We start from the raw sequence: 115,343 nt of genomic DNA, 5'->3' as shown, positions 1-115,343 counted from the left end.
TAGCTCCTGAAGTGCCAAGCATTTCGTTGATTATCTAGGGGTTGTGATTATTAGTTAAATAAGCGTTAATAAACGAAAGCTAAGTTTTTAACCTAGAGTACAAGGGTTTGCTGCTTATCAGCCTTAACTAATCAGGGATTATCCGGTGAAGTTCATAAAGCGATTATTCATATTTACATTGGTTTGCATGATTCTTGGAGTCAGTACAATTTTCGGGTTTTATTATTACGTAAAACCAGAGTTGCCTGATGTTGCCACTTTGCGTGACGTAGAACTCCAAACGCCAATGCAAGTCTTCAGTCAAGACGGTAAATTGATCTCTCAATTTGGTGAAAAACGTCGTAACCCAGTCACTTATGACGAGATCCCTCGCCACTTAATTGAGGCTCTGATTGCCACCGAAGATAGCCGTTTCTATGAACACCCAGGTATTGACCCAATCGGTATCACACGTGCAGCACTCGTGGTTGCAATGTCGGGTTCAGCCAAACAAGGTGCTAGTACCATTACTCAGCAGCTTGCGCGTAACTTCTTCTTATCTAATGAGAAAAAGATTATGCGTAAGATCAAAGAGATCTTCATTGCGATCCACATTGAGCAACTTCTTAGTAAAGAAGAGATCATGGAGCTTTACGTCAACAAGATCTTCCTTGGTCACCGTTCGTATGGTTTTGGCGCGGCAGCACGTGTTTACTTCGGTAAAGATCTTCCTGATCTCACGCTGAGTGAAATTGCGACCCTTGCGGGTATGCCAAAAGCACCTTCGACAATGAACCCTATTTACTCTGTTGAGCGCGCGACTAACCGTCGTAACGTTGTATTGCGTCGTATGTTAGACGAGAAATACATCACTCAAGCAGAGTTCGATGACGCTCGTAGCGAAGAGCTTATCTCGAAATACCACGGTGCAGAGATCGAACTGAGCGCGCCATATGTTGCTGAAGTTGCACGTGCTTGGATGGTGGAACGCTATGGTGAAGAAGCTTATACATCAGGCATGAAGGTCTACACGACCGTTGATTCGAAACTGCAAAAAGCAGCGAACCAAGCCGCAATTAAGAACCTACTTGGCTACGATGAGCGTCACGGCTACCGTGGTGCTGAAAAAGTATTGTGGCAGACTGCGCAATCAGCGTGGGATCAAGAACAAATCGTTAAACACCTTAAGTCTCAACCAACCTATGGTGACCTAGTCCCTGCTGTTGTTACCGCGGTTGATTCGAAAAGTGCTCAAATTTGGGTTAAGAACCAAGGTGAAGGCACTATCGAATGGCAAGGCATGAACTGGGCGCGTAAATTCCTAACGGATAACCGCCAAGGACCAGCGCCTTCTCAAGCGAAAGAAATTCTGGCGGTTGGTGAACAAATCTGGGTTCGCCATGAAGCCGTTACCGGCGATGAAGTCTCTGAAGAGCCGACAGAAGAGTCAGCGACTGCAGAATCAGAAACACCGATTGTATGGCGACTAAGCCAAGTACCGAATGCGAACACAGCATTTGTTGCAATGAACCCGAACAACGGCGCGGTATTGTCGATGGTCGGTGGCTTTAACTTTGTCCACAACAAGTTCAACCGTGCAACGCAATCTATTCGTCAGGTGGGTTCTGGTATCAAACCCTTTATCTACTCAGCAGCGATTGAGAAAGGCTTAACGCTAGCCTCACTGATCAACGATGCACCGATTAACCAATGGGATAAGAGCCAAGGTACCGCATGGCGACCAAAGAACTCGCCACCGACTTACGTGGGTCCAACTCGTTTACGTATTGGCTTAGCTCAGTCTAAAAACGTAATGGCGGTACGTGTACTGCGCGAAGTAGGTCTAGATGATACTCGTAACTACCTAACTCGATTTGGCTTTGATATTGATGAAGTTCCGCGCTCTGAAACCATTGCTCTGGGTGCGGGTAGCTTAACGCCAATGAAAGTAGCTCAAGGTTACTCAGTATTCGCTAATGGCGGCTACTACGTTGAACCTTTCTACATCAGCCGCATTGAGACACCATTTGGTGAGACTGAATTTGAAGCGACACCAAAAGTGGTTTGTAAAGACGATTGCCAACAGCAAATGACCTCAGACCCAATGGCTGATGAGTTTGCAGAGCAAGATGTGGATGCCAAAGTACAATACGCACCTCAAGTTATCTCTGAACAGAACGCATTCCTTGTTCGTGAAATGATGTACAGCAACATCTGGGGTGGCGGTGATTGGAGCGCTGGCACTGGTTGGAACGGTACTGGTTGGCGTGCACAACCGTTGAAGCGTCGTGACATTGGCGGAAAAACGGGTACCACCAACGATTCTAAAGATACTTGGTACAGCGGCTACGGCCCTGGCATGGTGGCTACGGTATGGGTTGGTTTTGATAACCACAACCGCAACCTAGGCCGTACTAAAGCGAACTCGAACCTTGGTAAAAATCAGATTACTGGTGCAGAAGCTGGCGCGAAAACAGCAGAACCTGCATGGGTTGATTTTATGGGTACGGCGTTAGCGGGTGTTCCTGCTGAGCGTAAAGAAATTCCGGAGAACATCGTCCGTGTTCGAATCGACCGTGAAACTGGCTTACTGACCAACAAGTTCGATAGCTCATCAATGTTCGAGTACTTCGAGAAAGGCACAGAGCCAACCGAGTACATCACTGAACGTTTCAATGATGACATCTACTCAACCTCATCAGGTGAAGCAGTAGAAGAACTGTTCTAACTAAGGTTTGTAGAACCTAGTAACATGAACCAACAAAAAGGGTTGATATGCATTCATATCAACCCTTTTTTTATATCTATATCTGACCAGACTAGGCTCTAAATTCAAGCGCTAAGCCGTCTTCTCCAGTTGAGTTCGAATCGTCTCAGCCAATTGCTCGAAACGTCCCTTCAATGGAGAGCCCGGACGGTAGGCAACAACAATGCGACGTGAAGGTGTTGGATTCACAGCAGGTACGTAACACACACCGTCTTTCTGCTTCTCTTTCGGCACCGATAGCTGAGGAAGCAAGGTAATCCCCGCCCCCGCCGCGACCATGTTACGCAGCGTTTCTAAGCTGGTTGCCTTAAAGCGCTCATCATCTTTGGCGCCCGCAGCAAAACAGAAGCCCAAGGCTTGGTCTCTCAAACAGTGACCGTCACCTAGCGCAAGTACGGTTTGTCCATTTAGCTGCAGCATATCGACAGTGTCTTGCTGAGCCCACTCGTGGTCACATGGAACGGCAACACTTAACGGCTCGTCATACACATCGATCTCTTTGAACACCGCCGTTTCATCAACCGCAGCCAGTACTAAGCAATCAAGCTTGCCATCTTCAAGTTGGCTCACTAACTGATGGGTCTGAGCTTCATGCAGGTAAAGCTCAAGATCTGGGAAGCTCTCTTTAAGATGAGGAACAATCTTAGGCAAGATGTAAGGACCCACGGTTGGAATAAAACCAATGTGCATTGGCCCCGTCATCGCTTCACCGTGTCCACTCGCCATATCTTTAAAAGTTTTTACTTCATTGAGAATACGCTTGGCTTGTTCAACAAGTTGTAACCCTGATTCTGTAAATATCACCTTCCTTGGACTACGCTCGGTTAACTGAAGTCCAATTTCATCTTCGAGTTTGCGTATTTGACCGCTTAGTGTCGGCTGACTGACAAAGCACGCTTCTGCCGCTTTTCGGAAGTGTTTATGCTCTGCGAGCGCCACCAAGTATTCAAAGTCACGAATGTTCATGATCAGTCTCTTACCTCAGGTTTTAATAAGAACAAGGGTTCTAATAGAAACATTTAAAAGAAAAATGCTCTTGATAGAATTTACCTATCAAAACCATAACATCAAACGATTAGAGCTATCAAAGGATTTATCTAATAATGGGCTCAACGAAACGAAACAGAGCGAAGAAAAACGTTAAGCTCTGATAGAACAAAATTAAAAATACTATTTAAGGAAATCAATATGTTTGCATCTAAAGAAGGTCAATCAATCCCTCAAGTAACATTCCCAACTCGCCAAGGTGATGCATGGGTTAACGTAACTACTGAAGAGCTATTCAAAGACAAGACAGTTATCGTATTCAGCCTACCAGGTGCGTTTACGCCAACATGTTCGTCAAGCCACCTACCTCGTTACAACGAGCTACACTCTGTATTCAAAGAAAACGGTGTTGATGACATTCTGTGTGTTTCAGTAAACGACACATTCGTAATGAACGCTTGGAAAGCAGACCAAGAAGCGGAAAACATCACCTTCATCCCAGATGGTAACGGTGATTTCACAGACGGCATGGGTATGCTAGTTGAGAAAAACGACATCGGCTTCGGCAAACGTTCATGGCGTTACAGCATGCTGGTTAAAAACGGCGTGGTAGAAAAAATGTTCATCGAAGAAGACGTACCAGGCGACCCGTTCAAGGTTTCTGATGCAGATACTATGCTTAACTACCTTGCTCCTGAGCACAAAGAGCAAGAGTCAATCACAGTATTCACTAAGCCAGGCTGTCCTTTCTGTATGAAAGCAAAACAGAACCTAATCGACAAAGGTCTGAACTACGAAGAAGTGGTTCTAGGTAAAGATGCAACAACAGTAAGCCTACGTGCAATCTCTGGTCGCACTACCGTTCCTCAAGTATTCATCGGTGGCAAACACATCGGTGGTAGTGAAGAACTAGAAACTTTCCTAGGCTAATCGCTTCATCGCCGATATAGGCTTAGAAGTATCAGCTAACCCACCCTCTTGTGGGTTAGCTATTCCAAACACTCTTATCTGAGTTTTGGGAAAAAGAATATAGCTGGTGACTCGCCTGTCTTTTACTAACCTATAGTTAGCAATAAAAGCAGAGTCACAAGCTAAACCTAATAAAACAGAATCACAAAACTGACCCGCAATCCTGACTCTCAAAAAATCATCAGAGTTGGAGGGGTTCGTTCAAACCAAATTTAGCCATTGCGAGAAAATTATTATGAAACAAGTCAATGTAGATGTAGCAGTTATCGGGGGCGGTACGGCAGGTTTAGGTTCTTACCGCGCTGCAAAAGCACACACTGACAGTGTCGTGATGATTGAAGGTGGTCCTTACGGTACAACCTGTGCTCGTGTTGGTTGTATGCCATCTAAACTGCTTATTGCAGCTGCGGAAAGCGTACACCAAATCGAGAAAGCTCCGGCTTTTGGCGTTCACCCACAAGGTGATATCGTGATTAACGGCCGTGAAGTGATGAACCGAGTGAAGTTTGAGCGTGACCGTTTTGTTGGTTTTGTTTTAGAAGGTGTTGATGAAATCCCAGAGCAAGACAAGATCGCTGGCTACGCAAAGTTCTTAGATGACAACACACTACAAATTGATGACCACACGGTTGTCACCGCTAAGCGTATTGTTATCGCGACCGGTTCTCGCCCTGCATACCCTGCCGTTTGGAATGAGCTTGGCGATCGCCTGATCATTAACGACGACGTGTTCAGCTGGGATGATTTACCAGAATCGGTTGCGGTATTTGGCCCTGGTGTTATTGGTCTTGAGCTTGGTCAGTCACTGCACCGCTTAGGTGTGAAGACCAAACTGTTCGGTTTGGGTGGTCAAGTTGGCCCAGTAACTGATCCAGAGATCATGGCTTATGCAGATAAAGCTTTCAATGAAGAGTTCTATCTCGATGCCGACGTGAAAATCGAAAGCATGAAGCGCATTACCACTGAATCGGGTGAGCCACGTGTCGAAATCCAGTTCATCAATAAACAAGGTGAATTAGAAACTAACGTCGTTGAATACGTACTAGCAGCAACAGGTCGTCGCCCTAACACTGACAAGCTTGGCTTAGAGAATACCTCTCTAGAGCTTGATGAACGTGGTGTGCCAATCGCAGACCACTACACGCTACAAACATCACTACCATCAATATTTATCGCTGGTGATGCGAGTAACCAACTGCCTCTACTGCATGAAGCAGCAGACCAAGCTCGTATTGCGGGTGACAATGCAGGTCGCTTCCCAGAGATTCGTGCAGGCCTACGCCGCTCTAAAATCTCGGCAGTATTCTCTGACCCGCAAATCGCGATGGTTGGTGAAACCTACAAAGAGATCACCACACGCTTGGGCACATGTGGCTGTTTCGCAACGGGTGAAGTGTCTTTCGAAAACCAAGGTCGTTCTCGAGTGATGCTGCGCAACAAAGGTATTCTGCACGTATACGGCGAGCAAGGTACAGGCCGCTTCCTTGGTGCTGAGATGATGGGACCAAACGCAGAACACTTGGCTCACTTGTTAGCATGGGCACACCAGAACAAGATGACGGTTTCTGAGATGCTAGACATGCCGTTCTACCACCCAGTAATCGAAGAGGGTGTACGAACTGCCCTACGTGACCTGAATGCGAAACTGCACCTAGGCCCAGAGATGGTGAAACACTGCCTAGATTGTGGCCCTGGTTGTTAAATTATTGATATTTAATATAAATAGCTTACCTTTGGTAAGCTATTTTTCTATTTACCCACATATTTCATAATGTTTTCCACACCAAGTATGATTAAAGTCACTTGGTTACTTTTAGATACATTTCGACACTTCCATTCATCCCCTTGCATACCTCTATAATAGTAACTCATCGAAAGGTGACCTTTATTCCATAAAGGGAATTTTCAGCAATTTACTACAACTAAAATGTTCACAAGGAAGATGTAATGTTCAAACAAAGTTTGCTAGCAGCAACCATTACTTTGGCTTTAATTGGGTGCGGCTCAGACTCCAATTCAGGATCAAGCGAGGAAACTATAACCTCATACCAATTTATTGATTCTGCTGTTGAAGGGTTATCATACACAACAAGCTCAGGGTTAAATGGAGTAACGGATTCAGAAGGGAATTTCAACGCCCTCCCGAACGATTCAGTCACCTTTTATATTGGTGGTCCTGATGGTGTAAAAGTAGGAGCAGCTTCAGTGCAAGAAGTAGTAACACCGTTTGAAGCAGCTGGTAAATACAACAGAGCGATAAACTTAGCGGTTCTACTCCAGTCTGTTAATAACCAATTTGGTAGTTCCGGAAGCGGCGTTTTAACTATCCCGGAAAAGCTACAAGACAGAGACGATCAGCAAGTTGCTGATGCGTTAGTCAACCTTAGACTCGACAATATCAGCAGTGTTGAGACTTTTTTAACTGAGATTGGCGTTGCTTCCACGAACATAGTGACTGACGCTGAAGCTATCGCACATATGTCTGATTCTTTTGGTGAAATGGTGCGTGGAGACGTTGATACCAACAACCCGTTCGCACAAGGTGGTCATAAACACGTACGCTATATCGATGTTACTCAGTATAAAATCGCTACAGACTTAGACCCACAAACATTTACCTACGTACATGCAGATAAAACCCTGCCAATCGAGCTCTTTGAAAAAACTCGTGGCATGACATCTATGGACTTCACTTTAGATTCAGAAAACGTAGTTATGCTTGCTGGCTCAAACGACACATCCCTTTCGGAAAGCAGAGCTGAAGATTATTTAAACTGCCTCGCGGCAGGCCATAACTTTGTTGATAAAAGCTGTGATGGAATCCCCGACGAAAATTATTCGATCATTAAAAATGGGACATTCGCTTACCAACTGCAAGACCCTGAAGGTGTTCAAGAAACCAACGAACCATTTCCTTGGGATGAGTTCAATTTTGGTCCATTCCAAGCAAGCACTATTAGTGAGTTAAATCACTTCAATGAACGAGTTCGAGACGATAAAGATGATGGAGATATCGACTCCGCATGGCAGCGTGAAGTTATCTCAGGAGCTTACGACCCGATTACTGGCATCTACACAGAGATTACTAACAAAACAGAGTTAAATGGAGATAGCTGTGATCTATCGCCATCAAGTTGCACCGATAGCCGAAACACTCAGTTAGTCGCATTCTATTATCCTGTAGATGAGGCTGGAGGTGAGCGCTACGTAAACTTTGAAGGTGAATGGGTTAACACTCAGATTTGCGCAGACAACTCCGTAGCGAAGGAAAGCTACTCTTTCTCAGAATCCAATGTCACCATCAGCGGTTCGGAATGTCAAAATGGAACCGCACAAGACAATACCCATGACGAACCATACACCTATGAAGATTTAGCTAACATCGATTATTGGTGGTTCAACCAAACAGGTCGACAATCTCAGGCAACCCTTACAGAGTTGAACACGGTCGTGCGCTTCTGTGATCAAGATGACTATGTTCAGGGTGACGTGTGCTCTGACAATAAAGAGTATTTCGTCAAATGGGAATACCAACCTGCTGGGACAGACTGGGATCAAGGCTTGTTAATCCGTACGAAGAAATCTAAGTCGGGTCAAGTTGTTGGTCGTAGCATAATGCAAAAAGTATCTAGCTAACTGTTTCAGAATTAGTCATATAAAAAAGCCTCGCATAACAGCGAGGCTTTTCATTGAACTAAGAATGACTTAACAACAGCTGTTTTTCTCAGCAGCAATCACAGAGATCTCAACAAGTAGCGCTTCGCGAGCCATGTCGCCTGTCACACATGCGCGAGCTGGAGCGTGGCCTTCTGGAACCCATGCATCCCAAACTGCGTTCATTTCTTGGAAGTCTTTCATGTCTTTCAAGTAAATCGTTGCTGACAGCATGTGCTCTTTGTCGCTGCCTGCTTGCTCAAGTAGCGCTTCTACTTTATCTAACATGGTTTGAGTTTGTTCAGTGATGTCTTTAGTTGCATCAGCACAAACTTGGCCACATAGGTAGATAGTACCGTTGTGTTTAACAATACGGCTCATACGTTGCTTGGTTTCTTGGCGCTCAATCATCGACTTTCTCTCTCTGTGTCACCGTGATCCAATATCTTGTGACGTGTTATTATCAGGGCAACAAGCATAACGCGAATCAAACCCAAGATGACATGCATTCATTGCAATAAAAGTGAAAAAATCCGTAACAAACTCGGTCGCTGCCAGCGTTGCATGAATCAGCTGATGGTGTTGTCGATTTTGAGTTGGGGAGTATGGTGGCTGTTTTTCAGAGAAGACCCAAAAACCATCAATGCCATCGCGTTGATGATGGCCGCTTTCGCGTTCAGTGGCTTGCTGTCGTTGCATTGGGTCATGAAGTTTGTGGTGCTACCGTTAAAGGGCAAAAAACGTTAGCTGGAAGTCTTTATTGGATAAAGAGTAGTGATTAGAGACAGGGCTAAACAATCCGATAATTCATCATAATTTTCGAGCTATTGTCATTTCCCGAACAGCAGATAGAAAAAAGCCCCAGAACCAATCGATTCTAGGGCTTTCTTAGAAAATTCTAAGAAAAAGCAGTGGTACTTTAATAGACCGGGCTTTTCTTAGTTTGTTCCCAAAAAAGATCAGATTTTTGATCTTTTTTTTAGGAGCTATAAAATCAATGCCTTATGCAACATTAACCTTAGCAATTATCTGCTCTACCAAGTTCACTTCCAATGCCACTTCATCACACGCATGTTGACGAGGACACTGGTCACAATCTTTCAGTACCTTCTCAGGCAGCAGAGATTTCGATGTTGGTAAGAAATCATGCTTCATAAAGAACTCTGGAGTACGAGTCAGCACAAACACCTTCTTGATGGCCATTTGTCGCGCTTTCTCAACCAAGTGCTGCACAATTGCGGTACCCTGCCCTTGACCTTGCCAGCCAGCTTCGACACCCAGTGAACGGATTTCCGCTAGGCCAGAGTCATACACATAGAGTGATGCACAACCTGTCACCTCACCATGATGCTCTGCGACCGCAAACGAGCCAATATCACGCACCAGTTCATTACGAGAACGAGGTAGGTTTTCACCCATGTTCGCCCAGTAAGCGACCATACCTTCCAACGCTTCAATATCGGTCAGACGAGCAGGACGAACCTTGACGATGGACGTATCACGCTGTGATAAACGTTTCTCAGCTTGGTCAACCGCGTAAGCCACTTGCTGTGGAGATACACCGCCTAGCGCGCTACGTTTTTCAAGACACGATTCAATGGTCAGGATGTCATACACATCTTCCTCAATCACCTCAGAGAACTCTTTCATCTCTGCGATGGTTAATTCTTCTAATGCACAGCCTTTAGCAATCGCCGCCACTACCGTCACACCAACAATATGGTGAGCTTCACGGAAAGGAATCCCTTTCGCTACTAGGTAATCAGCCAATTCAGTTGAGTTCGCGTAGCCTTGTTTCGCGGCTTCAAGTGTACGTTCGCCGTTCACTTTAATGCCGTCAAAACAGAGTGCTGCCATTTCCATACAATCATTCCAAGTATCTAAAGCGTCGAACAGACCTTCTTTATCTTCTTGCATGTCTTTGTTGTACGCCAAAGGCAGAGCTTTTACTGTCATCATCATTGCCGCTAATGAACCGTAAACACGGCCAGTTTTGCCACGGATAAGCTCTAGCGCATCTGGGTTTTTCTTTTGTGGCATCAGAGATGAACCTGACGTCACGGTATCCGCTAACTCGATGAAGTTTGATTCACCTGAGTTGTAGAAAATCATATCTTCTGCAAGACGCGAAAGGTGAAGCATAGAGATAGAAGCAATCGACATTAGCTCCATCACATGGTCGCGGTCAGAAACTGAATCTAGAGAGTTGCGCGTTGCACGACGGAAACCTAAGTTGTGAGCTAACTCTTCACGGTCCATCGGGTAAGCTGTTCCAGCAAGGGCACCAGAACCCAGCGGACATGTGTCTAGACGCTTAATCGCATCATTCAAACGTGAATAATCACGCTCAAGCATTTCAACGTAAGCCAAGCACCAGTGAGCAAAAGTTACCGGCTGAGCACGTTGTAAGTGAGTGTAGCCAGGAAGCACGGTTTCTTGATGCTGAGAAGCAACGTTCACCATTTGGCTTTGTAGGCGATCCAATGCCAGTAGCAGTTGGTTACCTTGCTGACGACACCATAGTTTCAGGTCTGTCGCCACTTGGTCGTTACGAGAACGGCCAGTGTGAAGTTTTTTGCCCAAGTCACCGACTTTGCCGATAAGTTGCTGCTCAACCCAGCTGTGAATATCTTCTGCATCAGAACGTAGAATCTGTTCAGGATCTTCCATCACCTCAAGTTTTAGCTCATTCAGCGCTAACTCAAGCTTCTGTTGCTCTTCTTCTGTTAATACGTTGACCGACAGTAGAGCTTTAGACCAGGCAATTGAGCCCACAATGTCTTGCTCAGCCAATCGGTAATCAAAACGAAGAGAATCGTTAAAATCTTTGAACCGGGTGTCTGCTGCTTGGGTAAATCTACCGCCCCATAATGCCATTGTGTATCTCCTAATTGCACAGTGCTCACTGTTTTTGCAAATGATAATTCTGATTAAGATTCAGTATTTTTCTGATGGTTTAAACTTACGGCAATTCAAAATGAAAATAAAGTATTAAATCATTATTTTCACATATTTATTCACCAACAGTTCAATCCATTGATTATTTTTAGCGTGGAGCGCGAATTATATGCCATCCGATAGGAAAAACCGAAGCTGATTTATTAGGCAAATAGAAAGTAAAAAGCCCACTCACTAATCAATAGTGAATGGGCTTTGCATAATAATGTCTGTTTACTAACCTTCAATCTTTCATCAAAGGCTAACTCACTAACTCATTGTTAGGATTACTTTTGGCTATTCAAAGCACGGATACGGCTTGATAGCGAGTAAAGGCGGATGAAGCCTTCAGCATGGCTTTGGTCGTAAACTTCATCTTCACCAAAGGTTGCAAACTCTTCTGAGTACAGGCTGTTGTCAGAACGCTTCTGAGTCACCGTTGCATGGCCTTTGTAAAGCTTGATAACCACTTCACCATTCACGTCTTGTGCTAGCTCTTCTGTCGCGGCAAGGATTGACTTACATAGTGGAGTGAACCAACGACCATCGTATACAAGGTGAGAAGCCTTAACACCGAGCTCTTCACGGAATTCGAATGCCGCTTTATCAAGAACCAGTTGCTCTACTGCACGCAGTGCTTCCATCATGATTGTGCCACCCGGAGTTTCGTAACAACCACGAGACTTCATGCCAACAAGACGGTTCTCTACGATATCGATACGACCAACACCGTGCTTAGCACCTTTCTCGTTTAGGTAAACCAGTGCGTTGTATGGCGTCATTGTTTCGCCATCAACCGCAACCACTTCGCCTTTTTCAACTTTAAGCGTCACTGTTTCAGATTCGTTTGGCGCTTGCTCAGGGTCTACAGTCCAAGCCCAGCAATCTTCGTTAGGTGCATTCCATGTGTTTTCTAGAACGCCGCCTTCTGTTGAGATGTGCCATGCGTTTGCATCACGCGAGTAAATCTTAGTAAGAGAAGCCGTACAAGGGATGTTACGCTCAGCCAGGTAATCTAGACACTCTTCACGACTCACTAGATCCCATTCACGCCATGGTGCAATTACGTGTAGATCAGGTGCTAGTGCAGCAAATGCGCCTTCAAAACGAACTTGGTCATTACCTTTACCAGTACAGCCGTGACACAGTGCGTCTGCACCTACTTTACGTGCGACTTCAACCTGTGCTTTCGCGATGATTGGACGCGCCATCGACGTACCTAGTAGGTATTTACCTTCGTAGTAAGCGCCCGTTTTCAGCGTTGGGTAGATGTAGTCAGCAACCATCTCTTCTTTAAGGTCTGCGATGTAACACTCAGATGCACCAGAAGCTTTTGCTTTCTCTTCGATACCAATCAACTCTTCGTCGCCTTGACCAACATCCGCAACAAACGCAACCACTTCACAGTCATAGTTCTCTTTCAACCATGGAATGATTACTGATGTGTCTAGACCGCCAGAGTAGGCTACTACAACTTTCTTTACGTTAACTTTGCTCATTTTCTTTCTCCTAGTTTCCATACTGCACATGGCGGTCAGCGTTGGAAATGACTTCATAATTATATGTTTATTTAATTTGTCTAAATTCTTTAAGTAGTGACTCGTTGTGAGACCTACTGAGGTAAAAACTGTGTTCCTATGCTTTTACCTGAAAACAGTTGTGTTAGCTTTTCTGGGTATCGCCAAGTGGCAACTTCGATTGGTCGTCCAAGGTCGTTAGCGGCTTCTAGTGCAGCTTGAACCTTAACGATCATGCCGTCGGTAATCACTTTGCCGGCAATAAGGTCATCGGCTTGCTGTTGATTAAGACTTGGAATGAGGTGGCCTTTGCCATCCAACACACCACTTACATCAGAAAGCAGTACCAGTTCAGCATCAAGTGCGCCCGCAACGGCAACCGCAGCTTGGTCGGCATTGACGTTCATCAGTTGACCTTGCTCAGTAAGACCAATTGAGCTAATGATTGGCAGTGCGCCCGCATTAAGAATCGCTTGCAGAACGGTTGAGTCGCCCGGCTCCGCTTTTCCTACCGCGCCCAGTTCAGGGTTCAGTTCGCTCACTTTGCATAAACCACCGTCTGCTAGGCTTAAACCAACGGCATTGATACCGTCTTTAATTGCCTGACCTTGAAGTAGTTTGTTGGCCGTGCCCGCTAGTGCACCAGCGATCACAGGGATCTGATCATAAGGAGTAACACGTAGCCCTTCTTTCTTAACGGTTTCTAGATTCAACTTATTCATCAAATCATCAACAAGGTAACCGCCACCGTGAACAATCACGATTGGTCGTTGTGCCTGTTGTTGGTAAGCAGAGATAGCACCAAATAACTTGCTAAGTGTTTCACCACAAGATAGCGCTGCGCCACCTAACTTTATGATTAATGGTTGATTATTAAGGCTCATATCTAGATTTCCTTACACTAACGCAGTTAATGGCGCAAAACCATAACGTAAATTTAAACACTGCATCGCTTGGCTAGATGCACCCTTTAATAAGTTATCAATCGCTGAAACAACGATGATGTGTTGACCTTGAACCTTCCAACCTAAGTCGCAGAAAGGTGTCTGTTCTACATCTTGAATTCTTGGCAGTGTCTCTTCGAGTAGTCTCACTGCTGGTTTACCTTGGTAAGCTTGTTCAAAGGCATCTTGTATCTGTTGTTCTGTCACGCCTTCAGCCAGTTTCATGGTGATGGTCGCTAAAATACCGCGCTTAAAGTTGCCGAGGTGTGGAGTGAAAATCACATCACATCCTAAATGTGCAGCCATTTCAGGTTGATGACGGTGATTGAAGACGCCATAAGCTTGCAGGCTTACTTCGCAGAAGCTGTTAACCATCGTCGCCTTGCGGCCTGCACCAGTCACACCGCTAGTCGCGTTAATCACTGGCCATTGGTTTTCATCCAGTAACTTGGCCTCAACCAAAGGTTTAATCGCCAGTTGTGATGCCGTTGGGTAACAACCCGCGACAGCGACAAGCTGAGCTTCTTTAATTTCTTGTTCGTTCCATTCCGCTAAACCGTAAGCCGCTTTGTCTAGCCATTGTTCGTGTTGATGTTCAAAACCGTAAAACTCTTGATAGAAGTTTTCGCCTTTAACTCTGAATGCTCCCGATAGGTCGAAGACTTGGCAATCGTTCTCTAGAAAGATTGGCGCTAGGTCGTGACTAACCTCGTGTGCCGTTGCTAAGAAAATCACATCAGACTGTTTAGCTACTTCTTCCGGATTTGTTAAAGGTTGTACTGGCATATCAATCAAACCAGCTAACTTACCGTGCAGTGCCGCAATAGGTTTACCTGCGTCTACACTATTGGCTGAGACATATAAACCTGATAGCGTGAGCTCAGGGTGTCTGTTTATCATTAGAGCCAGTTCTGCTCCTGTGTAGCCGCTTGCGCCAATGATCGTGGTTTTCAACATCTCAACACATCCATTTTTGAGGTAAGTTACATTTCAAATTTGACTATTCATACTTAATTTTTAGCTTTATTTGATTTCTTATGCATTAAATATGATTTAATATGTGTTTTACCGACTTATGGTTTTCCTGTCAATAGTAGAAGTGAAGTTATTATGCAATTACCGAGTTTTCTTGAGGTCTACAAAGGCCTAATTTCCACAGACTCTATTAGCTCGACCGATCCAAGCTGGGATCATGGCAACGAGAAAGTGATCGAAAAAATGGCTCAATGGTTTAAAGACGTAGGCTTTAGCGTTGAAGTCGTGGAAGTCGAACCCGGCAAGCATAATATGGTCGCTAAGATGGGATCGGGCGAAGGTGGCTTGCTACTCGCAGGACACAGCGACACAGTGCCATTTGATGAAGGACGTTGGAACTTCGACCCTCACGCACTAACAGAACACAACAATCGCTTCTATGGATTAGGCACAGCCGATATGAAAGGCTTTTTCGCTTTCGTTTATGAAGCGGCAAAGAAGATGGATTGGAGCAAACAGACCAAGCCGCTATATGTATTGGCAACCTGTGACGAAGAGACCACCATGCTGGGTGCGCGTCATTTCACTGAAAATGCACCGTTTAAACCGGATTACTGCATTATTGGTGAGCCAACCAGCCTTGTGCCGATTCGTGGCCATAAAGGCCATGTTGCTAACGCTGTGCGAGTAACGGGTAAATCAGGTCACTCTTCTGATCCTGCATTAGGTGTCAACGCCATCGAGATCATGCATGAAGTGTTGTTCGCTTTAATGCAACTGCGTGACAAGCTAGTCAAAGAGTATCACCACCCGGGTTTCGCAATTCCAAGCCCCACTCTAAACCTTGGCCATATTCACGGTGGCGACAGCGCGAACCGTATCTGTGGTTGCTGTGAGCTGCACTATGATGTGCGTCCTTTGCCAGGTATCAGCCTAGATGGCTTGGATAACATGCTGCGCAGCGCACTTAAAGAAGTGGAAGCAAAATGGCCGGGCAGAATCGAGATTACGCCACTGCACGAACCTATCCCAGGTTATGAGTGCCAACACGACCATCCATTTATTGGTGGCATGGAATCCGTTTGTGAGATTGAATCGCAAACCGTCAACTACTGCACTGAGGCACCTTTCCTTCAAGAACTTTGCCCAACCTTAGTGCTGGGGCCGGGCTCTATCGACCAAGCTCACCAACCAGATGAGTTCCTAAGCTTCGATTTTATCGATCCAACGATTGATGTTCTGAGTAAATCTATTCGTAAATATTGTTTCTAGTTATTGCTACCCTTGCGATACTTTTTATAAAAGCTGCCCTAAAAGGTGGCTTTTATTCTGTTATCCCAGACACAGCCTGATCTTGTAATTAAATTTCACTTTAATTCCGAACTATTGGGAAATTTACTTCTCCCGCATTTCGAAAACTAATAATTGCAAACTTAGAATGCTTTATTTGACTAGATACAGCACTTTTCGCTAGATTGTGTACTTAACAAGGAACAATGGATGTAATTTTTTTACGAGGCAGGATGACAATGAACGAGAAATACGCCGCTCTCAAGAGTAACGTAAGCATGCTGGGACGCTTGCTAGGTAACACAATCCAAGATGCACATGGTGACGTTATCTTAGAGAAAGTGGAGACTATCCGTAAACTTTCCAAATCCGCCCGCGCAGGCAACAAAGCTGACCGTGACAGCCTAGTTGAAGAAATCAAAAACCTGCCGAACGAACAACTCACTCCTGTTGCTCGTGCATTTAACCAATTTCTCAACCTCACCAACATGGCAGAGCAGTACCACACCATCTCTCGCCACTGTGAGGAGCATGTTTGTGAACCAGACGTGCTGCAATCTCTATTTTCCAAATTAAACCAGAATGACATCAGCAAGCTAGACGCGGCTCAAGCCGTTCGCGACCTGAACATTGAACTCGTTCTGACTGCACACCCAACAGAAATCACTCGTCGCACCATGATCAACAAGCTAGTTAAGATCAACGAGTGTCTGTCTAAATTAGAATTAAGCGACCTATCACACAAAGAGCGCGTGAAAACCGAACGCCGCCTAGAGCAACTGATCGCTCAAGGTTGGCACTCAGATGTGATTCGTCAACAACGCCCAACGCCACTTGATGAAGCTAAGTGGGGCTTTGCGGTTGTAGAAAACTCTCTATGGGAAGCCGTTCCTGACTTCCTACGTGAAATGGATGGCCGACTAAAAGGTTATCTTGGTGAAGGCCTGCCGATCGATGCACGCCCAGTACACTTCTCATCTTGGATGGGCGGTGACCGCGATGGCAACCCATTCGTAACGCACACCATCACTAAGGAAGTTCTGCGCCTATCTCGTTGGAAAGCTGCCGATCTTTACTTAGGCGACGTAAACGAGCTGATTACCGAACTGTCGATGACTAAGTGTAATGATGCCGTTCGTGAGCTAGCAGGTGATGAACACGAAGCTTACCGTGCAATCCTGAAGAACCTACGCACTCTACTGAACAACACGCTAGAAGTGCTGGATGCAAAATTGCATGACACAGAGGTTCCGAAGAAAGAAACACTACAGAACATCGAGCAACTTTGGACACCGCTTTACGCATGTTACCAATCGCTGCACGAATGTGGCATGGGCGTAATCGCAGACGGTTCTCTGCTTGATACTCTGCGCCGCCTAAAAGCGTTCGGTGTACACCTAGTTCGTCTCGATGTTCGTCAAGAAAGTACTCGTCACTCAGATGTACTGTCTGAACTGACTCGCTACCTAGGCATTGGCGACTACGACCAATGGAACGAGCAAGACAAGATTGCTTTCTTAACCAATGAATTAAGCTCTAAGCGTCCGCTTCTTCCTCGCGATTGGGAGCCATCTGAACAGGTTAAAGAGGTTTTAGACACCTGCAAGGTTATTGCTGCTCAACCTCGTGAAGCCTTCGGTGCTTACGTAATTTCTATGGCTCGTACTGCATCAGATGTACTGGCTGTTCACTTACTACTGCAAGAATGTGGCTGCCCATACCGCATGGACGTATGTCCGCTGTTCGAAACGCTAGACGACTTGAACAACTCAGAAGCAGTAATGAAACAGCTAATGAGCATCGACTTGTACCGTGGCTTTATCCAGAACCACCAAATGGTGATGATCGGATACTCTGACTCAGCGAAAGATGCGGGCGTAATGTCTGCAGGTTGGGCTCAATATGATGCAATGGACAAACTGGTTAAGGTTTGTGATGAAGAAGGCATTGAACTGACTCTATTCCACGGTCGTGGCGGTACGGTTGGTCGTGGTGGTGCTCCGGCGCACGCTGCTCTTCTTTCTCAGCCACCTAAGAGCTTGAAAGGCGGTTTACGTGTAACAGAGCAAGGCGAAATGATCCGCTTTAAACTTGGCTTACCAGACGTTGCTGTAAACAGCTTCAACCTTTACGCAAGCGCGATTCTAGAGGCGAACCTTCTGCCGCCACCTGAGCCAAAACAAGAGTGGCGCGACCTAATGGAAGTGCTATCTCAAGTATCTTGTGAGGCTTACCGCAACGTGGTTCGTGGCGAAGAGAAATTCGTACCTTACTTCCGTCAAGCGACACCTGAACTGGAGCTAGGTAAACTGCCTCTTGGCTCTCGCCCTGCGAAACGTAACCCGAACGGCGGCGTAGAAAGCCTACGTGCGATTCCATGGATCTTCTCTTGGAGCCAAAACCGTTTGGTACTGCCTGCATGGTTAGGCGCTGGTGAAGCGATTCAGTACTCTGTAGATCAAGGCCATCAAGCCCTGCTCGAAGAGATGTGTCGCGAGTGGCCGTTCTTCTCTACCCGTCTCGGTATGTTGGAAATGGTGTACTCGAAGTGCAACATGGAAATCGCTAAGTACTACGACCAACGCCTTGTTGACGAAGAGCTATTACCATTAGGTGAGTTACTGCGTGAACAGCTGCAAAAAGACATCAAAGCCGTGCTAAATGTTGAGAACAACGAGAACCTAATGCAGAGCGACCCTTGGGGACTTGAGTCAATCCGCCTACGTAACATCTACGTTGAGCCACTAAACATGCTTCAAGCTGAACTGCTTTACCGTACTCGTAAGTGTGAAACACCACCAGCAGAGCTTGAAGAAGCGCTAATGGTGACGATTGCAGGCATTGCAGCAGGCATGCGAAACACTGGTTAATTAGTGATTCCTACCATTCAACAGACAAAAGGTCGCCTAGTGCGACCTTTTTATTTCACAAAATAAGCAATACTGAGTTTTTTGTCAGTTTTTTGGGTTATTTTGTCCATGTATTCTACTTTATGCTTATTATTTAGATATACTACTGCTCCGCTGCGGAAACACTCCAAAAAATAATCTGCAGCATCTTGACCAATAAACTGGTCAACCTAGGTGATAAACGGCTTTGTAAGGTGACATAACCAACCGATGAGTTGGTGCTACTTAGACATAACCAATATAACGTGCCATTAGAAGCACACTTGTTGTTTAAGTATTTGTTTACTGTTTACCATTTGGATTTCAGACATGTCATTACCACACGTAATTCTAACCGTTTTAAGTACACGCGATGCTACTGGTTACGATATCACAAAAGAATTCTCCGCAAGCATTGGTTACTTCTGGAAAGCTAGCCATCAACAAGTTTACCGCGAGCTAAATAAAATGGCTCAGAACGACCAGGTAACTTGCGTGCTTGAGCCTCAAGAAGGCAAACCTGATCGTAAAGTTTACTCTATCACTGATGCTGGCCGTGGCGCGCTAGGTGAATGGTTTGAACAACCAACTGCACACCCAACCGTTCGTGACGAGTTCTCAGCTAAGCTAATGGCTTGTGCTGTACAACCTTCTGACGCTTACCGTGTACAACTTGCTGAGCTAGTAGAAGAGTCTCGCAAACTGGTTTCTCACTACCGTGAAATCGAAGCAGCTTACTACGCAACGCCATCGACACTAGACAAGCAAGCACGCCTTGAGCGTCTAACACTTCGTCGTAACCTACTTATCCGTGAAGCATGGATTGTATGGGCTGAAGAAGTACTGCTTGAACTTGGCGCTCTAGCTTAAGTTAAGCTAGAAAAGCAAAAGGCTTGAACTCTATGAGTCCAAGCCTTTTTTGTATCTATAGGATTTGAAATGTTACTGCCAGAGGCTTTTTACAAGTGCTTAGGCTTTACTTCTTAGACTTTTCTTACAGCGCAGCGACTTGCGGACGAACACCTAGCGTATGGCAAAGTGCATAAGTCATTTCTGCACGGTTTAGCGTGTAGAAGTGGAAATCTTTCACACCTTCACGGCTCAGTGTACGAACCATATCAATTGCTTGGCTAGCACCAACAAGCTGACGAGTCGTTGGATCATCATCCAAACCTTCAAACTGCTTCGCCATCCAACCCGGTACTTTTACGTTGTTCATCGCAGCAAAGCGAGACGCTTGCTTGAAGTTAGAAACCGGTAGGATGCCCGGAACAATTTCAACATCTACACCAGCCGCCACACAGCGGTCTCGGAAACGTAGGTAGCTTTCAACATCGAAGAAGAACTGAGTGATAGCACGGTTAGCACCCGCATCGACTTTACGCTTTAGGTTAATAAGATCAGATTGAGCGCTTTTTGCTTCAGGGTGAACCTCAGGGAATGCCGCTACTGAGATATCAAAATCGTGGCGAGATTTAAGTAGCTCGACTAGGTCAGATGCGTACATATCTGGCGCGCCGCCGCCTGCTGGAATATCACCACGTAGCGCAACAATACTCTCGATACCATTTGCCCAGTAATCGTCGGCAATTTGAATCAGCTCTTCACGGCTTGCATCAATACACGTTAGGTGCGGTGCAGCCACTAGGCCGGTTTGGTTTTTAATTTCTTTAATGATTGAGTGGGTACGGTCACGTTCACCCGAGTTTGCACCGTAAGTTACCGATACAAATTTTGGTTGAAGTGTTTTAAGGCGGTGAACAGAGTTCCACAGGGTCTCTTCCATCTTCTCACTGCTCGGTGGAAAAAACTCAAATGACACATTGATGTTGTCAGAAAGCTCAGCGATATTCTGATTTAAAGCGTCGATATGACTAGCGTGTGTGTATCCCATCTTACTCTCCCTGTGGCAAAAGCAACCACTAAAAACTCAAATCCTTAAACGACGTTTAGACGTCTATATGTCTGTAGAATGTATTGAATACGATTTAATGTCAACAGATCCATTATGAATTTTTCTCAAGTAGATCGTGAGTAAAACTCAAGTCGTTAGATGGGTCGCAAAGCAGAAATAATGTAGAAAAAAGGCTGAAAAACACATCGTGCTTTCAGCCTTATTTATCTTAGTGAATAGTATGCCATTTAGACACTAAACCAACCGATCTGAGTATCAGAACAGGCTAGACATTCTGTTTAAATCAGATTGAATTGCACCTGCCGTTACTTCACGACCGGCACCTGGGCCACGAATAACCAATGGATTATCTTTGTACCATTTGCTCTCAATCGCAAAGATGTTGTCGCAAGGCAACAAGTTCGCCAGAGCATGTTCTTTAGACAGTGCTTCAACGCCTACGGTTGCCTTACCGTTCTTCTCCAAACGCGCTACGTAACGCAGAACTTTCTGTTGAGAGTGCGCTTTCTCTAAACGCTCAGCCAGCTCTTCGCTCAGTACAGAAGCTTTGTCGAAGAAGTCATCCACAGATAGATCTTGCAGCTCTGCAGGTACGAGCGATTCCACTTTTACGTTTTCAGGTTCGATATCCAAACCAGATTCACGCGCCAGAATCACCAGCTTACGCATCACGTCTGAGCCATCTAGGTCAGCACGAGGGTCAGGTTCCGTAAGGCCTTGTTGCCATGCTAAGTCAACCAACTCGCTGAACGGCACGGTGCCATCAAACTGTTGGAACAACCAAGACAACGTGCCCGAGAAAATGCCAGACAACGCAATGATATCATCGCCACTTTCACGTAGGTCACGTACCGTGTGGTTAATCGGCAATCCAGCACCCACTGTCGCGTTGTACAACCAATGACGGCTGATCTTAGCGAAAGCATCTTGTACTTGATGGTAATACTCGCTCGATGCAGAACCTGCCACCTTGTTCGCCGAGATTAGGTGAATACCTTGTTGTGCGATTTGCAGATACTTTGCTGCAAGCACTGGGCTCGCAGTCACATCCAGAACCACTGCTTCGTCATAACCTTGAATAGAGCCCAAACGCTCTAACCAGTCGTTACCATTGTTAGCAATAGCTTCGTCGTCAAAGCGCTTACCTACCGAAGTCGCATCAATGCCTTGATCGTCGAACCAATAGGTTTGGCTATCAACCACGGCAACCAATTCAAAGTTCATTCCACGGCGCTTTTCAAGTTCCGCTTTTTGCTCAGCAAACAGGCTTAACCAGCTTGAACCAATATTGCCCTTACCACACAAGGCAATCGCAACACGCTTCTGCGCTTGGAACAGTTGAGAATGAATGCCTTTCACTAGACTTGATGTTTCACTCTTACGAATCACAGCCACCAAGCTTAAGCCTGAGTTCGCTTCTGAGATGAACTCAACCGGCGAGCTCTTAAGCTGCTGGTAGAAACCGTAGCAATGGTTAGGGTTCTTAGTCACACCCGCACCCACTGCAGCAATCAGAGAGAAACCTTCTTTTAGCTTAATTTCCGCTTCAATCGCATGGTCTTGGAGATATTCTAATGCACCACCAGCGATCTCTTCTGTGTAGGCAAGACGCAAACAGTGTTGATCCGGTTCAAGCTCATAAGCAAGCGGCTCAAGTTGAGCACGCTTAAGCCCTTCAAGCACTTCACTCTCTAGACGGTCGAAATCATGGCCGTGACCAAAGGTCAGTTGCACGATAAGCACTTCATCCAAAGAGGTAATGATTTTTGCGCCACGACCCGATGCCAGTACACGCTCGATCTGTGTAGAGCCCGCCTCCGGCTGATAGCTGCAGCGTAAGCTGAGATCCATAGCACTTTGCGCGACTGGCTGTAGTGTGCGGCTATGAAGCACAGGTGCGGCAAGACGAGCGAGTTCACTTGCTTCATCAAGACGAAGTAGAGGCAGTAAACACGCATCTGAAACCAGACGAGGGTCAGCGCTGTATACGCCTGCTACATCACTCCAAATCGTTACGCGATCCACTTCAGCTAAAGCGCCAATCACGGTTGCTGAATAGTCTGAACCATTGCGACCAAGTAATACGGTTTCACCTTCAGTGTTTTGCGCCATAAAGCCGGTAATCACCACACGACAATGGGCATGTTGCGCCAAGGCTTCTTTAATCAGAGGATAAGAACGAGCACGATCCACTTCAGGCTGAGCGCCCACTTCTGCACGTAAGAAAGCACGAGCATCTTGTGCGACAGCTTGTAAATCATGTTGGCACAACAAAGCAGCTAACAGACGTGAAGACCAAACTTCACCGTGACCTAGGACTTGTGCTTTTTGTGCTTCGCTTAGAGGAGCCGTTAGCTCGCCCAAAGCGGTAAATTCTTGTTGGATAGTCGCCGTAAGTTGCTCTGCAGGCTCACCTTCAAGCAGTGCTTCAATCAGTTCAAGCTGGAACTGACGAAGGGTTTGTAGGCACTCATGAGCAATACGCCCATCTTTATCAAGCGCTTCTACAAACTCAATCAAACGGTTAGTGGTTTTGCCTGCTGCCGAAACAACCACTAAGTCTGTTGCTGATGAATACTCTCTAAGAATGTTGACCACGCGTAAGTAACACTCAGGGTCTGCTAAACTGCTACCACCAAATTTATGTAGCTGGCGAAAGGTTGCCATTGTTACCCCTCCCCTTCAGCGATAAAGCCTTGTGTTTTTTCAAACGCTTGCTTGAGGTCATCAATCAAATCTTCAGCATCTTCAAGGCCAACAGAAAGACGCAGCAACTGTTGAGAAACGCCCGCTTCTGCCAGTGCTTCTTCACCCATCGCACGGTGCGTCATCGACGCAGGGTGACAAATCAAGCTTTCAACACCGCCCAGCGACTCCGCCAAAGAGAACAGCTCTAACTTATCAACAAAGTATTTAAGCGCCTCGAATGAGCCCGCAAACTCAAAACTGAGCATGGAACCAAAGCCCGATTGCTGTTTCTTCGCGATATCATGACCCGGATGTTCAGGAAGGCTTGGGTGGTAAATAGTGCCAACAAGATCTTGTTGCTGCAGAGACGCTAGAATTTCACGTGAGCTTTCTTCGTGAACTCGCATACGCGCACCTAGCGTACGAATACCACGTAAAGTCATGTAGCTATCAAATGGTGTGCCGGTCGCACCAATACAGTTGCCCCACCATGCTAACTCTTCAGCGTGTTCTTCTGTCTTAGTGACCACAACGCCACCAATAACATCTGAGTGTCCATTGATGTACTTAGTGGTTGAGTGGATAACAAAATCAGCACCCAGCTCTAAAGGCTTTTGGAACACAGGTGTCAAAAACGTGTTGTCGACAGCAACCAGAGCACCAACCTCTTTCGCTTTACGGCAAGTTTCTGCAATATCAACCACGCGAACCAGTGGATTCGATGGGGTTTCAATTAAGATCAACTTTGGCTTAAGCGCGAGCGCCGCATCCAGCGCTGCTTGATCCGATTGATCAACGAACAGAACTTTGAAGTCACCTTTTAGCGAGCGAGTGTTAAACAGACGGTAAGTACCGCCGTAGCAATCGTGCGGTGCAATAATAAGATCATCGCCGCCTAAGAAAGCCGAAACCCATAAGTTAAGCGCCGAAGTACCACAGTTAGTCACAACCGCGCCTTTGCCTGATTCAAGCTCAAACAGTGCCGTCTCTAATAAACCGCGGTTTGGGTTACCAGAACGGGTGTAATCGTACTTTGGCACTTCACCAAAAGCGGGAAACCCATAGTTAGTCGAAAGATAAATGGGTGGGACAACGGCATGGTGTTGCGTGTCTGACTCGATACCAGTACGTACTGCGATTGTTGCTGGCTTCCGGCTGCTCATAGGTGCTTCCTTACAAGTTTTGCGTCTGAGAATCACAGCGGCTTGTCGGCATTTTGCGGCTGTGTTAGATATATGTTATTCACTTTACTTTCATAAACGTGAGACGTCAACACTTCTAGACGTCTATATGTCTTTGCTTATGGCAGTAAATCCCGCTAAAATCACCACTATTAATTTATTCTAACAACTAAAGTGATGAAGGTACGCAATGGCCGACTGGAATGGTGAATACATAAGCCCATATGCTGAGCATGGAAAGAAAAGCGAACAAGTAAAGAAAATTACAGTTTCTATCCCTCTAAAAGTGTTAAAGGTTCTTACTGACGAGCGTACTCGCCGCCAGATTAATAACCTACGCCATGCAACAAACAGTGAGCTACTGTGCGAAGCCTTTCTACATGCGTACACAGGCCAACCACTACCAACGGATGAAGACCTTCGTAAAGACCGCCCAGACGATATTCCTGCTGAAGTGAAAAAGCTGATGACAGAGATGGGTATCGAGTTCGAAGCGTTTGACGAAGAATAAAAACAACTCAGTCACTGCCTTCATTATTGATTCGCTCTAGCTGAACCTTATTTATCACATCGCGCATAGCTTTTTATGATTGCGCTGTGAATGATAGACATAAAAAAACCGACTCCAGATGAGTCGGTTTTTTATTATTCTTTTTGGCTCAATAGAGCAACAGCTATTAAGCCATATAGTTAGCAGGCATCTCGATACGAGCTACGCCAGATTCAACAGCCGCTTCCGCAACTGCTCGTGCTACGCGAGGAAGTAGACGTGGGTCCATTGGCTTAGGAATGATGTAACCCTTACCGAACTCCAGTGCAGTCTCGCCCGCAGCTGCTAGTACTTCAGCTGGAACTTCTTCTTTCGCCAGTTCACGAATCGCTTTAACCGCCGCTAGCTTCATTTCGTCATTAATTTCGCTCGCACGCACGTCTAGTGCACCACGGAAAATGAATGGGAAACAAAGTACGTTGTTTACTTGGTTAGGGTAATCACTGCGGCCTGTACCCATGATTAGGTCAGAACGAACTTCGTGTGCAAGCTCAGGCTTGATCTCTGGATCTGGGTTTGAACATGCAAACACAACAGGCTTATCAGCCATCAGCGTTAGTGCTTCAGCAGGCAGTAGATTCGGCCCCGATACACCCAAGAACAGGTCAGCGCCTTCGATAACATCTTCAAGCGTACGCTTATCAGTGTTATTTGCGAACAGCTCTTTGTATTCGTTTAGGTCATCACGACGAGTATGGATCACACCTTTACGGTCAAGCATGTAGATTTTTTCACGCTGAGCGCCACACTTAATCAGTAGTTCCATACAAGCAACCGCCGCTGCGCCAGCACCTAAACAAACGATCTTACACTCTTCAAGTTTCTTACCTTGAAGCTCGATCGCATTCAGCATACCCGCTGCCGTTACAATCGCAGTACCGTGTTGGTCATCGTGGAATACCGGAACATCACAACGTTCAATCAGGCGACGTTCAATCTCAAAACAGTCTGGTGCTTTGATGTCTTCCAGGTTAATACCGCCGAATGTATCTGCGATATTCGCAACTGTATCAACGAACTCATCGATTGTGCGGTGTTTTACTTCAATATCGATAGAATCTAAACCAGCAAAACGCTTAAACAGGAGCGCTTTACCTTCCATAACTGGTTTAGAGGCAATAGGGCCAAGGTTACCTAGGCCAAGAATCGCTGTACCGTTAGAGATAACTGCAACCATGTTGCCTTTACCTGTGTACTTATAAACGTTATCAACGTTCTGTGCGATCTCGCGAACAGGCTCAGCCACGCCAGGGCTGTATGCAAGTGCTAGGTCTTCTGCAGAGTTTGCAGGCTTCGTCAGTTCTACGGCAATTTTGCCTGGAATCGGGAACTCATGATAATCAAGAGCTTGCTGACGGAATTGTTCTTGAGGCGATAATTCTTGAGAGGATTGAGCTTGGCTGCTGTCTTCAGACATAGGTGTAGGTTCCTAGGATATTATTATTTGGGGGATCTGGTTCATGTTAATGGATGTACTTCAAAGTTCCTAGGTGGTTGAAGCCTCTGTCTCATTAAAAAACGAGATTTCACTACTAATAAGACCAGTGAGCAGTTGAAATTACTATCGCTTGTTGAAGTTTCGTGCTGAATTTTGGTGAAGAGAGATACGCAAGGAATTGCCCTGAAATAGAATAGAGAGGCAACTTATCGTTGGGTGAGAGTGATGCTTGAATAGAAGTCAGTGCTTTCTCAAATTACAGGCAACAAAAAAGGACACCGAAGTGTCCTTTTTCATGTCTAAATAGCGAGAATTACTTCTTGCTAGAAAGAGCACCGAAACGCTTGTTGAAGCGATCAACACGGCCGCCAGTATCTACGATACGTTGCTTACCAGTGTAGAACGGGTGACATTTGTCACATACGTCTAGGTGGATTGATTCTTTTGCTAGCGTTGAGTTGAACTCAAATGTGTTGCCGCAAGAACAAGTTGCAGTAACTGCTTTGTATTCTGGGTGGATTCCAGCTTTCATGGGATAACCTCAAGTAGGCCGTGTCGCTATACGATTCTAAGCCGCACACCACACGTAGTTTAAAAAAAGAAATAAAGACACCGCATCGACACAAAAGAGTGATGAAGCCATACCTTTAAGGCGCAGTATAGTAATGAATCTATAAAGCAGGATCAACTGATTTGATACATTTTTCGCCAATATCGGCGTTATTTCCTTTGCTGGCTGTGATTCTTGGCTTGGCCCCAACCTCACCCGCTTCTCTGCCACATCACATTCAAACTGCTTCTCGAATTTAACCGCCTTATCCTTTAGACTGTTCGCTCTCGTCAATTCAGATAAAGCCGTCCCTTTATGCGTCCAATGATTGCCCGTGTGGCGCTGCCTGTTCCACTCGACAAGCAGTTCGATTACAAGATTCCAAACCACCTATTCCCGATTATTGGTGGTCGCGTCTCTGTGCCTTTTGGACGACAAACCTTAACCGGCATTGTCACGGCTCTGGTTAACGAATCAGAATTCGAGCTAGATAAGCTCAAGCCAATAAAAGCGCTATTGGATAACCAACCTGTTTGGCCGGAATCTGTCTATTCACTATTAATGTGGTGCAGTCAGTTTTATCAGTACCCTCTTGGCGAAACCTTTGCTAACGCCCTTCCGAGCGCTCTAAGAAAAGGCAAAGCCGCCGACTTCGCGACGCTGGTTGAGTGGCAGTTAACGCCATCAGGCAAAGACCAACTGATGCAAGGTTTTGGTCGCGCGGTCAAGCAAGCCAAAGTGATGCACATGCTTGAACACGGCCCGGTTCCTCATCAAGAGTTCATTGATGAAGAAGTTGGCAGCGCCGTACTCAAAACGCTAGAAGAGAAAGGCTGGATTGAATCGGTAGAGAAAAAGCCGAAGCGCCAACCTTGGCCAGTTGAACTTGAGAATGACCAAGACAAACCTAAGCTCAATGCCGAACAAGCCATCGCGATTGCGACCCTAAATAGCCAAACCGACTTTGGTTGTTTCCTGTTAGAGGGCGTTACTGGCTCAGGTAAGACCGAGGTTTACCTGAATATGATTAAGCCGATTCTCGATCAAGGTAAACAAGCGTTAGTGCTCGTGCCCGAGATTGGTCTCACTCCTCAAACGATTAACCGCTTTAAGCGACGCTTTAATGTGCCTGTTGAGGTTATCCACTCAGGTTTAAACGATTCAGAACGCCTGAATGCGTGGTTATCGGCGCGCGATAAAATAGCAGGCATCGTGATTGGTACCCGTTCAGCTCTGTTCACGCCATTTGCTGACCTAGGTATTATCATTGTCGATGAAGAACACGACGCGTCTTATAAACAGCAAGATAGCCTGCGCTACCACGCTCGTGATGTGGCGATCATGCGTGCGCACAAAGCGCAGATCCCGGTTGTGTTAGGCTCTGCAACTCCAGCATTTGAAACACTGCACAACGCTCAAATAGGTAAATACAGTTATCTCACCCTGACTTCACGTGCGGGTGTCGCACTGCCGACCACCAATAAGGTGTTGGATGTTAAAGGTGAATATCTAGAAAGTGGCCTGTCTGCGTCGTTAATTGCAGAGATGCAAAGACACCTCAAAGCAGGCAACCAAGTGATGCTGTTCCTCAATCGCCGAGGGTTTTCTCCGGCATTGATGTGTCACGATTGTGGTTGGACAGCCGAGTGCAAACGTTGTGATGCTTACTACACCTATCACCAATACAGTAATGAGATGCGCTGCCACCACTGTGGTTCTCAGCAGCATATCGTGCACAACTGCCAAGGTTGTGGGTCTGTGAACTTGGTGACAGTGGGTGTCGGTACCGAGCAGTTAGAAGCTCAACTTGGTCAACTATTCCCGGAATACAAAACCATTCGTATTGACCGCGACAGCACCCGCCGTAAAGGCAGCTTAGAAAGCGCGCTCGAGTCGATTCGTAAGGGTGAATTCCAAATTCTTATCGGCACGCAGATGCTTGCTAAGGGTCACCATTTCCCTGACGTGACACTTGTGGCGTTATTGGATGTGGATGGCTCTTTATATAGTAGTGACTTCCGTGCCTCTGAACGTCTTGCGCAGCTATTCATCCAAGTAGCGGGACGCGCAGGACGAGCAAGCAAACCCGGTGAAGTGATCTTACAGACTCACCACCCAGAACATGGGTTGTTGCAAGCCTTGCTACACAAAGACTATAACCACTTTGCTCAGACGGCGCTAGCAGAACGTAAGCAGGCAATGTTACCGCCCTATACCTTTATGACGCTGTTTAGAGCAGAAGCCAATGACACTCGCTTGGTGGAAGAGTTCTTGCGTCAGGTTCGTCACACATTGGAATCGCACCCGCTGTTTGACCAATATTGCATGGTGTTAGGGCCAACCCCGGCTCCGTTAGCAAAACGAGCGGGCAAATCGCGCTGGCAGTTAATCTTACAAACTCAGACGCGCTCGTTAATGCAGAAGCTATTGATGAGTGCCAAGCCGGCCATCAATATGTTACCTGCTGCGAAAAAAGTTCGCTGGTCACTCGATATTGAGCCGCAAGATTTGAGTTAAACCCACTTGGGTTAAAACTAATGATAAGTTTGTTCACAAATATTTCATATTTCTCGTGAGCAACTTCACACTAGTCATGTGATTTTTGTTAATCTAGCCGTAACTTTACACGGATTAAACGAATAAAATATTGCAATAAAAAAAGTGTTAGCAACACTTTCATAATATCTATTCGATTACATTTATTATTCACGCCTTAGATGCTTAGGCGGCAAAGGAACTTAAAAGAGGGTTTAATTTATGGCGACAATGAAGGATGTTGCCCAGCTAGCAGGCGTCTCAACAGCCACGGTATCACGTGCATTGATGAACCCTGAGAAAGTCTCAGTTTCGACTCGCAAACGAGTGGAAACAGCAGTACTTGAAGCTGGATACTCACCCAATACATTAGCTAGAAACTTACGTCGCAACGAATCAAAAACCATCATCACTATTGTTCCTGATATCTGTGACCCTTATTTCGCCGAGATCATTCGTGGTATCGAAGATGCCGCAGTAGAAAATGATTACCTTGTTCTACTGGGTGATAGCGGCCAGCAAAAGAAGCGCGAGTCTTCGTTTGTTAACTTAGTTTTCACCAAACAAGCCGACGGCATGTTGCTGCTGGGTACTGACCATCCGTTTGATGTCAGCAAACCTGAACAAAAGAATTTACCGCCGATGGTAATGGCGTGTGAGTTTGCCCCTGAGCTTGAACTGCCTACGGTACACATCGATAACCTGACCTCTGCCTTTGAAGCGGTGAACTACCTAGCTCAGTTAGGTCATAAGCGTATTGCTCAAATTTCAGGACCAGTATCGGCAACACTGTGTAAGTTCCGCCAACAAGGCTACCAGCAAGCGCTGCGTCGCGCCGGAGTCTCAATGAATCCAGCCTATAGCACGGTCGGTGACTTCACCTTTGAAGCGGGCGCTCAAGCGGTTCGTCAATTACTAGCACTTCCTGAACAACCTACAGCGATCTTCTGTCATAACGATGCGATGGCGATTGGTGCGATTCAAGAAACGAAGAAGCTAGGTTTACGCGTTCCTCAAGACCTATCTATTGTTGGCTTCGATGACATCCAATTCGCTCAATACTGCGATCCACCGCTAACCACTATTTCTCAGCCTCGCTATGAGATTGGACGCCAAGCGATGTTGATGATGCTTGATCTATTGAAGGGCAACGACGTGCAAGCAGGTTCGCGTCTACTTGAAGCTAAATTAGTCGTTAGAGGCAGCACCGCACCACCTCGAATGTAACCCTCAGAAATACCCGTATAAATCTGCGGCACATTTTGATGTGCCGCTTCCATTTCTGCACTATTATCCTCGCGCAATCTGGATTACCATGAGGACAGAATCAGCAACTATTGAATTGTCTTGTGGCTAATAGAGATTATGTAAAGCGCGGTCGTGGCACGAAAAAACCGACCAAGAAACAAGCCCCTCGCCGTAAACCTTGGCGCAGTGGTCTTTTGGCGATCCTCCTTGCCGGTGGTTTTGGTTATGGACTTTACTTATTGAGTAATGATCCTGAGCCGCCAGCACCAACACCTGTGGCTACCAAACCAAAACCTAAGCCAAAACCAGCGAAAGTGATTCCACCGCCTCCAGAAGAGAAGTGGGACTACGTTGAAACGCTGCCAAGCCGCGAGATTGAAGTTAAAGCCAAAGAGCAAGAGATCTCTAAGATCCCTTACGTGATGCAGTGTGGCGCTTACAAAACGTCAGCACAGGCAGAAACGCGCAAGTTAGATATTGCGTTCCAAGGTATCTCGAGTGAAATCCGTAAAAAAGACGGCAGTAGCTGGTACCGTGTGGTTCTAGGGCCATACAAGTTGAAGCGTGACGCCGAGCGCGATCGCCATAAGCTGCAACGGGCGAAAATCGAACCTTGCGCTATTTGGAAAGACACCGATTAGATTTAGATTTAGCGATAGTCGCAGTCTTAATCTTAGCAAAAGCCGAAAACCAAACTCCGAAAGCCTCCCATTGTGGAGGTTTTCTTTTATTTACTCCCTTTAGTCAGTTTTCCTTACAACTTCCGCCGATAAGTTGCGCGACATCACTCGCCCTTCCTTGAATTATCCGAGCACCATCCTCATATACTTTTTATACCCAAAGATAAGAAATATTAAGAGGCCCTACTCGTGACTACCATTGTATCTGTACGTCGTAATAATAAAGTCGTCATCGCGGGTGATGGACAAGTATCTTTAGGCAATACTGTAATGAAGGGCAATGCCCGTAAAGTACGTCGCCTATACAACAACAAAGTACTGGCTGGTTTTGCTGGCGGTACGGCAGATGCTTTCACGCTATTCGAAAAATTTGAAAGCAAGCTGCAAATGCACCAAGGCCATCTCACCAAAGCTGCCGTTGAGCTAGCGAAGGATTGGCGTAGCGACCGTGCTCTACGTAAGTTAGAAGCACTGTTAGCAGTAGCGGATGAGACCGCTTCACTGATCATCACAGGTAACGGTGACGTAGTTCAACCTGAGAACGACCTGATTGCGATCGGTTCGGGCGGAAACTTCGCTCAAGCAGCCGCTACTGCACTATTAGAAAATACTGATTTAGATGCGCGTGAAATCGCAGAAAAGTCGCTGAACATTGCAGGCGACATCTGTGTCTTCACCAACCATCACCACACTATTGAAGAACTAGAAAGCACCGTTGAGCTGCCAAAGCCAGAGTAACGACCGCTTCCATCAATAACGTTGTATTCAACAGTGATTAAAGAATTAAGGAAAAACCATGTCTGAGATGACTCCTCGCGAAATTGTTCACGAACTCAATCGCCACATTATCGGCCAAGACAACGCTAAGCGCTCAGTGGCTATCGCTCTTCGTAACCGCTGGCGGCGTATGCAGCTTGAAGAAAGCCTACGTGTTGAAGTATCGCCAAAAAACATCCTGATGATTGGCCCAACGGGTGTAGGTAAAACTGAAATCGCTCGCCGCCTAGCGAAATTAGCAAACGCGCCTTTCATCAAGGTAGAAGCGACTAAGTTCACCGAAGTGGGTTACGTTGGTAAAGAAGTTGAAACCATCATCCGTGATCTAACGGACGTTGCGATCAAGATGACGCACCAACAAGCGATGGAAAAAGTACAATACCGCGCTGAAGAACAAGCTGAAGAACGCATTCTTGATGCCCTTCTACCACCAGCGCGTGATGCTTGGGGTCAGAACGAGCAATCAACTGAAGACACAACCTCTTCAAACACTCGTCAGATTTTCCGCAAGAAACTGCGTGAAGGTAAGCTAGATGACAAAGAGATTGAAGTTGATGTAGCCGCACCGCAAATGGGCGTTGAAATCATGTCACCTCCAGGCATGGAAGAGATGACAAACCAGCTGCAAGGCATGTTCCAAAACCTAGCGGGCGACACCAAGAAAAAGCGTAAGATGAAAATCAAAGACGCATTCAAAGCACTGACGGAAGAAGAAGCTGCGAAGCTTGTGAACCAAGAAGAGCTGAAAGAGAACGCGATCTTCAACGCTGAAAACAACGGTATCGTGTTCATCGATGAGATCGACAAAATCTGTAAACGTGGTGACAGCTCAGGCCCAGACGTATCTCGCGAAGGTGTTCAACGTGACCTACTGCCTCTTATCGAAGGCAGCACAGTATCAACGAAACACGGCATGGTTAAAACTGATCACATCTTGTTTATCACATCAGGCGCATTCCAAGTGGCTAAGCCATCTGACCTGATCCCTGAGCTGCAAGGTCGTCTACCAATCCGTGTAGAACTTGAAGCGCTTTCTGCACATGACTTCAAACGAATTCTTACTGAGCCAAAAGCATCTTTAACAGAGCAATACATTGCCCTGATGAAAACAGAAGATGTGAGCATTGAGTTCACTGAAGATGGCATTAATCAGATTGCTGACGCGGCATGGCGTGTTAACGAAACCACGGAGAATATCGGTGCGCGTCGCCTACATACTGTTATGGAACGCCTAATGGATGAGATTTCATTCGACGCAACAGAAAAAGCCGGCAGCAAACTCGTCATTGATGAAGCTTACGTAACGTCGAAGCTCGGTGAATTCGTTGAAGACGAAGACCTAAGCCGCTTCATCCTGTAGCACACGAAACTCCAACTTATTGCTCTATCTCAAAGAAATAGCAGCTAATAAGCGAATTCAAGGCCCACTTTCGAGTGGGCTTTTTATTACTTGAAGAATGGGCGTATACTCAAATCACAGTTTGAAACGAAGACTTACAAAGAAATAGACCTACGATGAAACAATCTCTACTGATTTGGCTTGATGCCGCACGACCGAAAACTCTGCCTCTCGCACTCGTCTCTATTCTTACAGGAAGTAGTTTAGCGTTCTCCAGCGATCACTTTTCTTTATCGATAGCACTACTGGCTTTTTTAACCGCCACACTCTTACAAATTTTATCGAACCTAGCGAATGACTATGGCGATGCGGCTAAAGGCACCGACAACGAAAATCGTCTAGGACCTACACGCGCAATGCAATCTGGCGCGGTGACGGCAACAACCATGAAGCAAGCGATCATCCTCAATATCGTGTTTACCGTTATCGCAGGGCTCATTCTGATTTTCCATGCGCTGACATCAATTGAAAGCATTCTGTCTTTCATCGCACTCGGCGTATTAGCGATTGTCGCGGCTATCGCATATACCGTAGGCAACAAACCCTATGGATATATTGGCCTAGGGGACTTATCTGTCTTTATCTTCTTTGGTTTGTTAGGTGTTTCTGGTACTTACTTCTTACACACTGGTCATGTTGAACCAAGTCTATTTCTTCCAGCGTTAGGCTGCGGACTGATGGCGGTTGCGGTACTCAATATCAATAACATGCGTGATATCGAAAACGACAGTGAATGCGGGAAACGCACCATGGCCGTTCGTCTAGGACAACGCAAAGCTAAGCAATACCACTTTGCACTTCTTGGATTGGCTCTCGCGTCTTTCGCTCTGTACCTACTCATTCAAGAAAAACCAGTCTGGATCAGTCTACCGTTTTTACTCAGCATTATTATTGTCTATAAGCATGGCAAGGCCGTGTGGGAAACAGAGAAGCCAGCACAAATAGCGCCGATGATGCCTGTCATTGTGAAATGCTCACTGGTCACTAACCTATTGTTTGCAGGGGTTGTCGTAGCTCAAACTCTACTGAGTTAATTGAGACTAATCATTGCAAAGGGATCAAGCACCGATATACTCAAACTAAGCTCATTGTTCAAAAGGTACGCAAATGGAATACAACACTTCAGCACTGTGCGACATATATCTGGATCAAGTGGATGTCGTGGAGCCAATGTTCAGCAACTTCGGTGGACGAGCATCCTTCGCCGGACAGATCACGACATTAAAGTGTTTTGAAGACAACGCTTTGATTCGCTCCGTATTAGAGCAAGACGGTCTGGGGCGTGTGTTGTTAATCGATGGGGGCGGCTCACTACGTAAAGCGCTGATCGATGCTGAGATAGCCCTACTTGCCGAAGACAATGAGTGGGAAGGGATTGTGGTTTACGGGTGCGTTCGTGAAGTCGATGAGCTTGAAGACATGAACCTAGGTATCCAAGCCTTGGCTTCTATCCCTGTTGGTGCGAGCCAAGAAGGTGTCGGTGAATTAGACGTTCCAGTGAACTTTGGCAGCGTGACCTTCTTACCTGAAGATTACCTCTACGCAGACAACACTGGCATCATTCTTTCTGCCGAACCTCTAGATGTAGAACTCAATTTGGATGTCGAGGAAGAAGACGTCGAGTAACTCTCACTCAGCTTCAAATAATAAAACAAATCATAAGAACACAAACAAAAACGCCCGCTACTGAGTAGCGGGCGTTTTTTTAAATCTGAAGAGTCGATTACTCTACTTCATCCATTTTACCAAGAAGGTTACGGATGCGATCTTGCCATGCTGAATGCTCTTCCTGCATTTGCTGAGTTTTTTGCTCTAGCTCGTGACGGCTTGCTTTAAGCTCACCAGCTTCTGTTGCTAGTGCTTGTTTCTCTTCTTTAAGCTCTTCCACTTCCATTTGAAGAAGTGCAATTGTATCTACTGCTGTTTGAATTTTTGCTTCTAGCTGCTCTAGTACTTCAAAAGACATTCTGGCCTACCTTTAAGTTATCCGTTTGATGGTGAAGGTTCACTCCACTTATTTCCCCATTCTACTCAGCAGAGCAAGGATAAACACTCAATATATTCGATATTTTGCGCCATTCGATGAAAAAAACAGCGCTTTTTACCGAATATTGACGTGAACGATTACCGCCACAACGGCAAACCGATTATTTTGATGAATAATAACTGTTTTCCACTGCGAATTGATCGAGAGCAATCTCCAAAAAACAAAAAGGCAAACGTTTCCTTTTGGATATGGTAAAATTCGCCGCGAAATTTCTATTCCCCCTTTGAAAATTTTGGAGTCCGCATGAAACGCGATTTAGCAATGTCATTCTCTCGTGTCACAGAAGGTGCAGCACTAGCTGGTTACAAGTGGCTTGGCCGTGGCGATAAAAACGCTGCAGATGGCGCTGCTGTAGAAGTAATGCGTAGCCTATTAAACAAAACCGAAATTAGCGGTGAGATTGTTATCGGCGAAGGTGAAATCGATGATGCACCTATGCTATACATCGGCGAAAACGTAGGTGTGGGCGGCGACGCTGTCGACATCGCAGTTGACCCAATTGAAGGGACACGCATGACAGCAATGGGCCAATCAAATGCATTGGCTGTATTGGCTGCGGGCGAAAAAGGCAGCTTCCTTAAAGCGCCTGATATGTACATGGAAAAGTTGGTTGTTGGCCCTGGCGCTAAAGGCGTGATTGACCTAGAACTGCCACTAACAGAAAACCTAGAAAACATCGCTAAAGCACTAGGTAAAACACTTGATACTCTAGTCGTAACCACGCTTGCTAAGCCTCGTCATGATCAAGTCATCGCCGACATGCAAGCAATGGGCGTTCGTGTATTTGCTGTGCCAGACGGTGATGTTGCGGCTTCTATCTTAACCTGTATGCCAGACAGTGAAGTAGACGTCATGTACTGCATCGGCGGCGCACCTGAAGGTGTGGTCTCGGCTGCGGTAATTCGCGCACTCGACGGCGACATGCACGGTCGTCTTCTACCTCGCCACGAAGTGAAAGGCGACACAGAAGAGAACCGCAAGCACGGTGAACTTGAACTTGAGCGCTGCGCAGAAATGGGCGTAACGGCGGGTATCGTATTGAAGATGGAAGACATGGCACGCAGCGACAACGTTGTATTCTCAGCAACAGGCATCACTAAGGGTGACTTGCTAGAAGGTATTTCTCGTCAAGGTAATATCGCAACCACAGAAACCCTGCTTATCCGTGGCCGCTGCCGTACAATTCGCCGCATCAAATCTATCCACTACCTAGAGCGTAAAGATCCAGAAGTAGTAGGTCATATCCTGTAAGCCTAAATTCGGTGAAACAGAATATTCCAAGGCTGATACCTAGTATCAGCCTTTTGTTTTATTAGCGCACCAGAATCTGACCATGGCAGCCAATAGAGTAAAACGCTATCTATAGAGTAAATTATCATCAATATAGTAAATGGTTTGCTTTATAAACACCTTGCCTCATAATAGTAAGGTTCATTAGGTAGGGATAGTATGAAAACAAGCGACAGAATCTTACAGACCATTAAGCGTCAAGGCGCGGTAACCGCGAAACAACTGTCAGAAGAATTTGGCATGACGACAATGGGGGCAAGGCAACATCTGCAAAGCCTGGAAGATGACGGTATTCTTGCGTTTCATGATGTGAAAGTGAAAGTGGGTCGCCCGACTCGCCACTGGTCCCTGACTCAACAAGGTCATAACCAATTTTCAGACCGACATGGTGAACTCACCATTCAAGTGATTGATGCTGTCGAGAATCTATTTGGTAAAGAAGGGCTGGCTAAGGTTGCTGCCGAGCGTGAACAACACACTCTTAAGCAGTATCAAACTGCGCTGTCTGGCTGTGATTCACTCATCAGCAAGCTTAAAAAACTCACCCAGCTTCGTGAAGACGAAGGCTACATGGCTGAGCTTCAAGAGCATGATGATCACTACATCTTAATTGAGAACCACTGCCCTATCTGTAAGGCTGCAACTCGCTGCCCTAGCCTGTGCCAATCTGAGCTCAACGTGTTTACTGAGTTACTAAAAGATGAGTGTCACGTGAGCCGTACAGAGCACATCATTGCTGGCGAACGACGCTGCACTTACACCTTAACACCCGCCCTTTGATTGCAAAGGTAATCGGCTAATACCGTCTCAATATTGAGAAAATACAAATAGATTAAAATTTGTACAGATTTCTTTCTTAAGCTTAGAGCATATGAAACACGCTTAATGCTAAGGAAGGAATGATGGCGCATCCACAACCCGCTCAAAAACTGCCACCCTTTGATGAACTTGTCCAACTCGCGAAAAGCGACCCGAAAGCATTCAATCAATTCAAACACGAGATGTGCGAACAGATGATTTGTTCGGCTTCAGACGTGATGCAAGACCGACTTCGTGCGCAGCAAAGTCACATCGACTTAGTGGTTAGCCGTTGTAAAAACCCACACCACGCCAATGTCGTACTCATGCAAGAGCTGCGCTGTCAGGTCTGTAAGTTCCAAGATGCACTCGAAGGGCGCTGCGGCTTTGAAGAATCTCTGCCTGAAAATGTCGTGCCTTTTAAGCCGAATACCGAACCTAAAATGTACTGAAATTAGCAAAGCACTAAAAAGAAAAAGGGAGCGTAATGCCCCCTTCTTATTGGTTCGCTGTTCAATATTTACATGGGTCTTCGCCGTAGTCATTACGGCCTTCTGTACCTTTCAACAAACCACACTCAATCAGAATCCAGAAACCACACACTAATGCCGCGACGGTTGCCGCCATATGAATTGGCGATACCGGCTCTGTCGTCGTTGCAACCATTGGCGAAGCTAAACGACCCAATACTAATGGCACATTCAATAGTAGCCAGTAATTAGACTTATTGCGGTCGTGCCAGCGCTTAGCGGTTACCGCAAGGTCTGGGATCACAAGCATCAATAGGATGATTGGTAGCAGGATATAAGAGTAAGCAGGGAACAACACAGAGATACCTGAAGCAAAACCGGTAATCGCTATGTAGTAGAAAACATTCCAAATCCAGTAAGTCTTACGACCAATTCTCCCCTTGAAAGAGAGCAGTAATTCTTTCATCGACATCTTAAATACTCAAATTTATACGCCGCTAAAAGTCAGCAGCAATGGTTAGTTTATTACTTTTTGAAAGCAACTTTTATCCATATCACGAATATTCACCGTTAAGCTTCTTACATGACTCGCTTGTTCTTGCAGGATCTGCATTAACGATCGTGACAATTCTCGCTTTTGCTCTTCCGTTCGTCCCGAAAGTAACTCAAAGCTGATATGAATAAAGTCTACACTATCTTCCTCATCACCGACCAACCAATTATGGCAACGCAGTGAACGAGATTTCACTGATGGCACATCAAACAAGCCACATGTGAGAGCGACTTGGTGGAGATCTTCCAGTAAGCCTTGGATATTTACTCGCTCATCCACTGAATTGGAGTACTCTAGAACTAGATTCGGCATTGTTACTTCCTGTTGTTAACGCAATCGTTTGTCCCTTAATAACAACTAACGATGAAAAATCCGAGAAGTTAGCTATTATTCTGTCTGCCGGATCACTGATATATGCTCAAAATCTACTCTGACCATTGAGTAAGATCCAAGAAAGTCATGACCACAGTCATGATCTGTTGATATTAATCTGTTATATTATTTCGTAATAAAGTTTACTTTTTTACATTCGATTTATTTAAATACTTTGGAGATATTCCTATGCGTCATCCTGTAGTTATGGGTAACTGGAAACTAAACGGCAGCAAAGAAATGGTTGTTGATCTACTAAACGGTCTTAACGCTGAACTTGAAGGCGTAACAGGCGTAGACGTAGCAGTTGCTCCACCAGCACTTTTCGTTGATCTAGCAGAGCGTACGCTTACTGAAGCGGGCAGCGCGATCATCCTAGGTGCTCAAAACTCTGACCTAAACAACAGCGGTGCATTCACTGGCGACATGTCTCCAGCAATGCTTAAAGAGTTCGGCGCATCTCACATCATCATCGGTCACTCTGAGCGTCGTGAATACCACAACGAATCAGATGAGTTCGTAGCTAAGAAATTCGCATTCCTAAAAGAGAACGGCCTAACTCCAGTTCTTTGTATCGGTGAATCTGAAGCACAAAACGAAGCAGGCGAAACTGTTGCAGTATGTGCTCGTCAACTTGACGCTGTTATCAACACTCAAGGTGTTGAAGCTCTTGAAGGCGCTATCATCGCTTACGAACCAATCTGGGCTATCGGTACTGGTAAAGCAGCTACAGCTGAAGATGCACAACGCATCCACGCTCAAATCCGTGCACACATCGCAGAGAAATCTGAAGAAGTTGCTAAGAAAGTTGTTATCCAATACGGCGGTTCTGTTAAGCCAGAAAACGCAGCAGCTTACTTCGCACAACCAGACATCGACGGTGCTCTAGTTGGCGGCGCAGCTCTAGACGCGAAAAGCTTCGCAGCTATCGCTAAAGCAGCAGCTGAAGCAAAAGCTTAATTTAAACCTCACCGTTTAGATTAGATGAAAGGTCAACTTAGGTTGGCCTTTTTTATTACCTGTCGTTTCTGAAACCCAAACGGCAGGCACAAAAAAACCGCTGAATAATCAGCGGTTTTTAAATTCTTTAAGAGAACGCTAAGCGTGGCTTAGAACAACTCTTCTGCAACGCGGAACAGCTCAGAACGGTCTGGGTTCTGCATGTTCTCGATACAATCGATGATGTCGTGGTGAACAAGTTCTTCTTTCTCGATACCAACACAACGACCACCGTGACCTTCTTGAAGAAGGTGAACAGCGTAGTTACCCATACGAGAAGCCAATACACGGTCAAATGCAGTAGGACGACCACCACGTTGGATGTGACCAAGAACCGTTGCACGAGTTTCACGACCTGTTGAAGATTCGATCTCTTTAGCCAGTTCGTTAGCATCCATCATTAGCTCAGTTAGAGCGATGATTGCGTGCTTCTTACCTTTCGCAATACCATCTTGGATGTTGCTGATAAGCTGTTCTTTATCTAGGCCAGTCTCTGGAGTAATGATGTACTCACAACCACCCGCGATTGCTGACATAAGCGTAAGGTCACCACAGTGACGGCCCATGATTTCAACAATAGAAATACGTTGGTGAGAAGAAGACGTGTCACGTAGACGGTCAATTGAATCAATAACAGTGTTAAGCGCTGTTAGGTAACCGATTGTGTAGTCAGTACCCGCGATATCGTTATCGATTGTGCCTGGAAGACCGATACATGGGTAACCCATTTCAGTCAGCTTCTTAGCACCCATGTAAGAACCGTCACCACCGATAACAACAAGTGCTTCGATACCGTGCTTCTTAAGGTTCTCAATGCCTTTCTCACGAACAGCAACGTCTTTAAATTCAGGGAAACGTGCAGAACCTAAGAAAGTACCACCACGGTTGATCACGTCAGATACGCTTGAACGGTCAAGCTTTTCGATACGGTCTTCAACAAGGCCTTGGTAGCCATCGTAAATACCGTAAACTTCAATGCCAACTGATAACGCAGTACGAACAACGCCGCGAACTGCTGCGTTCATACCTGGAGCGTCACCACCACTGGTCAAAACACCGATCTTCTTAATCATGCTCACCCTCGATTTTTGGGAATCTATTATTCAATTCTTGTTCTTGCTGATTGTATATCAACAAGATTTTAAATCTATATTTGTGCGTTATGTTACATTTCCTCAACAGGAATAGCACTCAAATCGCGTAAAATTATGTAACATTTCTACTTCTGTAAGAGTATTACAGTTTTACTCAATAACTTTGTTGATTCACATCAGAATCAACATTAATTGTTACTAAGGTGGTTTTTGAATCACCTAACAGTTAATAATTTTTACTCACTTTAGTTCAAAAGCCACTCACTTACCATTTGCCCGCTGATTTTTAGCACGCATTACCACGAGTGGAATTTCTGCTGCTTCTCTGGTCCAAATACGACCGAATACGGGTCTTGGTGAATTAATACATCAGCATCAGGGAACACGGAGATAAGCTTAGCCTCTACTTCGTCAGAAATGCGATGCGCTTCAATAAGTGGGATATTATCTTCCAATTCTAGATGCAGTTGGATGAAGCGTATTGGCCCCGAGCGACGCGTTCGTAATTGATGCACACCCAACACGCCTTCCACGCTCAATGATGTCTCTTTAATCTGTTTCAGCTCATCATCTGGCAGCTTATGATCAAGCAGAGACTGAACCGCCTCCATCGCCATTTGATAAGCGCTGTACAGAATGTAGATACCGATACCGACCGCGAATACTGAGTCCGCCTGACCAATCCCAAACCAGCTCAATGCCAGTGCCAGCATGATCGCAGCGTTCATATAAAGGTCTGATTGATAGTGCAGAGAGTCGGCCGCAATAGCTTGGCTGCCTGTTTTGTTGACCACATGCTTTTGGAATCGAACCAAACCGAAGGTCATCACCATCGCAAATAAGCTGACATAGATACCAATCTCTGGAGAATTCAGTTCATGAGGTCGGAAGAAGCGCTCAATACCATTGAGAATAAGGAAACATGCAGAGCCTGAAATAAACATTGCCTGCGCTAATGCAGCGAGAGATTCAGCCTTACCATGACCAAAGGTGTGCTCTTTGTCGGCAGGCTGCAGAGAGTAACGAACCACGATAAGGTTAACGACAGAGGCCGCGATATCCAGCATTGAATCCACGACGGAAGCCAGCAGACTCACAGAACCTGTTACCCACCACGCTGCGACTTTCACTATCAATAAAATAGTGGCGATGGTGGTGGCTGCCCAAGCGGCGAGCGTAACTAAACGTGCGTATTCTTGTTTCATAACTTGGCTATAAAGTGACTGATAGCACAAAGTATAACCTGCAAACCACCAATTGAATATGACAGCTATGATGTAAAACATTCATTTTTAAGGATCAAAAAAAGCGGCACTCGGCCGCTTCTTTCTAAACACTTTCATTCAACGCTGATTTTTCAAGCAATGAATTACTTGTCTTTGTTCATGCGTTTTCCCATTTTGTCAGCACACTTAGTCATGCGCTCTTGTTGGATTTCTTTCAGTTGAGTCTTTTGCTCAGCCGTTAGTACGCTCATCATTTGGTGTTGCTTCTTAAGCATTGCTACGCGACGCTCAGTTTGCTTCTCAACCATTTGGCTTGCTAGGTCGTTTGCTGCTGCTTCGTCAAAGTTGTCAGCAAGTACCAATGCTTGAACCTTTTCGTGATGCGCTTTCATTTGCGCCATTTTTGCCGTTTTGTTTGCACCGCGCTTTGCTTTCATCTCAGCACGGTCTGCTTCACGCATCTCTTTTAACTGTTCTTTTTGAGCGTCGGTTAGGTCTAGTTGGCGCATTACTTTTTTATCGAAACCGCCACACTTGTCGTGCATACCTTTGTGGTCACCTTTATCACCACCACCGTAAGCATACGCGCTTGCTGTACCAAAAATAAGTGGAAGTGCCGCAGCTGCTAGTACAAGTTTCTTAGTCATTTTCATAATTGTTGCCTCAATTCGGTATAATAAGTCATGTGTTGCGTCTGTTTCTCAGCGCTTGAATATAGATTAGTCTTTCCCTCGTAAAGTGACGTTTAGAAAGCGTAAAGAATCGTAAAGAGTGAAAGTTGACGAATAATTAGCAGTATTATTAACCTAACTAAATGATTAAGGCTTCCCAATGGCGAACATTCTTCTTATTGATGACGACACAGAGTTAACCAGCTTACTTAAAGACATTTTGAGCTTTGAGGGCTTCACTGTCTCCGAAGCCAATGATGGCTATGCCGGGCTTGAAGCGATCAATGATGAGATTGATCTGGTCCTTTTGGATGTGATGATGCCGCGCCTTAATGGCATGGAAACGCTAAAAAAGCTGAGGGAAAATTGGGAAACGCCGGTACTAATGCTGACCGCAAAAGGCGAAGAGATCGACCGTGTGATTGGTCTTGAACTTGGCGCGGATGATTACCTGCCTAAACCTTTCAGTGACCGAGAGTTGTTAGCTCGTATTCGAGCTATCTTGCGTCGTACTCAAACCAACACCGCACCTAAGGCGGCCAGTGATAGAGTTCAATATCAAGACATCGAAGTCTTCCCGGGCAAACAAGAAGCCTACTGCAATGGGGAGCTCATCGACCTCACCACAACCGAGTTCGCCCTACTGAGTCACCTTATCCAAAACCCAGGGCAAGTGATCACCAAAGAAGCATTGAGTTTGGATGTGCTGGGTAAAAGGCTCGCAGCGTTTGACCGCGCGATAGACATGCACATCTCTAATCTACGTAAGAAGATTCCTGAGCGCACTGACGGCAAATCACGCATCAAAACCTTACGAGGCCGTGGCTACTTATTGGTAGAGGAAGATTAATGCGTATACCTAAAATCACCAGCTTATATGGACGTATCTTTGCTATCTTTTGGTTCACCATGTTACTGGTGCTTTTGTCGGTGCTGTCACTTCCCCATTTAGACCCTCGAGTCGCGCGAGATGTGCCCGCAGATCACCTCGATAAACTCGAGCGTATCGCTAAAATCACAGAGAAACGCTACGCCAAAGAACCTAATCTGGGCAAGATTGTCTTCCAACTGGAGGCACCACGCAGCCGCAAGGATTCTAGAGCTCGCATCTACCTGACCGATCTTGAGGGCGCAGTCCTTACCTCGAAAAGGCATTCAGACTATAAGCTAAAGGCGATTCGTAACTTTGTTACCTCGATTGATAACCCTGAGATGCCGAAGCAAAAACTCTACGGACACTACATGGTCGCAGGGCCAGTGCCAATTACTCTCGCTGGTGAAGAGTTGCTGATGTATGCCGGAGTGAAGTGGAACCAACCACCGCCATTCTTACTGCGCCTGTTTGATAGACCTCTGCAGCTATTGCTTGCCGTGATGTTGGCGAGTACCCCGCTATTACTTTGGTTAGCTTGGGCACTCAGCCAACCTGCTCGTAGGCTTGAGCGCGCTGCTCAACGTGTAGCGAAAGGTCAGTTTGAAGTTGATCCAACACTTGAAAAAGGTACGTCTGAATTCAGACAAGCAGGTGAGAGCTTTAACCAGATGGTCGAAGCGGTGAACCAGATGATCTCAGGGCAGCAGCGCCTACTCTCTGATATTTCACACGAACTACGCTCGCCACTGACTCGCCTGCGCATGGCCAATGCACTGGCGATTCGTAAACAAGGCGAGAGCCAAGAGTTAGAACGCATTGATACCGAAGCACAGCGTTTGGAACAGATGATCAGTGAGCTGCTGACGCTATCTCGTATGCAGGTCGACAGCCATATTACTCGTGAGGTTCAGCCTATCTCGAGCCTATGGGAAGAGATCTTAAAAGACGCAGAGTTTGAAGCCGAACAGATGGGCAAACAACTGACGTTCTCGGAGATCCCAGAACGCTCTATTTCGGGGAACCCTAAACTGCTGATGAGTGCGCTAGACAACATTACACGCAATGCCATCTACTACGGTAAAGACCAAGTGGATGTGCAATTCCATGTGGTTCAAGATCAGCTAACAATTTGCGTCAATGATAATGGTGATGGTGTTCCAGAGGATGAACTCGATTCTATCTTCAGACCTTTCTATCGCGTTTCCACTGCCCGTGATCGTAATACCGGCGGCACAGGTCTTGGATTAACCATTACTGAAAGTGCGATTCGCCAACACAGCGGAACCATCACGGCGACCCGCAGCCAGCTCGGTGGATTACAACTCGAAATCACCCTGCCTATCTTACCGGTGTAATACCCCCACAAAGATCGCAGTTGATAATGATTGTCATTATCATTATGGTAAATCCTCTAATTAGGGAGGATTTACCATGTCGCACACTTTCCCTGCTTTACCCTACGCTTACGATGCCCTAGAGCCTTACATTGACGCTAAGACAATGGAAGTGCATTACAGCAAGCACCATAGAACCTACTACGATAAGTTTGTTGCGGCGGTGTCTGGCAGCGAGCTAGAACAGCAATCTCTGACCGAGATCTTTGCCAACATATCTCAGCACAGCCCTGACGTGCGTAACAATGGTGGTGGCTACTACAATCACATCTTGTATTGGAATTGCATGTCGCAAGACGGTGGTGGTGAACCTACGGGCGAGCTTGGTGAGGCTATCAAGAGTACCTTCGGTGATTTCGAGACATTCCAAGATCAGTTCGCCCAAGCGGCGATCAATACCTTTGGCTCCGGCTTTGCTTGGCTAGTGGTAGAGCAAGGGCAACTGAAGATCATCTCAACCTCGAACCAAGATAATCCGTGGATGGATACCGTGGCGAGTGATGGCGAACCGATTCTCGCGCTCGATGTTTGGGAACACGCCTACTACATCAGCTACCAAAACCGTCGTCCTGATTACATCAATGCATGGTGGAACGTGGTGAATTGGAATGCCGTATCTGAAAACTACGCGCAAGCACTAACGAACCAAGCGTAAGCGAATGGTGACGGTGGCGAACTGTACTCACTCAGCTTGCCACCGTATACTCGGGCTATCTTTGATTACTCTTGTGAACCAACATGTTTGATATCGCTCTATACGAACCAGAAATTGCACCCAATACGGGTAACATCATCCGCCTATGTGCTAACTGCGGCGCAAACCTGCACCTGATTGAACCGCTTGGCTTTGATTTTGAAGAGAAGAAGGTTCGTCGTGCTGGATTGGATTACCACGACCTTGCGCGAGTTAAGCGTCACAAGAACCTAGAAGCTTTCCTTGAGTATCTAGAGAATGAACGTGAGGGTGATTTCCGCATCTTTGCTTGCACCACAAAAACGACAGGCCACCACGTTGATGCGAAATTCCAACAAGGCGATGTGCTGATGTTTGGCCCTGAGACTCGCGGCCTGCCTGCTGAGTTCATTGAAAGCATGCCAATGGAGCAACGTATTCGTATTCCAATGATGCCAGACGCACGCAGCCTCAACCTGTCTAACGCAGTGGCAATCATTGCTTTTGAAGCATGGCGACAAATGGGCTTTGAAGGCGCGGTATAACCGAACACTCAAGCTTATCTTTTATCTGTTATCTGTTATCTGTTATCTGTTATCTGTTATCGATAGTAAACAGTAAGTAACAGCTAGCGACAGACAATAAAAAAGGCTCTTACCATTATCACTTTCTTGCGAAGGATAAAGGTAAGAGCCTTTTCTGTTTTCCCTCTATATAAAGAGAGAAAAGATTAATTAGTTTAAGCGGTTACGATCGTTGTCGTCGTCTTTCTTCTCAAACTCACCTTCAAAGGTGTTGCCGTCTTTTGATTGGTCAGATGGATCGCGATTGAATGGGTCTTGTCCAAATGGGCTCTGGCCAAAACCAGCTTGTCCACCGGCATGGAAACCACCAGACATGTTGGTCACCACCATTTTTTCCATCATTTTCTTGGCAATCATCGCTCTTGGTGCTGGCAATAATACCAACATACCGAGTGCGTCCGTCATAAAACCCGGAGTCAGCAGCAATACACCGGCAACTGCAAGCATCACGCCTTCAAGAATCTGTTGTGCTGGCATTTCGCCTTGTTGTAAACGACCTTGCACAGACATAAGTGTCTGAATGCCTTGGCTACGAACCAGCGATGCACCCACAAATGCAGTGATCAGAACCAACGCAATAGTTGGCCACAATCCTAAGAAGCCACCAACTTGAATAAATAGCCCAATCTCAATGATGGGTACGAAGATAAATAGTAATAATAAGATAGGAAACACACGCCCTCCTTTGTTACTTGCAGTTTACGCTGAAAGCCCTAACAATCTCAAATTTATCCTGTAAATAAGCGTGTTTATTGACCAAGAATAACTTTGCAAAATATTGACGAAACAAAACCGAAAAAGGTGATCCACTTAATATTTTTATGCGCTAAGTACAGTATCATGTGCCACATAAGTCAGGACGGATTTATCAGCCCAATATTCTAGCGAACGGAGTATTTGCACACAGAATAGGCTAATAACTAACTATATAATCAGAATAATTCTCTAAGGATCCTGTTATGGCTACTCAATCAGAAGCTCAAGTTGAAGCTCCTCAAGCTACTCGTCTCGAAGAAGATCTATTAGGTCAACGTCATGTTCCGGCTGATGCTTACTACGGCATCCACACTCTACGCGCAGTTGAAAACTTCAACATCTCAAATGTAACGATCTCAGATGTACCTGAATTCGTTCGCGGTATGGTGATGACTAAGAAAGCGGCGGCTTTAGCAAACAAAGAGTTAGGTGTAATTCCAAGCGAAGTGGCTAAATACATCATCCAAGCTTGTGACCTAATTCTAGACACGGGTAAGTGCATGGATCAGTTCCCATCGGACGTTTTCCAAGGTGGTGCTGGTACTTCTGTAAACATGAACGCAAACGAAGTTGTTGCGAACGTGGCTCTTGAACTTATGGGCAAAGAAAAAGGCCAATACGAGTTCATCAACCCGAACGACCATGTAAACCGCAGCCAATCTACAAACTGTGCTTACCCAACTGGCTTCCGTATCTCTGTTTACAACAGCGTTCGTAAACTGATTGATGCGATCGAATACCTAAAAGGTGCATTCGAGCTTAAGAGCCAAGAATTCAACACGATTTTGAAGATGGGTCGTACTCAGCTTCAAGACGCAGTTCCAATGACGGTTGGCCAAGAGTTCCACGCTTGGGCTGTAACCATCAATGAAGAAATCAAAAACCTAGAATACACTTCAAAACTACTGCTTGAAGTAAACCTAGGCGCAACGGCTATCGGTACAGGTCTGAACGCAGCACCGGGTTACCAAGGCCTAGCAGTGAAACACCTAGCAGAAGTAACAGGCCTAGAGTGTGTAGCGGCTGAAGATTTAATCGAAGCAACGTCTGACTGTGGCGCATACGTAATGACGCACGGCGCACTTAAACGTCTAGCAGTTAAGCTATCTAAGATCTGTAACGACTTGCGTCTACTTTCTTCAGGTCCACGTACTGGTTTGAACGAGCTAAACCTACCTGAACTGCAAGCAGGTTCTTCAATCATGCCTGCTAAAGTAAACCCAGTTGTACCTGAAGTAGTAAACCAAGTTTGCTTCAAAGTTCTAGGTAACGACAACACGGTTTCTTTCGCTGCGGAAGGTGGTCAACTTCAACTGAACGTAATGGAACCTGTTATTGCACAAAGCATGTTTGAGTCTCTAGACATTCTGACAAACGCTTGTGTGAACCTGCGCGACAAGTGTGTAGACGGCATTACGGTAAACAAAGAAGTATGTGAAGCGCACGTATTTAACTCTATCGGTATCGTCACTTACCTAAACCCATACATTGGCCACCACGAAGGTGACATTGTTGGTAAGATCTGTGCAGAAACAGGTAAGAGTGTTCGTGATGTAGTTCTAGAACGCGGTTTATTGACCGAAGAAGAACTTGATGACATTTTCTCTGTTGAAAATTTGATGCATCCTCAGTATAAAGCGAAGCGCTACGAATAAAGTTAGCGAGAAAGGGTTCCAAACGGAGCCCTTTTTTAGGCTCCAATACGGTTAACCATGATTATTTTGTGGATTTCCGTTGGTTGCGCTTTTGCCAAATTGAATCTAAACCATAGAACTATTATGTGAACATTCCAGCGGCGAATGTTCACATAATAAAATCTAAATGAGGTGTTACTTATGATTGCAGTAGAACTGTTTGTCGTCCTGCTCTTTATCTTTTTGGGGGCCAGAATTGGCGGTATCGGTATTGGTTTTGCCGGTGGTGCTGGTGTTATTGCCCTTTCACTTATTCTTGGCGTTCCAACAAGCCAATCTTTCATCCCGGTCGATGTAATTTTGATCATCATGTCGGTTATCACCGCAATTGCAGCAATGCAGGTTGCTGGCGGTATGGACTGGTTGGTACAAATTGCAGAAAACTTTTTGCGTAAACACCCTGAACGAATCACCTTTTACGCGCCGATTGTGACCTTTGTAATGACACTGATGGCGGGTACTGGTCACACAGCATTCTCTACGTTGCCTGTTATTGCAGAAGTAGCAAAAGGCCAAGGTGTTCGTCCTTCTCGTCCACTGTCTATCGCAGTTGTAGCCTCTCAAATTGCGATCACAGCTTCGCCTATTTCGGCAGCAGTTGTGGCTTTCGCAGCGATGCTGGCACCCTTTGGTGTCGACTACCTAACGCTATTGATGGTTTGTATTCCAACAACCTTCATCGCTTGTATGGTTGGTGCGGTTGTCGCGAACTACATGGGCAGCGAACTGAAAGACGATCCTATTTACCAAGAACGTCTAGAGAAAGGTCTAATCAAGCTAGCAACAGAAGAGAAACGCGAAATTCTACCTACAGCGAAGAAAGCAACGTACATCTTCCTAGCTGCAATTGGTTTCGTGGTTTGTTACGCAGCGGCTATCTCTAGCTCTGTTGGCCTAATTGAAAACCCGGCGCTAGGTCGTAACGAAGCGATCATGTCTGTAATGCTGGCAGCAGCAGCGGCTATCGTGATGTTCACTAAGATTGATGCAGCGAAGATTTCTTCAGCACCAACGTTCCGTTCTGGTATGACGGCATGTGTATGTGTACTTGGTGTGGCTTGGTTAGGTTCAACGTTTGTAAACGCACACGTTGCTGAAATCAAAGACGTTGCTGGTGCTCTACTGGCTGACTACCCTTGGATGCTGGCTCTTGTTCTGTTCTTCGCTTCTATGCTGCTTTACTCTCAAGGCGCAACAACGGTTGCACTGATGCCTGCAGCTCTAGCGATTGGCGTTGCACCACTAACAGCCGTGGCTTCTTTTGCTGCGGTAAGTGCACTGTTCGTACTTCCAACTTACCCTACGCTACTGGCAGCGGTTGAGATGGATGACACAGGTTCAACGCGTATTGGTAAGTACGTATTTAACCACCCATTCTTCATTCCTGGTGTGGCAACAATCAGTACAGCGGTAGCACTCGGCTTCGCATTCGGCGGTCTGTTTATCTAACACTCGGTGAAAAACCAAACCTAAAAGGAAGCTTCGGCTTCCTTTTTTCTTTTCTGAACAATGTGTTTATTTGATACGTATCAAATAAACATTATAAATCTAAAAACCCGAACAAAAATAAAGTTTGAATAAAATTCCAGGAATATTCACGTCATTCATTAACAATGCCTGCCAACACAACCACCCCTTGTTTCTTTCTAATTAACATCGAATATTAATCCAAGCTAACCAACCAAAAAACCTTGCTCTTTTTCTAACGTTTTCCAGCCTATTCATTGGTCACTATTTTTGTGAACAATACCAAACTTAAATTCCAACGTAAGGAATAAAATAACCGCAGTTAAATTAAATCTAAATTCATTTGGATATATAAATATAAAGATACTTATATTTAAAGTCAGCAACTTTATATCGTTGAGTGCTTTATAAGTGTCCGTGTATTTACAATCTATAAATCATTAGTCGCTAATTCACATCACTTCTATTTAAGATGATGTAAGGAGATAGCCATGACAACTCAAACGATACCAAGCGAGAAAAAAAAGGGCGGCTTCTTTGCCAACTTTAAATTCCCTTCTGCCTACACCATTCTATTTATTCTGATTGCGTTCGTCGCACTGCTTACCTGGATTGTTCCAGCAGGCCAATACGACCGTGCAATGAATGAAGAGCTAGGCCGAGAAGTACCCGTAACCGGAACCTATCAAGCGGTAGAAGGTAACCCTCAAGGCGTGATTGATGTACTGCTCGCGCCTATTGACGGCTTCTATGACCACAATAGCTATGAAGCGGCGGCTATCGACGTTTCGCTGTTCATCTTAATCATTGGTGGCTTCTTAGGGCTAGTAACCAAAACGGGTGCCATTGATGCCGGTATCGAGCGCGTCACCGCCCGCTTAGAAGGGCGAGAAGAGTTGATGATACCAATACTGATGGCGCTATTTGCCGCAGGTGGTACCGTCTACGGCATGGCGGAAGAATCACTGCCCTTCTATACATTGCTAGTGCCGGTAATGATGGCAGCTCGCTTTGACCCTCTTGTTGCCGCTGCGACCGTACTGCTTGGTGCAGGTATTGGGGTGCTGGGTTCAACGATTAACCCATTCGCAACCGTGATCGCTGCCAACGCCTCTGGTATTCCATTTACAGACGGTATCGTGTTGCGCATTGCGATGTTGATTATTGGTTGGGGTATTTGTGTTGCCTACGTAATGCGTTACGCAAGAATGGTTCAAGCCGATCCAACAACATCAATTGTCTACGACAAATACGAAGAGAACAAAGCGCACTTCTTAGGTAATGCGAGCGGCGAAAAACTTGAATTCACCGCGACTCGCAAACTGATTCTGACCATTTTTGGTGGCTCGTTCGCTGTAATGATTTATGGTGTATCCGTTGCTGGATGGTGGATGGCTGAGATCTCAGCGATGTTCTTAGCAGCAACCATCATCGTTGGTATTGTGGCTCGCATGAGCGAAGAAGAGTTTACCACCAGCTTCATTGATGGTGCCCGCGACCTACTTGGCGTTGCGCTCATCATAGGTATTGCACGTGGTATCGTAGTGGTGATGGACCGCGGTATGATCACCGATACCATTCTCTTCTCAGCAGAACAGATGGTAACGGGGCTTTCTTCGGTTATCTTCATTAACGTGATGTTCTTCTTAGAGATTCTACTGTCGTTCTTAGTGCCATCGACCTCTGGCTTAGCGGTACTGACCATGCCAATCATGGCACCACTGGCCGACTTTGCTGGCGTAGGTCGTGACTTGGTTATCACTGCGTACCAATCTGCATCTGGCTTGGTGAACCTAATCACCCCAACCTCCGCGGTGGTGATGGGTGGTTTGGCGATTGCTCGTGTCCCTTACGTGCGCTGGGTTAAATGGGTGATGCCACTAGTCGGTATATTGATGGTGTTCTGCATTGTTGTACTGAGTATTGGTGCGCTGATCTAACTAACAGCACTTCACTCCTTTCTCATCCAAAGCCGCTTCTCACAGCGGCTTTTTTATTGTTCCCTCTCAATGTAACCCTCTGCCACTGAAACAGATCCTCAAAGCCATACACGCGATATTCAAGGTTCTTCTGTTCGTAGCCAAGCTCAACTAAACTCAAAGCACTCGCAATAGAAGAATCAATCCTACTTTTAAACATCTAATTTTCTTGATGAAATAACACTCTATTTTCAACCATGATGTTTAAACAAATAGTTAGTCACTTATTAGCGTTAATTATATTTAAAGTAATTAATAGCCTAATAAACAGACGAGGATTAATGCCCTTTTCTATCAAAAAACACACTTAAACAGCCGATTTTAAAATGTGATCGCAACAGCTTTATTCGCATTTACTTTGTTAATAAACAATTAATTCCACATCCAAAATTAAATATCTAAATAAAAACACTGCATACTTCCAAGCTAAGTACACTCTTATCAATAAAACTATTCTGCATATAATCCCTCGTAAATTAGATTCTAGTAAGTTTCGTCAAAAAAGCGTGCATAAAGTTCCCTAACTGCTAACTATTTAGAATGTATTATTCATAACTGAAAGTGCATAAAGTTTGTTAAAACCCTTAATTTTAAAGGGCTGCGGGATAAAAAACGATTTGTGATAGATCTCTAAGAATACCTGACTAGCAGGCGTAATATTAATTCCAGACAAGAGATATGAATAAATAATTCATTCTTCTCAACTGAAAATAAATAATTACTCTTAGCGATAAAAGTAATTCAAATATATAAGAGAGAGACGATCATGAGTAAGTTCTATGTAGGTTCTGAAATAGGTCAATTACGCCGCGTTCTAGTTCACCGTCCAAGACGCGCACTGACTCACCTAACACCCTCTAACTGTCACGATTTACTATTTGATGACGTACTGGCTGTTGAACGTGCTGGTAAAGAGCATGACGCATTTACTCAAACGCTGCGTGATCAAGGTGTTGAAGTTCTTCTTCTTACTGACCTACTAGCAGACACGCTAGCAGTGCCAGAAGCGAAAGATTGGCTTTTGAATCATCAAGTTTCTGATTACCGCTTAGGCAAAACCTTTGCTAACGATGTGCGCTGCTACTTGGGCGACTTACCAAACCTAGAACTAGCAAAAATCCTAACGGGTGGTCTGTCTTACGCTGAGATGCCAATGAAATCATCTTCAATGATGCAAGGCATGCACGCACCAACCGACTTCATTATCGAACCGCTACCAAACCACCTATTTACTCGTGACACATCTTGCTGGGTATACGGTGGCGTATCCATCAACCCGATGGCGAAACCTGCTCGTCAACGTGAAACCAACCACGTTCGCGCTATTTACCGCTGGCACCCAACATTTGCTGGCCAAGACTTCATTAAGTACTTCGGCGATGAAGAAAACATCAGCTACGACAACTCAACCATTGAAGGCGGTGACGTTCTTGTAATCGGTCGCGGTACGGTTCTTATCGGTATGTCTGAGCGTACAACAGCACAAGGTGTTGAGCACTTAGCATCTAGCCTATTCAAACACGGTCAAGCGAAACAAGTTATCGCAATGCAGCTACCAAAACACCGCTCTTGCATGCACTTAGACACCGTTATGACGCACATGAACGAAGATACGTTCTCTGTTTACCCTGAAGTGGTGAGTAAAGACGTACAGTGCTGGAACCTAACTGGTGATGAGTCTGGCGCAGTGAAAGTGAAAGAAGAAGGCTACTTCGTAACAGCTATCGAAAAAGCACTTGGCGTAGACAAGCTAAACCTAATCACGACCGGTGGTGACAACTTCCATGCAGAACGTGAGCAGTGGAACGATGCAAACAACGTTCTAACGGTTAAACCTGGCGTTGTGATTGGCTACGAAGGCAACACCTACACCAATGAAAAATACGATAAAGCAGGCATCACAGTTCTTCCTATCCCTGGAGATGAACTTGGCCGCGGTCGCGGTGGCGCACGCTGCATGAGCTGCCCAATTGAGCGTGATGGTATCTAATCACTAAGACGAAAACGGCCAAGTTGAATGATCTTAAATAATCTCAGCTTGGCCAAAATGAGAGAACACAATTATGACTAAGCAAACTGTTGTTGTTGCACTCGGCGGTAATGCCTTACTTCGTCGCGGTGAGCCGTTAGAAGCCGATGTTCAACGCCGTAATATTGAAACAGCGGTTAAAACCATCTCTGAAATCGCGAAAGTGTACAACGTGGTTCTAGTACATGGTAATGGCCCACAAGTTGGTTTACTGGCTCTGCAAGGTTTGGAATACAAAAAAGTAAACCCGTATCCGCTAGATGTATTGGGCAGTGAGACTCAAGGCATGATCGGCTACATGCTGATGCAAGAGTTCAAGAACTATCTACCTAACCGCAACATCTCGTGCATGTTGACGCAAATGACCGTTGATCCAAACGATCCTGCATTCGCCGATCCAACGAAGCCGATTGGCCCGATCTACGAAGAAGCGGAAGCGCGTGAATTGGCGGAGAAATTCCACTGGATCGTCAAACCAGACGGCCAACACTTCCGTCGCGTTGTGCCAAGCCCACGCCCTACTGGCATTGTTGAGCACGAAGCGATCACCCAACTTATCGATGCAGGCCACCTAGTGATTTGTACTGGCGGCGGTGGCATCCCAGTGAAAAAAGAGAACGGCAAATTAGTGGGTGTTGAAGCGGTTATCGACAAAGACATGTCAGCGGCTTTCTTAGCGAAACAACTGGATGCGGATGCACTGCTTATTTTGACCGACGCGGACGCTGTTTACCTTGATTGGGGCAAACCGACTCAACACGCACTGCGCAGCACCACACCAAGTGAACTGGCGAAATTCGAATTTGATGCAGGCTCTATGGGACCAAAAATTGAAGCATCGTGCGAATTCATTCAGCAAGGCGGCAAAGTCGTCGGTATTGGTGCACTCGAAGATGGTTTGCAAATCCTGCAAGGCTTGGCGGGCACCAACATCACCAAAGATTAATCTACTCGCGAGCTTTTCAAACCTTGCGAGAAAACTGAATCACCGTTTGAACTGAAATTAATACACAAAAATTGAATCGCGCTTTCTTGAATTTTCTTTCCCTGTAACAAGAAAGCGCCTAAATCTAAGAAGGAATACATCATGGCTTTTAACCTACGCAATCGTAACTTCCTAAAACTACTAGATTTCACTCCACGCGAAATTCAACACTTATTAGATCTTTCTATGGAGCTAAAAAAAGCGAAGTACAACGGTTACGAACAGCCAACACTAACTGGCAAAAACATTGCGCTTATCTTTGAGAAAACCTCAACTCGTACTCGCTGTGCATTCGAAGTAGCGGCATTCGACCAAGGCGCTCGCGTGTCTTACTTAGGCCCATCTGGCTCTCAAATTGGCCACAAAGAATCAATGAAAGATACCGCTCGCGTTCTTGGCCGTATGTACGATGGCATTGAATACCGCGGCTTCGGTCAAGAGATTGTTGAAGAGCTAGGCGCTTACGCTGGAGTTCCAGTATGGAATGGTCTGACTGACGAATTCCACCCTACACAAATTCTTGCTGACTTCCTAACCATGACGGAATACGGCCGTGGTAAACAACTGCATGAAATCAGCTTTGCTTACCTAGGTGATGCTCGCAACAACATGGGTAACTCTCTAATGGTTGGCGCTGCGAAAATGGGTATGGACATTCGCCTTGTTGCTCCAAAACAATTCTGGCCACAAGAAGAGCTACTGGCTCAATGTCGTGAAATCGCAGAACACACTGGCGGCAAAATCACGCTAACAGAAGATGTTCAAGAAGGCGTGCAAGGTTGTGACTTCCTATACACCGACGTTTGGGTATCAATGGGCGAAGCAAAAGAAGCATGGGCTGAGCGTATTAACCTAATGATGCCTTACCAAGTGAACATGAAAATGCTCAAAGCAACAGGCAACCCACATGTGAAATTCATGCACTGCCTACCGGCTTTCCATGGCGAAGATACCACGGTAGGCAAACAACTTGCGGCTGAATATCCACAGCTAAAAGACGGTGTGGAAGTGACTGATGAGGTAGTTGAGTCTGAATACTCTATCGTGTTCGATGAAGCTGAAAACCGCATGCACACCATCAAAGCAGTAATGGTTGCAACACTAGGCAGTTAATTACCTAAACAGCTAAGAATCGAAACAACTAAGAAGTTAAGCACTCACTTGTTCGCGAGACATTGACAAGTTAAGTGTAATGACAGGGAAATGCGGGCGGCGAACTTGGGATTTAGCCCTTGGATAAAGCCCGCATTTTTTTTCATGTACTTGAGGGCATTATCGCCCCCAAAAACCCTGAAATTTTCTGTTTCAACAAGGGCTTAAATCAAAGCAAAATGTAGAGGTTATTTCGCATAAAAATCCATTAAATGAATACTTTACAGAAAGTATTGCATGCCGTTTTTATCTGAGTATAATCCTCCGCAATTTGTCTTAAGAGAGCAAAAAATGAACTGCAATTCTGTCGCACATGATTGTCAAACTACACGCCAAAGAGTGGCGGTGGTGTCATTTTTATTTTGCTCTATTGATCGTTTCGAAGCCTCCTATTTTTAGGGGGCTTTTTTTTTGTCCGCAATTTGACTGTATGCATAGAAGGAAGACCCGTTATGGCGCATTCGTTATTTAACAAGCACATCATCTCCATACCTGAGCTCACTCGTAATGAACTGGAGCTTATCGTCGACACAGCAGCAAGACTCAAGGCCGAGCCAAACCCAGAGTTGCTGAAAAATAAAGTCGTTGCGAGCTGCTTCTTTGAGCCTTCAACTCGAACTCGCCTTTCATTTGAGACCGCCGTCCAGCGCCTTGGTGGCACGGTCATTGGCTTTGATAATGGCGGTAACACCTCACTGGCGAAGAAAGGCGAAACACTTGCCGATTCAGTGCAGGTTATTTCATCCTACGTCGATGCCTTTGTAATGCGTCACCCACAAGAAGGGGCAGCACGTTTAGCGTCTGAATTTTCTAACGGTGTGCCGGTAGTAAACGGCGGCGACGGTGCTAACCAGCACCCGACGCAAACCTTGCTGGACCTGTTCTCGATTTACGAAACACAAGGCACGCTCGATAACCTCAATGTGGCGTTCGTCGGCGACCTAAAATATGGCCGTACCGTGCACTCATTGACCCAAGCACTATCGAAATTCAATAACGTGCGTTTCTTCTTTATCGCGCCAGAAGTCTTAGAGATGCCAGATTACATCTGTGAAGAATTGGAAGAGATGGGCATCCAATACAGCACTCACAGCAGCATTGAAGAAGTCGTGCCGGAACTGGATGTTCTGTACATGACTCGCGTGCAGAAAGAGCGCTTTGATGCGTCGGAATACGCACACATGAAATCGGCTTACATCCTCACCGCCGATACATTGAAAGACGCTCGTCAAAACATGAAGGTACTTCACCCGCTGCCACGCGTCGACGAAATCACCACCGACGTTGATAAAACGCCACACGCTTACTACTTCGAACAAGCTGAAAACGGTGTATACGCTCGCGAAGCCCTATTGGCCCTAGTTCTTAACGACACTTTATAAGCAGGAGAAACAGTCATGGTTAAACAAACTCAGCTACAAGTAGAAGCGATCCGTAACGGCAGCGTGATTGACCACATCCCTGCTCACCTTGGTATCAAAATCCTTAAACTGTTTAAGCTACACAAGACAGAACAGCGCATCACTATGGGCTTAAACCTGCCATCATCGGCACTTGGCCATAAAGATCTAATCAAGATTGAGAACATCTTCCTGACCAAGGAACAAGCCAACCAATTGGCTCTTTATGCTCCGCAGGCAACGGTCAATCAGATTGAAGAGTATAAAGTGGTTAATAAGCTAACCCTTGTGCTGCCAGAGCAAATCCACAGTGTCTACTCTTGCCCGAATAGCAACTGTATTTCGCACGGTGAACCTGTCGAAAGCAGCTTTAAAGTGCAGCTAAAACAGGAAAACGTGCAGCTAAAATGTCACTACTGTGAAAAAGTATTCTCTCGCGAGATCATGAGTGAAATTCGCTAACCCTTAGCGCCATTATCACGGTCTCCAAAGCACCCTAATACCGATGGATATTTATGCCAAACTTGGAATAAATATCCATTTAACAAAAGAATAAAACTCCAAAATAAAAGCAATTAACTAGAATTTTATTTGGTGATCCCCTTCAAAAAGATAACTATCCTTTAGTGGTAGACTCAATGGGTAGACGATCATACATCACGCATACCTTCCCTCTTTATTTCGGGATTCATCGGTAAGCCCTATTTAACAATCGTACTCTACGGCTTTGGGAGTACGCTCGGCGCTATGGACAAGCGATAACCACATGTTGACCTTAAGGAGTTGTTCATGAACCCAATCACTGAGCACGGTTGCTTGTATTCAGCTGAAGATAAAACACTGACTGCAGCGTGCAAACGCTTACTACAACAACAAAGCTTCTCGACCCAAAATCAACTGCGAGAGAAACTCGTCGATATTGGCTATACCGGTATCAGCCAATCGACCGTATCTCGTATTTTGTCACAGCTTGGTGTTGTCAAAATTCAGAATGCTTGCGGTAAAAAGGTTTACTGCATCACGGTTGAAAGTGCACCGGTTCGTGTCGATGCATCCATCTCATCGCAAATCGAATTCATCACTCATAACCAAGCGATGGTCATCGTAAAAACTCATCCAGGTTGTGCTCAATTAGTCGCAAGATTAGTCGATATCGACCCACATACTGAGATTATCGGCACCGTTGGCGGTAATGATACCGTGCTTATTATTCCAAAAGATACGATGAATATTGATGCTTGCGAACAAGTAGTAAAAGCACGCTTGGGTGTAGCTTAAATGTCTCTTTTACAAAGGCAAGTCACTCAAGTTGAATTGCAGCTCCCCACTCGATTACCCAATAAAATCGCTATCCCGCCTTAGGGGATATTTGTTTGCCGATGAAACTAATAGCAAACTATTACGGTCTGATTGAGTTAAGATACCTTCAACTCCATTTTGATGACTAAATAGTATGCGACGACTTGCCACATTACTTTTTGTTTGTGTTTCCCTATTCACCCAGCCTGCGTGGGCGCTATTTGGGAACGACAACGCCGAGCCAAGCTTCGGAGGCAATAACAATGGTTTTGTCCCTGTAGACCAAGCTTTCCCTTTCAATTACTACCAGCAAGACGACAAAGTCCTTCTCGACTGGCAAGTAAAAGAGGGCTACTACCTCTATCAACATAGCCTCTCGTTCACCGGGCAAAATCTCGCTATCGGTAATGTTGAATTAGAAGATGGTAAGCCGCACCAAGATGAATTCTTCGGTGAGGTGAGCATTTATACTCAGCCGTTATTCGTGCAAGTTCCTCTGCAGAGTTACCAAGATGGCTCACAGCTGATCGTTAAGTATCAAGGCTGTGCGGACGCAGGGTTCTGCTACCCACCAGAGACTCGTATCATCGACATTGAACCTTTCACAGCAACAGGTTCTGCTAATTCGCAAGGTAGTGACTCACAAGCTTCATCTTCTGCTGGCAACGAAACCGATGTTTCTACGCAACCAACATCTCCGAAAGCAGACGTTGTAAGTAACACGACTCAACAGCCAAATGCCCCTGTTTCAAAAGAAGCAGGCTTAGCCGATAAGCTCGGTGACAGTTGGTGGACCCCTCTATTATTCTTAGCACTCGGTGTTGGTTTAGCCTTTACGCCGTGTGTGCTGCCTATGTATCCGATTCTAACGGGTATCGTTTTAGGTGGTGGCAAACTCAGCCAAGGTCGCGCGCTGATGCTGTCCTTTATTTACGTGCAAGGCATGGCGTTAACCTACACCTTATTAGGTTTAGTGGTTGCTTCAGCAGGCATGCAATTCCAAGCCGCTATGCAGCACCCTTACGTGCTGATCGCGCTGAGTGTTCTGTTCGTGGCGTTAGCAATGTCGATGTTTGGCGTTTATAACCTGCAACTGCCAAGCAGCATCCAAACTTGGCTCAACAACCAAAGCAACAAGCAGCAAGGTGGCAATACCTTGGGCGTATTCGCAATGGGCGCTATCTCTGGCTTGGTGTGTTCACCTTGTACCACGGCGCCATTGTCAGGCGCACTGCTGTATGTGGCTCAGAGTGGTGACCTATTTACCGGTGCAATTGCTCTGTACGCGTTGGCTATGGGTATGGGTATCCCACTGATTTTAGTGGCAGTGTTTGGTAATAAGCTATTGCCTAAAGCGGGCAGCTGGATGAACAAGGTGAAGATCGTATTCGGCTTTATCTTGCTTGCCGCGCCTATCTTCCTGCTAGAGCGCATCATTCCTGAATTGTGGGCAACCGTGCTTTGGTCTGGCCTTGGCTTCATCGCCTTTGGTTGGCTTTACCACAGTAAGAATGCACTGCCATTTGGTGGCTGGAAGCAAAGCGCTGTGGGCATCATTGCGATGCTTGGCCTGTTCGCATCAGCTCAACCTGCGCTCAATTACTGGTTTGCAGAAAAGAGCGTGACGGTAGAACAACACATCCAATTTGCACGCATCAACACGGTTGAAGAACTAGAAATCCAGCTCATCGAAGCGAAGAAACTCGGTAAGCCTGTGATGCTCGACTTCTACGCCGATTGGTGTGTGGCATGTAAAGAATTCGAGAAGTACACCTTCCATCAAGCTGATGTGGAAAACAAGCTTTCTGACTTCGTACTGCTACAAGCCGATGTAACGAGAAACATGCCTCAAGACATTGAACTGCTTAAACAATTACAGGTACTTGGCTTACCTACGATTGAGTTCTGGGATGGTGAGGGTAACCATGTTCCAAATGCTCGTGTAACCGGTTTTATGCCTGCCGATGTATTCTTAAAACACATGCAAAACCACCAGCTATAACGGCAATATTCACTAAAATATAAGCCGAATCGAAAGCCGCACCGCCCCTCCGTAACGAGATGGCAGTGCGGCTTTTTTGCTATTCAGAGTAACGCTTTCTTATTCCGGGGATAAAAGTCGATATGGTTCAGACTTTTAATGCATAGATATTGTCCACATACTCAATCAGGATGATAATAAATATTAACTAAATTGTTAAAAGTATGAACGTCATGGACTCGACCTATACCATCATCATTGCTGATGACCACCCTCTCTTTCGCAACGCCCTGTTTCAGTCAGTTCATATGGCGATCAGTGGTGCGAACCTGCTTGAGGCCGATTCTCTCGATGCCTTACTGACTCTGCTAAAGAAAGAAGGCGAGCCGGATCTATTACTGCTCGACCTGAAAATGCCGGGCGCCAATGGCATGTCAGGCTTAATTCAACTGCGCGCTGAATACCCAGATCTACCGATTGTGGTGGTTTCTGCCAGTGAAGATGCCAGCGTGGTCACTCAGGTGAAGAGCCACGGTGCGTTTGGCTTTATTCCTAAGTCGAGTGATATGCGTGAGTTGGTGAGTGCACTGAATCAAGTGCTGAATGGCGACCCGTTCTTCCCTGAAGGGCTTATCACCAATAATGCAGCGTGTAGCGACCTTGCAGAAAAGATTTCCACACTGACGCCTCAGCAATACAAGGTATTAGGGATGCTTTCTGACGGCTTGCTTAACAAGCAAATCGCGTATGAATTAAATGTTTCGGAAGCGACCATCAAGGCGCATATGACAGCCATCTTCCGTAAACTGGATGTGAAAAACCGAACTCAAGCAGTTATCTTGCTACAAGAAATCCACAATTAAGCTTCGTTTACATCCTCTTCTAAAGTCGTCTTAGGCAAACATAAACCCAGCTTGACGACTTTATGATCATCTATATCTGCAACCACCCAAGTGATGTCATGCCACTCGAAGCTGTCGCCTAATACCGGGTGTGCACCAAGCTCCTGATCAACCAATTGTTTTAGGGTCATTTCTCGCTCTTCTTCCGAGCCAAGTTCAATACCATAACAATCGCTTACCGCAGCGACCGACAACCCAACATCTAAGAAGAAGTCACCAAAGAATCGAGCGGCTTCTTCTGCCAAAGGTGCCTCACTGAAGAGCTCACTTAGGCTATCTAGATCTTTATCTTGACCAAGCACACATAAGATATCGTTCGCCTCTAACACGGTGCTGCCTGATGGGTGAAGCAAGGCATCCTTTCTAAACAGTGCAGTAATTCGCGTTCCTTCCGGCATAGACAAACGCTTTAGTGGTTCGCCCACACACCACTTCTCTTCTTTCAGCTTGTAGACAAACATCTCCCACTCACTAGCAGGGTAAATTTCAATGCCAGTACGAGAAATCGGTGTCGGCGTTGGAGGTAGCGTCACTTGAGCCAATCTCGCGACTTTCATCAAGCTGCCGCCTTGAACAATCAGCGACACCATAACCACGAAGAACGCGATGTTGAAGTAAAGCTGAGCATTAGGCAGGCCAGCCATCATCGGGAACACCGCCAGAATGATCGGTACCGCGCCGCGTAGACCGACCCAAGAAACAAACCAACGTTCCTTGGTGGTAAAGCTTCTGAACGGCAGCAAACCCAACCAAACCGACAGCGGACGAGCAAACAAAATCATACCGAAGGCCAGTGCCAGCGCAGGCAGAGCAATGTCCATCAACGTTGATGGCGTCACCAATAAACCCAATACCAAGAACATCACGATCTGGCTTAGCCACGTCATGCCATCAAGAACATTAAGAATCGAGTGTCGCGAGCGCGTCGGACGATTACCAATGAACAAGCCCACTAGGTAAATCGATAAGATGCCGCTGCCGCCAAGCATGTTAGAGAACGCAAACAGAGCCACGCCCCCACTGAGTACCAGAATGGAATAAAGGCCATCAGCCAATTGTACTCGATTGATTAAGCTCCATAGAACCCAGCCGCCGCCAATACCAACAAGAGTACCGATACCAAACTGCATCGCAAAACTTTGCAGTAGGAAGTTCATTTCCATCTCAGCGTCAGGGTTACCTAACAGCGCAATTAAGGTCACCGTCAGGAAGACCGCCATTGGGTCGTTAGTGCCCGATTCGATCTCTAGGGTTGAGCCAACACGCTCATTGAGACTCTGTCCTTTCAGCAAAGAGAATACCGCTGCCGCATCGGTTGAACCAACAATCGCCCCGACCAAGATGCCCTGCATTAATGACAAGTCAAACAGCCAAGCCGCCATTAATCCGGTTAAGGTTGCTGTACATGCGACACCTATCGTCGCCAGCGAGAGCGAAGGCCAGAAAGCGACCTTGAAGCTCGCCACCTTGGTTCGCATACCGCCATCCAACAGAATCACGGCAAGCGCAAGGTTACTCACCAAGTAGGTCAGTGAGTAATCATCGAAATGAATATTACCGGGTCCATCTTCACCCGCTAACATACCAACGAATAAAAAGATCAAAAGAATCGGAACGCCCAATCGAGAGGACACTTGTGAGAAAAGCACGCTGATGGCGATGAGTACGGCACCAGTCAAGAATAAGTGGTTAATGGTTATTGCGTCCAATTCGTTCCCCCAAAGAATAAAATCCGAGCTTTAAGCCTGTTGATCTTTTGCCACTAGCTTGTTGATCTTCTGCCGTTTAGCAAGGCACGGTCGGTGAAAGTGCCGTTGTTACTATAACAAACTTATGTTTCGCTTCGTGTCATAAGCAGGGCTAAATACCGTTTCTCGGTCATTTAGTTGTTAAATTTTATGACTCGCAGTCTAATTCATCCCTTTTTGTTAGACCTTTGGCTAATTTAACAACATTTTAACATCACATTTTTCTATGATTATGTCTCCTAGCTCCCATATTTCAGTACATTAGCGCTAATACCATCCCGACTAAAGTTGCACAGATCCCTTGACTTATCCTTGCTACATTCTAAATCGTAACATTACGTTAACACGCTATTTTACAAAACGGTTTCACAAAAACAGTTTCTACGAAAACGGAATAAAGGAGAAGGCAATGGCGTTCGAATCTACGGAACATGCTCAAGCCTACTGGAAGGAAAACTTGGGAATTATGGGAACACTGCTCGCGGTCTGGTTTGCGGTGTCTTACGGCGCTGGCATCTTATTTGTGGATGCCCTCAATACCGTTCAGTTTGGCGGGTTCAAGCTAGGATTTTGGTTCGCTCAGCAAGGTTCGATATACACCTTCGTGGCGCTGATATTTATTTACGTTGTCCGCATGAATGCGCTCGACAAAAAATACAACGTACAGGAAGACTAGAGGCTAGAACATGGATATTCAAACTTGGACGTTTATTCTCGTCGGTATTACTTTCGCGGTATATATCGGCATCGCAATCTGGGCTCGTGCAGGGTCTACTAGTGAGTTCTACGTTGCTGGCGGTGGTGTACACCCAGTAGCAAACGGCATGGCGACCGCCGCTGACTGGATGTCGGCAGCATCATTCATCTCAATGGCAGGTATCATCTCATTCGTTGGTTACGACGGTGCGGTTTACCTAATGGGTTGGACAGGTGGTTATGTACTACTTGCGCTATGTTTAGCACCTTACCTACGTAAGTTCGGTCAGTTTACGGTTCCTGATTTCATCGGTGAGCGTTACTACTCGAAAACGGCACGTATGGTAGCGGTATTCTGTGCAATCTTCGTATCGTTTACGTACGTTGCAGGCCAGATGCGTGGTGTGGGCGTTGTATTCTCTCGTTTCCTAGAAGTTGATATTAACCTAGGCATCATCATTGGTATGGGTATTGTGTTCTTCTACGCAGTACTAGGTGGCATGAAAGGCATCACTTATACGCAGGTAGCTCAATTCTGTGTCCTCATTTTCGCCTTCCTTGTTCCAGCAATCTTTACCTCAATCATGATGACAGGTAACCCACTTCCACAAGTTGGTATGGGCTCTACGCTATCAGGCACAGATGTTTACCTTCTTGATAAACTGGATGGACTGACCGAAGAACTCGGATTTACCGCCTATACCGAAGGTAACAAGAGCATGGTAGATGTATTCTTCATCTGTGCGGCTCTAATGGTCGGTACTGCGGGTCTTCCACACGTAATCATTCGTTTCTTCACGGTACCAAAAGTACGTGATGCTCGTATCTCAGCGGGTTGGGCACTACTGTTCATCTCATTGCTATACACAACAGCACCAGGCGTTGCAGCATTCGCTCGTGTAAACATGATCGAAACAATCAACGGCCCTGACATGCAAGGTGTCGCTGCAGCGGACGCACCAAGCTGGTACAAAAACTGGGAAAGCACTGGCCTAGTAGGTTGGGAAGATAAGAACGGCGATGGCAAAATGTTCTACTCGGGCGATGAGCGCAACGAGATGAAGATTAACCGTGACATCATCGTACTGGCTTCTCCAGAGCTAGCGAAACTACCAAACTGGGTTGTAGCACTGCTTGCAGCCGGTGGCCTAGCAGCCGCACTATCAACAGCCGCGGGTCTACTATTGGTCATCTCAACGTCGATTTCACATGACTTGTTGAAGAAAGGCTTCAGACCAAACATGACCGACAAGCAGGAGCTGTTAGCCGCTCGTCTGGCAGCCATGGTCGCGATTGTCGGTGCCGGTTACTTAGGTATTAACCCACCAGGCTTTGTAGCACAGGTAGTAGCGTTTGCCTTCGGCTTAGCCGCAGCATCCTTCTTCCCAGCGATTATCCTAGGTATCTTCTACAAGAAGATGAACAAGGAAGGCGCAATTGCAGGTATGTTGTCAGGTATTGCCTTCACAGCAAGCTACATCATCTACTTCAAGTTCATTAACCCAGCAGCAAGCACACCTGAAAACTGGTGGTTTGGTATCAGCCCAGAAGGCATCGGTACGCTAGGTATGTGTCTAAACTTCGTAGTATCGATTGCTGTAAACAAAGTAACTGCTGAAGTACCACAAGATGTACAAGATATGGTTGAGAACATCCGTTACCCGAAAGGTGCAGGTGAAGCTCACGACCACTAAGCACGACCATTAAACAAAGATGTTTAGCAAAAAATGAATCAGTACTTACATTGTAGGGATTAGGTACTGACTCCAGAAAGCCGATACTTCGTGTATCGGCTTTTTCTTTTTCTGCTCACTTTATAAAAAGATAAACAAAGGGTTGTTTTTAAAATTTTATTTGATAATAATTATCATTAGCATCCAATAAAGAGATGCAGATGATGATGAAAGAGCAGCAGGTTCTCTATTCGAGATTTTACAAAGCACAGGATCGCTTTGCTTCATTAGAACAAGTTCAAGGCCATGAGCCGTTTGTAATTCGAGAGTATATCGAGTGTGCACTGACGCTTTCGGCTTACTATGAAAAGCATGCCGCTCAAGAAAACATCTTGTTGTGCGAGCTGTATCTACGCCAAGTTTTCTTTCATTTGATTGAAGCGATTGAGTCTCCTCAGCGCAGTTTCGCCTTTCGTCATATCTGCCTAGACTCTATTCACTCACCACTATTTTATTTGAAGCGCCACTACTGCCAGCAACCTCAAGGCCAAGCGCGTTTTTTGAATCTCAGCCAAACACTACAACAAGTCCAAGCCCCACTTGGCTAACAAGGATAGAACATGACCCTACAATTTCGGATTGAAAAAGACAGCATGGGCGAAGTGAAAGTCCCTGCCGATGCGCTATACCAAGCACAAACTCAGCGTGCAGCGGATAACTTCGCGTTTAGCTCTCACAAGATGCCGACCAGTTTTATTCAAGCACTGGCGTTAATTAAACAGGCAGCGGCAGATACCAATGCTCAGTTAGGTCTACTGGAAGGTGATATTGCCAACGCGATAGCCGAAGCCAGCCAAGAGATCATTGAGGGTAAACACCTCGATCAATTCCCTATCGATGTCTACCAAACCGGTTCAGGTACCAGTTCCAACATGAATGCCAATGAAGTGATTGCTACGCTTGCCTCAAGAAGCTTGCAAGGCGACGTGAACCCCAATGATCACGTCAACATGGGCCAAAGCAGTAACGATGTGGTGCCAACCGCAATTCAAGTGAGCGTTGCTTTGATGGCTGAAAATAAGCTATTACCTGCATTAACTCACCTTTCTGAAGCACTCACCATCAAACAACAGGAACTTGCGGAGGTCGTGAAGACCGGCCGCACTCATCTAATGGATGCGATGCCAATGACCTTTGCTCAAGAGCTAGGTGGTTGGAAATTTCAGATAGAACACGCTAAGCAAGCAATAGAGAACACCCTGCCCGCTATCAAGGCTTTAGCACAAGGTGGTACTGCGGTTGGAACAGGGATCAATGCTGACCCACGCTTTGCCGATAAGTTTGCGAGTAACCTGTCTCAATCGACAAAGATCAGTTTTAGCTCGAGTGAAAACTTCTTTTTTAGCCTCAGCAGTCAAGACGCGATCGTTGCGCTGTCAGGTCAGCTCAAAACGGCAGCAGTTGCGATCATGAAGATCTCAAACGATCTTCGCTGGATGAACTCTGGGCCGTTGGCTGGCTTAGGGGAAATTGAATTACAGGCTCTACAACCAGGCTCATCGATCATGCCTGGCAAGGTAAATCCTGTGATTCCAGAAGCTGCAGCTATGGCGGCGGCGCAAGTCATTGGCAACGACACCACCATTACCGTAGCCGGACAATCAGGTAACTTCCAACTTAATGTGATGCTGCCAGTGATTGCTCATAACGTGTTGGAAAGTATTGAGTTATTGGCAAACAGCTCAGTCGCTTTAGCGGACAAAGCCATCGCGACCTTCACGGTACGCCAAGACAATCTCGATTTGGCACTGTCAAAGAACCCAATCCTAGTGACCGCACTTAACCCTGTGATTGGCTACTTGAAGGCGGCTGATATTGCCAAGAAAGCTTACAAAGAAGGCTTACCAATTCTGGATGTCGCAGAAAGAGAAACCGATCTTAGCCGAGAAGAGCTCAGTAAACTGCTTGATCCAACCACACTGACACAAGGTGGCATTGCTGGTTAGTTATTGAATTAACAAGCGAATCGGCGTTCGCAAAAAAAACAGAGACAAAAAAGGCCTCATCTGAGGCCTTTTCACTATCCGCTCACGAACGTACTAATCCGAGCCTGTTAACCCAAACTAGCTCACTCGATTCAAGACCGCTCTTAACTTAAGTGGCTTCACTGGCTTGGCAATAAAGCGAAAGCTGTTGGCCTTTATCGCTGCCAACATGTCATCGGTTCTATCGGCACTAATGATGACCCCTTCAAAAGAGTCTCCGAGGCGCAAGCGACACTGCTGCAGGACTTCGAGACCCGTTCTGCCATTATCTAAACGGTAATCAGAGAAAATCACATCAGGTAGCCAACCCTCATCTAGGCACTGCAAGCTTTCGACCAAATCAACCGCCGTCTTAACCTCACAGCCCCAACGTCCGATCAGGTTTTCCATACCGACTAAGATTTCTCGTTCATTATCGACACACAATATCTTGAGATGTTCGATGTCGCTGGTCGCCATTGGCGTCGAAGCTTGCACAACTGGAGCCACTTTTTCCGCTCTAGCTAAAGTGATGGAAAAGACACTGCCTTGCCCCGGCCATGAGCGCATCGAAATTTGATGGCCAAGCACATGAGCAATACCTTTCGAGATTGCTAACCCTAACCCCAATCCTTGATCGGCTCGTACTTGGCTGCCACGAGTAAACTCTTCAAAGATTTCTTGTTGCTTGTCTTCATCGATACCGGTTCCATTATCCCACACATCAATTCGAACCTGTCCATTGACTCTTCTCGCACCCAGTACCACTTTCCCTTCCGGGTTGTAGCGGAACGCATTGGTCAAAAAGTTCTGAATCACACGCCTCAACAGCTTAGGGTCTGAATGAATGAACAATGACGACGGAATCATCTTAAACTCAATTTTCTGTTGTCTCGCTAGAGCGCTAAATTCCGCGTTCAAATTGGTTAATACGTCATGCACGGCAATCGCGTGAATGTTGGTTTCTAACTTTCCGGACTCCAATCGAGAGATATCTAGCAAGTCACCAATCAAATCTTCTGCGGCGCCAAGTGCACTCTCGATGTGAGATGACAATTGCTTCACCTCTTGCTCTTTTGCCACCTCAGACAGTGACGAAGCAAATAGACGTGCGGCATTGAGCGGCTGCATCAAATCGTGGCTTACCGCGGCTAGAAAACGACTCTTAGATTGTGATTCTTGATCCGAAATCTGCGTGGCTTTTACCAAGCGATGATTCAGTTTTTCGAGCTCTTGAGTTCGCTCATGCACTCTCGATTCCAAGCTTTCATTGGCATCTTTTAGCGCTTGCTCTGCTTGTCGGAATACCGTGATGTCGGTAAAGCTCATCACAAAACCACCACTTGGCATTGGGTTACCTTGCACCTCAATCACTCGGCCATCAGGACGAATACGAGAAGAGGTGTGTCGAGTGCCTTGCTCAAGGTGATAAACACGGCGGCGAACGTGATCTTCCGGGTCACCTGGGCCACACAACCCTTGCTCGGCATTATGACGAATCACGTCTGAAATGGGTCGCCCAACCTGAATCAAACCCGCAGGGAATTCAAACAATTCTAGGTAACGCTGATTCCATGCAACCAGCCTCATTTGTTTGTCGATTACTGCGATGCCTTGGCCAATATGTTCAATCGCGCCTTGCAGTAAACCGCGACTGAAGTCGTACAGCTCCGAGGCTTCATCAACGATGGTCGCGACTTCTTCAAGCTGCATGTTTCTTCCCTGCAAAGCAGAAGTAAGTACTAACTTAGCAGATGAAGCACCGAATACACCGGCGAGCACGCGCTCTGCGTGTCGAATCAGACTCGCAGGCGCTTGTTGATTAGGAAGCAGCGGCTGCCCGTGTTGTTGCCAATAGCTGTGTAAAGCACTTTTCGCACGCTTACGGCCCACAAAACGCGACGCCAGCATCTCTAATTCAGCGACCGTCACTCGGTTCTGGTAAAGGCTGATATTCTCGTTTTCAGGCAGCGGCGTGCCAACAAATGCTGCTGATTGTAAGCGCTCACTTAGGCTTGGGCGAGTCGTCATCGAAACCACGGCATAGCACAAGGTATTAAGTACAATACTCAGCACAATGCCCCAGTTTGAACTGCTGATATTCCAGCTACTGAGCAGTTCTGGCGGCGTGATAATCCACAGTAAAAGGTTACTTTCACTGTCGCCAGCCAACATGCTGGTTTGGCTCATCAAGGTAATCAGCCAAATCAACGAGCCCACCATTAAGCCGACATACACGCCCTTGCGGTTACCCGGGCGCCAGTACAAACCACCAATAAGTGCTGGCGCGAATTGAGCAATCGCAGCAAAGGAAAGAAAGCCAATCGCTGACAGTGAATGGATGGTATCGAGCGCCTGATAAAACAGCCAAGCACCCAGTAACAGCAGTAAAATTAGCCCGCGGCGAATCACCAATAGCAGGCCAGAAAAGTGTCGATGGGTTCTTTGAGTTAGGCGCATACGGCGCAGTAACAATGGCATCACTAAATCATTCGACACCATGATCGCCAAGGCGATGGTCGACACTATCACCATGCCACTTGCCGCAGACGTACCACCAAGGAAAGCCAGCAAGGCAATGTGATTAGCGCCTTCTGACATTGGCACACTGATCACATAGGTATCCGCTGGCATACCAGTAAGTAGTCCTTGTCCTGCCCAAGCAATTGGCAGCACGAACAGTCCCATCAAAATCAGGTAAAGCGGAAACAACCAACGAGCGGTATGCAGGTCTTGAGGACGTTCGTTCTCTACCACCATGGTATGGAACTGGCGTGGCAGACAGACAATCGCCAACATGGTTAAAACGGTATGAATAATTAAGGTCGGAATATTGGGTGATTCGTAGGTGGAAGCCGCCACATCAAGCAAGTCGATCTTGTCGCTGCTCATCGCCAGATACATGATGAATAGGCCAACGATCAGGAATGCCGCGAGCTTAACGATGGATTCAAACGCCACCGCCATCATCATGCCACGGTGATGCTCTGTGTTATCAATGTGTCTTGTACCAAACAGCATGGTAAAAATAGCCAAAGCACCGACCACAAACCAAGACACATGATAGTCCTGATAACCGAAGTCAGCCGCTAGGTTGGGCGCAACAATATCCAACCCCATGGTAATACCACGCAGTTGCAGAGCGATATAAGGAAGGATACCGACCACGGCGATAACCGTCACCGCCACAGCTAAGCCCTGAGATTTCCCGTAACGAGCCGCGATAAAGTCGGCAATGGAGGTGATGTGCTCCCGCTTCGCAATCAGGATCAGCCGCGCCAAGATCCGCCAGCCTAGTGTAAAGACCAGAATCGGGGCGAGATAAATGGGTAAAAAAGACCAAGGGTTATTGCTCGCCTGCCCGACAGTTCCATAGAAGGTCCAAGAGGTACAATACACGGCAATCGAAAGGCTATAGATCCACGGACGCCAACGCGATAGCCAACGAACCTGCCTGTCTCCATACCAAGCGATCAGAAATAACACGCCCAAGTAGGCTAAAGAGACTGGAATTACTATCCATCCTTGCATTGAAAACCCTTTTTCATCCATAAAAAAACCTCTCCATAAGGGAGAGGTTTCATTTAACTAAGGATGGGTGATTAACTCAATCGCATCGCTTAAATTCTGTGCTTTAGACTCTAATTATCAGCATTTGCTGTGAGATTCTGACTGTTCCGAATCTGATTGATTAATCTCAACCACTGAACTTCTTTCATCCAACTTAATGAACAGAGCAAGTGCACCCATTGCAGCCATGCCCCAGAAGATATTTGCGCCCCAAAGCTCATAACCCCAACCACTTAAGGTGGTCATCAGTGCAATAAAGGCACCTAATGGAATCGCGTTATACAGGGCTTGTAGCGCAACCATCTTGTTTTGTTCTTCAGATTGGATGTATTGAATCGCGGCGATGTGTGCCATGGCAAATGTCACACCGTGCAGCAACTGCACCATCACCAGTGCAAAAATCGCCGTGGTTGATGCGGTTATACCCCAACGCGCCATCACCCCAATAGCCGCGACGACAAACAAAGTACGCAGTGACCAGCCTGAGAATAATCGCTTACTCAGAGCAAATACGGCCACTTCAGCAACAACACCTAAACTCCACAAATAACCGATGATAGCTTCTGAGTGACCCGCTTCTTTCCAATAAATCGCACTAAAACTGTAGTAAGCCGCATGACTACCTTGCAGCAGCGCCATCAAGGCTAAAAACTTTACCACTGACGACTCACGCAGCAGTTCACCTAGTTTTGGTCGCGCCGCTTGTTGCTCAGATTGTGTTACTGGCATCACATTGGGGTTTCTCATCGCAAGAATCAATGACAGCAACACACCGGCAAGCGCAGTATACAAAATCATGTCAGTGCCGAATTGTGCCACCAAATAGCCAACAACCGTTGAACCTGCGATAAAGGCAATTGATCCCCAAAGACGAGTTCGGCCGTAGTCGAGCATTTTCAAACGACTGTAATGGTTAGCCATCGCATCAGAAAGAGGAATGATCGGCCCACAACAGAGGTTAAACAGTACCGTTGCCAACAACATCAGTATAAAGCTGCCACCGGTGAAGAAGTGGAAACCGACAAACAGCAGCGCAGCGAAACTCAAACAGCGTAGCGCTGGCATCAAGTGTTCCACTTTATGGATACGCGGCGTAATCACTAAGTTGGCCACACAACGAGTCGCAAAGCCGATACCAATCAATACGCCAATATCACCAGCAGACACGCCTTGGTCTTCAAACCACAACGCCCAAAATGGCAAATACACGCCATACGCAAAAAAGAAACCAAGAAAATACTGAGAGATCCAGCCATAGGGTGAAGGGCTAAACATAAATGACCTATAAAGTGTGCGGAAAAAGGCAGCACCAATTATGCCTATCTCGCATACGATGAAAAAGGGAATTATTACTGGGATAGTATTCCCATATTCAATGGGTCTGGATATCGCATTTCAACAAGAGATTTCACGCTCATCAATACTCATACTCGCATTTAGACTAAAGTCGTCTGGAGCTTCGCTGGTATTTTGTCAGACTGATTAAAGACTCCCATTTCTTCTTGTGATGCTTATGCCTGACAAATTTAATATGCAGCACCCGCCCTTCGATAGCCTGTCCGACGCCGAACAGTTGAAGCTTCGCTCTTCATTAGACGTGGTGTATTACCGCTCTCAAGAAGTGATACTGGAAGCTGAAAGGCCGAGCCGACACCTGCATATTTTGATCAAAGGAGCTGTTGAAGAGCGCGCGAGCAGTGATGGTGAGATTTACGCACACTATGCCAATGACGATATTTTTGATGTCCGCAGCCAGTTTGAACCCCACACCAAACACCAATATATCGCACTCGAAGATACATTAAGTTATCTGCTGCCCACCGATATTTTTCTTGAGCTTTACCACGCCAATGGCCAATTCGCTGCCTACTTTGATAGCAACCTATCAACACGAAAAGCTTTGATAGAAGCCGCCCAGCAGCAACAGAATCTTGCCGAGTTTATATTAACCAAAGTGGATGACTCTATCTATCACCCACCACTGATACTTGAACCAAACCAACCGATCAACCAAGTCACTCAAACCCTTAAAGAACAAGGGTTAGACTCGGCCCTAGTCCATTTGGAACATAATGATCCAAAAGCTTTTGGATCATCATATTCCTTGCCGTATGGAATCGTCACTCGAACCAATTTATTGCATGCTGTGATGCTCGATAATTTCACACTGGATGCGCCTGTCGGTGAGATCGCAACGTTTCCGGTGATGCACGTGAACCAAGGCGATTTCTTATTTAACGCCATGATTACCATGACCAGAAATCGAGTAAAAAGGTTGATGGTTTGTGATGGTAAAAATGCGGTCGGCATGGTGGATATGACACAGATTCTCAGTGCATTCTCCACACACTCCCACGTTCTTACTTTGCGTATTGCGCGCGCCACCAGCGTTGAAGAATTGGCAATGGCATCCAACAAACAACGTCAACTGGTCGAGAGCTTGCTCAGTAATGGGATTCGCACACGCTTTATCATGGAGCTGATTTCTGCGGTCAACGAACAGATCATAGAGAAGGCTTTTGAGTTGGTGATCCCACCTGCACTGCATAATCATTGCTGCCTAATCGTGTTGGGTTCTGAGGGGCGTGGAGAGCAAATTCTCAAAACCGATCAAGACAACGCTCTGATTATTCAAGATGGTTTGGAATGGCATCAATGCCAAAGTGCCATGAACGACCTCACCCATACCCTTCAACAATTGGGTTACCCACTGTGCCCGGGCAACGTAATGGTCAACAATCCGAAATGGGTGCATTCAGAACAAGAGTGGAAACAAACCCTCACCCATTGGGTAAAAAAAGCCACGCCAGACACCGTGATGGATATCGCGATCATGGCAGATGCACACGCAGTAGCGGGGAATAGAGAGTTATTAAAACCTGTAAAGCAGCACCTCAGTGATTTAATGCTCGGACAAGAATTGATTCTGACGGAGTTCTGCCGCCCGGCGCTGAACTTCTCAGTTCCCCTGACCCTGTTTGGTAATGTGAAGCAATCTAAGTCCGGACTCGATATCAAACAAGGCGGTATTTTCCCTATCGTGCATGGTGTGAGAGCGCTTTGCCTAGAACATGGTGTCACGGTCAACAACACCTTCGAACGCATTGAGCAGCTGGTCAGCAAGAAAGTATTAGAGCAAAGTACTGCCGATAATCTCAGTGAAGCACTCAAGCAATTCTTTAAGTGGCGCTTAGCCCAAAGGCTTTCTCAGCAGCACAGCAGCAACAAGATTAACGTCAAACTGATGGAACGAGCAGACAGGGATCTGCTTCGTCATAGCCTGCACGTGGTGAAGAAATTCAAGCAATGGCTCGGCTACCACTATCAGATACGGGATTAGGCATTGAACGATGAATAGGTTGGTTCGCTATTACTGGCATCACAAGCTCAAAGGCTCCCTCTATCAGCCTCTGTTTACTGCGCCTATTGATCATGAATATGTATCGCTCGATTGTGAAACCACCAGCCTAGATCCCAATCAGGCAGAATTAGTTACCATTGCCGCGACCAAGATCATCGGTAACCGAATCATTACCAGCCAACCTTTTGAAGTCCGGTTGCGCGCCCCCCAATCGCTCGATTGCAATTCAATAAAAATCCACCGTATCCGTCATCAAGATCTAAAGCACGGCATCGAAGAAAAACAGGCTTTAATCGAGCTACTGAACTTCATTGGAAATCGTCCTTTAGTCGGCTATCACATCCGCTATGATAAAAAAATTCTCGACCGCGCCTGTTTAAAACAGCTTGGATTTCCACTGCCTAACCGATTAGTCGAAGTGAGCCAACTCTATCAAGACAAACTCGAAAGACAGCTGCCCAATGCCTATTTTGATCTCAGTATGGACGCCATCTGTCGCCAACTCGATTTACCTATCCCGGTCAATAAACATGATGCATTACAAGACGCTATCTCCGCTGCGCTGATCTTTGTGCGCCTGAAACATGGTGACCTTCCCCGTTTCAACTCTTCTTATTCTTAATTCAACCACTGGCGCTTCACATAGAGAGCAACATCTCAAAATTGAACTTAACTCGCTATTTTGTAAGTGAAAAGCAGCGTCTCATCCTAAAGTCTAATTGTGGAAATCGCCGTCCTAGCCGAGAGTGATAACACAAAGACGGTTCTGTAATAGACCTAGAAACTGAACACAAAGGAAGTTGCCAGTTCATTAGGAATGTAGGCACAAGGAGAGATGCAATGAGTGAAGCCCACGTTTATCCGGTAAAAGAAAATATTAAATCAACCACACACGCGGATAATGACACTTACCTAGCCATGTACCAGCAATCTGTTTCTGACCCTGAAGGCTTTTGGGGTGAACACGGAAAAATCGTTGATTGGATCAAACCTTTCACACAAGTAAAAAACACCTCTTTCGACCCTGGCCACATTGATATTCGCTGGTTTGAAGATGGCACGCTTAACGTTTCGGCTAACTGTATCGACCGCCACCTTGCTGAGCGCGGTGATGAAGTCGCTATCATCTGGGAAGGCGATGACCCGGCAGATGATAAAACTCTAACTTTTAATGAACTGCATAAAGAAGTGTGCCTGTTTTCGAATGCTCTAAAAGAGCAAGGCGTGCGCAAAGGTGATGTGGTTTGTTTATACATGCCAATGGTGCCAGAAGCGGCAGTAGCCATGCTGGCGTGTACCCGTATCGGTGCGGTTCACACAGTCGTATTTGGTGGTTTCTCACCAGAAGCACTGTCTGGTCGTATTATCGATTCAAATTCTAAAGTCGTTATCACTGCCGATGAAGGCGTGCGTGGCGGCCGTGCTGTTCCACTGAAAAAGAATGTCGATGAAGCACTGACGAACCCTGAAGTGAAAAACATCGAGAAGGTTGTTGTATTCAAACGCACTGGCGGTGATGTGGCATGGCACGAACATCGCGATGTGTGGTGGCACGATGCTATTGCTAATGTATCTGCAGATTGCCCACCAGAAGAGATGAACGCAGAAGATCCACTATTCATCCTTTATACGTCAGGCTCAACAGGTAAACCTAAAGGCGTTATGCACACCACAGGTGGCTACCTTGTTTATGCTGCGATGACCTTCAAATACGTATTCGATTACCAAGAAGGCGAGACTTTCTGGTGTACAGCCGATGTGGGTTGGATTACCGGTCACACATATCTTGTTTACGGACCGCTTGCTAATGGCGCAAAAACGATTCTGTTTGAAGGCGTGCCAAATTACCCGAACACCAGCCGCATGAGCGAAGTGGTCGATAAGCACCAAGTTAATATTCTTTATACGGCGCCAACGGCTATTCGTGCATTGATGGCGAAAGGCAATGAAGCCGTTGAAGGTACTTCTCGTGACAGCCTAAGAATCATGGGCTCAGTGGGTGAACCTATCAACCCAGAGGCGTGGGAGTGGTACTACAAAACAATCGGTAATGAGCAATCTCCAATTGTTGATACATGGTGGCAAACAGAAACGGGCGGTATCTTGATTGCACCGCTACCAGGCGCAACAGACCTGAAACCGGGCTCTGCAACTCGTCCATTCTTCGGTGTGCAACCGGCACTGGTTGATAACATGGGTAACATCATTGAGGGTGCAACAGACGGCAACCTAGTGATTCTTGACTCTTGGCCAGGCCAAATGCGTACCGTTCATGGCGATCATGACCGCTTCGAACAGACTTACTTCTCGACCTTTAAAGGCATGTACTTCACCAGTGACGGCGCTCGTCGTGATGAAGACGGTTACTACTGGATTACGGGGCGTGTCGATGATGTACTTAACGTATCAGGTCACCGTATGGGTACTGCTGAGATTGAATCGGCTCTAGTCGCGTTCGATAAGATTGCAGAAGCCGCGATTGTGGGCATCCCTCATGATATTAAAGGCCAAGCGATTTACGCTTACATCACGCTGAATGATGGTGAGTTCCCAACCGCAGAGCTTCATAAAGAAGTAAAAGACTGGGTGCGTAAAGAGATTGGCCCAATTGCAACGCCAGATGTACTGCACTGGACCGACTCTCTACCAAAAACTCGTTCGGGTAAAATCATGCGTCGTATCCTGCGTAAAATCGCGACTGGCGATACAGGTAACCTAGGTGATACCTCGACACTGGCCGACCCAAGTGTGGTTGATAAGCTGATTGCCGAGAAAGCAGAACTGGCATAAGCAACCAGTCACAGCAGCTAATCACTGTTTAAAACAGCACTTTCTAAACCGTCACCTATGTGGCGGTTTTTTTATGGCTGATCTTGATCTCAAATATCCCGCCCCAAATTAAGGCTAAGACGCTTTTTTGTTAAGTTGGTAACAATTCCAAGCTGTATCAATAGGAGATTAGACCAGTAAATTGCTGCGATTTGCGCTGAATTAGCTATAATCTGGTTCTAATTTTTAAATTTGGGTTTTTCTCACTGGAAATTAACCGCAAATTTTCAATAAAATGGCAACATTCACGTTCGTAAACACGATAAAGGAAGATAGCCCCACGATGTCTACAAAGTTTCGCATTCTAGTTTTAAATGGCCCAAACCTTAACCTGTTAGGCCTTAGAGAGCCCGCACACTACGGTTCTCAAACACTTGACCAGATTATTAGCTCACTGACCGAGCAAGCGAAAGCACACGATGTTGAGCTATCTCACTTACAGTCAAATCGTGAGTACGAACTGATTGAAGCTATCCATAGTGCTTATCAAAATGTTGATTTTATTATTATCAACCCAGCAGCCTTTACACATACCAGTGTGGCACTGCGTGATGCACTACTTGGCGTTGCCATACCATTTATTGAGGTTCATCTATCGAATGTTCACGCGCGTGAACCATTCCGTCACCACTCTTACCTATCTGATAAAGCAGAAGGTGTGATTTGTGGCTTAGGTGCCCAAGGTTATCAATTTGCTTTGACCGCTGCGCTCAGCAAGCTCAACTCAAAGTAAACATAAACAACGAACTATTACTAACCTACTCAGTCATAGAGTAAGTTCAATTAACAGATAAAGAGAAAGAAACAATGGATATTCGCAAAATCAAAAAGCTAATCGAATTGGTTGAAGAGTCTGGTATTTCTGAGCTAGAAATCTCTGAAGGTGAAGAGTCAGTACGAATCAGTCGTAACAGCACTGCACCTGTAGCACCTGTTCAATATGCAGCTGCTCCAGCACCTGTAGCGGCAGCAGCTCCTGCGGCGGCACCTGTAGCAGCAGAAGCAGCAGCTCCTGCAGTTCCAGCTGGTCACCAAGTTCTTTCTCCAATGGTTGGTACTTTCTACGGCGCTCCAAGCCCAGACGCAAAACCATTCGTTAAAGTTGGTCAATCTGTAACTGCTGGCGAAACGCTATGTATCGTTGAAGCAATGAAAATGATGAACCAAATCGAAGCTGATAAATCTGGTGTTGTAACAGCTATCCTAGTTGAAGACGGTCAACCAGTAGAATTCGACCAAGCTCTAGTAATTATCGAATAATAGAGAGCACTCATTATGTTAGATAAATTAGTAATCGCGAACCGTGGTGAGATTGCACTACGTATTCTGCGTGCATGTAAAGAGCTTGGCATTAAAACGGTAGCGGTTCACTCAACTGCTGACCGTGATCTTAAGCACGTACTGCTTGCAGACGAAACCATTTGTATCGGTCCAGCTCGTGGTATCGATAGCTACCTAAACATCCCTCGTATCATCAGCGCAGCTGAAGTTACAGGTGCAGTAGCTGTTCACCCTGGCTACGGCTTCCTATCTGAAAATGCAGACTTTGCAGAACAGGTAGAGCGCAGTGGCTTTATCTTCGTTGGCCCTAAAGCTGAAACCATTCGCATGATGGGTGACAAAGTGTCAGCTATCACGTCAATGAAGAAAGCTGGCGTACCTTGTGTACCAGGTTCTGACGGCCCTCTTGACGACGACGAAGCAAAAAACAAAGCGCACGCTAAACGCATTGGCTTCCCAGTTATCATCAAGGCATCTGGCGGCGGCGGCGGTCGTGGTATGCGTGTTGTTCGTTCTGAAGCAGAATTAACAGAAGCTATCGCGATGACTCGTGCTGAAGCAAAAGCATGTTTCAACAACGACATGGTTTACATGGAGAAATTCCTAGAAAACCCACGTCACATTGAAGTACAAGTGCTTGCAGATGGCCAAGGTAATGCTATCCACCTAGGTGAGCGTGACTGTTCAATGCAACGTCGTCACCAGAAAGTTGTGGAAGAAGCGCCAGCTCCAGGTATCACTGAAGAGATGCGTAAGTACATTGGCGAACGTTGTACTCGTGCATGTATTGAGATCGGTTACCGCGGTGCAGGTACATTTGAATTCCTATACGAGAACGGTGAATTCTACTTCATCGAAATGAACACTCGTATCCAGGTTGAACACACGATTACTGAAATGGTAACGGGTATCGACCTAGTGAAAGAACAGCTACGTATTGCAGCTGGTCAGCCTCTATCATTCACTCAGGATGACATTAAGCTGCGTGGCCACTCAATCGAATGTCGTATCAATGCTGAAGATCCAGTTCGTTTCCTACCTTCACCAGGTAAGATTGAACGTTTCCACGCACCAGGCGGCATGGGCGTACGTTGGGAATCTCACATCTACACGGGTTACACAGTGCCACCACACTACGATTCAATGATTGGTAAGCTGATCACTTACGGTGAGAACCGTGATGTTGCTATCGCTCGTATGAAGAACGCATTGGGTGAAATGATTGTTGAAGGTATTAACGTTAATACTGAGCTTCAACTGTCTATTATGAACGACGAAAACTTCCAACACGGTGGTGCAAACATCCACTACCTTGAGAAGAAACTTGGTTTGTCATAATCCGTTCGTTTAAGAACAGTCAAAATGCTCACTTCGGTGAGCATTTTTGTTTTTGAACCGCCGAAAAAATCAATCTTTAATCCCCATTATATTCCGTGGGGTTTTGGTGAATTTGCTCATATTTTCTGCTAGACTCGCCATCCAATTTTTCTCATATAGAAGATGCAGCCATGCCTTGGATTCAAATCAAGCTTAATGCTACCAATGAAAATGCCGAACAAATCGGCGACATGTTAATGGAAGAGACTGGTGCTCTTTCTGTAACTTTCCTGGATGCACAAGATACCCCTGTATTTGAGCCTCTGCCAGGCGAAACTCGCCTTTGGGGTGATACTGACATTCTCGCGCTTTACGACGCTGAGACTGATACTGGTGTCGTTCTAGCGCAGATTAAAGCAAGCAACATGTTCCCTGCAGACTTTGCTCATAAAGTAGAGCAAATTGAAGACAAGGATTGGGAGCGTGAATGGATGGACAACTTCCACCCAATGAAGTTTGGTGAGCGTTTATGGATCTGCCCTAGCTGGCGCGATATCCCTGAACCTGACGCTGTTAACGTAATGCTAGACCCTGGCCTTGCATTTGGTACAGGTACTCACCCGACAACGGCATTGTGTCTTGAGTGGCTTGAAGGCTTAGACCTTGCAGGCAAAACCGTGATCGACTTCGGTTGTGGCTCAGGCATCCTAGCGATCGCTGCGATCAAACTAGGCGCAGCAAAAGTTATCGGGATCGACATTGATCCTCAAGCTCTGCTTGCATCAAAAGACAACGCACAACGCAATGGCGTTGCTGAGCAACTAGAGGTGTTCTTGCCACAAGATCAACCGGAAGGTTTGCTAGCAGACGTTGTTGTTGCCAACATTCTTGCGGGTCCATTACGCGACCTTTCTGGCATCATCAAGGGCCTAGTTAAGCCAAATGGTGTACTTGCGATGTCGGGTGTTTTAGATACACAAGCAGAAGATGTTGCCACTTATTATCGTGATGAGCTTCACATTGATCCGATCATCGAACAACAAGAATGGTGTCGAATCTCAGGTCGCAAGCAAGGCTAGACAAGACTTTGGACGCTAATTGACTGAAATTTAAACAAATTACAAAAACAAATTGTAAATGCTCAAATATTAGTCTTTTCACGCAGCGAAAAAATGCGTAAAATGCGCGCCCTTGCTGGTACAGAACTGTGATGACATTTTTGAAAATCGGAAATTATCAACTTAAGAACAATCTAATCGTCGCTCCTATGGCTGGCGTAACGGATAGACCATTCCGTGAGTTGTGTCTTCGCTACGGTGCGGGGATGGCAGTCAGTGAAATGATGTCCTCCAATCCGAAAGTTTGGAAAACGTCAAAGTCTCAGCAGCGTATGGTACATGAAGGCGAATCGGGCATTCGTTCAGTACAAATCGCTGGTGCAGATCCACAGCTTATGGCCGAGGCTGCTCAATTTAATGTCGATAACGGTGCGCAAATCATCGATATCAACATGGGTTGTCCAGCCAAAAAAGTGAATAAGAAGCTTGCGGGCTCAGCCTTACTGCAGCATCCAGAACTCATTGAAGACATTCTGAAAGCGGTGGTAAATGCTGTCGACGTTCCAGTAACGTTGAAAACGCGCACAGGCTGGGATACAGACAATAGAAACTGTGTCCAAATCGCGAAAATAGCCGAAGACTGCGGCATACAAGCTCTTGCGCTCCATGGAAGAACTCGCGCTTGTATGTACAAAGGTGAGGCAGAATACAAACACATTAAAGCAGCGAAACAAGCAGTATCTATTCCGGTTATCGCTAACGGTGATATCGATAGTCCGGAAAAAGCGAAGTTTGTGCTGGAGTACACCGGCGCTGATGCTTTAATGATAGGTCGACCTGCCCAAGGACGTCCTTGGATTTTTAACGAAATCCTACACTATTTGGAAAACGGCACCACGATGGACCCACTCCCGATTTCGGAAGTGAAAGACATCATGCTTGGTCATGTGCACGCTCTACATGAATTTTATGGAGAGTTTTTAGGCCCTCGCATCGCTCGTAAGCATGTGGGCTGGTATCTAAAAGAACATGAACAAGCGAGTGAGTTTCGCCGTACCTTCAACGCATTCGAAGCAGGTGATCTGCAGCTTGAAGCGCTAGAAGGTTTTTTTGATAACGTTGCACCATAATTACGAGAAGAGCTAGACCGAATATGTTCGAACAAAATCTGACTTCAGAAGCATTGACAGTAACTACAGTTACATCACAAGACCAAATCACGCAGAAGCCACTACGTGACTCAGTTAAAGCATCATTGAAAAATTACCTTGCTCAATTAAACGGTCAAGAAGTCAGCGAGTTATACGAATTAGTATTAGCTGAAGTTGAACAGCCACTACTAGACACTATCATGCAGTACACTCGCGGTAACCAAACTCGCGCAGCAACCATGATGGGTATTAACCGCGGTACTCTTCGCAAGAAACTTAAAAAATACGGCATGAACTAATCGTTCTTTCGTAATTTATTGAATTGAAAGCCAAGCTCATTGTTGAGTTTGGCTTTTTTTTGGCTTGTCGATCCGTGATAGTCGCTGATTACTCTCCAGTGCGACAGCAGCGACCTTTGTCGACGTTTGCTGAGTCCAAGGCTGCTAGAATCGAACAATGGCTTGCATCATCGTCTACGTGACCACAACACGCATCATTAATCTTTTTAAGTGCGGTGCGAATCTTAGTTAACTCGGTAATCTTCTCATCAATCATCTCTAGCTTTGCTGAGGTAATCGACTTCACTTCAGCGCAACTGTGCTGTGTGGCCTCGAGGCGAATCTCAAGCAATTCTTTAATCTCGTCCAAACTCAGCCCCAACGCTTTAGATTTGAGAATAAACGTCACCTGTTTCTGGTTATTTTCATCATATAGGCGATAACCCGAGTCACTGCGACTGGCTGGCGCGATCAGGTTATTCTTCTCATAAAATCGCAAGGTATCGGCTGTCACACCGCATCGCTTCGCTAATTCACCGATCTGAAACATGTTTTTTCCTACTGTTTCGTCCATTCCACAATTAACCTTATCGTTACTTTTCAGGCTGAAATGGCACTTTTCATAATTAATTTTGAGATGCCAAACGATTGCGCGAGCTTTTTTGTAATAAATTAGTTAGAATCTGCGCCATCAAATTTGGAGTTGGTTATCTTATAGCTTAATCATAAGACTAACCCAAAAGGTCTTTACCAAAACTGGCCAATATTTTATCTCTTACTGGTATCTAAGATAATCCACGCTAAGAAGATAGAAACAAGTTCTTTTTTGGCAAATATCTTTATTTTAACCCCATGAATTTGAGGAAGATGGAAGCATGAATAACGCTCGTCCAATTCGCCGCGCTCTAATCAGCGTATCAGACAAAACTGGTATCGTTGAATTTGCACAAGCTCTTGCTAACCGTGGTGTAGATATCCTATCTACCGGTGGCACTGCTCGCCTGCTTGCTGAAAAAGGCATCTCTGTTACAGAAGTATCTGACTACACTGGTTTCCCAGAAATGATGGATGGCCGTGTTAAGACTCTGCACCCAAAAGTTCATGGTGGTGTTCTAGGCCGTCGTGGCCAAGATGATGACGTGATGGAAACTCACGGTATCAACCCTATCGATATGGTTGTTGTAAACCTATACCCATTCGCAGAAACCGTTGCTAAAGAAGGTTGTACCCTTGCTGATGCTGTTGAGAACATCGACATCGGCGGCCCTACAATGGTTCGCTCTGCAGCGAAAAACCACAAAGACGTAACGATCGTTGTTAACGCACACGACTACGAGCGCGTTGTCGCTGAAATGGACGCGAACGATAAATCTCTAACACTAGAGACTCGCTTCGACCTCGCTATCGCAGCATTCGAGCACACCGCTTCTTACGACGGCATGATCGCAAACTACTTCGGCACTATGGTTCCATCTTACGGTGCCTCTCTACTTGATGAAGAAGGAAAGAAGGCTGACGAAGAGTCTAAATTCCCTCGCACGTTCAACCAACAGTTCGAGAAAAAGCAAGACATGCGCTACGGTGAGAACAGCCACCAGGCAGCCGCATTCTACGTTGAAGCAAACCCTGAAGAAGCATCAGTTTCTACAGCTCGCCAGATTCAAGGTAAAGCCCTTTCTTACAACAACATCGCTGACACCGACGCAGCACTTGAGTGTGTGAAAGAGTTCGACCAGCCAGCATGTGTGATCGTTAAGCACGCTAACCCATGTGGTGTTGCACTAGGTGAAGACATCCTAGAAGCTTACGACCGTGCATTCAAAACAGACCCAACGTCTGCATTTGGCGGCATCATCGCTTTCAACCGTGAGCTAGACGCTGCAACAGCAACGGCTATCACTGAGCGTCAATTCGTTGAAGTTATCATTGCACCATCAGTTTCTGCTGAAGCAGTAGCAATCGTAGCGGCTAAGAAAAACCTTCGCCTACTTGAGTGTGGTGAGTGGACAACGAAGACAACTGGCTTTGACGTTAAACGCGTTAACGGTGGTTTGCTAGTTCAAGACCGCGACCAAGGCATGGTATCTGAAGATGACCTGAAAGTGGTTTCTAAGCGCCAGCCAACAGCTGAAGAATTGAAAGATGCTCTATTCTGCTGGAAAGTAGCGAAATACGTTAAATCTAACGCTATCGTTTACTCGAAAGGCGACATGACAATTGGTGTTGGCGCTGGCCAAATGAGCCGCGTTTACTCTGCGAAAATCGCAGGCATCAAAGCTGCAGACGAAGGTCTAAAGGTTGAAGGTTGTGTAATGGCATCTGACGCGTTCTTCCCATTCCGTGACGGTATCGACGCGGCAGCAGAAGCTGGCATCAAGTGTGTTATCCAACCAGGTGGTTCTATGCGTGATGACGAAGTTATCGCAGCAGCAGACGAACACGGCATGGCGATGATCTTTACGGGCATGCGTCACTTCCGCCACTAATCAGAATAGGCTCTAGGTTTTCCTAGAGCCTTTTTTATTCGTTTAACCGTTCATTAATGTTGGCGTTTTACTCATCAACGTTAATAGAAATTTTAATTTTTAGAGCAAAATCAGATTGCCTAGTTCAAGGAAAACACGCGGAGCTTATGACTATAAGTGAGCATGTTTGACGCCGAAATAGGTAATCTGATGAAGCTATCAAAGGTAAAATAAAATGAATGTATTAATTATTGGTGCTGGCGGTCGTGAGCATGCACTAGGTTGGAAAGCAGCACAAAACCCAAACGTTGAAACAGTATTCATCGCTCCAGGTAACGCAGGTACTGCACTTGAGCCAAAACTAGAGAACGTAAACATCGGCGTTGAAGACATCGCTGGTTTAGTCGCGTTTGCTCAAGATAAAAAAATCGAACTGACTATCGTGGGCCCTGAAGCACCATTGGTTATCGGTGTGGTTGATGCATTCCGCGAAGTAGGTTTGCCAATCTTCGGCCCTACTCAAGCTGCAGCACAGCTTGAAGGCTCTAAAGCATTCACTAAAGACTTCCTAGCTCGTCATGATATCCCAACAGGTTACTACTCAAACTTCACTGAAATTGAGCCAGCTATCGCTTACGTTCGCGAGCAAGGCGCTCCTATCGTAGTGAAAGCTGACGGTCTTGCGGCAGGTAAAGGCGTTATCGTTGCGATGACCCTTGAAGAAGCAGAAGACGCAATCAAAGACATGCTAGCGGGCAACGCCTTTGGCGAAGCAGGCAGCCGCGTTGTTATCGAAGAGTTCCTCGAAGGCGAAGAAGCAAGCTTCATCGTAATGGTTGACGGCTCTAGCGTGCTTCCTATGGCCACCAGCCAAGATCACAAACGTGTTGGCGACAAAGACACTGGGCCAAACACGGGCGGCATGGGTGCTTACTCTCCTGCGCCGGTTGTAACTCCAGAAATCCACAACCGTATCCTTGAGGAAGTTATCTACCCAACGGTACGTGGTATGGACGCAGAAGGCGCACCTTACACAGGTTTCCTTTACGCTGGCCTAATGATCGATGCTGACGGCACACCTAAAGTTATCGAATACAACTGCCGCTTTGGCGACCCTGAAACGCAACCTATCATGATGCGTATGGAGTCAGACCTTGTTGAACTTTGCCTAATGGCTATCGACGAGAAGCTCGACGAAGCAGAATCGAAGTGGGATCCACGCGCTTCTATCGGTGTTGTTCTTGCGGCTGGCGGTTACCCTGCTGACTACGCAAAAGGTGACGTTATTTCACTACCAACAAGCGAAGTTGAAGGCCAAAAGGTTTTCCACGCGGGTACGACAAATAATGAAGCTGGCGACGTTGTGACAAACGGCGGTCGTGTACTTTGTGCAACAGCACTGGGCAATACGGTTTCTGAGGCTCAAGAGCGCGCTTACGCGTTGACGAAGCAAGTTAGCTGGAATGGTATGTTCCACCGCAATGATATTGGTTACCGTGCGATTGCGCGCGAACAAGAGCAGTAAACAATCTTGTTGCTCGCTTACTTTCCAATAACAGTAAGCAAATGACAGCAAGTGAATAACAGAAAAAGGCGCCTCAATAGGCGCCTTTTATTATCTCATTTACACAAGAATCTGTATTTGTACAGACAAATAGGCACTTGGCCTACAGTAGGCCAAATACTCTCAATCCTTTGATTACTCGCTATTCTTTCAACAATGATGGCCTAACGACACAATCATGGCTGTCTTCAGCCAGCATCAGTAACTCTTCCACGCTCATCTTACCCAGTGAATCACTGCCAAGAAACGCCGCATAGCTTTCCACAGACGCCAATCGGTCAATCACGAAGCCTGGCAAAGTCTGGTTAAATTCAATGCGATCAAACTCACCACCAGCGCACGTCTTAAAAGAGCTGCCATCCCAGTAACCCTGAACCAGTCTGAGCCCTTCGTCATTCTGCTTCATCGTAGTCTCTAGAACCGACTTAGCTTCTTTCTGGTAGTTTTCGAGTTGCTTAGCTTGGATAGGTAAGATTTTGCTATCAATACGATACTGTTGATACACAGCTTCGCCTGACTTATTGAAACGCACATGGACACGATAAGGAACCAGCTCATTCGAAGAGTTACGCTGCTCGCCTTCACGAATGAATTCTCGAAGCACGCCTTCTGACCAAGCATAATCAGTTTGGTACCAGCCGTAATCGCCGACAGTGACGTAGTCAGCTGAAGTATGAGGTTGTGTTAGCTTGTTTGTAACCCAGTAGAAACTTGTCGCGTCGCCCATGACTTGGCCGCCGGTATGAGTTTCAAATTGCTCTAGGTTTTTGCGAGGGCTTGTTGAAGAACAGCCAATAAGAAATGTAGATAATAGTGAAACGAGAAGAAATGCTTTTTTCATAAAAACCTGTACCGAGGTGGAATACGACTACCTCGGTACAGTTTAGATTATTTCACTGAATCTTTCAGCGCTTTACCTGCAACAAATGCTGGAACATTTGCAGCAGCGATTTGGATCTCATCACCAGTTTTTGGGTTACGACCAGTGCGAGCTGCACGGTGGTTTACTTTAAAAGTACCAAAACCAATTAGCTGAACTTGATCGCCATCTTTAAGAGCATCTGTAACACCGCCAAGAGTCGCTTCTAGAGCAGCTTTAGCTTGTGCTTTAGAAAGGTCCGCTTTTTCAGCAATAAAGTCGATTAATTGAGTCTTGTTCATTTTAGGTTTCCCTTCTTTGTATTTTTGAATTCAATTCACTCTAAAACATAAATGCCCCATCTGGCAAAGGTTTGTCGTCGATCTTTAGCTCTAATGCCGTAGTTTTAGCCATAATATGAGTAATAACTCACAATTTGTTACTGATTTTATTAAGCAAGCCCTTGTTTAAAAGGGGCTGAGAGCAAAATTAATGATGACCTAGCCACTACTTTTTCACTATAATCCACGCTGAATCGCTGCTAAAGCGTACAATTTAATTTAAGGGCAAACATGCTGCTGCTATCTATTTACGTCTCCATTGCTATTGGAGTTTCTTTCATTTGTTCTGTTTTGGAAGCTGTACTTTTGAGTATTAGTCCGAGCTACATTGCTCAACTAAAACAAAATGGGCACCCTGCAGCAGAGTCTTTAGACAAACTGAAAACAGATATTGACCGCCCGCTTGCGTCAATTTTAACGCTCAACACCATCGCCCATACTATCGGTGCTGCGACAGCAGGTGCACAAGCGGCTGTCGTTTTTGGTAGCCAATGGTTAGGTGTCTTCTCTGCCGTGCTAACGCTAGGTATCTTGGTATTATCTGAGATTGTTCCAAAAACCATTGGTGCAACCTACTGGCGTCAACTTGCTCCTGCTTCGGCAAGCGTGCTTCGTTGGATGGTGTTATTCCTAACACCGTTTGTATGGTTCTCAGAACAGATCACCAAACGTCTTGCTCGTGGCCACCAAGCACCAAAAATGCGTGATGAGTTATCTGCAATGGCGATTTTGGCAAAAGAGAGCGGTGAATTTGCAGAAGGCGAGTCAAAAATCCTGAGCAACCTACTGGGTATTCAAGATGTACCCGTGACTCAGGTAATGACGCCGCGCCCAGTGGTATTCCGTGTTGATGCGGAAATGAGTGTGAATACGTTCCTAGAACAACATAAAGACACGCCATTCTCACGTCCGCTGGTTTACAGCGAGCAGAGTGACAACATCATCGGTTTTGTTCACCGCTTAGAGCTGTTTAGATTGCAGCAAGCCGGTTGTGGTGAGAAAGCTTTGGGTGAAGTAATGCGCCCTATCCACGTGTTGCTGAACAACATGGGCTTGGCTAAGGCCTTTGACCAGATGATGGCAAACCGCCTGCAACTGTCTTTAGTTGTGGACGAATACGGCACTATTCAGGGCATCATCACCCTAGAAGACATCTTTGAGCACCTAGTGGGCGAAGAGATTGTCGACGAAGCGGATAAGACGACTGACATGCAAGAACTGGCGTTCCAACGCTGGGAGAAGTGGAAAGAGACACACGGTGTTATCGAAAACCGCGATGACGAGGACGAGGAAGAAACTCCAGCAGACAACGACTCTTCAGATGCAAAATCAACGAATGACGACGACGCATCAAAAGATAAGGCATCAAAAGACAAAGTGTAGAACGAAGACAAAAAAGACGCTTAATCTAAATTTGATACCGTCAGATACAACAAAGGCTCCCTAGGGAGCCTTTGTTTTTATTCGTACCTTGGTGCAATTGCGAATTATAGCGCAACACCAATGTTACTGACTGGGTCTTCACGCAGTTCGTGGCGTAGGTCTTTGATCAGCTCTAAGTCACGCTCAGTCGTTTCACGTAGAGGTCGGAAAATGGCCCACTGAACGTCCCACTCTTCACACACCGCTTCGTTTTCTTTCTGGTTTTCGTTCGTCACTTCTTCAGCGCCTTGAGCAAACTCAAGCTCAGCAACCGTCTTCACCGATTGTTGACTCACTTTAATTACCGCTTCCAACATATGTTCACGGTCAAGCAGACCATGAATTAGCGTTGCTAGGCCTTGGCATGCGTCCATTGCTGGGTAAACACCATAAAAATCAAAATCATCACCGCTAGGGAATAGCTCTTCAACCTTCTCAAGTTGACGCTCAAAGTTCACCTTTGCTGTTTTAACCGTCAGGATTTCCCAAATGCTATCCAAAACATCACGATAGATTCGAGCTTCCGCAAATTCTGTATTCTCACAAAACATGGCATAGTTAGGGTACATACGCTCACATAGACACGCCATAAAGGTAATTTGTTGCCAAGGTTCTAACTTTTCAAGACGAACCTGCAGTGGATTCTGAAGCATAGTCACTCAATAATTGCAGAAAAAGACAGCGAAAGTGTACTTGATAAACCCTGGGGGGAAAAGGTAAGCCGATGAACAATTTTACGAATAAGCTCTATATTCTTACTGAGCATGACGATACCTATACGCAACTGATTCTAAACCAGGATTTACCCGACCTAGAAATCACTCAAAACCCCAAATCAGCACAGATTGTCTTGGCGTCACCACCTCTAATCGCAGAGCGCCTCGGCGAGTTTAAAGAGCTAGACTGGGTACAGAGTACCTATGCCGGAATCAATAAACTCACTCAGCCAGATCTGCGCCAGGACTATACGCTAACCAACGTCAAAGGCATCTTTGGTCCGGCTATCGCAGAATACGTATTGGGTTACACAATCAGTCACTGTAGACACTTCCCTCATTACCACCAGCATCAACAACAACGAAACTGGCAGCCACAGCTTTATACTAGCCTAACTGACAAAACTATGGTGATTTTAGGAACAGGTTCAATCGGCAGTCATTTGGCAAAAACCGCGGCGGCTTTTGGTATTCATACCATAGGTGTCAACCGTACCGGCATCCCATCCAAACAAGAAACCTTTAAAGAGACTTTCCACATCAATGAGATAGAGGCTGCCCTTAAGCAGGCCGATATTGTGGTCAACACCTTGCCATCAACCGCTGAAACCTATCAGCTGTTGAACCAAACCACGTTAGGTTACTGCTCTAATGTGTTGCTGTTTAATGTCGGTCGAGGGGAAAGCATCGACAATAAAGCCTTGTTGCTCGCCATAAAAAACAGATGGGTAGAACACGCATTTTTAGATGTGTTTGAAAGTGAACCCCTCTCTCAGGAACATCCTTTCTGGAAACTACCGCAAGTCACCATCACTCCACACATCGCTGCACTCAGTGAGCCAAGACAAGTAGTCGAGATCTTCGCAGAGAATTACAAACAGTGGCGAGATGGCTTTACACTTAATCATGTCATCGATTTTGATAAAGGTTACTGATGTCCTCTTCGTTACTTAAAGAGATTCGACAATGCCGAGCTTGTGAGCCTCACCTATCACACGGTGCTAACCCGGTGATTCAAGCGCATCCAAACGCGCGCTTGCTGATCATAGGTCAAGCGCCGGGTATCAAGGTGCATGAGTCGTCGATCCCTTGGAATGACGCGAGTGGCGAACGATTAAGAGGATGGTTAGGGATAGATAGCGATACTTTTTACGACGAGCAAAAAGTCGCGATTGTGCCTATGGGGTTTTGTTATCCGGGGAAAGGGAAAAGTGGTGATCTTCCACCACGCAAAGAGTGCGCGGAGCTTTGGCATAACAAAGTGCTGCAATCTCTACCCAATATTCAAATGACACTGCTGATTGGCCAGTACGCACAAAACCATTACCTAACAAACAAGACCACCAGCACATTGACCGAAACCGTGCGTGATTGGCAAAGGTGGGCGCCTGAGTTTTTGCCATTACCCCACCCTTCGCCACGCAATAATATCTGGCTCAAGAAGAACCCTTGGTTTGAAAGTGAAGTCATTCCTTATATCAGGAAACATATCTCTGAGCATTTGGCCTACCATGATCCAAATACCTAATTAACTGCACACAACAAGATTAAACCGCCATCAAATGCCAATTTCAGGCAATAAAAAAGCGCTGTTGGTTTCCCAACAGCGCTTTCAATAATCTTACTCAGAATTACTTGTGGTAAGGCTTAGACAATTCGTGAACAGCGTCAACGAATACACCAGCGTTCTCTGGCGGTACATCTAAGTGGATACCGTGGCCTAGGTTAAATACATGACCTGTACCACCGTCGCCGAAGCCTTCAAGGATGCTGCCCACTTCTTCGCGAATACGTTCAGGCTGAGCGTAAAGCATTGAAGGATCCATGTTACCTTGCAGAGCAACTTTGTCGCCGATGCGAGCTTTTGCATCTGCGATGTTGATAGTCCAGTCTAGACCAACCGCATCACAACCTGTTGCTGCGATAGACTCAAGCCACATGCCACCGTTCTTAGTGAACAGAGTAACCGGTACTCGACGACCTTCGTTTTCACGGATTAGGCCATCAACGATTTTGTGCATGTATTGCAGTGAGAATAGGTTGTAGTCACGAGGAGTCAGTACACCACCCCATGTATCAAATACCATTACCGATTGAGCACCCGCTTTAATTTGCGCGTTCAAGTATTCGATAACACTGTCAGCCAGCTTGTCTAGAAGCAGGTGCAGCGTTTGTGGTTCTGCGTACATCATCTTCTTGATCTTAGTGAATGCTTTAGAGCTTCCACCTTCAACCATGTATGTCGCTAGAGTCCATGGGCTACCAGAGAAACCAATCAGTGGCACTTCGCCTTTCAGGTCTTTACGGATCTGACGAACGGCATTCATTACGTATTGAAGCTCGCCTTCTGGATCAGGTAGGCCAATCTTCTCTACGTCAGCTTTACACGTGATAGGACGCTCAAACTTAGGACCTTCACCTGTTTCAAAGTACAAACCTAAGCCCATTGCATCAGGGATAGTTAGGATGTCTGAGAACAAGATTGCCGCATCAAGCGGGAAACGACGTAAAGGTTGAAGTGTTACTTCTGATGCCAGTTCCGCGTTTTTGCACAAAGACATGAAATCGCCCGCTTCAGCGCGCGTTGCTTTGTATTCAGGAAGATAGCGGCCAGCTTGGCGCATCATCCATACCGGTGTGTAATCAACAGGCTGTTTTAAAAGTGCGCGTAAATAGCGATCGTTTTTTAATTCGGTCATTCCGTTAAATTCCAATTCAATCTTGTCTAGTTTTGATGGCAAGTATTCTAACACTGATTGAAGGGTAAAAGCTGTGTGCTTTGCAACCTAGATCAAGTTATTAACTTTTAAATCAATGCTTAATTTGCACCCAATTACGGGAGCATGTTAAAAATTTGTTCGCTAGCGAAAATTACAATTATAACATCTGAGTAGTCACTACTCAGCATCTCATAACGACATCTTACTTACCCCCTCCACTTGTGGAGGGTTTTTTTTTTAGCTTTTGACCACCCATAGGCCAAATACTATCACAGGCAAATTAGTGCTCTAGCATCTGCTCCGTCACACCATCTTTTATCACGTCATCAACGGTTTTCTCAATCAACTGTCTCGCAATAGTTCCAACAGGAGCAACATCAGGTAGGCTTGTTACGTCAAACCATTGAGCATCCGATAGCTCGCTGTAGTCAGGCTTAAGCTTACCACCAGCATAATCTGCGAGAAAGCCCATCATCATACTCGATGGAAACGCCCATGGTTGGCTGCCAAAATAACGAATATTATCGACATCGATACCCGTTTCTTCTTTGACTTCTCTTGCCACACACTGCTCTAAGGTCTCTCCGACCTCTAGGAAGCCCGCTATCACGGTATACATACCTGTCTTATGTCTTGGGTGCTGCGCAAGCAATATCTTGTTGTCGTTTCGTACAGCGACAATGATGCACGGGAAGATACGAGGATAATGAAGTGTGCGGCAATCTCCACACTGCATCGCCACCTGGTTATGGTTGAGATGATTTCGACCACCACACTGAGGGCAAAAACGCATACTTTGAGTCATATGCCCATATTGGATGGCTTTGCTTGCAGTCAAGAAACTCACTTCAGGCCAGTGCAGTAACTCTCTTAGGCTGACCATGCTCAGCTCATTCTCCACATCACAATCGTTGAGCCAATACACCTTGCGACCTTGATGCTGACCAATACAGATTGCATGCTCCACACTCAGCCCAAGCTCTTCAGCAGAGCCAAACGGAAACTGATCATTATTAACCCAAATATCACTACCAGAAACGACGCACCAATAAGCTTGCTCTGTCATTTTGTTATCACTTTTTTTTAACATCCCTATGCCTCATTGCTTGCAGTTCGTTCATTTTACTGGCAATCTAATTTCATACTAGAGTTGTAGCAGAGAATATTTCAAGCTATTACTTTTAGTAGCTACCAATAAAACGGACCCTGCTTAGGCAATTACTTGATCACAAGGTTGTGATCAGATCATGAGGACATGGTCATGCTAAATAAATTCAAACAAATACAAGAACAATGGGGTGGCTCTAATGAGGTCATCGATCATTGGCTCGAAACTCGACAGTCTCTAATCGTTGAGTATTGTAAGCTAGGTGCCTTGCAGCCAGCTAGCAACGGGCAATCAAACGTTGTTGAACTCCCTTCCCCTAAAGAAATAAGCTCATTCTGTGATCATGTTGTCGATTATATCTCAGAGGGTCATTTTAAGATCTACGATATGGTCATGAAAAAATGGCAAGCAACAGGCTTTAAAACCAATGACGAGATTGATACAACTTACGCGAAGATCGTACTTACAACCGAGCCGCTTCTAGAATTCAATGATAAGTACGTTAAAGTAAATGCAGACGATGAGTTGCCTAACTTCGAAGGAGATATGTCCAAAGTAGGTGAACTACTCGAACTACGTTTTGAAGTAGAAGATAATCTTATCCAGCTTATTGCAGACAGTTTAGCGATTCCACCAGGCGCTTAGTTAGCCGAATCCTTAATAAGCTTGCCTCTGTGCAAGCTTTTTGTTTTGTCTGTAAGGTTATCCAAACTACCCAGAACCTTTCAGACAGAGCTTACTCGCTCGCCCTGACCTTTAGCCATAAGCATATGGTTACAGCCCTAATCAGCCTAGTCATCTCTACCCTTTATCTTACTGGCCTCAAAGAGCACTCTTCAGGACATAAATCCAACCTCACCAGCTAGATAAGCACACCTATCACTTTATAAGTCATAGCTAAATACCAATACGCCAGATACAAAAAAGGCACCCGAAGGTGCCTTTTTCTTATCTCTTAGAGACTACTCGTAGAGCTTACTCTTCTGAAGAGAAACCAGCGTTTAGAAGTGCTGCTAGATTGTCAGTAGCTTGTTCAGCTGAAGGACCTTCTTGCTCTTCTTCACGTTGTTTTTGACGCTCTTGGTGGTATGCGAAACCAGTACCAGCTGGGATCAGACGACCAACAATTACGTTCTCTTTCAGACCGCGAAGGTCATCACGCTTACCAGAAACCGCAGCTTCTGTTAGTACGCGAGTCGTTTCTTGGAACGATGCAGCTGAGATGAATGACTCAGTTGCAAGAGATGCTTTAGTAATACCTAGTAGATCACGTTCGAAACGTACTAGTTCTTTACCTTCAGCTTCTAGCTTACGGTTAGCAATCTTAACATTGTGGTACTCAACTTGTTCGCCAGGTAGGAACGGAGAGTCACCAGAATGAGTGATTGTACACTTACGTAGCATTTGACGAACGATAGTCTCGATGTGCTTATCGTTAATCTTTACGCCTTGTAAGCGGTAAACTTCTTGAACTTCGTTCGCGATGTACTGAGTTACTGCGTGGATACCACGTAGACGCAGGATATCGTGTGGAGTTTCAGGACCGTCGGCGATTACATCACCACGTTCAATCTTCTCACCTTCGAACACGTTCAATTGACGATGCTTAGGAATCATCTCTTCGTAAGCGTCACCGCCTTCACGAGTGATTACTAGACGACGCTTACCTTTCGTTTCTTTACCGAAAGACACAGTACCTGTGTGCTCAGCAAGGATCGCAGGCTCTTTAGGCTTACGAGCTTCGAATAGGTCAGCTACGCGTGGTAGACCACCGGTGATATCTTTGTTTCCGCTCGATTTTTGAGGGATACGAGATAGTGTGTCACCGATGCCAACTTCAGCGCCATCTTCGATGTTTACAATCGCTTTGCCAGGTAGGAAGTAGTGAGCTGGCATATCAGTACCAGGGATCATTACGTCGTTACCTTGCTCATCAACAAGTTTGATAGCTGGACGCATATCTTTACCTGCTGCTGGGCGAGCTGCTGCGTCTGTAACTTCACTTGAAGAAAGACCCGTTAGATCGTCAGTTTGACGAGAAACTGTAATACCATCGATCATATCTACGAATTGGATACGACCTGCCACTTCAGTGATGATTGGCATGGTATGCGCTTCCCAGTTAGCTACAACTTCACCAGCAGTAACTGCTGCGTTGTCGCCTTTGGTTAGCATCGAACCGTAAGGAAGTTTGTGCTTCTCTTTAGTACGGCCGAATTCATCAATAATCGTCATCTCAGATGCACGAGAAGTGATAACCAGTTTCTTATCTTTGTTAACTACGAACTTAGCATTGTGAAGTTTCACAGTACCAGTTGTCTTAGCTTGGATGCTGTTCTCTGCTGCTGCAGTAGATGCCGCACCACCGATGTGGAACGTACGCATCGTTAGCTGTGTACCCGGTTCACCGATAGATTGTGCAGCGATAACACCAACTGCTTCACCTTGGTTCACTAGGTGACCACGTGCTAGGTCACGACCGTAACACTGTGCACAACAACCGAAGTCTGCATCACAGGTAACAACAGAGCGCACTTTCATGCTATCTACTGAGTTGTCTTCCATGATTTGACACCACTTCTCATCAATCAGAGTATTACGTGGAATCAGTACATCTTCAGTACCAGGCTTAAGAACGTCTTCAGCTACTACACGACCTAGAGCAAGCTCAGAAAGTGCAACTTTAACGTCACCACCTTCGATGTGAGGCATCATGTCGATACCTTCATGCGTGCCACAGTCATGTTCGTGTACTACAACGTCTTGAGCAACGTCTACTAGACGACGAGTTAGGTAACCCGAGTTTGCTGTTTTCAGTGCTGTATCCGCAAGACCCTTACGAGCACCGTGCGTTGAGATAAAGTACTGAAGGACGTTTAGACCTTCTTTAAAGTTCGCTGTGATCGGCGTTTCGATGATTGAACCATCTGGACGCGCCATCAGACCACGCATACCTGCTAGCTGACGAATCTGAGCTGCAGAACCACGTGCGCCCGAGTCGGCCATCATGTAGATGCTGTTGAACGATTCTTGCTGTTCTTCTTCGCCGTCACGGTTGATAACTGTTTCAGAAGATAGGTTATCCATCATTGCTTTCGCAACGCGGTCATTCGTAGATGCCCAGATATCGATAACTTTGTTGTAACGCTCACCCGCAGTAACAAGACCAGATTGGAATTGCTCTTGGATTTCGCGAACTTCTTCTTCAGCAGATTCAATTTCATCGTATTTCGCTTGAGGTACAACCATATCGTCGATACCTACAGAAACACCAGAAAGTGCAGCGTATGCAAAACCTGCGTACATGATTTGGTCAGCAAATACTACTGTATCTTTTAGACCAAGCTTACGGTAACACTCGTTAAGAAGAGTAGAGATCTGCTTCTTACCTAACTTTTGGTTAACGATGCTGTACGGTAGGCCAGCTGGAACGATTTGCCATAGCATTGCACGGCCGACAGTTGTATCAACCATCTTCGTTTCAGTAGTGCTGTTACCATCTTCGTCTACTACAGTTTCGGTGATACGTACTTTAACGCGAGCGTGTAGCTCAGCAGTCTTAGTACGGTATGCCTTTTCAGCCTCAGCAGGGCCAGCAAGGTACATACCTTCGCCTTTCACGTTGATCTTGTCACGTGTCATGTAGTAAAGACCCAATACAACGTCCTGAGAAGGTACGATGATCGGATCACCTGACGCTGGCGACAGAATGTTATTCGTCGACATCATCAGTGTACGTGCTTCAAGCTGTGCTTCTAGAGTTAGAGGCACGTGTACCGCCATTTGGTCACCATCGAAGTCGGCGTTGTATGCCGCACACACTAGTGGGTGAAGCTGAATCGCTTTACCTTCGATTAGTACTGGTTCAAACGCTTGGATACCTAGACGGTGAAGTGTAGGTGCACGGTTAAGTAGTACTGGGTGTTCGCGGATTACTTCGTCCAGGATATCCCAAACGATAGCTTCTTCGCGCTCTACCATCTTCTTAGCAGCTTTGATTGTCGTAGCCATACCACGAGTTTCTAGCTTGCTGTAGATGAACGGCTTAAATAGCTCAAGTGCCATCTTCTTAGGAAGACCACACTGATGTAGACGAAGGTATGGACCTACTGTGATTACAGAACGGCCAGAGTAGTCTACACGTTTACCTAGAAGGTTCTGACGGAAACGACCTTGTTTACCCTTGATCATATCAGCAAGAGATTTCAGAGGACGCTTGTTAGAACCAGTGATAGCACGACCACGACGACCGTTATCTAGAAGTGCATCAACAGACTCTTGCAGCATACGCTTTTCGTTACGTACGATGATGTCCGGAGCAGCTAGCTCTAGAAGGCGCTTCAAACGGTTGTTACGGTTGATCACACGACGGTAAAGGTCGTTCAGATCTGAAGTCGCAAAACGACCGCCATCTAGTGGTACTAGAGGACGTAGATCTGGCGGCAGAACCGGAAGTACAGTCAGAATCATCCATTGCGGATCGTTACCCGATGCAATGAACGCTTCAACTAGCTTCAGGCGCTTAGTAACTTTTTTACGCTTAGTTTCTGAGTTAGTCGTTTCTAACTCTTCGCGCATTTCTTCCACTTCTTGATGAAGGTCCATTGTTGCAAGCAGATCTTTGATCGCTTCAGCACCCATCTTAGCAGTAAATTCGTCACCCCACTCTTCTAGACGATCCAGATACTCTTCTTCAGTAAGCATCTGAGATTTTTCTAGATCAGTCATACCTGGTTCAGTTACTACGTACATCTCGAAGTAAAGAACACGTTCGATATCACGTAGAGGGATATCCATTAGTAGACCGATACGAGACGGCAGTGATTTTAGGAACCAGATGTGAGCAACTGGTGAAGCTAGCTCGATGTGGCCCATGCGGTCACGACGAACTTTAGTTTGTGTAACTTCAACGCCACACTTCTCACAGATAACACCACGGTGCTTCAGGCGCTTGTATTTGCCACAAAGACATTCGTAGTCTTTAACTGGACCAAAAATACGTGCACAGAACAGACCATCACGTTCAGGTTTGAACGTACGATAGTTAATTGTTTCCGGCTTTTTAACTTCACCAAAAGACCATGAACGGATCATGTCTGGTGAAGATAGACCGATTTTGATTGCATCAAATTCTTCGGTCTTATGCTGTGCTTTTAGAAAGTTTAATAAGTCTTTCACATTCAGCTCCTGTAAGGAGTTAAAGGAGCTCACTGCTGTAGCAAGCTCCCTTTTACCAAATAATCCTATCTTCTTTTAAAAAGAAGGAGGGATTACTCTTCGTCTTCTAGCTCGATGTTGATACCTAGCGAGCGAATCTCTTTCAACAGTACGTTGAACGACTCAGGCATACCAGGTTCCATGCTATGGTTACCGTCTACGATGTTCTTATACATCTTAGTACGGCCGTTAACGTCATCTGACTTAACTGTTAGCATTTCTTGTAGAGTATATGCAGCACCGTATGCTTCTAGTGCCCATACTTCCATCTCACCGAAACGCTGACCACCGAACTGAGCTTTACCACCAAGTGGTTGCTGAGTTACTAGGCTGTAAGAACCAGTTGAACGAGCATGCATCTTGTCATCAACCAAGTGGTTCAGTTTCAGCATGTACATGTAACCAACAGTTACAGGACGCTCAAACGAATCACCAGTACGACCATCAAACAGTTTAAGCTGACCAGATTCTGGCAGATCACCCAGTTTAAGTAGTTCTTTGATTAGAGACTCAGAAGCACCGTCGAACACAGGAGTAGCAATCGGTAGACCGCCACGTAGGTTCTTGATCAGTGTACGAACTTGATCATCAGACAGTTCAGCAATATCAACTTTCTGACGAGTATCACCAAGATCGTAAACCTTCTGTAGGAACTCACGGAACTTATGCAGTTCTTGTTGTTCCTTAACCATTTGGTTGATCTTGTCACCGATACCTTTCGCAGCCAAACCTAAGTGAACTTCTAGGATCTGACCGATGTTCATACGCGATGGTACACCCAGCGGGTTAAGTACGATGTCTACAGGCTGACCTTTCTCATCGTATGGCATGTCTTCAACAGGGTTAATCTTAGAGATTACACCTTTGTTACCGTGACGACCGGCCATCTTATCACCAGGCTGGATACGACGTTTAACCGCTAGGTAAACTTTAACAATCTTAAGAACGCCAGGCGCTAGATCATCACCTTGAGTGATTTTACGACGCTTAGTTTCAAACTTCTTATCGAAGTCTGCTTTTAGCTCATCCCACTGCTCAGCAAGTTGCTCAAGCTGTGTTTGTAGCGCATCGTCTTCTAGAACTTGCTCTAGCCATTGCTTACGACCGATAGTATCAAGCTTAGCTTCAGAGTAACCACCAGACAGAAGTACAGCTTTAACACGGTTAAGAAGGCCACCCTCAAGAATTTGGAACTCTTCAGTTAGGTCTTTCTTAGCTTCTTTAAGCTGCATCTGTTCGATTTCAAGTGCACGCTTGTCTTTCTCTACGCCATCGCGAGTGAAGACTTGTACATCGATGATAGTACCCGAAACAGAGTTTGGTACACGTAGAGAAGTATCTTTAACATCAGATGCTTTCTCACCGAAGATAGCACGTAGTAGCTTCTCTTCAGGAGTCAGTTGAGTTTCACCTTTAGGGGTTACTTTACCAACTAGGATGTCGCCACCCTTAACTTCAGCACCAATGTAAACGATACCTGACTCGTCTAGTTTAGACAGAGCAGACTCACCTACGTTTGGAATATCAGCTGTGATCTCTTCAGAACCCAGCTTAGTATCACGAGCCACACAAGATAGTTCTTGGATGTGGATTGTCGTGAAACGGTCTTCTTGAACTACGCGCTCAGATACTAAGATCGAGTCTTCGAAGTTGTAACCGTTCCAAGGCATGAATGCGATACGCATGTTTTGGCCAAGAGCTAGTTCACCAAGGTCTGTTGAAGGACCATCAGCAAGAACATCGCCACGTGCAACTGGTTCACCAGGAAGTACAGTTGGACGTTGGTTAATACATGTGTTTTGGTTCGAACGCGTGTACTTAGTTAGGTTGTAGATATCGATACCAGCTTCGCCAGGTACCAATTCATCTTCGTTAACCTTAACTACGATACGAGAAGCGTCTACAGACTGAACTTGACCACCACGTTTAGCAACCGCTGTAACACCAGAGTCAACTGCGATGTTACGTTCGATACCAGTACCTACTAGAGGCTTATCAGCCTTAAGTGTTGGTACAGCTTGACGTTGCATGTTGGCACCCATCAATGCACGGTTCGCATCATCGTGTTCTAGGAACGGGATAAGCGAAGCAGCGATAGATACTACTTGGTTTGTCGCAACGTCCATGTAGTCAACGTGATCGCGTGGATGAAGACCAGATTCACCTTTTTGACGAGCTGTGATTAGCTCATCTGCAAACGTACCTTCTTCAGTAAGAATGGTGTTTGCTTGCGCGATTACGAATTGACCTTCCTGGATTGCAGACAGGTAATCAACTTCTTCTGTTACTACACCATCTACTACACGACGGTACGGAGTTTCTAGGAAACCGTAATCGTTACAACGTGCAAACGCAGATAGTGAGTTAATTAGACCGATGTTTGGACCTTCAGGCGTTTCGATCGGACATAGACGACCGTAGTGAGTTACGTGAACGTCACGTACTTCGAAGCCTGCGCGCTCACGAGTAAGACCACCAGGACCTAAAGCAGAGATACGACGTTTGTGCGTAACTTCTGACAATGGGTTGTTTTGGTCCATGAACTGTGAAAGCTGTGAAGAGCCAAAGAATTCTTTAACTGCAGCAGAGATCGGCTTAGCGTTGATAAGGTCTTGAGGCATGATTGCATCAAGGTCACCAAGGCTTAGGCGCTCTTTAACGGCACGTTCTACACGAACTAGACCAACACGGAATTGGTTTTCTGCCATTTCACCTACAGAACGGATACGACGGTTGCCAAGGTGGTCGATATCGTCCACTTCACCAATACCGTTACGGATACCAATCAGTTTCTTCATCACTTCGATGATGTCTGATTCATCCAGAGTACCGCGCTCTTCTTCTTCTTCACGCTCGATAGAGCTGTTGAACTTCATACGGCCTACAGTTGATAGGTCGTAACGTTCTTCAGAGAAGAATAGGCTTTCGAATAGAGACTCTGCAGCTTCTTTCGTTGGTGGCTCGCCAGGACGCATCATGCGGTAGATTTCTACCAATGCAGAGATGCGATCTACTGTGCTATCTGCACGTAGAGTGTCTGACATGAATGGACCGTGATCTAGGTCATTCGTGAACAGAGTTTGTAGAGCCTTGTGGCCTGCTTGAGACAGGTTAGCAAGAGCTTCTAGGCTAATCTCTTGGTTCGCGCCAACGATGATCTCGCCAGTTGCTTCGTTGATGTAATCTTTAGATGCAACTTTACCAACGATGTACTCTACTGGTACTTCGATGTGCTCAACGCCATCTTTTTCAAGTTGACGGATATGGCGAGCAGTAACACGACGACCAGTCTCAACGTAAGTTTTACCGTTTGCTTCGATGTCGAATGACGCAGTTTCACCACGTAGACGATCAGGAACCAACTCCATAAGAAGAGTTTGGTCTTTCACTTCGAAGTTCACTTTGTCGAAGAACAGATCAAGGATCTCTTCAGTCGATTTACCAAGTGCACGAAGAATAATCGATGCTGGTAGCTTACGACGACGGTCGATACGTACGAATAAGTTATCCTTAGGATCGAACTCAAAGTCTAACCATGAGCCACGGTAAGGAATTACACGTGCGTTATAAAGAACTTTACCTGATGAGTGGGTCTTACCCTTATCACTGTCGAAGAACACGCCTGGGCTTCGGTGCAGCTGGGATACGATAACCCTCTCGGTACCATTAATTACGAAAGTACCATTGTCTGTCATAAGCGGAATTTCGCCCATGTAGACTTCTTGTTCTTTAATGTCTTTTACAGTACCTGCTGGTGCATCTCGATCAAAGATAACTAGACGTAGTTTTACGCGTAGTGGCTTTGAGTAAGTAACACCGCGGATTTGACATTCTTTAACGTCAAAAACTGGCTCACCAAGACGGTAGCTAACGTATTGCAGCTCAGAATTGCCGTTGTAGCTCTGAATTGGAAATACAGAACGGAAAGCAGCTTCAAGACCGTATTGACCTTCTGGATCCTGTTCGATGAATTTGTCGAAAGAATCAAGCTGGATCGATAACAGGTATGGAATGTCCAAAACTTGTGGACGAGTACCAAAATCCTTACGGATGCGCTTTTTCTCGGTATAAGAGTAAACCATGGGGTTCCTCAGCTCGCTGATAAGTGACCCAAACCACCCAAAACACTCTTCAGAGGGGGTGGTGACAAACAGCTGTTTAGTGGTAGTGAACAATCATTTCGAAAAAATGACTGTTTTTTTGCTCGGATTATGACGGTTAAACAGCGGAAATTTCGTCATAGCCCTACAGCGCAAAAAGGCCGGTGGTTAATAAACCACCAGCCATTAGCCTTGCGGCTATGAAATTAAGTAATAATTACTTGATTTCAACAGAAGCGCCAGCTTCTTCTAGCTGTGCTTTAAGAGCTTCAGCTTCAGCTTTGTCAACGCCTTCTTTAAGCGCTGCAGGAGCTGAGTCTACAAGACCTTTAGCTTCTTTAAGACCTAGGCCAGTTGCGCCACGTACAGCTTTGATAACTTGTACTTTGTTAGCGCCAGCAGCAGTTAGGATTACGTCGAATTCAGTTTGCTCAGCAGCAGCGTCGCCGCCAGCTGCGCCACCAGCTACAACTGCAGCTGCAGCTGAAACGCCGAATTTCTCTTCCATAGCTTCGATAAGCTCAACAACTTGCATTACAGACATTTCTGCAACTGCGTCTAGGATTTGCTCGTTAGTAATAGACATAACAATTCTCTTTTAAGTCAACAATAAGTTTAATTTGCAACCAGTGAAAAGCAAGGCTTAAGCCGCTGCTTCTTCTTTTTGGTCACGTAGTGCAGCGATAGTACGAACCAGCTTGCCAGCAGAAGCTTCTTTCATGCACATCATTAGGCGTGCGATAGCTTCGTCGTAAGTTGGTAGTGTCGCTAGTACTTCAGCATCAGTAACTGCGCCTTCAAATGCAGCAGCTTTGATCTCGAAATCTTTGTTCTCTTTAGCGAAGTCTTTGAAAAGACGCGCTGCAGCACCTGGGTGCTCGTTAGAGAACGCGATCAGAGTTGGACCAGTGAAAGTGTCTACTAGACACTCGTAGTCTGTACCCTGAACCGCACGGCGTGCTAGTGTGTTACGAACAACTTTCATGTAAACACCCGCTTCGCGAGCTTGTTTACGTAGAGAAGTCATTGCGCCAACTTCAACGCCACGAGAATCAGCTACAACTGCAGAAAGTGCACCACTGGCAGCTTCGTTGACTTCAGCAACAATTGCTTTTTTGTCTTGAAGATTTAAAGCCATTTGGATTAACCTCTGGTTGTGATTACAGCACCCAATACAAAATGTATTGAGCGTTTACGATGTTATTTAAAAGTGAATAAATCCACTTCAAACCACAACATCGCCTACGTAGGTTTTATTAAGCTATCAATAATCTAATGAAAATCGACAGCGCCTACGGTCTTGGGATAGATGATTTCAAATTGCTTTAAAACCACCCAACCACAAATATTAGGCGCAGAAGTATACACTAAATCTGCGCCTAAGCAAATTAGTTTGCTTGAGTGTCAAGACTAGCTTGATCAACAGCAACACCAGCACCCATCGTAGTAGAGATGCTTACTTTCTTCAGGTAAGAACCCTTAGCTGAAGAAGGCTTAGCTTTCTTAAGAGCAACTAGAAGAGCTTCTAGGTTCTCTTGAAGCTGGCTAGCTTCGAAAGATGCTTTACCGATAGTAGTGTGGATGATGCCGTTCTTGTCGTTACGGTAACGAACCTGACCAGCTTTAGCGTTCTTAACCGCTTCAGCAACGTTAGGAGTTACAGTACCAACTTTAGGGTTTGGCATAAGGCCGCGTGGACCTAGGATTGTACCTAGTTGACCAACAACACGCATTGCATCTGGAGAAGCAACAACTACGTCGAAGTTCATTTCGCCTTTTTTCACTTGCTCAGCAAGATCTTCCATACCAACGATATCTGCGCCAGCAGCTTTAGCAGCTTCTGCGTTTGCACCTTGAGTGAAAACAGCAACGCGGATGTCACGGCCAGTACCGTGAGGTAGCACTGTTGCGCCACGAACGTTTTGGTCAGATTTACGAGCATCGATGCCTAGGTTAACAGCAACATCTACAGACTCAACGAATTTAGCAGTCGCTAGTTCTTTAAGAAGAGCAACAGCTTCGCTGATTTCGTATTCTTTAGTTGAGTCAACTTTGTCGCGGATTACGCGCATACGCTTAGTAAGTTTAGCCATGATCTTATCCCTCTACCACTAGGCCCATTGAACGAGCAGTACCAGCAATAGAACGTTTCATTGCTTCGATGTCAGCACCAGTCATATCAGCAGCTTTAGTTTCTGCGATTTCCTGAACTTGAGCGTCAGTAACAGTACCAACTTTCTCAGTGTTTGGACGACCTGAACCAGACTTAACGCCAGCAGCTTTCTTAAGAAGAACAGCAGCAGGTGGAGTCTTAGTTACGAACGTGAAAGAACGGTCGTTGTAAACAGTAATAACTACTGGAGTAGGTAGACCTTTCTCAACAGATTCTGTTTTTGCGTTGAACGCTTTACAGAATTCCATGATGTTCACGCCGTGTTGACCTAGAGCAGGACCAACCGGTGGACTTGGGTTTGCCATACCAGCTGCAACTTGCAGTTTGATATAAGCTTCAACTTTCTTAGCCATGATATTTCCTAATATTTTGGGTACATGCGCTAGCCGCAAGGCGAGCTCCCCATAAATTCAATTAACTCTTTTTCACTTCCACAGAAGCAAAAAGGCGCGAAATTATAATCATAATTCGCGCCTTTAACAACCCTAAAAAGGTGATTTTTTATACTCTTTTATTTTGAACAACTTATGAAGTATTTATCCACAGCTTGTTCAAAACTTAGAGTTTTAGTCCAGTTTTTCAACCTGACCAAATTCAAGCTCAACCGGTGTTGCACGACCAAAGATCGATACAGATACCTTAATGCGGCTTTTCTCGTAATCTACTTCTTCAACAGTACCGTTGAAGTCAGCAAATGGACCATCGTTCACACGAACCACTTCACCCGCTTCGAACATTGTCTTAGGACGTGGAGACTCGCTCGCTTTCTCTAGACGGTTCAAGATAGCATCAGCTTCTTTATCAGTGATTGGTGCAGGACGATCAGAGGTACCACCAATGAAGCCCATAACACGCGGAATGCTGCGTACTAAGTGCCATGATTCATCATTCATGATCATTTGAACTAATACGTAGCCAGGGAAGAATTTACGTTCACTTTTACGGCGTTGGCCTGCACGCATTTCCACTACTTCTTCAGTAGGTACTAGCACATCGCCAAATAGTTCTTCCATGTTGTGCATTTTAATATGCTCGCGTAGCGACTGTGCAACACGACCTTCAAAGCCAGAAAAGGCTTGAACTACATACCAACGTTTTTTTGGAGCTTCACTCATGAATCAGAACCCTCTACACCCCAGTTGCTAGAGAAACTAGACGGACCATAATGCCGTCAATTCCCCAAAGCACTAGAGACATAACAATACATACAGCTAAAACGATCAATGTAGTTTGCATAGTTTCTTGGCGAGTAGGCCAAACAACTTTACGAATCTCCATACGAGATTCTTTTGCAAAATCGATCGCAGCTTTACCTTTAGTTGTTGTTGCTGCAACGCCTAGTGCGGCAGCAATCAGCACAACTACACCTGCAGCGCGAATTACAACAGACAATTCACCATACAGGTAATTACCCACAACAGCAGCAGCCAACAGAACAAAAGCGACAATCCACTTCATTGTATCTGCTGCACCTGAGCTATCAGGAGTTTCAGCGTTTGCTTTCATAAAACCAACCTGTGATAAGTCTTAAATATAGACGACAATAACCCCGCTGTTGCAGGGCACATTCCTTTGCGTTGCAAAACAACACATCTAACAGTCATTTTAGTCAAAAAGACCGTTTAATTCTTTGCTAAGAGCAAAAATCGATGTCAAAACATCCAACTCTTTTTTTAGCGCAGAAAAAGGGCATCAAATGATGCCCTTTTTACTAGTGGTTCGTCAAATCTTATGCAAAGATTTTAGCTACAACACCAGCACCAACTGTACGGCCACCTTCGCGGATTGCGAAACGTAGACCTTCGTCCATTGCGATTGGAGCGATTAGCTCAACAGTCATTTGAACGTTGTCACCTGGCATTACCATTTCTACGCCTTCTGGTAGAGTGATGTCGCCTGTTACGTCAGTTGTACGGAAGTAGAACTGTGGACGGTAACCTTTGAAGAAAGGAGTGTGACGGCCGCCTTCGTCTTTAGAAAGTACGTATACTTCAGACTCAAACTTAGTGTGTGGGTTGATAGAACCTTTCGCAGAAAGTACTTGACCACGTTCAACGTCATCACGCTTAGTACCACGTAGAAGTGCACCAACGTTCTCACCTGCACGACCTTCGTCAAGCAGTTTACGGAACATTTCAACACCAGTACAAGTAGTAAGAGTAGTCTCTTTGATACCAACGATTTCTACTTCGTCACCTACACGTAGGATACCGCGCTCGATACGACCAGTTACAACAGTACCACGACCTTGAATTGAGAATACATCTTCAATTGGTAGTAGGAACGGTTGGTCAACTGCACGCTCTGGCTCAGGAATGTAAGAATCTAGTGCTTCTGCAAGCTCAACGATCTTGTCTTCCCACTGCTTCTCGCCGTTTAGTGCGCCAAGTGCAGAACCTTGGATAACTGGTAGGTCATCACCTGGGAAGTCGTATTCAGAAAGAAGTTCACGAACTTCCATCTCAACTAGCTCAAGTAGCTCTTCGTCATCTACCATGTCACATTTGTTCATGAATACGATGATGTAAGGGATACCAACTTGACGACCAAGTAGGATGTGCTCACGAGTTTGAGGCATAGGGCCGTCAGTCGCAGCAACAACTAGGATACCGCCGTCCATTTGTGCAGCACCAGTGATCATGTTTTTAACATAATCCGCGTGTCCTGGACAGTCTACGTGTGCGTAGTGCCGTGCTGGAGTGTCGTACTCAACGTGAGAAGTTGCGATTGTGATACCGCGCTCACGCTCTTCTGGAGCGTTATCGATAGATGCGAAATCTTTAGCAACACCGCCGTATACTTTTGCAAGAGTAGTACAGATAGCAGCAGTTAGAGTTGTTTTACCGTGGTCAACGTGGCCGATAGTACCAACGTTTACGTGCGGTTTCGTACGTTCAAATTTTTCTTTAGACATGGGGTGTCCCTCTAGGTACGGATTAGGTGGCTTAAAATAAGACCACGCAACCAAAAAAAATGGTTTTCTTTATTAAAGGAGAAGAAGCTTTAGACTGGTGCTAATACCCAGAGTCGAACTGGGGACCTCACCCTTACCAAGGGTGCGCTCTACCGACTGAGCTATATCAGCACACAAAATGAGTTGGAGCGTGCAGCGGGAATCGAACCCGCATCATCAGCTTGGAAGGCTGAGGTAATAGCCATTATACGATGCACGCAACACGTAACTCTGTTTGAGCTATTTAACCTTTAGAATATGGTGGAGAGGGACGGATTCGAACCATCGAAGGCAGTGCCAACAGATTTACAGTCTGCTCCCTTTGGCCACTCGGGAACCTCTCCAAATTTTGAGCTTTCTCTCGCTTGCCTTATAGGAAGGGAGAAAGTGGTGCCGACTACCGGAATCGAACTGGTGACCTACTGATTACAAGTCAGTTGCTCTACCTACTGAGCTAAGTCGGCACAAGTGGGGCGCATTTTATTGAATGATTTTCCACCTTGCAATAGTAAATTGAAAAAAAGTGCAAAATTCTCTGACCAAACTCCTACATACGGCTATTTAGCTCAAGGTTTACGTCTTTAACCCGCATCTAGTACAGGAAGATATTTTATTTATCTATCGCTTGATGTATTTTCCATGCACTTGTTTTGTTATCCACTATAGAGTTTTGTATGAGCCCATTTATGTCATTTGACCGCGAACGTTGGTCTGAGCTAAGGAATTTAGTTCCGATGACACTTTCTGAGAGCGACTTAAAAGAGCTTCAAGGCATCAATGAAAAGCTCACAATGGAAGAGGCAGTAGAGATCTATCTACCGCTATCTCGTCTATTGAACCTCTATGTGGCAGCCAGACAGAATAGAAACTCGGTACTCCACCAATTTCTAGATAAGAAAGAGAAAGCGCCACCTTTTATCATCGGTATTGCGGGTAGCGTAGCTGTTGGCAAAAGTACCACTGCGCGTCTGCTTAAAGCCCTACTCTCTCGCTGGGAAAACCACCCAAAAGTTGAACTAGTGACAACCGATGGCTTTTTATATCCAAACGAGGTGTTAGAAGAGAAAGGGTTGATGAGCAAAAAGGGCTTTCCTGAATCTTACGATATCAAGCGTTTAGTGAACTTTGTTTCGGATGTAAAAGCTTGCAAGAGAAATGTCACAGCCCCTGTTTACTCGCATCTTACGTACAATATTACTGATGACGTTAAGTGCGTCGACCTACCAGATGTGCTTATTATTGAAGGGCTTAATGTTTTACAAACCGGAATGAATTATCCACACGAGCCACATCGCGTGTTTATTTCAGACTTCCTTGATTTCTCACTCTATGTTGACGCTGATAGCCAACAAATCAAAGAATGGTACGTCAATCGCTTTATGAAATTCCGCGATGGCGCGTTTACTAAGCCTGGCTCTTACTTTAGTCATTACACTAAATTATCGAACCAAGCCGCATTGGACAAAGCAGAAGGTATCTGGAGTTCAATTAATGGCTTGAACCTTGAACAAAATATCCTTCCGACAAGAGAAAGGGCTCACCTGATTCTACGTAAAGGCGCAGATCATATGGTTGAAGAAGTGTTACTAAGAAAATAGTAACGCCTTAGTCGCCTTTTCTTAGCGATATCTCGCCACCAATATAGCTCTCGACACCATTCTCAGTTTTGAGCAATACAGCACCTTGTTCATCGATGCCTTGAACAACACCTTCAATTTCTCTAGGTCCAATGATCAATCTAACATTGCGACCTAAGAAATTATCCAAGCGGTTCCAACGCTCTAAAAAATTGGACATTCCTTTCAACTCGTAGTCGACAAGTGACTTATCCCAAGCATTGATCAGAGCCTGCGCTAACTGGTTACGGTCTGGCACCTTCCCATCACACACTTCTTTAAGGGAAGTCCATGGCTGGCCAATACCTGATGTTGTTGGATCCATGGATAGGTTTAGCCCTAAACCAATCACAATATGCGCAGCGCCGCCAGACTGTCCTGACAGCTCGACCAAGATACCTGCAAGCTTCTTGTCATTGTGGTAAAGGTCGTTCGGCCATTTAAGCTTTACACCTTCTACGCCCATCTCTTCCAAAGCTTCAACAACAGCTACACCAACCACAAGGCTTAAGCCCATTGCGGCAGCCATCCCCGCGTCGAGTCTCCAATACATTGAAAGATAGAGGTTTGCACCAAATGGTGATACCCACTCTCGTCCACGGCGTCCACGACCCGCAGCTTGATATTCAGCAATACAGACAGAACCCGATTCGAGGGTGTTAGTGCGCTCTAATAGGTGTTGGTTTGTAGAACCTATGATGGGAATGAGTTCAAGAGAAGCATCGCGACTAACTGCAGACAATTTGTCTTGGTCAAGCATATCCAAACGACTGGCTAGTTTGTAACCCTTGCCTTGTACTCGGTAGATATCTAAACCCCACTCTTGAATACCTTTAATGTGCTTACTGATAGCCGCTCGTGATACGCCAATCATTTCACCTAGGTCTTCACCTGAATGAAACTCACCGTCAGCAAGACATCTCAATAGTGCAAGCTTGGTACTGTGCTCTCTCATGCCAATGACTCCAAAGCCTTATCCAAGTTTGTCTCGCAGTCTCGTCCCATAAAGCGCACTTCATGTTCCAATCGAATATCGAATTTATTCAAAACGGACTGGCGCACTCGCTCTGCAAGCTTAAGGATATCCACAGCAGAAGCCTCATCATAATTGATAATAACCAATGCTTGGTTGGGGTGAACCTGAGCGCCACCTTCTGTCACACCCTTGAACTGGCATTGATCAATCAGCCAGCCAGCAGCAACTTTGATCATGTCATTACTCTCATAACCAACCATATTTGGATATAGAGCTAACAAGCGATCAAAATGATCTTTGGTGATCACAGGGTTTTTGAAGAAGCTACCCGCATTCCCTTGTACTCTAGGGTCTGGCAGCTTACTTGAACGGATAGCACACACTTCATCAAATATAGTGCGAGGGGAGAGCGTATCGGCTGCTAGGCTTTTTAACGGGCCATAGTGATTGCATGGCTCCCACTCTTTCGGCAACGTTAAACCAATCGCAACAACAATCGCTTTACCGTAGAGAGCATGTTTGAAAATAGAATCTCGGTAACCAAAGAGACACTCTTCCTTGCTTAATCGCTTAACTGTATAAGTATCCAGACATAGAATATCAACATACTTGCATATATCTTGCAGTTCAACGCCGTACGCACCAATATTCTGAATCGGAGCAGAGCCTGAACAACCGGGTATCATTGCTAGATTTTCTAGACCACCCAGCCCTTTATCGACACTCCACTTAACCAAACTAGGCCAATCCTCGCCACCACTCACATGCAGTAGGTGATGACTGTCCGTCTCGGCCAGCTCAATCCCGGCTAATTTATTCACGATGACCAGGCCAGCGAAGTGCTCAGTAAAAAGCATATTACTGCCCTTACCCAGTATTAACTTAGGCAAAGCTGACCATTTAGGGTCTTTGTAAAGCGAAATAAGTTCTTCGGTAGTGGTGACTTCAACCAACGCATCACACGTCTGATCGATGGAAAAAGTATGAACATTTTTTAAACTAGCATTGAGATGGAATTGCATGGCGATATTCAATTAACTTACACTGCGGTCATTCTACAGCAGATAAACCAATGGCGCAGTGACTGAATGAACAATGTCATCATTACTCAATTAGACCCAGTAAAGGTTCCCCTAGTTAAACGTTTCTATAAAGAACATTACCCAACGGGAAAAGCGAATAAGAGTGAACTGATCTATTCGTTATTGCTGAATAACGAACTGTGCGGTGTCGTGCGTTTTCGTACAATAGAAAATAATCGCTTACTTACCGGTATGGCGATATCAAAACAACATCGTGGTCAGCAATTAGGCTCCCAGCTTATGGATTATTGTGCGCAACATACGCTTACGGAAGATGATTACTGCTTTGCGTACGCTCATCTCACCAATTTTTACGCGCGACACAAATTCGTACAAGTAGACCCTAAAGATCTACCAAATGGTTTAAGAGTTTTATACGAGCGCTATTCGAATAGCGGAAAAGATCTCATTCCTATGCATTATCAGCAAAATTGTTAGAGAATGCCTCGATTATCTAGTATTTGGTGCTATCCCTTTGGTAAAATTAAAGGTTCGCAATTTTGCATATTTTTAAGGTAAAACAGTCAATATGATTGCCAGTAGGAATCCATTCATACAGTTGCCAACCATAGCGCAGAATCCTGACAAGTTTGAAGTACTACTATCAGCGCAAGAGTTTCGAACTCGCCTACTTGATGAAATATCTCGCGCAACGACTCGTATTAGTTTAGTCGCTTTGTATCTTGAAGATGATGAGGCTGGCCGTGAGATCCTGACTGCCTTATATGAAGCAAAGCAAAAGAATCCAGAATTAGACGTGAGCGTTTGTGTCGATTGGCACCGGGCGCAGCGTGGATTGATTGGCGCAGAGTCTTCTGAAGGCAATGCAGCCATGTATAAAGAGTTCGCAGAGAAATATCAACATTCTGTGCCTGTCTATGGCATTCCCGTTCGCGGCAAAGAAGTCTTTGGCGTATTGCACTTAAAAGGCTTTATCGTCGATGATAGCGTGATATACAGCGGTGCAAGCCTTAACAATATCTATCTGAATTACCATGACCGCTATCGCTTTGATCGTTACCATGTTTTAAACAATGCAGCTCTTGCTGACTCAATGTTTGCCTACGTACACGAACAGATGGTTGCGGACAGCGCTGTTTATGACCTGGCTGATAAGAACAAGCCTGCGACCAAAGAACTGAAACCAGCGATTCGTCAGTTTCGAGCATCATTGGCAAGGTCTCAGTATCAATTCGAAGGGCAAGAGGTTTCAGCAGAGCAAGTGGCTGTAACACCATTGGTTGGTATCGGTAAAAGACGTAACCGTCTGAATCAGGGAATCAACCAACTCGTCGCTCAAGCTAAAGATGAAATCTTCATCTGCACACCTTACTTCAACTTCCCACCTAGCCTAGCTAAAGAAGTGAAGAAAGCACTTAAGCGTGGCGTAAAGGTCAGCATTGTTGTTGGTGATAAGACAGCGAATGATTTCTTTATCTCACCAGAAGAAGAGTTTAAAACGATTGGTGGTTTGCCATACCTTTACGAACTGAACTTACGCCGTTTCGCTAAAGCGAATGAAGCTCATATTGCTAGCCGTAATCTATCAATTCGACTTTGGCAACACGATTCCAATAGCTTCCACCTAAAGGGCATTTGGGTAGATAAGCGCTACATGCTACTAACAGGTAATAATCTAAATCCACGCGCATGGAAGTTGGATCTAGAGAACGGTATCTTTATCCAAGATAACTACCATCACCTAACAGACAAGTTTCAGGCTGAAGTGGATAACATCCTTCAACACACTCAGCTTATCTGTACTTATAAGCAGTTAGACAAGGTAGAGAGCTACCCGATGGAAGTTCAGAAGTTGATTCGTAAGATCACTCGTGTGAAAGCCGATAGGGTGCTTAAGCAAATACTGTAGTCGATGTATTAGAGACACTATTTATCAACGCCTAGCAAACGCTAGGCGTTTTTGTATCTACGAGATAGCTATTTAGGTTTGTTTGATGGTCTTTCGAATCAACATCTCTATTTATGCACAGTGAGTGTGATAGCTTGAAGTGTTAAGCATCCTACCTTTTCCTTAGTCAGTCTCAGGGTTCCAGATACGTGTATCAGGTATGGTTTAGATAGCAGCTAAACGAGTACCAATACGAACATAATCGACAATTACCCTTTACGTATTCAAGCAATAAAGTCTCACTCCTTAGGGCGAAGTACGTACGCGATAGAGAATTTCACATAGTAAAACAATCAGATTAGTGCTCTGCTCTATTTAGCTTAAGAGTTAGAAGTGACCACCTATATTCCCAAGCAGCACCTCCCGATATATAGAGAAGTACTTCATAGCTAGCGATAAGGATCTACTACTAAAACCCAAAACACATACGCAGGAAACGACGAAAGCCTAGTCGTCAGACTAGGCTTTCTGATATGTGCCGGAATAGCATGAAGTGCAGGGGTTCGGTGTCTTTATACCAATTAAAGTAAAAATGTGATCTAATTAAGATTGATGAATTATTGTGAAATTTAGCCATGG

96 protein-coding genes and 4 tRNA genes are annotated in these 115,343 nt (G+C 45.7%); 58 read left to right on the top strand and 42 right to left on the bottom strand.

Translation table 11 applies throughout. The features are described from left to right. Positions 1–145 precede the first annotated feature (145 nt). Positions 146–2,707, top strand: a complete 2,562-nt coding sequence (locus AB6D93_RS04250; RefSeq protein WP_170967445.1) for a penicillin-binding protein 1A — start codon at positions 146–148, stop codon at positions 2,705–2,707. 111 nt (positions 2,708–2,818) lie between these two features. On the opposite strand, the gene oxyR is transcribed toward AB6D93_RS04250, so the two are convergent. Further along, positions 2,819–3,712 (bottom strand): DNA-binding transcriptional regulator OxyR, encoded by an 894-nt coding sequence (gene oxyR / locus AB6D93_RS04245; protein ID WP_017061132.1) that lies wholly within the window; start codon positions 3,710–3,712, stop codon positions 2,819–2,821. On the opposite strand from oxyR, the gene AB6D93_RS04240 reads away from it, so the two are divergent. From AB6D93_RS04240 to AB6D93_RS04225, 4 genes are all read left to right on the top strand, one after another. Then, positions 3,711–3,890 carry a hypothetical protein gene (locus AB6D93_RS04240; RefSeq protein ID WP_017096544.1) on the top strand — a complete coding sequence of 60 codons (180 nt, stop codon included), beginning with the start codon at positions 3,711–3,713 and terminating at the stop codon, positions 3,888–3,890. The genes oxyR and AB6D93_RS04240 overlap by 2 nt on opposite strands. Positions 3,891–3,934: 44 nt before the next feature. Then, positions 3,935–4,663 (top strand): glutathione peroxidase, encoded by a 729-nt coding sequence (locus AB6D93_RS04235; protein ID WP_017061133.1) that lies wholly within the window; start codon positions 3,935–3,937, stop codon positions 4,661–4,663. Between the two features lie 274 nt (positions 4,664–4,937). Further along, entirely contained in the window at positions 4,938–6,404 is a 1,467-nt protein-coding gene (locus AB6D93_RS04230) for a dihydrolipoyl dehydrogenase (RefSeq protein ID WP_102333885.1), read from the top strand. Between the two features lie 245 nt (positions 6,405–6,649). Further along, on the top strand, positions 6,650–8,338 hold the full coding sequence (locus AB6D93_RS04225; protein WP_017063690.1) for a hypothetical protein: 1,689 nt from the start codon (positions 6,650–6,652) through the stop codon (positions 8,336–8,338). 69 nt (positions 8,339–8,407) lie between these two features. Here the strand turns inward: AB6D93_RS04225 and AB6D93_RS04220 are convergent, their stop codons facing one another. Further along, positions 8,408–8,767, bottom strand: coding sequence for a RidA family protein (locus AB6D93_RS04220; RefSeq protein WP_017071317.1), 360 nt, complete (start codon positions 8,765–8,767; stop codon positions 8,408–8,410). Between the two features lie 87 nt (positions 8,768–8,854). Here AB6D93_RS04220 and AB6D93_RS04215 point away from each other — a divergent pair, with 87 nt between their 5' ends. Further along, a complete protein-coding gene (locus tag AB6D93_RS04215) occupies positions 8,855–9,103 on the top strand; it encodes a DUF3624 domain-containing protein (RefSeq protein WP_029235423.1) in 249 nt (82 codons plus the stop codon). Positions 9,104–9,358: 255 nt separating this feature from the next. Here AB6D93_RS04215 and argH read toward each other — a convergent pair whose 3' ends face one another. The 4 genes from argH to argC form a co-directional block, all read right to left on the bottom strand. Then, the gene (gene argH / locus AB6D93_RS04210; RefSeq protein WP_017061136.1) at positions 9,359–11,233 is read right to left on the bottom strand and encodes an argininosuccinate lyase; all 1,875 of its coding nucleotides are present in this window, start codon (positions 11,231–11,233) and stop codon (positions 9,359–9,361) included. A gap of 347 nt (positions 11,234–11,580) precedes the next feature. Beyond that, positions 11,581–12,792 (bottom strand): argininosuccinate synthase, encoded by a 1,212-nt coding sequence (locus AB6D93_RS04205; RefSeq protein ID WP_017061137.1) that lies wholly within the window; start codon positions 12,790–12,792, stop codon positions 11,581–11,583. 113 nt (positions 12,793–12,905) lie between these two features. Then, positions 12,906–13,694, bottom strand: a complete 789-nt coding sequence (gene argB, locus AB6D93_RS04200; protein WP_017063686.1) for an acetylglutamate kinase — start codon at positions 13,692–13,694, stop codon at positions 12,906–12,908. A gap of 12 nt (positions 13,695–13,706) precedes the next feature. After that, a complete protein-coding gene (gene argC, locus AB6D93_RS04195; RefSeq protein WP_017063685.1) occupies positions 13,707–14,711 on the bottom strand; it encodes an N-acetyl-gamma-glutamyl-phosphate reductase in 1,005 nt (334 codons plus the stop codon). A 153-nt stretch (positions 14,712–14,864) separates the two neighbouring features. Between argC and argE the strand changes: the two genes are divergently transcribed. From argE to AB6D93_RS04180, 3 genes are all read left to right on the top strand, one after another. Then, entirely contained in the window at positions 14,865–16,001 is a 1,137-nt protein-coding gene (gene argE, locus AB6D93_RS04190) for an acetylornithine deacetylase (RefSeq protein WP_004729680.1), read from the top strand. Positions 16,002–16,252: 251 nt separating this feature from the next. Continuing rightward, the gene (ppc, locus tag AB6D93_RS04185; protein ID WP_170791819.1) at positions 16,253–18,889 is read left to right on the top strand and encodes a phosphoenolpyruvate carboxylase; all 2,637 of its coding nucleotides are present in this window, start codon (positions 16,253–16,255) and stop codon (positions 18,887–18,889) included. Positions 18,890–19,237: 348 nt separating this feature from the next. Then, a complete protein-coding gene (locus AB6D93_RS04180; RefSeq protein WP_017061141.1) occupies positions 19,238–19,777 on the top strand; it encodes a PadR family transcriptional regulator in 540 nt (179 codons plus the stop codon). A gap of 124 nt (positions 19,778–19,901) precedes the next feature. On the opposite strand, the gene metF is transcribed toward AB6D93_RS04180, so the two are convergent. The 3 genes from metF to AB6D93_RS04165 form a co-directional block, all read right to left on the bottom strand. Then, on the bottom strand, positions 19,902–20,801 hold the full coding sequence (gene metF, locus AB6D93_RS04175; RefSeq protein ID WP_009848888.1) for a methylenetetrahydrofolate reductase: 900 nt from the start codon (positions 20,799–20,801) through the stop codon (positions 19,902–19,904). 276 nt (positions 20,802–21,077) lie between these two features. Next, positions 21,078–23,489: a bifunctional aspartate kinase/homoserine dehydrogenase II gene (locus AB6D93_RS04170; protein ID WP_102333886.1), complete on the bottom strand. Its 2,412-nt coding sequence runs from the start codon at positions 23,487–23,489 to the stop codon at positions 21,078–21,080. A gap of 2 nt (positions 23,490–23,491) precedes the next feature. Next, a complete protein-coding gene (locus tag AB6D93_RS04165) occupies positions 23,492–24,673 on the bottom strand; it encodes an O-succinylhomoserine (thiol)-lyase (protein WP_102333887.1) in 1,182 nt (393 codons plus the stop codon). Positions 24,674–24,881: 208 nt separating this feature from the next. Here AB6D93_RS04165 and metJ point away from each other — a divergent pair, with 208 nt between their 5' ends. Beyond that, positions 24,882–25,202: a met regulon transcriptional regulator MetJ gene (gene metJ / locus AB6D93_RS04160; protein ID WP_004415993.1), complete on the top strand. Its 321-nt coding sequence runs from the start codon at positions 24,882–24,884 to the stop codon at positions 25,200–25,202. 166 nt (positions 25,203–25,368) lie between these two features. Here the strand turns inward: metJ and AB6D93_RS04155 are convergent, their stop codons facing one another. Then, complete coding sequence (locus AB6D93_RS04155) at positions 25,369–26,658, bottom strand: malic enzyme-like NAD(P)-binding protein (protein ID WP_017061144.1); 1,290 nt, start codon at positions 26,656–26,658, stop codon at positions 25,369–25,371. Between the two features lie 334 nt (positions 26,659–26,992). After that, positions 26,993–27,211 carry a 50S ribosomal protein L31 gene (gene rpmE, locus AB6D93_RS04150; RefSeq protein WP_004737142.1) on the bottom strand — a complete coding sequence of 73 codons (219 nt, stop codon included), beginning with the start codon at positions 27,209–27,211 and terminating at the stop codon, positions 26,993–26,995. 333 nt (positions 27,212–27,544) lie between these two features. Between rpmE and priA the strand changes: the two genes are divergently transcribed. From priA to rraA, 7 genes are all read left to right on the top strand, one after another. Further along, complete coding sequence (priA, locus tag AB6D93_RS04145; protein WP_102333888.1) at positions 27,545–29,746, top strand: primosomal protein N'; 2,202 nt, start codon at positions 27,545–27,547, stop codon at positions 29,744–29,746. A 240-nt stretch (positions 29,747–29,986) separates the two neighbouring features. After that, the gene (cytR, locus tag AB6D93_RS04140; protein ID WP_048605405.1) at positions 29,987–30,991 is read left to right on the top strand and encodes a DNA-binding transcriptional regulator CytR; all 1,005 of its coding nucleotides are present in this window, start codon (positions 29,987–29,989) and stop codon (positions 30,989–30,991) included. 122 nt (positions 30,992–31,113) lie between these two features. Next, complete coding sequence (ftsN, locus tag AB6D93_RS04135; RefSeq protein ID WP_029222060.1) at positions 31,114–31,653, top strand: cell division protein FtsN; 540 nt, start codon at positions 31,114–31,116, stop codon at positions 31,651–31,653. 228 nt (positions 31,654–31,881) lie between these two features. Next, positions 31,882–32,430, top strand: a complete 549-nt coding sequence (hslV, locus tag AB6D93_RS04130; RefSeq protein WP_004729692.1) for an ATP-dependent protease subunit HslV — start codon at positions 31,882–31,884, stop codon at positions 32,428–32,430. Positions 32,431–32,488: 58 nt separating this feature from the next. Beyond that, on the top strand, positions 32,489–33,829 hold the full coding sequence (gene hslU / locus AB6D93_RS04125) for an HslU--HslV peptidase ATPase subunit (protein ID WP_016767976.1): 1,341 nt from the start codon (positions 32,489–32,491) through the stop codon (positions 33,827–33,829). A 155-nt stretch (positions 33,830–33,984) separates the two neighbouring features. After that, positions 33,985–34,902, top strand: a complete 918-nt coding sequence (locus AB6D93_RS04120; protein ID WP_010435357.1) for a 1,4-dihydroxy-2-naphthoate polyprenyltransferase — start codon at positions 33,985–33,987, stop codon at positions 34,900–34,902. 73 nt (positions 34,903–34,975) lie between these two features. Further along, on the top strand, positions 34,976–35,494 hold the full coding sequence (gene rraA, locus AB6D93_RS04115; protein WP_102333889.1) for a ribonuclease E activity regulator RraA: 519 nt from the start codon (positions 34,976–34,978) through the stop codon (positions 35,492–35,494). A gap of 97 nt (positions 35,495–35,591) precedes the next feature. On the opposite strand, the gene zapB is transcribed toward rraA, so the two are convergent. Continuing rightward, on the bottom strand, positions 35,592–35,834 hold the full coding sequence (gene zapB, locus AB6D93_RS04110; RefSeq protein ID WP_008219652.1) for a cell division protein ZapB: 243 nt from the start codon (positions 35,832–35,834) through the stop codon (positions 35,592–35,594). Positions 35,835–36,158: 324 nt separating this feature from the next. Between zapB and glpX the strand changes: the two genes are divergently transcribed. The 3 genes from glpX to AB6D93_RS04095 all read left to right on the top strand — a co-directional run bounded on the left by glpX (position 36,159) and on the right by AB6D93_RS04095 (position 38,455). Continuing rightward, complete coding sequence (gene glpX / locus AB6D93_RS04105; RefSeq protein ID WP_017061153.1) at positions 36,159–37,166, top strand: class II fructose-bisphosphatase; 1,008 nt, start codon at positions 36,159–36,161, stop codon at positions 37,164–37,166. A gap of 198 nt (positions 37,167–37,364) precedes the next feature. Further along, on the top strand, positions 37,365–37,985 hold the full coding sequence (locus tag AB6D93_RS04100; protein ID WP_017063674.1) for a metalloregulator ArsR/SmtB family transcription factor: 621 nt from the start codon (positions 37,365–37,367) through the stop codon (positions 37,983–37,985). Between the two features lie 122 nt (positions 37,986–38,107). After that, positions 38,108–38,455, top strand: coding sequence for a DUF3135 domain-containing protein (locus tag AB6D93_RS04095; RefSeq protein ID WP_017061155.1), 348 nt, complete (start codon positions 38,108–38,110; stop codon positions 38,453–38,455). 61 nt (positions 38,456–38,516) lie between these two features. On the opposite strand, the gene AB6D93_RS04090 is transcribed toward AB6D93_RS04095, so the two are convergent. Together AB6D93_RS04090 and AB6D93_RS04085 are read right to left on the bottom strand one after the other, a co-directional pair. Beyond that, on the bottom strand, positions 38,517–38,945 hold the full coding sequence (locus AB6D93_RS04090; RefSeq protein WP_017063673.1) for a DUF805 domain-containing protein: 429 nt from the start codon (positions 38,943–38,945) through the stop codon (positions 38,517–38,519). A 45-nt stretch (positions 38,946–38,990) separates the two neighbouring features. After that, on the bottom strand, positions 38,991–39,338 hold the full coding sequence (locus AB6D93_RS04085; RefSeq protein WP_017061157.1) for a 5-carboxymethyl-2-hydroxymuconate Delta-isomerase: 348 nt from the start codon (positions 39,336–39,338) through the stop codon (positions 38,991–38,993). Between the two features lie 249 nt (positions 39,339–39,587). Here AB6D93_RS04085 and tpiA point away from each other — a divergent pair, with 249 nt between their 5' ends. Then, on the top strand, positions 39,588–40,358 hold the full coding sequence (gene tpiA, locus AB6D93_RS04080) for a triose-phosphate isomerase (RefSeq protein WP_017061158.1): 771 nt from the start codon (positions 39,588–39,590) through the stop codon (positions 40,356–40,358). Between the two features lie 149 nt (positions 40,359–40,507). Here the strand turns inward: tpiA and pfkA are convergent, their stop codons facing one another. The 3 genes from pfkA to AB6D93_RS04065 form a co-directional block, all read right to left on the bottom strand. Beyond that, positions 40,508–41,470, bottom strand: coding sequence for a 6-phosphofructokinase (gene pfkA / locus AB6D93_RS04075; RefSeq protein ID WP_017061160.1), 963 nt, complete (start codon positions 41,468–41,470; stop codon positions 40,508–40,510). A 317-nt stretch (positions 41,471–41,787) separates the two neighbouring features. Further along, positions 41,788–42,696 carry a CDF family cation-efflux transporter FieF gene (gene fieF, locus AB6D93_RS04070; RefSeq protein ID WP_029235400.1) on the bottom strand — a complete coding sequence of 303 codons (909 nt, stop codon included), beginning with the start codon at positions 42,694–42,696 and terminating at the stop codon, positions 41,788–41,790. Between the two features lie 164 nt (positions 42,697–42,860). Further along, on the bottom strand, positions 42,861–43,370 hold the full coding sequence (locus AB6D93_RS04065; protein WP_017063671.1) for a CpxP family protein: 510 nt from the start codon (positions 43,368–43,370) through the stop codon (positions 42,861–42,863). Positions 43,371–43,548: 178 nt separating this feature from the next. On the opposite strand from AB6D93_RS04065, the gene AB6D93_RS04060 reads away from it, so the two are divergent. The 4 genes from AB6D93_RS04060 (at position 43,549) to trmL (ending at position 46,874) form a co-directional block, all read left to right on the top strand. Continuing rightward, a complete protein-coding gene (locus AB6D93_RS04060; protein WP_017066566.1) occupies positions 43,549–44,238 on the top strand; it encodes a response regulator in 690 nt (229 codons plus the stop codon). After that, a complete protein-coding gene (cpxA, locus tag AB6D93_RS04055; protein ID WP_102333890.1) occupies positions 44,238–45,617 on the top strand; it encodes an envelope stress sensor histidine kinase CpxA in 1,380 nt (459 codons plus the stop codon). The genes AB6D93_RS04060 and cpxA overlap by 1 nt, the downstream gene beginning before the upstream one ends. A 76-nt stretch (positions 45,618–45,693) precedes the next feature. After that, a complete protein-coding gene (locus AB6D93_RS04050) occupies positions 45,694–46,311 on the top strand; it encodes a superoxide dismutase (RefSeq protein ID WP_102320305.1) in 618 nt (205 codons plus the stop codon). 83 nt (positions 46,312–46,394) lie between these two features. Beyond that, a complete protein-coding gene (gene trmL / locus AB6D93_RS04045) occupies positions 46,395–46,874 on the top strand; it encodes a tRNA (uridine(34)/cytosine(34)/5-carboxymethylaminomethyluridine(34)-2'-O)-methyltransferase TrmL (protein ID WP_009844716.1) in 480 nt (159 codons plus the stop codon). Between the two features lie 189 nt (positions 46,875–47,063). Here trmL and AB6D93_RS04040 read toward each other — a convergent pair whose 3' ends face one another. Then, positions 47,064–47,588, bottom strand: coding sequence for an FxsA family protein (locus tag AB6D93_RS04040; protein WP_012604974.1), 525 nt, complete (start codon positions 47,586–47,588; stop codon positions 47,064–47,066). Positions 47,589–47,872: 284 nt separating this feature from the next. On the opposite strand from AB6D93_RS04040, the gene aspA reads away from it, so the two are divergent. From aspA to AB6D93_RS03985, 11 genes are all read left to right on the top strand, one after another. Then, on the top strand, positions 47,873–49,324 hold the full coding sequence (aspA, locus tag AB6D93_RS04035) for an aspartate ammonia-lyase (RefSeq protein ID WP_017063668.1): 1,452 nt from the start codon (positions 47,873–47,875) through the stop codon (positions 49,322–49,324). A 180-nt stretch (positions 49,325–49,504) separates the two neighbouring features. Further along, a complete protein-coding gene (locus AB6D93_RS04030) occupies positions 49,505–50,812 on the top strand; it encodes an anaerobic C4-dicarboxylate transporter (RefSeq protein ID WP_004729714.1) in 1,308 nt (435 codons plus the stop codon). Between the two features lie 509 nt (positions 50,813–51,321). Further along, positions 51,322–52,770, top strand: a complete 1,449-nt coding sequence (locus AB6D93_RS04025; RefSeq protein ID WP_017062726.1) for a YfcC family protein — start codon at positions 51,322–51,324, stop codon at positions 52,768–52,770. 805 nt (positions 52,771–53,575) lie between these two features. Beyond that, positions 53,576–54,799 (top strand): arginine deiminase, encoded by a 1,224-nt coding sequence (arcA, locus tag AB6D93_RS04020; RefSeq protein WP_017062724.1) that lies wholly within the window; start codon positions 53,576–53,578, stop codon positions 54,797–54,799. A gap of 73 nt (positions 54,800–54,872) precedes the next feature. Beyond that, a complete protein-coding gene (arcC, locus tag AB6D93_RS04015) occupies positions 54,873–55,784 on the top strand; it encodes a carbamate kinase (protein WP_017062723.1) in 912 nt (303 codons plus the stop codon). A 141-nt stretch (positions 55,785–55,925) separates the two neighbouring features. Continuing rightward, entirely contained in the window at positions 55,926–56,936 is a 1,011-nt protein-coding gene (locus tag AB6D93_RS04010; RefSeq protein ID WP_102333891.1) for an ornithine carbamoyltransferase, read from the top strand. Positions 56,937–57,427: 491 nt separating this feature from the next. After that, positions 57,428–58,357: an aspartate carbamoyltransferase gene (gene pyrB, locus AB6D93_RS04005; protein ID WP_017062721.1), complete on the top strand. Its 930-nt coding sequence runs from the start codon at positions 57,428–57,430 to the stop codon at positions 58,355–58,357. 15 nt (positions 58,358–58,372) lie between these two features. Continuing rightward, positions 58,373–58,837, top strand: a complete 465-nt coding sequence (gene pyrI / locus AB6D93_RS04000; RefSeq protein ID WP_017062720.1) for an aspartate carbamoyltransferase regulatory subunit — start codon at positions 58,373–58,375, stop codon at positions 58,835–58,837. A gap of 327 nt (positions 58,838–59,164) precedes the next feature. Next, entirely contained in the window at positions 59,165–59,653 is a 489-nt protein-coding gene (locus AB6D93_RS03995) for an arginine repressor (protein ID WP_017063664.1), read from the top strand. Positions 59,654–59,828: 175 nt separating this feature from the next. Further along, a complete protein-coding gene (locus AB6D93_RS03990; protein WP_102333892.1) occupies positions 59,829–61,676 on the top strand; it encodes a protein-disulfide reductase DsbD in 1,848 nt (615 codons plus the stop codon). Positions 61,677–61,888: 212 nt separating this feature from the next. Further along, positions 61,889–62,518, top strand: a complete 630-nt coding sequence (locus tag AB6D93_RS03985) for a response regulator transcription factor (protein ID WP_102333893.1) — start codon at positions 61,889–61,891, stop codon at positions 62,516–62,518. Here the strand turns inward: AB6D93_RS03985 and AB6D93_RS03980 are convergent. Continuing rightward, positions 62,515–64,266, bottom strand: a complete 1,752-nt coding sequence (locus AB6D93_RS03980) for a potassium/proton antiporter (RefSeq protein ID WP_102333894.1) — start codon at positions 64,264–64,266, stop codon at positions 62,515–62,517. The two genes, AB6D93_RS03985 and AB6D93_RS03980, sit on opposite strands and share 4 nt — an antisense overlap. Positions 64,267–64,714: 448 nt before the next feature. Here AB6D93_RS03980 and AB6D93_RS03975 point away from each other — a divergent pair, with 448 nt between their 5' ends. The 4 genes from AB6D93_RS03975 (at position 64,715) to AB6D93_RS03960 (ending at position 68,680) form a co-directional block, all read left to right on the top strand. Then, positions 64,715–64,981 (top strand): DUF4212 domain-containing protein, encoded by a 267-nt coding sequence (locus tag AB6D93_RS03975; RefSeq protein ID WP_010435433.1) that lies wholly within the window; start codon positions 64,715–64,717, stop codon positions 64,979–64,981. Between the two features lie 10 nt (positions 64,982–64,991). After that, positions 64,992–66,695, top strand: a complete 1,704-nt coding sequence (locus tag AB6D93_RS03970; RefSeq protein WP_017062715.1) for a sodium:solute symporter family protein — start codon at positions 64,992–64,994, stop codon at positions 66,693–66,695. A gap of 200 nt (positions 66,696–66,895) precedes the next feature. Continuing rightward, positions 66,896–67,282, top strand: a complete 387-nt coding sequence (locus tag AB6D93_RS03965; RefSeq protein WP_017062714.1) for a hypothetical protein — start codon at positions 66,896–66,898, stop codon at positions 67,280–67,282. A 12-nt stretch (positions 67,283–67,294) separates the two neighbouring features. Beyond that, positions 67,295–68,680, top strand: a complete 1,386-nt coding sequence (locus AB6D93_RS03960) for a lyase family protein (RefSeq protein ID WP_017062713.1) — start codon at positions 67,295–67,297, stop codon at positions 68,678–68,680. A 117-nt stretch (positions 68,681–68,797) separates the two neighbouring features. On the opposite strand, the gene AB6D93_RS03955 is transcribed toward AB6D93_RS03960, so the two are convergent. Continuing rightward, on the bottom strand, positions 68,798–72,229 hold the full coding sequence (locus tag AB6D93_RS03955; protein ID WP_136974344.1) for a PAS domain-containing hybrid sensor histidine kinase/response regulator: 3,432 nt from the start codon (positions 72,227–72,229) through the stop codon (positions 68,798–68,800). A 117-nt stretch (positions 72,230–72,346) separates the two neighbouring features. Next, positions 72,347–73,543 carry a 3-phenylpropionate MFS transporter gene (locus AB6D93_RS03950; protein ID WP_017062710.1) on the bottom strand — a complete coding sequence of 399 codons (1,197 nt, stop codon included), beginning with the start codon at positions 73,541–73,543 and terminating at the stop codon, positions 72,347–72,349. A 232-nt stretch (positions 73,544–73,775) separates the two neighbouring features. Between AB6D93_RS03950 and AB6D93_RS03945 the strand changes: the two genes are divergently transcribed. The 9 genes from AB6D93_RS03945 (at position 73,776) to fis (ending at position 83,564) form a co-directional block, all read left to right on the top strand. Beyond that, a complete protein-coding gene (locus AB6D93_RS03945; RefSeq protein WP_102333896.1) occupies positions 73,776–75,608 on the top strand; it encodes a DUF294 nucleotidyltransferase-like domain-containing protein in 1,833 nt (610 codons plus the stop codon). 10 nt (positions 75,609–75,618) lie between these two features. After that, positions 75,619–76,251, top strand: a complete 633-nt coding sequence (locus AB6D93_RS03940; RefSeq protein ID WP_017062708.1) for a 3'-5' exonuclease — start codon at positions 75,619–75,621, stop codon at positions 76,249–76,251. A gap of 218 nt (positions 76,252–76,469) precedes the next feature. Next, positions 76,470–78,419 (top strand): acetate--CoA ligase, encoded by a 1,950-nt coding sequence (acs, locus tag AB6D93_RS03935; RefSeq protein WP_009844693.1) that lies wholly within the window; start codon positions 76,470–76,472, stop codon positions 78,417–78,419. 322 nt (positions 78,420–78,741) lie between these two features. Then, the gene (gene aroQ, locus AB6D93_RS03930; protein WP_010435475.1) at positions 78,742–79,191 is read left to right on the top strand and encodes a type II 3-dehydroquinate dehydratase; all 450 of its coding nucleotides are present in this window, start codon (positions 78,742–78,744) and stop codon (positions 79,189–79,191) included. A 74-nt stretch (positions 79,192–79,265) separates the two neighbouring features. Next, entirely contained in the window at positions 79,266–79,718 is a 453-nt protein-coding gene (gene accB, locus AB6D93_RS03925; protein ID WP_017062707.1) for an acetyl-CoA carboxylase biotin carboxyl carrier protein, read from the top strand. Between the two features lie 15 nt (positions 79,719–79,733). Then, on the top strand, positions 79,734–81,077 hold the full coding sequence (gene accC, locus AB6D93_RS03920) for an acetyl-CoA carboxylase biotin carboxylase subunit (RefSeq protein ID WP_017062706.1): 1,344 nt from the start codon (positions 79,734–79,736) through the stop codon (positions 81,075–81,077). A gap of 170 nt (positions 81,078–81,247) precedes the next feature. Next, a complete protein-coding gene (prmA, locus tag AB6D93_RS03915) occupies positions 81,248–82,135 on the top strand; it encodes a 50S ribosomal protein L11 methyltransferase (RefSeq protein WP_017055901.1) in 888 nt (295 codons plus the stop codon). A 140-nt stretch (positions 82,136–82,275) separates the two neighbouring features. Beyond that, positions 82,276–83,244, top strand: coding sequence for a tRNA dihydrouridine synthase DusB (dusB, locus tag AB6D93_RS03910; RefSeq protein WP_032546269.1), 969 nt, complete (start codon positions 82,276–82,278; stop codon positions 83,242–83,244). Positions 83,245–83,267: 23 nt separating this feature from the next. Further along, positions 83,268–83,564, top strand: coding sequence for a DNA-binding transcriptional regulator Fis (gene fis / locus AB6D93_RS03905; protein ID WP_004729744.1), 297 nt, complete (start codon positions 83,268–83,270; stop codon positions 83,562–83,564). Between the two features lie 88 nt (positions 83,565–83,652). Here fis and zntR read toward each other — a convergent pair whose 3' ends face one another. Continuing rightward, positions 83,653–84,093: a Zn(2+)-responsive transcriptional regulator gene (gene zntR / locus AB6D93_RS03900; RefSeq protein WP_017062704.1), complete on the bottom strand. Its 441-nt coding sequence runs from the start codon at positions 84,091–84,093 to the stop codon at positions 83,653–83,655. 325 nt (positions 84,094–84,418) lie between these two features. Between zntR and purH the strand changes: the two genes are divergently transcribed. After that, positions 84,419–86,029, top strand: coding sequence for a bifunctional phosphoribosylaminoimidazolecarboxamide formyltransferase/IMP cyclohydrolase (purH, locus tag AB6D93_RS03895; RefSeq protein WP_102333897.1), 1,611 nt, complete (start codon positions 84,419–84,421; stop codon positions 86,027–86,029). A gap of 214 nt (positions 86,030–86,243) precedes the next feature. Next, entirely contained in the window at positions 86,244–87,533 is a 1,290-nt protein-coding gene (gene purD, locus AB6D93_RS03890; protein WP_017062702.1) for a phosphoribosylamine--glycine ligase, read from the top strand. Between the two features lie 181 nt (positions 87,534–87,714). Here purD and AB6D93_RS03885 read toward each other — a convergent pair whose 3' ends face one another. Together AB6D93_RS03885 and hupA are read right to left on the bottom strand one after the other, a co-directional pair. After that, positions 87,715–88,413, bottom strand: a complete 699-nt coding sequence (locus AB6D93_RS03885; protein WP_102333898.1) for a DUF1481 domain-containing protein — start codon at positions 88,411–88,413, stop codon at positions 87,715–87,717. Positions 88,414–88,460: 47 nt separating this feature from the next. Continuing rightward, the gene (gene hupA, locus AB6D93_RS03880; protein WP_004729753.1) at positions 88,461–88,733 is read right to left on the bottom strand and encodes a nucleoid-associated protein HU-alpha; all 273 of its coding nucleotides are present in this window, start codon (positions 88,731–88,733) and stop codon (positions 88,461–88,463) included. Between the two features lie 270 nt (positions 88,734–89,003). Between hupA and AB6D93_RS03875 the strand changes: the two genes are divergently transcribed. Beyond that, entirely contained in the window at positions 89,004–90,155 is a 1,152-nt protein-coding gene (locus AB6D93_RS03875) for a CNNM domain-containing protein (protein WP_102333899.1), read from the top strand. Between the two features lie 104 nt (positions 90,156–90,259). On the opposite strand, the gene AB6D93_RS03870 is transcribed toward AB6D93_RS03875, so the two are convergent. After that, on the bottom strand, positions 90,260–90,847 hold the full coding sequence (locus AB6D93_RS03870) for a YjaG family protein (RefSeq protein WP_017062699.1): 588 nt from the start codon (positions 90,845–90,847) through the stop codon (positions 90,260–90,262). 71 nt (positions 90,848–90,918) lie between these two features. On the opposite strand from AB6D93_RS03870, the gene AB6D93_RS03865 reads away from it, so the two are divergent. Both AB6D93_RS03865 and AB6D93_RS03860 read left to right on the top strand, forming a co-directional pair. Continuing rightward, on the top strand, positions 90,919–91,845 hold the full coding sequence (locus AB6D93_RS03865; RefSeq protein ID WP_017063654.1) for a D-2-hydroxyacid dehydrogenase: 927 nt from the start codon (positions 90,919–90,921) through the stop codon (positions 91,843–91,845). Beyond that, entirely contained in the window at positions 91,845–92,438 is a 594-nt protein-coding gene (locus AB6D93_RS03860; protein WP_017065640.1) for a uracil-DNA glycosylase family protein, read from the top strand. Before AB6D93_RS03865 ends, AB6D93_RS03860 begins: the two co-directional genes overlap by 1 nt. Before the next feature lie 103 nt (positions 92,439–92,541). Here the strand turns inward: AB6D93_RS03860 and hemE are convergent, their stop codons facing one another. Together hemE and nudC are read right to left on the bottom strand one after the other, a co-directional pair. Next, positions 92,542–93,609: a uroporphyrinogen decarboxylase gene (gene hemE, locus AB6D93_RS03855; protein WP_017060530.1), complete on the bottom strand. Its 1,068-nt coding sequence runs from the start codon at positions 93,607–93,609 to the stop codon at positions 92,542–92,544. Between the two features lie 301 nt (positions 93,610–93,910). Next, the gene (gene nudC / locus AB6D93_RS03850) at positions 93,911–94,720 is read right to left on the bottom strand and encodes an NAD(+) diphosphatase (protein WP_102333900.1); all 810 of its coding nucleotides are present in this window, start codon (positions 94,718–94,720) and stop codon (positions 93,911–93,913) included. Between the two features lie 165 nt (positions 94,721–94,885). Between nudC and AB6D93_RS03845 the strand changes: the two genes are divergently transcribed. After that, positions 94,886–95,383, top strand: coding sequence for an Rsd/AlgQ family anti-sigma factor (locus AB6D93_RS03845; protein WP_032546263.1), 498 nt, complete (start codon positions 94,886–94,888; stop codon positions 95,381–95,383). 330 nt (positions 95,384–95,713) lie between these two features. On the opposite strand, the gene rpoC is transcribed toward AB6D93_RS03845, so the two are convergent. From rpoC to AB6D93_RS03780, 13 genes are all read right to left on the bottom strand, one after another. Further along, positions 95,714–99,916, bottom strand: a complete 4,203-nt coding sequence (rpoC, locus tag AB6D93_RS03840; RefSeq protein ID WP_017060527.1) for a DNA-directed RNA polymerase subunit beta' — start codon at positions 99,914–99,916, stop codon at positions 95,714–95,716. 92 nt (positions 99,917–100,008) lie between these two features. Beyond that, positions 100,009–104,037 (bottom strand): DNA-directed RNA polymerase subunit beta, encoded by a 4,029-nt coding sequence (gene rpoB / locus AB6D93_RS03835; RefSeq protein ID WP_017060526.1) that lies wholly within the window; start codon positions 104,035–104,037, stop codon positions 100,009–100,011. A 235-nt stretch (positions 104,038–104,272) separates the two neighbouring features. Next, positions 104,273–104,641 (bottom strand): 50S ribosomal protein L7/L12, encoded by a 369-nt coding sequence (gene rplL, locus AB6D93_RS03830; protein ID WP_017060525.1) that lies wholly within the window; start codon positions 104,639–104,641, stop codon positions 104,273–104,275. Between the two features lie 57 nt (positions 104,642–104,698). Beyond that, positions 104,699–105,193, bottom strand: coding sequence for a 50S ribosomal protein L10 (rplJ, locus tag AB6D93_RS03825; protein ID WP_017060524.1), 495 nt, complete (start codon positions 105,191–105,193; stop codon positions 104,699–104,701). A gap of 250 nt (positions 105,194–105,443) precedes the next feature. Further along, positions 105,444–106,148 carry a 50S ribosomal protein L1 gene (gene rplA / locus AB6D93_RS03820; protein WP_017060523.1) on the bottom strand — a complete coding sequence of 235 codons (705 nt, stop codon included), beginning with the start codon at positions 106,146–106,148 and terminating at the stop codon, positions 105,444–105,446. 4 nt (positions 106,149–106,152) lie between these two features. After that, positions 106,153–106,581, bottom strand: coding sequence for a 50S ribosomal protein L11 (gene rplK / locus AB6D93_RS03815; protein ID WP_010435555.1), 429 nt, complete (start codon positions 106,579–106,581; stop codon positions 106,153–106,155). 213 nt (positions 106,582–106,794) lie between these two features. After that, a complete protein-coding gene (gene nusG / locus AB6D93_RS03810) occupies positions 106,795–107,343 on the bottom strand; it encodes a transcription termination/antitermination protein NusG (RefSeq protein ID WP_010435556.1) in 549 nt (182 codons plus the stop codon). Positions 107,344–107,356: 13 nt separating this feature from the next. Then, a complete protein-coding gene (secE, locus tag AB6D93_RS03805; protein WP_010435558.1) occupies positions 107,357–107,734 on the bottom strand; it encodes a preprotein translocase subunit SecE in 378 nt (125 codons plus the stop codon). Between the two features lie 223 nt (positions 107,735–107,957). Beyond that, on the bottom strand, positions 107,958–109,142 hold the full coding sequence (tuf, locus tag AB6D93_RS03800) for an elongation factor Tu (RefSeq protein WP_010435158.1): 1,185 nt from the start codon (positions 109,140–109,142) through the stop codon (positions 107,958–107,960). Positions 109,143–109,237: 95 nt separating this feature from the next. Beyond that, a tRNA-Thr gene (locus tag AB6D93_RS03795) sits at positions 109,238–109,313 on the bottom strand. A 13-nt stretch (positions 109,314–109,326) separates the two neighbouring features. Further along, positions 109,327–109,401, bottom strand: a tRNA-Gly gene (locus tag AB6D93_RS03790). A 39-nt stretch (positions 109,402–109,440) separates the two neighbouring features. After that, a tRNA-Tyr gene (locus AB6D93_RS03785) sits at positions 109,441–109,525 on the bottom strand. A 44-nt stretch (positions 109,526–109,569) separates the two neighbouring features. Further along, a tRNA-Thr gene (locus AB6D93_RS03780) sits at positions 109,570–109,645 on the bottom strand. A 210-nt stretch (positions 109,646–109,855) separates the two neighbouring features. On the opposite strand from AB6D93_RS03780, the gene coaA reads away from it, so the two are divergent. Further along, positions 109,856–110,779: a type I pantothenate kinase gene (gene coaA / locus AB6D93_RS03775; RefSeq protein ID WP_017066910.1), complete on the top strand. Its 924-nt coding sequence runs from the start codon at positions 109,856–109,858 to the stop codon at positions 110,777–110,779. A 7-nt stretch (positions 110,780–110,786) separates the two neighbouring features. Here coaA and birA read toward each other — a convergent pair whose 3' ends face one another. Both birA and murB read right to left on the bottom strand, forming a co-directional pair. Next, positions 110,787–111,752 carry a bifunctional biotin--[acetyl-CoA-carboxylase] ligase/biotin operon repressor BirA gene (birA, locus tag AB6D93_RS03770; protein ID WP_017059800.1) on the bottom strand — a complete coding sequence of 322 codons (966 nt, stop codon included), beginning with the start codon at positions 111,750–111,752 and terminating at the stop codon, positions 110,787–110,789. Then, positions 111,749–112,795: a UDP-N-acetylmuramate dehydrogenase gene (murB, locus tag AB6D93_RS03765; RefSeq protein WP_102333084.1), complete on the bottom strand. Its 1,047-nt coding sequence runs from the start codon at positions 112,793–112,795 to the stop codon at positions 111,749–111,751. The genes birA and murB overlap by 4 nt, the downstream gene beginning before the upstream one ends. A 66-nt stretch (positions 112,796–112,861) precedes the next feature. On the opposite strand from murB, the gene AB6D93_RS03760 reads away from it, so the two are divergent. After that, positions 112,862–113,293: a GNAT family N-acetyltransferase gene (locus AB6D93_RS03760; protein ID WP_017059798.1), complete on the top strand. Its 432-nt coding sequence runs from the start codon at positions 112,862–112,864 to the stop codon at positions 113,291–113,293. Between the two features lie 91 nt (positions 113,294–113,384). Further along, a complete protein-coding gene (gene pssA / locus AB6D93_RS03755) occupies positions 113,385–114,725 on the top strand; it encodes a CDP-diacylglycerol--serine O-phosphatidyltransferase (protein WP_029235079.1) in 1,341 nt (446 codons plus the stop codon). The last annotated feature ends 618 nt before the right edge of the window (positions 114,726–115,343 follow it).

The organism is Vibrio sp. 10N.247.310.23, assembly GCF_041467155.1.
GTDB lineage: Bacteria > Pseudomonadota > Gammaproteobacteria > Enterobacterales > Vibrionaceae > Vibrio > Vibrio crassostreae_C.
This window is presented reverse-complemented; position numbering and strand designations above follow the sequence as displayed.

What these genes read in the sequence shown, in the direction of transcription:
- argH (WP_017061136.1), bottom strand. Translation starts at nt 11,233, where the DNA reads ATGGCATTATGGGGCGGTAGATTTACCCAAGCAGCAGACACCCGGTTC.
- argE (WP_004729680.1), top strand. Translation starts at nt 14,865, where the DNA reads ATGCAATTACCGAGTTTTCTTGAGGTCTACAAAGGCCTAATTTCCACA.
- AB6D93_RS04050 (WP_102320305.1), top strand. Translation starts at nt 45,694, where the DNA reads ATGTCGCACACTTTCCCTGCTTTACCCTACGCTTACGATGCCCTAGAG.
- oxyR (WP_017061132.1), bottom strand. Translation starts at nt 3,712, where the DNA reads ATGAACATTCGTGACTTTGAATACTTGGTGGCGCTCGCAGAGCATAAA.
- AB6D93_RS04025 (WP_017062726.1), top strand. Translation starts at nt 51,322, where the DNA reads ATGACAACTCAAACGATACCAAGCGAGAAAAAAAAGGGCGGCTTCTTT.
- tuf (WP_010435158.1), bottom strand. Translation starts at nt 109,142, where the DNA reads ATGTCTAAAGAAAAATTTGAACGTACGAAACCGCACGTAAACGTTGGT.
- arcA (WP_017062724.1), top strand. Translation starts at nt 53,576, where the DNA reads ATGAGTAAGTTCTATGTAGGTTCTGAAATAGGTCAATTACGCCGCGTT.
- AB6D93_RS03945 (WP_102333896.1), top strand. Translation starts at nt 73,776, where the DNA reads ATGCTTATGCCTGACAAATTTAATATGCAGCACCCGCCCTTCGATAGC.
- AB6D93_RS04060 (WP_017066566.1), top strand. Translation starts at nt 43,549, where the DNA reads ATGGCGAACATTCTTCTTATTGATGACGACACAGAGTTAACCAGCTTA.
- AB6D93_RS03870 (WP_017062699.1), bottom strand. Translation starts at nt 90,847, where the DNA reads ATGCTTCAGAATCCACTGCAGGTTCGTCTTGAAAAGTTAGAACCTTGG.
- AB6D93_RS04100 (WP_017063674.1), top strand. Translation starts at nt 37,365, where the DNA reads ATGAAAACAAGCGACAGAATCTTACAGACCATTAAGCGTCAAGGCGCG.
- AB6D93_RS03845 (WP_032546263.1), top strand. Translation starts at nt 94,886, where the DNA reads ATGGTCATGCTAAATAAATTCAAACAAATACAAGAACAATGGGGTGGC.
- fieF (WP_029235400.1), bottom strand. Translation starts at nt 42,696, where the DNA reads ATGAAACAAGAATACGCACGTTTAGTTACGCTCGCCGCTTGGGCAGCC.
- rplK (WP_010435555.1), bottom strand. Translation starts at nt 106,581, where the DNA reads ATGGCTAAGAAAGTTGAAGCTTATATCAAACTGCAAGTTGCAGCTGGT.
- AB6D93_RS03760 (WP_017059798.1), top strand. Translation starts at nt 112,862, where the DNA reads ATGAACAATGTCATCATTACTCAATTAGACCCAGTAAAGGTTCCCCTA.
- rraA (WP_102333889.1), top strand. Translation starts at nt 34,976, where the DNA reads ATGGAATACAACACTTCAGCACTGTGCGACATATATCTGGATCAAGTG.
- zntR (WP_017062704.1), bottom strand. Translation starts at nt 84,093, where the DNA reads ATGTTTCAGATCGGTGAATTAGCGAAGCGATGCGGTGTGACAGCCGAT.
- AB6D93_RS04165 (WP_102333887.1), bottom strand. Translation starts at nt 24,673, where the DNA reads ATGAGCAGCCGGAAGCCAGCAACAATCGCAGTACGTACTGGTATCGAG.
- AB6D93_RS03995 (WP_017063664.1), top strand. Translation starts at nt 59,165, where the DNA reads ATGAACCCAATCACTGAGCACGGTTGCTTGTATTCAGCTGAAGATAAA.
- fis (WP_004729744.1), top strand. Translation starts at nt 83,268, where the DNA reads ATGTTCGAACAAAATCTGACTTCAGAAGCATTGACAGTAACTACAGTT.
- AB6D93_RS04205 (WP_017061137.1), bottom strand. Translation starts at nt 12,792, where the DNA reads ATGAGCAAAGTTAACGTAAAGAAAGTTGTAGTAGCCTACTCTGGCGGT.
- AB6D93_RS04065 (WP_017063671.1), bottom strand. Translation starts at nt 43,370, where the DNA reads ATGAAAATGACTAAGAAACTTGTACTAGCAGCTGCGGCACTTCCACTT.
- birA (WP_017059800.1), bottom strand. Translation starts at nt 111,752, where the DNA reads ATGAGAGAGCACAGTACCAAGCTTGCACTATTGAGATGTCTTGCTGAC.
- accB (WP_017062707.1), top strand. Translation starts at nt 79,266, where the DNA reads ATGGATATTCGCAAAATCAAAAAGCTAATCGAATTGGTTGAAGAGTCT.
- AB6D93_RS04215 (WP_029235423.1), top strand. Translation starts at nt 8,855, where the DNA reads ATGACATGCATTCATTGCAATAAAAGTGAAAAAATCCGTAACAAACTC.
- pyrI (WP_017062720.1), top strand. Translation starts at nt 58,373, where the DNA reads ATGGTTAAACAAACTCAGCTACAAGTAGAAGCGATCCGTAACGGCAGC.
- metJ (WP_004415993.1), top strand. Translation starts at nt 24,882, where the DNA reads ATGGCCGACTGGAATGGTGAATACATAAGCCCATATGCTGAGCATGGA.
- AB6D93_RS04240 (WP_017096544.1), top strand. Translation starts at nt 3,711, where the DNA reads ATGATCAGTCTCTTACCTCAGGTTTTAATAAGAACAAGGGTTCTAATA.
- purH (WP_102333897.1), top strand. Translation starts at nt 84,419, where the DNA reads ATGAATAACGCTCGTCCAATTCGCCGCGCTCTAATCAGCGTATCAGAC.
- AB6D93_RS04230 (WP_102333885.1), top strand. Translation starts at nt 4,938, where the DNA reads ATGAAACAAGTCAATGTAGATGTAGCAGTTATCGGGGGCGGTACGGCA.
- secE (WP_010435558.1), bottom strand. Translation starts at nt 107,734, where the DNA reads ATGAAAGCAAACGCTGAAACTCCTGATAGCTCAGGTGCAGCAGATACA.
- arcC (WP_017062723.1), top strand. Translation starts at nt 54,873, where the DNA reads ATGACTAAGCAAACTGTTGTTGTTGCACTCGGCGGTAATGCCTTACTT.
- hupA (WP_004729753.1), bottom strand. Translation starts at nt 88,733, where the DNA reads ATGAACAAGACTCAATTAATCGACTTTATTGCTGAAAAAGCGGACCTT.
- rpoB (WP_017060526.1), bottom strand. Translation starts at nt 104,037, where the DNA reads ATGGTTTACTCTTATACCGAGAAAAAGCGCATCCGTAAGGATTTTGGT.
- argB (WP_017063686.1), bottom strand. Translation starts at nt 13,694, where the DNA reads ATGAGCCTTAATAATCAACCATTAATCATAAAGTTAGGTGGCGCAGCG.
- purD (WP_017062702.1), top strand. Translation starts at nt 86,244, where the DNA reads ATGAATGTATTAATTATTGGTGCTGGCGGTCGTGAGCATGCACTAGGT.
- pyrB (WP_017062721.1), top strand. Translation starts at nt 57,428, where the DNA reads ATGGCGCATTCGTTATTTAACAAGCACATCATCTCCATACCTGAGCTC.
- AB6D93_RS03875 (WP_102333899.1), top strand. Translation starts at nt 89,004, where the DNA reads ATGCTGCTGCTATCTATTTACGTCTCCATTGCTATTGGAGTTTCTTTC.
- ppc (WP_170791819.1), top strand. Translation starts at nt 16,253, where the DNA reads ATGACAATGAACGAGAAATACGCCGCTCTCAAGAGTAACGTAAGCATG.
- priA (WP_102333888.1), top strand. Translation starts at nt 27,545, where the DNA reads ATGCGTCCAATGATTGCCCGTGTGGCGCTGCCTGTTCCACTCGACAAG.
- rplL (WP_017060525.1), bottom strand. Translation starts at nt 104,641, where the DNA reads ATGTCTATTACTAACGAGCAAATCCTAGACGCAGTTGCAGAAATGTCT.
- AB6D93_RS04170 (WP_102333886.1), bottom strand. Translation starts at nt 23,489, where the DNA reads ATGGCAACCTTTCGCCAGCTACATAAATTTGGTGGTAGCAGTTTAGCA.
- AB6D93_RS03975 (WP_010435433.1), top strand. Translation starts at nt 64,715, where the DNA reads ATGGCGTTCGAATCTACGGAACATGCTCAAGCCTACTGGAAGGAAAAC.
- AB6D93_RS04225 (WP_017063690.1), top strand. Translation starts at nt 6,650, where the DNA reads ATGTTCAAACAAAGTTTGCTAGCAGCAACCATTACTTTGGCTTTAATT.
- AB6D93_RS04090 (WP_017063673.1), bottom strand. Translation starts at nt 38,945, where the DNA reads ATGTCGATGAAAGAATTACTGCTCTCTTTCAAGGGGAGAATTGGTCGT.
- AB6D93_RS04095 (WP_017061155.1), top strand. Translation starts at nt 38,108, where the DNA reads ATGGCGCATCCACAACCCGCTCAAAAACTGCCACCCTTTGATGAACTT.
- hemE (WP_017060530.1), bottom strand. Translation starts at nt 93,609, where the DNA reads ATGACCGAATTAAAAAACGATCGCTATTTACGCGCACTTTTAAAACAG.
- rpmE (WP_004737142.1), bottom strand. Translation starts at nt 27,211, where the DNA reads ATGAAAGCTGGAATCCACCCAGAATACAAAGCAGTTACTGCAACTTGT.
- AB6D93_RS03970 (WP_017062715.1), top strand. Translation starts at nt 64,992, where the DNA reads ATGGATATTCAAACTTGGACGTTTATTCTCGTCGGTATTACTTTCGCG.
- cpxA (WP_102333890.1), top strand. Translation starts at nt 44,238, where the DNA reads ATGCGTATACCTAAAATCACCAGCTTATATGGACGTATCTTTGCTATC.
- rplA (WP_017060523.1), bottom strand. Translation starts at nt 106,148, where the DNA reads ATGGCTAAACTTACTAAGCGTATGCGCGTAATCCGCGACAAAGTTGAC.
- aspA (WP_017063668.1), top strand. Translation starts at nt 47,873, where the DNA reads ATGGCTACTCAATCAGAAGCTCAAGTTGAAGCTCCTCAAGCTACTCGT.
- argC (WP_017063685.1), bottom strand. Translation starts at nt 14,711, where the DNA reads ATGTTGAAAACCACGATCATTGGCGCAAGCGGCTACACAGGAGCAGAA.
- nusG (WP_010435556.1), bottom strand. Translation starts at nt 107,343, where the DNA reads ATGAGTGAAGCTCCAAAAAAACGTTGGTATGTAGTTCAAGCCTTTTCT.
- accC (WP_017062706.1), top strand. Translation starts at nt 79,734, where the DNA reads ATGTTAGATAAATTAGTAATCGCGAACCGTGGTGAGATTGCACTACGT.
- AB6D93_RS03985 (WP_102333893.1), top strand. Translation starts at nt 61,889, where the DNA reads ATGGACTCGACCTATACCATCATCATTGCTGATGACCACCCTCTCTTT.
- aroQ (WP_010435475.1), top strand. Translation starts at nt 78,742, where the DNA reads ATGTCTACAAAGTTTCGCATTCTAGTTTTAAATGGCCCAAACCTTAAC.
- AB6D93_RS04180 (WP_017061141.1), top strand. Translation starts at nt 19,238, where the DNA reads ATGTCATTACCACACGTAATTCTAACCGTTTTAAGTACACGCGATGCT.
- AB6D93_RS03960 (WP_017062713.1), top strand. Translation starts at nt 67,295, where the DNA reads ATGACCCTACAATTTCGGATTGAAAAAGACAGCATGGGCGAAGTGAAA.
- hslU (WP_016767976.1), top strand. Translation starts at nt 32,489, where the DNA reads ATGTCTGAGATGACTCCTCGCGAAATTGTTCACGAACTCAATCGCCAC.
- cytR (WP_048605405.1), top strand. Translation starts at nt 29,987, where the DNA reads ATGGCGACAATGAAGGATGTTGCCCAGCTAGCAGGCGTCTCAACAGCC.
- tpiA (WP_017061158.1), top strand. Translation starts at nt 39,588, where the DNA reads ATGCGTCATCCTGTAGTTATGGGTAACTGGAAACTAAACGGCAGCAAA.
- acs (WP_009844693.1), top strand. Translation starts at nt 76,470, where the DNA reads ATGAGTGAAGCCCACGTTTATCCGGTAAAAGAAAATATTAAATCAACC.
- pssA (WP_029235079.1), top strand. Translation starts at nt 113,385, where the DNA reads ATGATTGCCAGTAGGAATCCATTCATACAGTTGCCAACCATAGCGCAG.
- zapB (WP_008219652.1), bottom strand. Translation starts at nt 35,834, where the DNA reads ATGTCTTTTGAAGTACTAGAGCAGCTAGAAGCAAAAATTCAAACAGCA.
- AB6D93_RS04220 (WP_017071317.1), bottom strand. Translation starts at nt 8,767, where the DNA reads ATGATTGAGCGCCAAGAAACCAAGCAACGTATGAGCCGTATTGTTAAA.
- AB6D93_RS03955 (WP_136974344.1), bottom strand. Translation starts at nt 72,229, where the DNA reads ATGCAAGGATGGATAGTAATTCCAGTCTCTTTAGCCTACTTGGGCGTG.
- murB (WP_102333084.1), bottom strand. Translation starts at nt 112,795, where the DNA reads ATGCAATTCCATCTCAATGCTAGTTTAAAAAATGTTCATACTTTTTCC.
- glpX (WP_017061153.1), top strand. Translation starts at nt 36,159, where the DNA reads ATGAAACGCGATTTAGCAATGTCATTCTCTCGTGTCACAGAAGGTGCA.
- coaA (WP_017066910.1), top strand. Translation starts at nt 109,856, where the DNA reads ATGAGCCCATTTATGTCATTTGACCGCGAACGTTGGTCTGAGCTAAGG.
- AB6D93_RS03990 (WP_102333892.1), top strand. Translation starts at nt 59,829, where the DNA reads ATGCGACGACTTGCCACATTACTTTTTGTTTGTGTTTCCCTATTCACC.
- AB6D93_RS03950 (WP_017062710.1), bottom strand. Translation starts at nt 73,543, where the DNA reads ATGTTTAGCCCTTCACCCTATGGCTGGATCTCTCAGTATTTTCTTGGT.
- AB6D93_RS03965 (WP_017062714.1), top strand. Translation starts at nt 66,896, where the DNA reads ATGATGATGAAAGAGCAGCAGGTTCTCTATTCGAGATTTTACAAAGCA.
- AB6D93_RS03860 (WP_017065640.1), top strand. Translation starts at nt 91,845, where the DNA reads ATGTCCTCTTCGTTACTTAAAGAGATTCGACAATGCCGAGCTTGTGAG.
- AB6D93_RS04120 (WP_010435357.1), top strand. Translation starts at nt 33,985, where the DNA reads ATGAAACAATCTCTACTGATTTGGCTTGATGCCGCACGACCGAAAACT.
- metF (WP_009848888.1), bottom strand. Translation starts at nt 20,801, where the DNA reads ATGGGATACACACACGCTAGTCATATCGACGCTTTAAATCAGAATATC.
- pfkA (WP_017061160.1), bottom strand. Translation starts at nt 41,470, where the DNA reads ATGATTAAGAAGATCGGTGTTTTGACCAGTGGTGGTGACGCTCCAGGT.
- AB6D93_RS04030 (WP_004729714.1), top strand. Translation starts at nt 49,505, where the DNA reads ATGATTGCAGTAGAACTGTTTGTCGTCCTGCTCTTTATCTTTTTGGGG.
- AB6D93_RS04155 (WP_017061144.1), bottom strand. Translation starts at nt 26,658, where the DNA reads ATGTCTGAAGACAGCAGCCAAGCTCAATCCTCTCAAGAATTATCGCCT.
- prmA (WP_017055901.1), top strand. Translation starts at nt 81,248, where the DNA reads ATGCCTTGGATTCAAATCAAGCTTAATGCTACCAATGAAAATGCCGAA.
- rplJ (WP_017060524.1), bottom strand. Translation starts at nt 105,193, where the DNA reads ATGGCTTTAAATCTTCAAGACAAAAAAGCAATTGTTGCTGAAGTCAAC.
- AB6D93_RS03940 (WP_017062708.1), top strand. Translation starts at nt 75,619, where the DNA reads ATGAATAGGTTGGTTCGCTATTACTGGCATCACAAGCTCAAAGGCTCC.
- trmL (WP_009844716.1), top strand. Translation starts at nt 46,395, where the DNA reads ATGTTTGATATCGCTCTATACGAACCAGAAATTGCACCCAATACGGGT.
- AB6D93_RS03885 (WP_102333898.1), bottom strand. Translation starts at nt 88,413, where the DNA reads ATGAAAAAAGCATTTCTTCTCGTTTCACTATTATCTACATTTCTTATT.
- AB6D93_RS03865 (WP_017063654.1), top strand. Translation starts at nt 90,919, where the DNA reads ATGAACAATTTTACGAATAAGCTCTATATTCTTACTGAGCATGACGAT.
- AB6D93_RS04010 (WP_102333891.1), top strand. Translation starts at nt 55,926, where the DNA reads ATGGCTTTTAACCTACGCAATCGTAACTTCCTAAAACTACTAGATTTC.
- AB6D93_RS04085 (WP_017061157.1), bottom strand. Translation starts at nt 39,338, where the DNA reads ATGCCGAATCTAGTTCTAGAGTACTCCAATTCAGTGGATGAGCGAGTA.
- nudC (WP_102333900.1), bottom strand. Translation starts at nt 94,720, where the DNA reads ATGTTAAAAAAAAGTGATAACAAAATGACAGAGCAAGCTTATTGGTGC.
- AB6D93_RS04235 (WP_017061133.1), top strand. Translation starts at nt 3,935, where the DNA reads ATGTTTGCATCTAAAGAAGGTCAATCAATCCCTCAAGTAACATTCCCA.